A 111,536-nucleotide genomic window follows, 5' to 3' on the forward strand; every position below is an offset into this window, starting at 1 on the left:
GCCGATGAGCCGGCCGATCCTGGCCGTCATCAGCCTGATCGCGATCATGCACAGCTGGAAGGACTTCATCTGGCCGCTGGTGGCCATCACTGACCCGGCCAAGCAGCCCATCAGCGTCGCCCTGGCCACGCTGGCCGACCAGGCGCCGCAGGACATCCTCATCGCCAGCATGGCGATGGCCCTGGCCCCGCCGGTCCTGCTCTTCCTCGTGTTCCAGAAGTACGTCGTCGCCGGACTCGGCTTCACCGGCGTCAAAGGCTGACCCGCAACGCCGATCACGAAAGGCAGTCCCCCCATGCCTGAAGTCTCCCGCCGCACCCTCATCCAGGCCGCCGCGATCACCGGCGCGGCCTCCGCGCTCACCATCACCCCCGCCCACGCCGATGCCGATGCCGGCAGCCTCTCGATCACGGCCGACGGCATCACGCTCGTCGCCGAGGCCGACGGCTCGATCCTGGTCCGCGACGGCTCCGGGACCGATCGCCTCAGGATCGGCCACTTCATGATCAAGGACAGCGTGCTCGGCCAGCAGCGCACGTTCGGCGGCACGCCCAGCCTGACCACCGTGGACGGCCGCCCCGCGCTCCAGGTCGCCTACAGGATGTCGGCCGGCGCCTCGGCGGTGACCGTGCGCGGCACGTTCACCGTCGCCGCCCGCCGGGCGAGCCTGCGCTGGGAGGTGACCGGCAGCACCACGCTGACCCCCGGCGGCTACATGTTCTCCCGCGCCCTCATCGGCAACACCGCCCCGGAGCGGTACGTGCCCGCCACGGTCTGGACGAAGGACCCGCGCGGCGGCGTCCCGTACGAGATCAACGCGGGCTCGCTCTATCAGGAGAGGTGGGACGGCACCAGCGCCTACTTCCGGCTGGCGGCCTCCCGGCCGTCGTTCACCAACGCCACCTGGATCCACGCGCCGGCCGACGCCGACGGGACGACCCGGGTGGAGCTGGTGCTCGGCGACATGCGGCCCGGCGCCGCCAACGCCGTGGCGACCGCGGCCCCGCTCGGCGTGGACGTGTGGAGCGAGCAGCCCTTCGGCCTCTACGAGCCCTTCGCGGCCCTGGCAGTCAACGCCCAGGTGGTCAACGGCGGCCCGGCCGCCAAGCCGGTCACCCTCACCTGGTGGGCCCGCGACTTCGGCGGCGCCGTCCTCGGCACCGGCACGCTCAGCAGGACCGTCGAACCCGGCGGCGCGTGGCAGGAGACGTTCACCGTGCGCGGCCCCGCGCAGGGCATCGTGTTCACCGAGGTCAGAGCCACCTCCGGGAGCGAGGAGGCGTTCGCGCGGACGAACCTGGCCACGCTCAAGCCGTACGCCTACCGCGCCGACGGCAAGTTCGGCATCGCGAACTACACCTGGCTCCTCGTCCCCGGCAAGCAGCAGGTCGGCCGGCTGATGCGCAAGCTCGGCGTCACGTGGGTGCGCATCGCCTACGACGGCGCGCCCGGCATCCCGCCCGCCGAGCTCGACGCGCTCGGCATCAAGCACAACGTCCAGCTCGGCGGCGTCATCTTCAACGGCACGGCGCAGCAGATCGCCGCCTGGGCCGACGACCGGGCGGCGATCGCCAGGCAGTCGGGCGCCGCCTACTTCGAGGTGGCCAACGAGCTGAACCAGCCCTGGATGTCCGGGCAGAAGGCGGCGGAGTACGTACGCGACGGCCTGAAGCCCATCCACGACCGGCTCAAGGACTCCGGCATCAAGCTGATGAACTGCGGGCTGGGCGGCATGGACCACCGCTGGACGACCAACTTCCACGCGGCCGGCGGCTGGGACCTGATCGACGCCTTCGCCTTCCACCCGGGCCGGGGCAACTTCACCGCCGACTACGCGCCGCCGCCGGAGGAGTGGGAGCAGGGCTCCAACGGCTCCTACTGGAACTTCCTCGGCGCGCTGCGCAAGGCCAGGCAGACCCTCGACGAGTACGGCGGCGGCAAGGAGCTGTGGCTGACCGAGGTGTACGCCTGCACCCGGCCCAACCACTGGTGGAACGACACCCACCGGCAGGCCGCCGAGAACACGCTGCTGCAGCTCGCGCTCTGCCTGTCGGAGGGCGTGGACGGCGTCAACTGGTACCAGCCCCACGACAGCACCATCCACCACCCGCAGGAAGCCGACTCCGGCAACCCCGAATACCACTTCGGGCTGCTGAACCGCGACACCAGCACCAAGCCGGCGCTGCTCGCGTTCGCCACGGCGACCCGCCACCTGGAGGGCGCGACCTTCGAACGCTGGCTCACCTTCGCCGACTCCGACCTGAAGGGCCTGCTGTTCGACACGCCGCGGGGCAGGCTGGCGATCCTGTGGAGCCGCAAGGACGGCTACATCCTGAACCGCGACCACGGCGACGGCCAGTGGTACCCGCACCCGGAAGCCTGGGTCGACCACTGGCCGACCAAGACCCGCGTGTCGCTGAAGACCTCGGGCCGGACGGTCCGGGAGATCGACTGCATCGGGCAGGAGCGCACGATCACCGCCAGGGGCCGCCGCGCCCAGCTCACGCTGGACGGCGCCCCGCGTCTCTACTACGGGCTGGAGCTATGAGATCGGAAACCCTTTCGCACGACGTGACCGTGGTCGGCGGCGGCCTGGCCGGTGTCAGCGCCGCCGTCGCCGCGGCCCGGCTGGGCCGCACGGTCGCCCTGGTCACCAACCGGCCCGTCCTCGGCGGCAACTCCAGCAGCGAGGTGCGGGTCTGGGTGGTCGGCGCGACCGGGCACGGCAGGAACCACCACGCCCGCGAGGGCGGCATCATGGGCGAGCTGTTCCTGGAGAACCAGTACCGCAACCCGCACGGCAATCCGTACTTCTGGGACACGACCGTGCTCGACCTCGTCCGGCAGGAGCCGAACATCGCGCTGTTCCTCAACACCGACGTGCGCGAGGTGGCGTGCGGGGAGGGCCGGATCCGCTCGGTGACCGGCTGGATGATGGGCTCCGAACGGCTGATCACCTTCGCCTCGCCGATGTTCCTCGACTGCACCGGTGACGGGCTGGTCGGCCACCTGGCCGGCGCGAGCCACCGGATCGGCCGCGAGGGCCGCGCGGAGTACGGCGAGCCGTGGGCGCCCGAGGAGCCGGACGACATCACGCTCGGCAGCACGCTGCTGTTCTACACCAAGGACGCGGGCGAGCCGGTCCGCTACGTCCCGCCGAGCTTCGCCAAGGACATCACCACGACGTCGATCCCCGAGCGGCGCATCATCAGGGCGGGCGACAACGGCTGCGCCTACTGGTGGATCGAGTTCGGCGGCGAGCTGGACACCGTGCACGACAACGACCGCATCCGCGACGAGCTGTGGTCGGTCATCTACGGCATCTGGGACCACATCAAGAATTCGGGCAGGTTCGACGCGGAGACCATGACCCTGGAGTGGGTGGGGGCGCTGCCGGGCAAGCGGGAGTACCGCCGCTTCCTCGGCGACCACGTGCTCACGCAGCACGACGTGCTGGGCCAGACGCCGTTCGACGACCGGGTCGCCTTCGGCGGGTGGTCGATCGACCTGCACCCGCCGCAGGGCATGTACGCGAAGGAGGACGGCGCCAGGCAGCGCTACGCCGACGGGATCTACCACATCCCCTACCGCTGCCTGTACTCGCGCGACGTGCCGAACCTGCTCATGGCCGGGCGCAACATCTCGGCGTCACACGTGGCGTTCGGCTCGACCAGGGTCATGGCCACCTGCGCCACGATCGGCCAGGCGGCCGGCACCGCGGCCGCCCTGTGCGTGGCGGAGGGGGTCGCGCCGAGGGAGCTGGACGCCCGCGACCTGCGGACGACGCTCCTGCGGGAGGACGGCTCGATCATCGGCGTGCCGTACGAGGACCCCGCCGATCTCGCCCGTACGGCCGCCGCGACCGCGTCGAGCACGCTGTCCCTGCTGGAGGTGGAGACGCCGGCCGAGGCGTGGCCGCTGGCGGCCGACGCCGGGCTGGTCCTGCCGGTGGACCCGGCGCTGGACGCGGTCGAGCTCCTGCTGGACGCGGCCGCCGCGACCGAGCTGGTCGTGGACCTCTACGACCCGGTGCTGGGCCAGAACTACGTGCCGCGGCGCCTGATCTCCACGCATCGCGTCGCGGTGGAGCCCGGGAAGAACCAGTGGGTCCGGGTGGAGCCGTCCTTCCGGCCGGATCCGGCGCAGAACGCGTTCCTGCTGGTCCGCGCGAACCCCGACGTCTGCCTGCACGTCGCCGACCGGCCGACGCCGGGCGTGCTCTGCTTCACCCGGATCCCGCTGCGCCCCCAGGACGAGGCGCCGCAGCTCCTGCGCGAGTGGACCGACGCCGGACTGCTGCGCCGCACCTTCTGCTTCCGCGCCGGCCCGACCGCCGCGTTCACACCGTCCCGGGCGCTCGACGGATTCCAGCGCCCGCACGCCGGACCGCACATGTGGGTGTCGGGCGAGCTGCCCGCCACCCTCGAACTGTCCTGGCCCGCGCCGGTGCCGATCGGCCGCGTCGACCTGCTGGCCGACGACGACGTGAACGAGGACCTGATCAACCTGCACCACCACCGCACGCCGTTCGAGGTCATGCCGACGCTGATCCGCGACTACCGGCTGGAGGCGCGGCGGGACGGCCGCTGGCGGACGGTGGCCGAGGTGCGCGGCAACCGCCGGCGCCGCAACGTCCACGACCTCGGCGCGGTCACCGCCGACGCGCTGCGGATCGTGGTCGACTCCGCCAACGGGACGCCGTACGCCCATGTCGTGGCGGTGCGCGTGTATGAGTAGAGGCATGCGACGTGTCCTGGTCACCGGCGCCGCGGGCCGCATCGGCCGGGCCGTGCTCGACCTGCTCGACCGGCGGGGGATCGCGGCCAGTGCCCTCGTGCTGGACGATCCGGGCGACCTGAAGGCCGACCGGGTCGTCGAGGGCAGCGCGACGGATCCCCACGCCGTGCGCCGCGCGCTCGACGGCGCCGACGCCGTCGTCCACCTCGCGGCGATCCCCACTCCCGAGCGGCATCCGGCCGAGGTGGTGTTCGCCACCAACACGCAGGCCACCTGCACCGTGCTGGAACAGGCGGGCCGGGCCGGGATCCGGCGGGTGTGCACGGCGGGCAGCACGGCGATCTCGGGACTGCCGTTCGCCGCGCGCACCCTCCACCCGCCGTACGTCCCGGTGGACGAGGAGCAGCCGTCACAGTCCGAGGACCCTTACGCGCTGTCGAAACAGGTCGACGAGCTGACCGCCCGGACGATGGCGCGGCGTTTCGGCATGTCGGTGGTCGTCCTGCGCCTGCCGTACGTCGGCGGCTTCGACGAGCGCCTGCTCGACTTCGCGCGAAGGTGCGAGCTGGACCCCGGCCTGCACGCGCCCGGCCTGTGGGCCTACCTGGAGACCCGCGACGCGGCGCGGGCGTGCCTGGCCGGCCTCGGCCCGGACGGCTTCCACGTCATCACCGTGGCCGCGCCGCAAACCCTGGTCTCCCACCCCACGGAGGAGCTGCTCCGCAGGTTCCACCCCACGGCCGAGCTCCGCCGCCGGCTGCCCGGACGCACGGTCCCGCTGGACCTGACCAGGGCCGCCGCCGTCCTCGGCTTCGCCGCGGAGCTTCACGTGTGACGCGGGGCCGCCCTGCCGGAGGCGTAGCGGGAGAACACCTCCCGCACCTCCGGGGGTGAGCAGGCCAGCGCGGCCTCGTCCGGGTCGGCGCCGGTGACGTGGGGCAGGTGGACGACGATGTCGTACGCCTCCAGCGCGTTCACCGGCGCGTAGAAGGCGCCGAGACCGGCGCGCTGCGTGGCCGCGGCCCGGACGGCGCCGGCGTCGGCGGGCGGCAGCCGCCGAAGGTCGGCCGCGAAGGGGCTGTCGTGGCTGGCGTGCATGAGGGCGTCGAGGCTGCCGGGCTCCGGGGCGGGCATCGGCGAGAACAGGGCGCCTGCCATGAACGCGGCGGCGTCGGCGTTGAGCACGTGGCCGGTGCCCGACGTGACGCCGATGACCAGGTAGTCCTCGCCCAGCCGGTCCGCCAGGTGCAGGCCCAGCGGGGTCACGGGGTCCATGCCCGGCAGCACGGCGGGCCCGCGCTGGACGTGGGCGTTGTGGGCGGCCAGGACGATCCGGTCGTGCCTGCGCAAAATCTCCTCGACGGTGCCGGCGATCTCGGCGTCGCGGTTGTAGAGCACGCTCCGCTGGTCACCGCCGGTCATGCCGCGGATGACGGAGTCCAGGGTGAGCGCGTGGCGCAGGGAGCGCAGCGCTCGCTCGTACGCCTCGGGGGTGGTGCGCCTGACGTACTCCAGCCGCCGGCCCCGCATGCGCGAGGCGAGGCCGGCGAGGCCCGCCGTCAGCGCGTTCCGGGTCTCCGGCGGAAGCTGCGCGTAGGCGGCCATGGTCGCGGGCGCGGCGAACGGGGACGTCGCGGCGAAGGCCGAGGCCGTCTCCCGGACGGCCGGGTCGGCCTCGAAGCCGGGATCGGCGTGCGCGAGGAAGGCGAGCACGGCGTCCAGGGCGGGGATCAGCGAGGCGTTGTGGCCGCCCAGGTCGATGCCGTGGAAGCCGATCGGGCGCTCGGCGGAGGCGTTGTGCCCGCGCATCCACTCCAGGTGGGCGCCCATCTGCCGCCACAGGCCCATCAGCGAGGTCAGACCGTCCGCCATGACCTCGCCGAGCCGGTCGCCGCCGCCGCGGACCCAGGCGTCAGCCCGCCATCCTTCGGTGAAACCGGTCTCCATCGCGTAGGCGCCGAAACCGTGGCGCTCGGCCAGGTAGCGCAGGAGGCGGTGGCGCAGTTCGTAGGACTCGCGGTTGTAGTGCGCGCTCTCGCCGATCGCCACCACCCGCGCGTCCCCGATCGCCTCGTCGAGCCATTCCAGGTCGTCCAGCGCGGCGGCCGGATCGAGCGTGCGCAGGGGGATCACCGCCGCGTCGCTGAGGCGGGCCGGTGGTGTGGTCGTGTGCGTGGTCATCGACACCCTTTCAATTCTCCCAAGTTTGGGAACAGTACCATTTATGGGAGTATTGATTCATGGACACGCTTGAGCTGATCTTGCATCCGATCCGGCTGCGCATCATGTGGGCCCTGTCGGGCGGACGCGTCCGGACCACGTCCGACCTGTGCGAAAGCCTGCCCGACGTGCCCAGGACGACCCTGTACCGGCATGTCGGCCTGCTCGCCGACGCCGGGCTGCTGGAGGTCGCCGGCGAGCAGCGGGTGCGCGGGATGATCGAGCGCCACTACCGCCTGCGGCACGACGCCCTCCGCGTCGGTCCCGACACGGCCCGGGCCATGTCGAACGACGATCACCGTCACGGGTTCGCGGTGGCCGTGGCGGCGCTGCTCGCCGAGTTCAACGCCTACCTCGACCGGCCGGGAGCCGACCCGGCCGCGGACCGGGTGGGGTACCGGCAGGGGACGCTGTGGCTCAGCCCGGAGGAGATGGAGGACGTCGCGGGTGAGCTGCTGGCGGTGCTCAGAGCCCGGGCGGGGAACGGGCCCGCGCCGGGGCGCCGCCCGCACATGATCAGCGCGATCTTCTTCCCGGCCGGGCAGCCGGACGAGGACGGCCCGCGGGGATCAGCGGGACAGCCGGCGTAGGGCGATCTCGAACGGGCCCCGGTGGCCGATGCGGCGCATCCGGTCGGCCAGCACGATCGAGACCAGCCAGACCGCCACGCCGATGGCGATGACGGCGGCGGTGCCCACGTCGTCGGCCAGGTCCAGCGTGAAGGGGTAGAACAGCGCGACGAACACGACGGACTGGAAGAGGTAGAAGGTCAGCGAGCGCCGGCCGAGCGCCGCCAGCGCGGTCGTGACCGGGCCGTGGGCGCCGCCGATCCTGACGGCGGCCAGGGCGACGGCGGCGGCCAGGGCGATGCCGCCGGTGTGGCCGGTGAACGTGTGCGCGATCGCGGGCAGCCAGGTCGCGTCCGTCTTCCAGACGCCCGCCGAGATCAGCGCCATCGGCAGCCGGCCGGCGACGGCCAGGGCGAGGAAGACGAAGGTGACGCGGCGGAGCAGGGCCACGTGCCGCTCGGGGTCGTCGAGGATCCGGCGCCTGGCGGCCCAGATGCCGATCGTGATGCCGGGCACCACGAGCAGGACCACCCCCGGAGCCTTCCCCGCCCACACCAGCAGGTGCAGGAGCACCTGACTGGGGAAGTCGTCCTTCATCATCGACGGCAGCGTCTCGGGGTGGCCGGCGACCTCGGCGGCGTGCGCCCGGACGGTCTGCCAGGCCAGCAGGCCCGTCATGGGCACCAGGGAGATCGCCGAGGTCCAGAGCAGGACCGAGTCACGGGCCCGCATGATCGGCGCCATGATCAGCAGCGCCAGGCCGTAGGTGGAGACGATGTCGAGCGGCACCAGCAGCGTCGCGTGCAGGAAGCCGATGACCAGCAGCCAGAACCCCCGGCGGCGCAGCAGCTTGCGGACCGCGAGCCAGTCGTCGCCCTTGGCGAACCGGCCGGCGGCGAGCTGGCCGAGCCCGTAGCCGAACAGGAACACGAACATCGAGCGCGCCAGGTTGTCGGCGGCGAAGACCTTGAGGAACCGGCCGAAGGTGTTGAGCGCCGCCGGGCCGAGGTCGGCGTGGCTGATGAAGACCGGCGCGTGCGCCAGCGCGATCAGCAACAGCATGAAGCCGCGCGCCAGGTCCGGGGCGAGCGCGCGGGCTCGTGCCGGGGACGGCGCCCGCACGCTGCCCGAAGGGACGGTGGGCATGGGTCACTCCAGAGAGAGGGGAGGAAAGGGAACCGCGGCGTCGTGCGTCACCGGCCGCCGGTCAGGCGTCCCAGGTGACGGGCAAGCTCTTGACCCCGTAGATGTCGGCGATCTCCGGGCGCAGGGCGACCTGTTCGGCGGGCACGGCCAGGCGCAGCGTGGGGAAGCGCTGGACCAGGGCCGGGAGCGCGACGCGCAGCTCGACCCGGGCGAGCTGCTGGCCGAGGCACTGGTGGATGCCGTGGCCGAAGGCCAGGTGGCCGCCGTCCTGGCGGCGCAGGTCGAGCCTGTGCGGGCCGGGGAAGCGCTCGGGGTCGCGGTTGGCGGTGCCGAGGGACAGGATGACCGTCGTCCCGGCCTTGATCGGGTGGCCGCCCAGCTCGACGTCCTCCAGCGCGACCCGCACGAACTGCTTGGCCACGCTGAGGTAGCGCAGCAGCTCCTCCACGGCGGGGCCGGCGAGCGCGGGGTCGGCGCGCAGCGCGGCGAGCTGTTCCGGGTTCTCCAGCAGCGCGAACGTGCCCAGGGCGAGCATGTTGGCGGTGGTGTCGAGCCCGGCGGCCAGCAGGATCAGGGCCATCCCGCGCAGTTCCTCGTCGGTCAGGTCGCTGTCGAGCAGGTCGCTGAGCACGTCGTCGGTGGGGCCGGCGCGCTTGGCGGCCACCAGGGCGGCGAGGTACTCCTGGACGGCGGTGTAGGCCGCGATCAGGTCCTCGTCGCTGGTCTCCCCGTTCATGAACGTGTCGATGTCGTCCTGGAAGGAGCCGCGGTCCTCGTACGGGACCCCGAGCAGCTCGCAGATCATGATCGCGGGGATGGGCTTGGCGAAGGCGGTCACCAGGTCGGCGGGCGGCCCGGCCTGCTCCATGGTGTCCAGGTGCTCGGCGGTGATCTGCTGGACCCGTTCGGTGAGCAGCCGCATCCGGCGGACGGTGAATTTGCCGACCAGCGGCCTGCGGTAGCGGGCATGCCGTGGGTCGTCCATCAGCAGGAACTCGCCGGGCGGCGCGGGCGGGACCTCGATGTCGCCGTAGTCGATCGTCGGGTGGTGCTTCATGAGCTCCTTGCGGGAGCTGAAGCGCGGGTCGGCCAGGATCGAGCGGGCCAGGTCGTAGCCGGTGACCAGCAGGCCCTGGTGCCCGTCGGCGAAGGGCAGGCGGCTGATCGGGCTATGCTCGCGCGCCTCGACGAGCTCCTGGGGCGGGTCGAAGGGGCAGCCGGGACGGCGCTCGGTCGGCAGCGCCGGCAGGGCGTGTTCGGTCATGACGGCTCCTTCAGGAGATCTTGCGGCGGTAGGTGTTCATGGCGAAGCCGTAGGCGACGACGAGGATGCCGGCGCACCAGGCCAGGGCGACCCACAGGTCGGTGCCGACCGGCTGGCCGGCGAACAGGGCGCGGACGGCGTTGACGACGGAGGTGACCGGCTGGTTCTCGGCGAACCAGCGCACCGGTCCCGGCATGGTGTCGGTGGGCACGAACGCCGAGCTGAGGAACGGCAGGAAGATCAGCGGGTACGAGAACGCGCTCGCGCCCTCCATCGTCCTGGCCGACAGGCCCGGGATGACGGCGATCCAGGTCAGCGCCAGCGTGAACAGGACCAGGATCCCGGCCACCGACAGCCACGCCAGGACTCCCGCCCCCGAGCGGAAGCCCATCAGCAGGGCCACCAGCATCACGACCGCGAGCGAGATCAGGTTGGCGACCAGCGAGGTCAGCACGTGCGCCCAGAGCACCGACGAGCGCGCGGTGGGCATCGACTGGAAGCGTTCGAAGATGCCGCCCTGCATGTCCATGAACAGCCGGTAGGCGGTGTAGGCGATGCCCGAGGCGACGGTGATGAGCAGGATGCCGGGCAGCATGTAGTTCACGTACGAGCCCGAGCCTGTCCTGATCGCGCCGCCGAACACGTACACGAACATCAGCATCATCGCGATCGGCATGATCGCGGTCGTGATGATGGTGTCGGGGCTGCGCGCGATGTGGCGCAGGGAGCGTCCCAGCAGGACGGCGGTGTCGCCGAAGAAGTGCTTGCTCATGGTCGTCCCCTTCAGGCTTTCGTGCCGACGAGGCTGAGGAAGACGTCCTCCAGGGTCGGCTGCTTCTCGACGTACTCGGCCTTGGCGGGCGGGAGCAGCCGCTTGAGCTCCTCCAGGGTGCCGTTGACCAGGATGCGGCCCTCGTGCAGGATCGCGATCCGGTCGGCGAGCTGTTCGGCTTCGTCCAGGTACTGGGTGGTGAGCAGCACCGTGGTGCCGCCCGCGGCGAGCTCCCTGACGGCCTGCCACACCTCGATCCGCGCCTGCGGGTCGAGGCCGGTCGTCGGCTCGTCGAGGAAGATGACCGGCGGGTGGCCGATCAGGCTCATCGCGATGTCCAGGCGGCGGCGCATGCCGCCGGAGTAGGTGGCGACCCTGCGCCCGCCGGCGTCGGTCAGCGAGAACCGGGCGAGCAGGTCGTCGGCGATCCCGCCCGGGTCCTTGAGGTGGCGCAGGCGGGCGACCAGCACGAGGTTCTCCCGCCCGGTGAGGATCTCGTCGACCGCGGCGAACTGCCCGGTGAGGCTGATCGACTCGCGGACGTCCGGCGCCTGCGTGGCGACGTCGAAGCCGTTGACGCGGGCCGTCCCGGCGTCGGCCTTGAGCAGCGTGGACAGGATCTTCACGGCGGTGGTCTTGCCCGCCCCGTTGGAGCCGAGCAGGGCGAAGATGCTGCCCCGCGCCACGGTGAAGTCCACGCCGCGCAGCACGTGCAGATCCTTGTACGACTTCTCCAGGCCCTGCACCTGGATCGCCTGAGCTTCCTGGGTCGTCATCGCGGGATCCTGTCCTCCTGCGCGGCGCGCTCGACGGCGCTGGTGAAGCGGGCGCGCTCGCGGGCCCTGTACTGGCCGAGCGGGTAGGTGGCCATGAACGCCTCCACGAACTCCACCGGGTCCTGCCCGAAGATGTCGCGGATCGGGGTGCCGTCCGCCGCGGCCTGCTCGAACAGGTCGGCGAGGTCCTCGTACATCGTGATCGCGCCGGCGCCGTCCACCGGCCCGAAGTGCAGCAGGTAGCGCTCCAGCGCCTCGACCGCGGCGCGGTGGTCCGGGGGGAGCTGTTTGACGCGTGCCTTGTACTGCCGGTAGCGCTTCTTGTCCTCCAGTGACCCGGTGACGATCTCCAGGTACTGGAGGGCGCGGCTCTTCGGCTCGTCGGCCATGTCCGCCTGCCTCCTTCGTGAAGCCGTTCGACGACTACTCGGTGACGCTGACTACCGGTACAAAGTAACACTGACTACCGCTATCTAGCAACACCGAGTAGCTGCCGGCAGGAGTGGCATTTGGGGTGATTGATACGCTTGACGGCCACATAACCGAACAGATGGGGTGTTTCGCCTGATGCTCGAGTCGCTCGGTGACCACTGCGCCCACGTCCTCGCGACCACCCCGTCCGCCTCGGTGTCCGTCGCCGTCGCCCGGGACGGCGCGCCGGTCCACGCCGAGGCGTTCGGCCTGGCGGACCTGGAGGAAGGGCGGCCCGCCACCACCGGCACCGCCTACCTGCTCGCCTCCATCACCAAGCCGATGATGGCCACCGCCGTGTGCCTGGCCGCGGAGGAAGGGCTGCTCGGCCTCGACGACCCGGTGGAGAAGCATCTGGACGGACTCCGGCTCGCCCGGCCCCGGGATCACGGCGAGCCGACCGTGCGCGAGGTGCTCCAGCACCGGGCCGGGCTCGGCAGCCACTACGACTTCGCCTACGCGCCCGCCCCGAGCGTGACGGCGCGGCAGGCCGTCGAGCGCTACGGCACGCTGTACCGCGAGCCGGGCTCCGGCTTCGAGTACTCCAACCTCGGGTACGGCGTCCTGGACCTCGTTCTGGGGTCCGTCGCCGGCCAGGACCCCGCCAGCTTCGTCAGGGATCGCGTCTTCACCCCCCTGGGGCTGCGGAGCTGCCACATCGGCCCGGAGTACCGGGGCCCCGCCCAGGAGGCGGCGCGGCACACCGCCGACGGCGGCCGCTACCCGGTCTGCGACACCAGCCACCGGGGCGCCACGCTGGCCTGGGCGACCGCCACCGACCTGGCGATGTTCGGGCTGTCCTGCGCGGACGCGCCCGGCGTGCTGGGCCGGGACTCGCGGGCGGCCATGCTGGACGCCCTGCCGATCGGCCCCGGGCTGGGATACGGGCTGGGCTGGTTCGTCTCGCGCCAGGGCGCGCACACCGTCGTGAGCCACAGCGGCAGCATGGGCGGCGTCGCCACGATGCTCGTGGTGGTGCCCGAACTGCGGCTGGCCGCCTGCGTGCTCACCAATCGCACCGGCGCGGCCGTGCGCGAATCGGTGCTCGTCCATCTCATGGGCGAACTGGTGCCCGGATTCACCCGGGCATCGCTGCCGCCGCCCGCTGACGCCCCGGCCCGCGAGATGACGGTCCCCGCGGGCGTCTGGGAAGGGCGTATCGACACGTACGAGGGCGGCGTCCCGTTCGTGCTGCACCTGCGGGACGGGCAGGCGGAGGTCTCGCTGGACGGCGGCGAGCCGGTGGCGGGCGAGCTGGTCACCGCCACCCCGGAGTGGGACCTGCGCGCCCTGTTCGCGGTGCAGCTCCCCACGGCGGACGCGCGGGCCGACTCGCCGCTGCTCAACCTGGACCTCAACGAGCGGGACGGCGTGCTGACCGGTGCCGCCCGGGCGCTGAAGGACGGCGAGCAGGGCGGTCTGCTCGGCAACTTCCTCAGCCACTGGTGCGAACTGCGCCTCACCGACAGCTAGAAACCGGGCCGCACCGATCCTCGGCACCTCTATGACTACACAAGTGTGTAGTATACGATCCGACCGTGTAGCCAGATGTACGGCGGAGTAGGAGGCTTGGTCATGGCGAGGGTGGAAGCGGACCCGGAGGACCTGACCGCGCGTGCCCGCATCCGCGACGCCGCGCTGCGGCAGTTCGGCGAGCTCGGGTTCGAACGGGCGACCATCCGCGGGATCGCCGAGGCGGCGGGCGTGTCCTCAGGGCTGGTACGCCACCACTTCGGCTCCAAGGAGGCGCTGCGCGAGGAGTGCGAGCAGTTCCTCGTCAAGTCGCTGCGCCGGCTCAACGACGAGACCCGCGCCGACCCGACGCCCCGGCAGGCGAACCCGGTCGCCGCCGCCCAGCGGATGTTCGGCGCGTACCAGCCCTACCTCGCCCGCGCCCTGGCCGAAGGGCGGGCCGCGGCCGTGTTCGACGAGATGGTGCGGATGGCCGAGGAATGGCTGGAGGAGGCCGACAAGGCCCGCCCCGACCCGCCCTTCGCCAGCCGGAAGGCCCGCGCCACCGTCGGCACCGCCATGAGCCTGGCCGTCCCCGTGCTGCACCAGCACATCTCCCGGGGGCTCGGCGTCGACCTCCACGGGCCCGAGGGCTCACACCTGCTCGCCCTGGTCCTGCTCGACCTCTACTCCCACCCCCACCTCACCCCGGAGGCGGCGGCGTCGCTGCGCGACGCCCTCGAAAAGCTCCGGGACCCCTCACCCTGACGCGCGCGTACCCCGTAGGACCGCGCCGCAGGGCGTGGCGATCGCGCCCCGATCGGACCACCCCTTCTGATCGACACCACCGGAGCACACCCATGACCCCTGCCATCGAAACCTCCGGGCTCGTCAAGACCTTCGGGCCGGTACGCGCCCTCGACGGACTCGACCTCTCCGTCGGCAGCGGCGAGATCCACGGCTTCCTCGGCCCCAACGGGGCGGGCAAGTCCACCACCATCCGCATCCTGCTGGGCCTCATGCGAGCCACCGCCGGGCGCGCCACGCTCCTGGGCGGCGACCCCTGGAGCGACGCCACCGCGCTGCACCGGCGGCTGGCGTACGTCCCCGGCGACGTCGAGCTGTGGCCCAACCTCACCGGCGGCGAGGCCATCGACCTGCTCGGCCGGCTGCGCGGCGGCATCGACGCCGGGCGGCGCGACGAGCTGATCGCGGCCTTCCAGCTCGACCCCACGAAGAAGGGCCGCACCTACTCCAAGGGCAACCGGCAGAAGGTCGCCCTCGTGGCCGCCCTCGCCTCCGACGTGGAGCTGCTGATCCTGGACGAGCCGACCTCCGGGCTGGACCCGCTCATGGAGGCGGTCTTCCAGGAGATCGTCGCCGGCCTGAAGGACGCCGGGCGGACCGTGCTGCTGTCCAGCCACATCCTCGCCCAGGTCGAGAAGCTGGCCGACCGGGTCAGCATCATCAGGCAGGGCCGGATCGTCCAGGCCGGCACCCTGGCCGAGCTGCGGCACCTGACCCGCACCACCGTGGAGGCCGAGACCGCCGCCCCCGTCACCGGCCTGCCCGCCCTGCCCGGCGTGCACGGCGCGACGGCCTCCGGCGCGCGGGTGCGCTTCAGCGTGGACGCCGAACACCTCGACGCCGCCGTCAAGCACCTGGGCGCGTTCGGCATCCGGGCGCTGACCAGCCATCCGCCGACGCTGGAGGAGCTCATGCTCCGTCATTACGGCGACGAGGGTCACTACGGCGACGAGGGCCACTACGGCGACGGGGCGGCGGCATGAGCGCGACCATGACCCGGGGCGGCGCGCTGACCGGCACCGGCATCCTGCTGGGGCTGGCCCTGCGCCGCGACCGGATCAAGCTGCCGGCCTGGACGCTGATCATCGCCCTGTTCGTGCCCTACTTCGCCACCGTGGCGGCCAGGACCAACCCGATCCCCGAGGCCCTGCGCCGCACGATGGACATGATGGACGTGCCCATGCTGCGGCTGTTCACCGGCCCCTCGTACGGCACCGGCGACCTCACGGTCCAGCGCTACCTGATCGCGGTCTACTTCGTGGAGTTCCTGCTGGGCGCCGCGCTGATGAACATCCTGCTCATCGCCCGCCACACCCGCGCCGAGGAGCAGACCGGCCGGGCCGAGCTGATCCGGGCCGCCGTCGTCGGACGGCACGCCCCGCTCACGGCCGCCCTGCTCCTCAGCGTCATCACCACCGCCGTGCTGGCCGGGCTCATGACCGTCACGGCGATCGGCGCGGGGCTGCCCGCCGGCAGCGCGCTGCTGTTCGCCGTGGCCACGGCGGCGACGGGGCTCGTCTTCGCCGGGGTGACCGCGGTGAGTGTGCAGCTGACCGAGCACGCGCGGGCCGCGGCCGGCATCGCGGGCGGGGTGCTGGGCGTCGTGTGGGTGATCCGGGGAGCGGGAGCCGTCCAGGACACCGAGGGCGGCGGGCTGACCTGGCTCTCCCCGCTGGGGTGGTCGCAGCTCACCCGCGTGCTGGCGGACGAGCGCTGGTGGCCGCTGGGCCTGTCCGCCGCGCTGACCGCGGTCCTCGTGACGGCCGCGTACGCGCTGGCGGCCCGGCGGGACCTCGGCGCCGGAGTGGTCGCCACGCGCCCCGGCCCGGCGTCGGCGCCCGGCTGGCTGCGCTCGCCGGCGGCGCTGTCCCTGCGCCTGCAGCGCTCCTCCATCCTGTGGTGGAGCGGCTCGCTGGTCGCCGGCGGCCTGGTCTTCGGCGCGCTCGCCGGGTCGATGCGCGACGGCCTCGCCACGGACTTCCTCGACGCCGGGCCCGACGTCCTCAGCGGCTACCTCAGCCTCATGGTGGTCGGCATGTCGTTCATCGTGGGGATCTTCGCCATCCTGGCGGTGACCAGGCTGCGGACGGAGGAGGTGCGCGGGCGGATCGCCCCGCTGCTGACCACGCCGACCAGCCGGTGGGCCTGGCTCGGCTCGTCCCTGCTGGTGACCGCCGCCGCGGCGGTGACGCTGCTGGCCCTGTCGGGCCTGGCCCTGGGGGCCGGCGCCGCGCTCTCGCTCGGCGACGGCGGCTACGTGGGGGAGCTCACCGGCGCGGTCCTCGCCCGCGCCCCCGAGATCCTGCTGCTCCTGGCGATCACGCTGGCGCTGTACGGGTTCGCGCCCAGGGCCGTCGCCGTGGCCTGGGCGGTGCTCGCCTACGGCGGGTTCGTCCGGTTCTGGGCGACGGATCTGCCGGCGGCGCTGAAGGCCCTGTCCCTGTTCGACCACATCCCGCGGATGCCGATCGAGGGCTTCACCCTCACCCCGCTGGTGACGCTCACCGTCCTCGCGGCCGGGGTGACCCTGCTCGGCCTGTACGGGTTCCGCCGCCGCGACCTGGACGGATAGCCGGCATCAGCGGTCGTCGTAGCCGGCGAACATCGGCGGCAGCTGATCCGGGGTGAGCGCGGTCGGGCCGAAGAGCCAGTCCACATGGCCGTAGTCGTAGGGGTCGCGGGCGCGGAGCACCTCGTTGCGCCACGTCCGCTTCTCCCCGTCGTGATGCCACAGCTCGCCCCAGGCGCGGGCGGTGGTCTGCACGCGGTGGCAGTGCCGGACGCGCACGGCGTTGTAGGCGGCCAGCGCGGCGTCCCAGCCGACCCCGGCCGCGGGGACCCTCTCCGCCCGGCCGCTCGCGTGCTCGGCCAGCACCCACGCGTCCTCGATCGCCATGACGGCGCCCTGGGCCAGGTACTGCAGCGGCGGGTGCGCCGCGTCACCGGTGAGGGCGATCCGGCCGCGGACCCAGTTCGGGATGGGATCGCGGTCGAACATCCGCCACCAGCGGTCGCGCCACATCAGCGGCAGACCGGCGCGCACCTGCTCGCAGGTGCCGGTGAACGCCGCGTCGAGCTCGTCCGGCGTGCCCCAGTCGGCCTCTCCCGCCAGCGCCTTCGGCGACTCGAACACCGCGACCTGGTTGAACATCTCGCCGTTGCGCAGCGCGTACTGGACGAAATGGCACCGGGGGCCGACGTGGACGACCACGTCATCGGGCTGCGTCGGCAGGTGGGCGACCTCGGCGAAGGGCACGGCGCCGCGGTAGGCGACGTACGCCGAGTTGACGGGGGCGTCGTCGCTCATGATGCGGCGCGCCACCGAGTGCAGCCCGTCGGCGGCGAGCACGACCCGGCCGAACTCCCGCCCGCCGTCGTGAACGGCGAAGGCCCCTCCTCCGGCCTGCTCGTACCCCGTCACGGTGACGTCGTTGACGAGCTCCACCCCGGCCCGCCGGCAGGCGCGCAGCAGCGCGCCGTGCAGGTCGCTGCGATGGATCACCAGGTACGGGAAGCCGTAGCGTCGCTCGACGTCCCGCAGGTCGAGCGCGGTGAGGACGTCACCGTCGAGCGCGTCCCTCATGACGATGCTCCGGGGCAGCACGCCGAGGGACGTGACCTCGTCGAGCAGCCCCCAGTGGTGCAGGATGCGGGTGCAGTTGGGCGCGATCTGCAGCCCGGCGCCGACCTCGCCGAACTCGTGCGCCTGCTCCAGCAGCCGCACCCGCAGGCCCTTGCGGGTGAGCGCCAGGGCGTTGGCCAGCCCGCCGATGCCGCCGCCCACCACCACGACGTCGTGGCCCTGTACAGACATGACCGGTGATCGCCTTTCTCGACGCGTGCCGGACTAGAGCCAGCGGGGGAGCCTGGGCGCCGGGCCGCCGCCGGGGGCCGTGACGCCGTCCGACCGGCGGCCGGAGAGGTAGGCCGCCAGGCCGGCCAGGGTGCCGGTGACCCGGGCGGGCTCGCCGGAGCCGGGCACGGTCCACGTGCCGTCGTGGCCGGTGGCCGTCAGGACCAGCGCGGGCCCGGCGGCGGACCGCCCGGCGGTGATGTCGTCGATCAGGGCGGCGAGGAAATCGGCCGGCAGATCGTCGAACTCCACGCCCGCGCCCAGGTCGACGGCGTGCACCATGACCTCGCGGGCGCGCATCCAGGGGATCTCCCCGGCGGTCACCGTGCGGCCCTGGGCGGTGCGCACGTGCCGCTCCCACTGCGACCGGTCCAGCTCGGCGAGCCGCGCGTCCAGGGTCAGCGCGGCTCGCGCGAGCCAGGCGCGCAGCTCGGCCGCCGGCAACGCGGCGCCGGCCTCGATGTCGGCGTCCCGCCGCTCGGGGGAGGGGTACATCGGCCGCTCCTCGCCGGTGCGGGCCCAGTGCGCCAGGTTGACCAGCGCGTCGGCGTTGGCCGCCAGGTGCGCGAGCAGGTGCCTGCCGCTCCAGCCGGGGAGCCGGGACGGCCCGTCGAGCCGATCGTCCGGCAGCGCGGCCAGCGCCCTGCCGAGGATCGCGCCGCCCTGCGCCATCCACCGCAGGGCGTCGGCGCGGCTCCGGTACGCGGCCGTCATGCGACCGGCCCGGCGATTCCGCCGGTGACGTGCTTCACGTGCTGGGTCCTTCCACGTCGGAGCGGTCCAGACGCAGCGCCTCGAAGATCGGGCCGTCGCTGAACCGGAAGAGGTCGAGCGCGCCCGAGTCGGAGTCGGACGCCGAGGCTTCGGACCGCGCCCAGAACGGCGTCCAGGACGGCACGACGAACAGGTCGCCCCGGGTGACCGGCCACGACACGCCGCCGACCGTGACCCGGCCGCTGCCGTCGAAGACCTGGTAGACCGAGGAGCCGGTCTCCCTGCGGGGCGCCGTCTCCGCGCCGCGCCGGATCCGGTGCATCTCGACCCGGATGGTCGGCAGCACGTCGCCGCCGGTGGTGGGGTTGACGTAACGGACCGCCGCGTGACCGGGCTCGACCGTCGCCGCATGACCCTCGGCCTCCAGCGCGAGCTGGTCGGCCAGCGCCCGGTCGGTGTCGGCCCACCGGTAGGCCAGCAGCGGCGTGGCGGGCCGGGAGCCGGGGAACGCCACCGGGCGCAGGCCCGGATGCCCCCACAGCCGCTCCGACCGGGACCGCCCGGGGGTGATGCGCTCGGCCGCGCCGATCCGGTCACGGCCGGGCTCGAAGAACTGGGACTCGGTCACGTACTGGAACGGGATGTCCAGCCCGTCGATCCACGCCATCGGCCGGTCGGCGGCGTTGTGGTGGGCGTGCCAGTTCCAGCCGGCCTGCGGCAGGAAGTCGCCGCGGCGCATGGGCACCGGATCGCCGCCGACGACCGTCCACACGCCCTCGCCCTCGACGACGAAGCGGAACGCGTGCTGGGTGTGCCGGTGCTCCGGCGCGTCCTCGCCCGGCATCAGGTACTGGATCGCCGCCCACAGCGTCGGCGTCGCGAACGGCCGCCCGCCGAGCGCCGGGTTCGCCAGCGCGATCGCCCGCCGCTCCCCGCCCCGGCCGACCGGCACCAGGTGCCCCGAGCGCTCCGCCAGGGCCAGCAGGCTCTCCCACCGCCACAGGTGCGGGACCGCCTTCGACCGGGGGTGCGGCGGCATCAGGTCGCCGATCTCGGTCCACAGCGGGACCAGCAACTCCTTCTCGAAGCCGCGGTACAACTCCGCCAGCGCCGGCGTCGGCGACGGCTGGCCGGGGGAGTCCACCACGGACAGGCGAACCGGGGAGTCCGCTGTCTCGGTCATGTCAGCTCCTTGGTCGGTCGACGCGGACCCCAGCTTGTCTCGCGAGGTGCGAAAGAGAACAGCAGATTCTGCTGTGCAGAATCCGCCCGACCCAGCGGCGATCCAGCGGGCGGGTCAGCCGTGCGGGCGGCGCAGGAGCCTCTGCGTACGGGCGCCGTCCAACCGGACGTGTGATGCGCCGGTCCTTGACCGGGGGTCCTCCTCGTGGTTCAGTACCTGTCAATCGATCGATAGGGAAGCTGTTCATGGGGATTGCGGAGATCCAGCAGGTGGCGGTGAGCCTGTTCGCGCAGAAGGGGTATGCGGCGACGGGCATCCGGGAGCTCGGGCGGGCCGCGGGCATCACGTCGGCGACCCTGTACCACTACGCCGGCTCCAAGGAGGAGATCCTCACCGGCATCATGCGGGCGTGCCTGGAGGAGCTGCTGCGGTCGGCGCGCGAGGCGGTGGGCGGGTCGGCGGATCCGGCTGTGCGGCTGGCTCGTCTGGTGCGGGTGCATGTGGGGTTGTGCGCGCTCAACCCGCTGACGGCGAAGGTGACCGACCAGGAGATCCGGGCGCTGACCGCCGATGACCACAGGCTGCTCGTCGGGCTCCGCGACGACTACGAGTCGATCTTCGCCGGGGTGATCGAGGACGGCATGAGCACGGGCGTCTTCCGGCTCGCGGATCAGCGTGTCGCCCGCCTGGCCCTGCTGGAGATGTGCAACGGCGTGGCCAACTGGTACCGGCCCGACGGCCGGCTGGGCGTCGCCGAGTTGCAGGACCAGTTCGTGGAGCTGGCCTGCCGCCTCATGGGGGCGCCGGCGCGGAGGCCGGGGGAGCCGGAGGAGCTTCCGGCTCCCGCCCGGCTGGCGAGCGAGCCGGTCGCCGAGCGCGCGGAGGTGGCGGGGTGAGCGTCATCGACGCCCGGGTACGGCTCCCGCAGGAGCTCCGCCCGGCCACCGCGTACGCCGCCCCGCGCCAGCAGGTCGAGCAGTACGACAGGGTCCTGCAGCTGACGGACAAGATGAACGCCGGCCGCCTCGCCGATCTGCTGCAGGCCATGGACGACGAGGGCATCGGCCGGGCCGTCATGCACGCCGAGTCCGAGGGCGGCGAGCCGGCGGAGGCGCTCAACGAGGCGCTGTGCCGGGTCCTGGCCGACCATCCCGGCCGGTTCGCGGGCATCGGATGCGTCGACGTCGCCGAGTCGCGGCCGACGCGGATCGCCCGGCAGACGGCCTCGATCGCCGGTCTCGGCCTGCTGGGGGTCACGGTGCAGCCGGCGTTCTTCGGGCTGGACATCGACGACCGCCGCCTGTATCCCCTGTACTCGCGGGCCGAGGAGCTGGGCCTGATCGTGGCGGTGCACACGGGCATCACCTACAGCCGGATGCACCCGCTGCGGCACGAGCGGCCGGAGCTGCTGGACCAGGTGGCCTGCGACTTCCCGGACCTGAAGCTGATCGCCTGCCACGCGGGCTGGCCGTGGGTGACCGAGTACTGCGCCGTGGCGCGCCGCCACCCGACGGTCTACCTGGAGTTCGGCGCGCTGGCGCCGCGATACGTCGCCAGGGCGGGGACCGGCTGGGATCCGCTGTTCGGCATGATGCGCAACGTCCTGCGTGATCAGGTGCTCTACGGCAGCGACTGGCCGATGATGGCTCCGGCCCGCGCCCTCGCCGAGTGGCGGGAGTCCGGGCTGCCGGACGCGGCGCTGCGGGCGCTCTTCCACGACAACGCCTCCCGCCTGTTCGGGTTCGGCGGGGCGGCCCGGTGACGGGCGGCGTCACGCTGTCCGCCATGCTCGGCCGGGCGGCGGCCGACACCCCTCACGGCGTCTTCCTCCGTACGCGTGAAGGAGATCTGACCTACCGCGAGACCGAGGAGCGGTCGGCCGGGCTCGCGGCGGCGTTCGCCCGGGCGGGAGTGGGCACGGGCGCCCGCGTCGCGCTGCTGATGGGCAACAGCCTCGAACAGGTCGTCGTCTGGTTCGCGCTGGCACGGCTGGGCGCGGTGCACGTGCCGCTCAACACCGCCCTGCTGGCCGAGCAGCTGACGCACGCGCTGCGGGTGGCCGGGGCGTCGGCGCTGGTCGCGGACGCCGAGTTCCTGCCGGTCGTCGCGCCGGTGCTCGATCGGCTGCCCGAGCTGAGGCGGGTCGTCGTCAACGGCCCGCCGGGCGAGTCCCGGTACGAGGACCTGGCCGCGTACCGGGACTGCCCGGACCGGGCTCCGCGGGCCGAGGTGGACGAGCTGGGCGCGGCCACCCTGCTGTTCACCTCCGGCACGACCGGCGTGTCCAAGGCGTGCGTGCTGTCGCACCGGTACCTCGCCAGGCAGGCGCAGCTCCATGCCGCGAACCTGGGCCTGCGCGCCGACGACGTCCTCTACTGCCCTTTCCCGCTGTTCCACATCGACGCGGCCACCCTGACCGTCGGGGCGGCCCTGGCCTGCCGTGGCACCGCCGCGCTCGGCCGCCGCTTCAGCGCCTCGCGGTTCTGGGACGACGTGCGCGACTTCGGCGCGTCCGTGTTCAACTTCATGGGCGCGACGCTGACGATCCTCTGGAAGCGGCCGCCCGGCGAGAGGGACCGCGACCACCGGGTCAGGCTGGCGTGGGGCGTGCCCATGCCCGCGTGGCACCGGGAGTGGGAGGAGCGGTTCGGCATCCCGCTCCGGCAGGTGTACGGGCTCACCGACGGCGGGGTGCCCGTCTACGACCCCGTCGAGGGCCCGCGCAGGCCCGGCACGTGCGGCCGGGTGATCCCGGAGTTCGACGTCCGGATCGTGGACGACGCCGGCCGCCCGCTGCCCAGGGGGCGGATCGGCCAGATCATCGTACGGGGCCGCGAACCGGGGCTGGTGATGAACGGCTACCACGCGATGCCCGAGGCCACCGCGCGGGTCCTGAGGGACGGCTGGCTGTACACCGGCGACCTCGGCACGCTCGACGATGACGGCTACCTGACCTTCGAGGGCAGGCTCAGCGACTCCATCCGCCGCCGGGGCGAGAACATCTCCGCCTACGAGGTGGAACAGCTCCTCACCCGGCACCCGGCGGTCGTGGAGGCGGCGGCCGTCGGCGTGCCCAGCGAGCTGACGGAGGAGGACGTCAAGGCCGTCGTGGTCGTCCGGCCCGGCGCGAGCCTGACCGCCGAGGAGCTGCACCGGTTCTGCGCGGACACCGCGCCGGGCTTCATGGTGCCCCGCTACATCGAGCTCGTGCCTGCCCTGCCGAGGACGCCGACGCAGAAGGTCGAGAAGTTCCGCCTGCGCCAGGCCGGGATCACCCCGGCGACCTGGGACAGCCAGGCACGGCCGGACCATGACCGGTGCCAGGCAGGAGACTGAACGATGTCCCGGATCCTGCGTCACGTTCCTCTGACGATGCGCGACGGCGTACGCCTCGACGCGAACGTCCACCTGCCCGGCGGCCACTCCGCCGCCGGGTCGCCGGTGGTCGTGGCCGCGAACCCGTACGCCAAGGACGTGTGGTTCGGCCCGCGGACGGCCCCGCACCTGGAGAGGTTCACCCAGGCCGGGTACGCGGTCGCGGTGGTCGACTTCCGCGGGACCGGCGCCTCGGAAGGGGTCAAGCAGGACGCGTTCGAGCGGGTCGAGCAGGACGACATCCACGACGTCGTCGAGGAGCTCGCCGCACAGGAGTGGTGCGACGGGCGGGCCGCCGTCTGGGGCCTGTCCTACGGCGGCATCACGGCGCTGCGCGCGGCGGCCGGCGGGCCTCCGTCGCTGCGCGCGGTGGTGGCGATCGAGGGATCGACGGACCCCTACACCGACGAGGTGGCGCGCAGGGGCGCCGTCGGGCTGGCCATGATCATCGGCGAGTGGTCGGCGATGATGCTGGCGCTGACCGCCCTGCCACCCGAATCGCCCTGGCTGCCCAGATCGGCGTTCTCCGCGCGGCTCCGGGCGGCCAGGCCCTGGCACGAGGCGTGGGCGGAGCACCCGCACCGGGATTACTACTGGCAGGGCCGGGAGGTCGACCCCGCCGCCATCGAGGTGCCGACCCTCCTCTTCACCGGCTGGCGCGACACCAACGTCGCCGGCGCGTGGCGCGACTTCGCGGCGATCCGGGCGCCCCGCCGCATCGTCTGCGGGCCGTGGCTGCACGGCATGCCGGAAGGGCAGGAGCGGGCGCCGGTCGACTCCGTGGCGCTGGCCATCGCCTGGTTCGACGAGCACGTACGGGACATCCGGCCCGAAGGCCCGCCGGCGCCGGCCGTGTCCGCGTACGTCATGGGCGCCGAGCGGTGGGAGTTCGCCGAGCGGTATCCGGCCGTGCCGCCCGTCGATCACGTCCTCCACCTCGCGGCCGGCGCACTGTGCACCGGCCCGCCCGCGACGCCGGGGAGGGTCTCCGTCCGCTTCGACGCGACGGTGGGAGTCGCCGCCGGCCTGGGGATGTCGGCGGCCCCCGGCGACCAGGCGCGGGACGCCGCCCGCTCCGCCGTCTTCACCTCCGAGGCGCTCGGCGCGAGCCTGGACCTCGCGGGGGAGCCGCGCGTCAGCCTCTCGCTGCTCGTCCCGCACCTCGACGTGGACGTGGCCGCCAACCTCAACGACCTCGCGCCGGACGGCCGCGCCATGCTGATCACCCGCGCGTTCCAGCGCCTGTCCAACCCGCCGCCCTACACCGGGACGCCCCGGCCCGCGGACGCCGGGCATCGGGTGGAGCTCGCCTTCGACCCCACCCGCTACCGGCTCAGGCCCGGGCACCGCCTCCAGCTGACGCTCAGCGCGGCGGCCTTCCCCGAGCACTGGCCGCAGCTGTCCGGCAGCGGCTACGACGTGCTCGTCGGCCCGCCGCACGGCAGCGCGCTCCACCTGCCCGTGATCCCCACGGCCGACGAGACGCCGCCGTTCGAGCTGCCCGGGCCCGCCGCCGTGGAAGGCGGCGATCGGATGCTCGACCGGGTCGTGCCCGTGACCGTCGAGGAGAGCCCCGACGGCACGGAGGTCGTCGTGCGCGGCGGTCACCGGTCGGCAGGCCGCACCCTCGGGGGCGATCCCGTGGAGCTCCTGCACGCGTACGAGATCTCGGCACGCGCCCACGACCCCTCGGCGACGCGCCTCAGCACGCGGACCGACATCAGCGTGGGCACGGCCGGGAGCCTGCGGAGCGCCCACGCCACCTGCGAGATCAGCCCGTACGGGTCGGCCGCCACGTTGCGCGTCACCGGCGACGGCCTCGACCACTCCGCCACCTGGGACACGCCGTCGCGAACGTGAGCGCAGGTCAGCACCGCTCCCTGTCACCGGCGAGGTGGACGATGTGGAGGCCCCGCAGCCGGTCGGCGTCGGTGTCGATGGCGATGTGCGTGATCTTCCCGTCGTGGACGGTGAACGTGATGACGGCCTTCGGGCGGCCACGATGCGACCAGACGGCCGCCGGGACGCCGTCGACCAGGGCGAGCCGGGCCGCCTGCGCCCGCCCGGCGAAGAACGCCGCGACCGCTTCGGCGCCGCGGATCTCGACGGCCACGGCCTCCGGATCGAGCAGCTCGACCAGGGCGGCGAAGTCCCCGCCCCGGGCCGCGGCCAGGAACGCCTCGACGACCTCCCGTTTCGCCGACCGGGCCGCGCCGGAGGCGTCCGCCGTTCCCCGCACCTGGCGCCGGGCCCGGCTGGCGAGCTGCCGGGCCGCGGCGGGGGAGCGGTCGATGACGGCGCCGATCTCGGCGAACGACACGGCGAAGACGTCGTGCAGCACGAACGCGAGCCGCTCGGCGGGAGTCAGCGTGTCCAGCACCACCATCAGCGCGACACCGACCGAGTCGGCCAGCAGCGTCTCGTCCTCCGGGGTGGCCCGGGCCGGGTGGCCGCTCGGCGGCGGCGCGGCCGGCTCGGGCGGCAGCGCCCCGGCCGGCTCCTCACGCCGGGCGCGGCGCGCTTCGAGCATGTTCAGGCAGACGCGGGCGACGATCGTGGTCAGCCACCCGCCCGGGTTCTCCACCTGGCCGGTGTCGGCGCGGCCGACCCGCAGCCACGCCTCCTGCACCGCGTCCTCGGCCTCGGCGGGGGAGCCGAGCATCCGGTAGGCGACCGCGTGCAAGCGGCTCTGGTGCTCGGCGAACCGTTCGCTCAGCCAGTCCTGCTCGACCATTCGTCACATTCCTCCGTCCGGGCCTGTCATACCGATTGACCGGCGGACAGCCGCCGATGTGACAGCCGAGCTCCCCTGGAAGGGGCGACCATGCCGAAACACCTGAAGACCGCCCTGTACTGGTTCATCGCCCTGCAGTTCGCGCTGGGCGCCGTGACCAAGTACTGGCCCGGAGACACGATCTTCGGTCCGGCGTACTCCGTGAAGTTCGCCGACTGGGGCTACCCGTCCTGGATGCGGTTCGTGGTCGGGGCCCTGGAGGGCGTCGCGGCCGTCCTGCTGGTGATCCCCCACCGGCGCACGCGCTTCCTGGGGGCCACGGTGCTGATGTTCGTGCTCACCGGGGCGGTGACCACCCACATCGTCAACCACGACCCGGCGGTGGAGAGCTGGGCCGCCCCCACCCACCTCGTCATCATGGGCGTCATCGCGCTGGTCAACTGGCCCGCCCACTGGCGGGTGCCGGCTCCTCAGGTGGCGGGTCCGGCTCGTCGAGAAGCCGGAGATCGGACGGGGTGATCGTGGCGGAGGCCAGCAGCGCGATGATCAGGTTGTGGTTGAGCGTGTTGCCCAGCGGCGGCGGGATCTCCTCCTCCAGGAGCCCGGGCACGCGGGCGCTGAGCCGCTTGCGCGTCTGGGTGACGATGTGGGCCGCGCGCTTGGCGGTCCACCGCTCGCCGGGACGGACGCGGGCGAGCTCGTCGGCGACCTGGGCCCAGGTCAGTGGCTGCGGCCACGGCTCCGGCCGGAGATAGCGCTGCCCCAGGCAGACCAGGACCAGGCGTTCGGCGGCGCTCAGGGGGTGCCCCGCGGGTTCGCGGGTGTCGGCCTCCTGGTGGGCCGGCGCGGCCGGAGCCGGCGGCCTCGCGACGACCCGCACCTCCAGCAGGTGCTCGCGTTCGGGGCCGACGACGAACAGCGGTGTGTACGCCACGGGCAACGCCACCCGGTGCCGGGTGAGCACCAGTCGCCCGGCCGGCAGGCGGATGGGCAGGTTGCCGAGGTTGTGCAGCACCCACCGCCCGTCCTGGCGGCTGATGGACCCCTGCCGCCGGCTGACGTACGGGTCGTCGGGGCCGACGCAGACGTGGACGTCCGGCTCGCAGCGCCCGAACACCACCTCGAACCCGGCGTCGGGCGCGACCCGGATCCCGCCCTTGGCCCCCCGGACGTACAGCGTGCCGGGAACGGCCGGGGGGAGGTCCGCGGAGTCCCGCGGCAGGAGGTCCACCTTGCTCGCGGTCCCGCGCCTCGTCCCCGCCATGCCGCCGATCCTCCCCGCCCGCCCCGGGGGAGTCAACCGGGTCCTGACATCCGAACTACTCGTCAGTAAGCTTGTGGAAGATCTGCTGTCTGGCATCACAATGACGCATGGCCGACTTCACCCCGCTGCTGCCCGGTGACCCTGAGCAGATAGGCGGCCTGCATCTCCTCGGCCGGCTGGGCCAAGGGGGACAGGGCGTCGTCTTCCTCGCCAGGACCCCGATGGACGTGCGCGTGGCCGTCAAGTGGCTGCATCCGTCCGAGGACGAGGAGAGCACCGAGCGCTTCCTGCGGGAGGCGGAGGTCGCCCGGCGGGTGGCGCCGTTCTGCACCGCGGCCGTCCTGAGCACGGGTGTCGAGGGGGAGCGGCCGTACATCGTCAGCGAGTACGTCGAGGGCCGCTCACTGGACCGGGTCGTCAGGGAGGACGGCCCGCTCACGGGCGGCGACCTGGAGCGGCTGGCCATCGGCACCGTCACCGCGCTCGCCGCCATCCACGAGGCCGGCGTGGTGCACCGGGACTTCAAGCCCGGCAACGTGATCATGGGCGTCGGCGGCCCCCGCGTGATCGACTTCGGCATCGCGCGCACGCTCGGCCCGGCCACCATGACCAGCAGCACGCAGATCGGGACGCCCGCGTACATGTCCCCCGAGCAGATCCTGGGCCGCGGCGTGGGGCCCGGGGCGGACATGTTCTCCTGGGGCTGCACGATGGTCTTCGCCTCCTGCGGCCGGCCGCCGTTCGGCACCGACGGGACGCCCGCCGTGATGCACCGGGTGCTCAACACGCGGCCCGAGCCGGGGCTGCTCGACGGACGGCTGGGCGACCTGGTCCGCCAGTGCCTGGACAAGGAGCCGCAGAACCGGCCGACGGCCATCGACGTCATCACCCGCCTGGTGCGGAACCCGGAGCCGGGCGCCGACCCGCTCACGGAGGGGGCCAGGCAGGCCGCGCCGGACGCCGGGCCCACCAGGCCGTCGCGCACGCCGATGCTCGCCGCCGCCGGGGCGGTGCTCACCGTCGCGGCCGTGGCGGCCGCGCTGGTCGTGCCCGGCTGGCTCCGACCGGCCACACCGACCTCGCAGACCAAGCAGAGCACGCTGTCCACGTCGGCCGACGCCCAGAGCGTCGGGACGGCTGCCGCGCCGTCGCGGGCCGCCCCCGCCAAGGTCCCGCTCCCCGGCGGCACGATCACGCTGTACGAGAGCCCGTCCGACCCGATCACGCTGACCGCGTACGAGGTCGACGACGCCGACTACGCCAGGCAGTCGTTACGGGGCACGTTCGAGGCGTACCCGGACAACGTGGACTCGCTGGTCTCTCCCGACGGCCGCTACCTCGCCGGCCGGCCGGAGGACTACACCTCCGACGGCTACGACTCGATCCTCATCACCGACCGGCAGGCGGGTTCGAGCTTCCGGGTCAGGACCGTACGCGAACCGCTCGACACCAGCGTCCGCGCCTGGTCGAAGGACAGCTCGAAGATCCTCCTCAACCTCAACAGGAAGACCGAGGACAAACAGGGCAAGGACGTCTGGACCACCCTGGGCTTCGCCATCCTGGACGTGCCCCGGGCGCGGGTCCAGGTGGTCGAGGTGGCCGACGACTCGATCCGGGACGGCGACTTCGGCTGGGACGCCGAGGAGGACGGCGTGATCGCCGTCTCCGGGAAGGACGAGGCGCTGCGCTTCTTCGACGCCTCCGGCAACCGCACGCGCGACCTCCCCGGCGTCGGACCGCTGGCGTCCGGCACCGTCGACGTCTTCTCACCCTCGGGCCGGATGTTCGTGACCGACTGCCCCGGCTCGGACGACGGCGACCACTGCCTGTGGGACTCGCGCACCGGCAAGCGGCTGCGCACGTTCTCCTCCGACTGCGACAAGGTGCTCGGCTGGTACGACGAGGCGCACCTGTACTGCTGGGAGTACGACAACGGCGCCGAGGACGAGGTACGCGTGGTGGCCTTCGACGGCAAGCTGGTGCACCGGCTGCTGGAGTCGGCGGACAAGCTGGAGGTCGCCCCGTACTTCACGATCGACCCGCGCTGATCAGGATCTCGGGACCCCTCCCGGCGTGGTGGCGGTACAACCGTGGCATGCCTGCCGAAGGGAAGCCCATGCCCAGGATGATCGTCACCGCCCTGGCCCTCGCGTGCGCCGTGGTCATGGCGCCCGCGGTGGCCGCCGCCCCCGCCGCCGCCACGGCCAAGCCCTCCTACCGCGGCTGCTACGACGGGAAGTGCAAGTTCACCTTCTCCGACCCCGTCAGCTTCCGCATCTCCAAGAAGCGTTACGGCTTCTCCAGGGTGTACGTGTCGAAGGAGTACGTCGGCGGCATCTTCAACACGGACATGGTCGTGGTGCGGGCGCCCGGCCTGACCGCCTCCCTGGGCGAGGGCGCCGAGGGAGATTTCCGCAGCAACGGCAAGAACGCCCTGTCCTTCCGCGTCCTGGCCATCACCAGCCAGGGAGCCACGATCCGCTTCACCGGGTGACCTTCCGAGCCCGGACGAGGAGCCGGCCGGCCAGCGCGACGGTCACCACGACGCCGACGACGAGAAGGTCGGGGACCTGGCCGGCTCCTCGCAGGACGGCGCCTTCGACCGCCGCCTGGTCGGTCGCGCCGAGGATGCCGGTCAGCTCGGTCGTGCCTGCGGTGGTCAGCAGCAGGACGCCGACGGCGACGGTGAGCGCGCCCCCGACGATCCCCGTCCAGGTGTTGCGCCACCGCCCGATCGTGACCTCGCGCGGCCGGACGAGGCGCCTGACGAACGGGGCCCGCCCCCACAGCAGCGCGAGGACCAGCAGCGGCAGGGCCATCCCGGCGGCGAAGACCACCAGGACGAGCCCGCCGGCGAGCGCGTTGCCGGAGACCGCGGCGACGGTCAGCACGGCGCCCAGCAGCGGGCCCGCGCAGACCCCGGCCAGCCCGTAGACGGTGCCGAGCACGTACACCGCCGTGGTGGAGGTCCCCTCGGCGGCGGCGCCGCGGGACAGGAACGGGACCGGGACGTTCAGCAGCATCACCGCCCCGAGCGCGATCACCACGATCGAGGCGACGGTGACGAAGGTGAAGCGGTGCTCGTTCACGAACGCCCCGAGCGTCCCGGCGAGCACGCCGAGCGGGACGAGGGTGGTGATCAGCCCGAGGTAGAACACCCCGGTACGGGCGAGCAGGGCGCGCGGGCCGGCGAACGCGTAGGAGAAGAACGCCGGCAGCAGCATCGCCGAGCACGGGCTGAGCAGCGTCAGCACGCCGCCGAGGAACGCGCCGAGCAGGCCGATGTCCATGCCGGGCTACTTCGCCTGGTCCAGGGCCTGGTCGAGGAACCCCTGGAAGACCTCCGCCGGCTGCGCCCCGGACAGCGAGGTGTTGCCGGCGACGAAGAACGGCACGGCGGTGACGCCGAGCTGCTGCGCGGACTGCGTGCTCGCCCGCGCGGCAGCCCGGAGCGCGGGATCGTCGAGATCGGCGGTGAACCGCTTGATGTCGGGAACGCCCGCCTTCTTCGCCAGGCCGACGAGCGTGGCGCGGGGAAGGTCGGCGTGCCCCTTGTCGGGGGCGGCGGCGTAGACGGCCGTCACGAACTCCACGAACCTGTCCTGCCTGCCCGCCGCCCGGGCCGCGACGGCGGCGTCCTCGGACTGCTCGCCGAAGAACGTCACGTCATGGAACTCGATCCGCACCTTGCCGGTGTCGACGTACTTCCCGATCAGCGCCGGCAGCGTCTCGCGGCTGAACACCGCGCAGTACGGGCAGCGCAGGTCGAGCCACTCGGTCAGGACCACGGGGGCGTTCACGTCGCCGATCGCCATCGGGTCGCCGGCGTCCCGGCGGACGAACTCCAGCTCCTGGCCCTGGCCCGCCCCCTGGTCCGCCCCCTGGCCCGCAGGGGACGACGGGGACGCCGCCGGTGGCGCCGCGGCGGGGGAGCGCTGGGGGAGGAGCTGGGCGGTGACCACGATCGCGAGGAACACGACCACCGCGCTCAGCACGACGGTCCAGGTCGTGGAGCGGCGGCGCCTGGCCGCCATCGCGTCCGCTGAGCTCGATGCCGGGGAGTTCACAGGTCGGTCTTCCTTCTCCTCAGTCGACTATCTCGCATAGTCGACTATGCACCATAGTCGACACAGGGCATGATGGACGCATGGAGTGGTCCCCGCGGATGACGGATCCGGCGCCGGCAGCCTCGGCCGGGGAGGCGGTCCGATGAACCCCGCCGCCCCCGGAGAGCCGCCCCGGCTGGGCGCGCTGGAGGCGCAGGTGATGGACGTGCTGTGGGATCACGGGCCGGCCACGATCCGGGGCATCATCGGCCGCCTCCCCGGCGAGCCCGCCTACACCACGATCGCCACCGTGCTGGCCAACCTGGACCGCAAGGACCTCGTCACCTCCCGCAAGCAGAACCACTCGACCCTGTACGCGGCCCGCGTCGCCCGCGAGGAGCACGTGGCGTCGGTGATGAACCACGCCCTCGGCACCAGCAGGGACCGCGCGGCCTCGATCCTGCACTTCGTGGAGAGCATCCCCGACAGCGACCTCGACCTGCTGCGCGAATATCTGCGGCGGCGCGACGACGGGCACCGGTCATGACGGCCCGGATCCTGGCCGCGCTGCTGATCCTGGGACTGGTCCTCACCGCGGTGGCCGGCCCGTGGGCCCTGCGCCGCGCGTCGCCGGTGCTGATGCGCCTGCCGCGACCGGCGATCGGGCTGCTCGCCGGCGGCATCGTGGCCTGGGTGCTGGCGCTGCTCGCGCTCGGCCCGATGCTGGCCTGGGTCGTCTCCGGCCCCGACGTCCTGCCCAGCGGGGCGGCCCAGGTCTGCCGGCGCTGCCTGGCCGCCGCCAACCCGTTCACGGACATCCCGGTCGACACCGTCGTCCCGGTCGTGGCGCTGCTCGCGCTCCCCACGGCGGGCGCGCTGCTGCACGCCGTCTCGATCATCGTCGAGGCGCGGCGACGGCACCGCGGCACCCTGCGCACCGCGCGACGGCTCCGGGCCCGCAGCGAGCCCCGCCGGCTGCACGGCCACGCGGTGCTCGTCGCCGACGACCCGCACCCGTTCGCGCTCACCCTGCCACGGCGCCACGGCGGCATCGTGATCTCCACGGGCGCGCTGGACGTCCTGGACCCCGGCGAACTGGCGGCGGTCCTCGCGCACGAGCACGCCCACCTGCGCCAGCGCCACCACCTCATCACCGCGGTCGTCGCCACGCTGACCCGCAGGCTGCGGTGGGTGCCGCTGATCGCCGCCGCCGAGGCCGCGCTCGGCCACTACCTGGAGATCGCCGCCGACGACACCGCACGCCGCCAGGTCGGGACGCCCGCCCTGGCCGGCGCGCTGCTCACCCTCGGCCAGAACGGCCGGCCGCAGGGCGCGGCGCTGGCCGGGGCCCTGCACGCGCTCGGCCCCAACCGCATCCACCACCTGGTCCGGCCCCACACCGGCATGACCGGTGCGATCGCCGCCGTGGCCACCGCCTGCTGCCTGACCGCGCTCACCCTGCTGGCCGCCGCCGTCCACGTGCCGTACGTGCTGGCCGTGCTCACCGGGTGCGCCTGAGCCGATGCCCGGCTATCGACCTCGCCGGGCGAACTCGTCGGGCGTCGTGCCGCCGGGGAAGCGGGTGACGAAGTCGAGCACCCCCACCCAGGCCGGCCGGACGGCGATGCGGACCATGGTGGTGCCGGGCCGGTCGACCGCGGCGACGTTCGCCGCGCCCTGCTCCTCGCCGGCGTAGCGGCGCTGGGCGGCGGCGTACTCCTCGACGATGCCCTCGACCTCGGTGACCTCGGCGTTCCCTCGGACGAGGAGCGCCGAGGGCGGGGTGGTGGCGGCGTCGATGGTGATGGCGATGCCGGGACGGGCCCGTAAGGCCCGGACCTTGAGACCGCCGAAGGTGGAGAGCACGATCTCGGCGCCGGTCCAGTGGAACAGCATGGGGAACACCCGCGGCGTGCCGTCCTTGGCCACGTAGGCGACCCGGGCCAGCTCGGTGGAGTGGAGCAGCCGCTGGGCGACGTCGGTCTCCAGCAGGCGGAGGTCGCCCTGCGGCAACGCCGCCTCGGCGAGGCGGGTCATCGGGTGACGACCCGGTCGAGGTTGTCCAGGCACAGGTCCCAGCCCTCGCGGAGCTCGGCCGCCGCCTGCCGGTCGGGCAGGCCCGAGTGGGTCAGCACGACCGAGGTGAGGCCGTCCCGCTCGGTGATCTCCAGGTCGCAGCGCGATCCGGTGCCCGCCTCGCCCTCCTCGCCGTGCCAGATCCAGGCCAGGCGGGCGGGGCGTTCGACGACGGTGTAGACGCCGGTGGCGGTGTACTCGACGCCGTCGGTGTCGCGCATGACGACGCGCAGCCGCCCGCCGACGCGCAGGTCCACCTCGGCCTCGGAGGTCTCCCAGTCGGGGCCGGCGTGCCACCACTTCCTGATCACTTCGGGGTTCGTCCAGGCGTCGAACAGGGCGTCCGCCGCCGCCCGGTAGGTGCGTTCGATGCGGACGGCGGTCGACTGCGAGGTCGTTTCGATCATGGGTGTCTGCTCCTTGTCAGCCAGGTGTTCCTCGACGGCCTCGAACATGCGCTCCCAGAGGGCGCGCTGGCGGTCGACCCAGGTGACGGCGTCGACGAGCGCGGCCGGGTTCAGGGCCAGCCGGTGCGTACGGCCGACGACCTTGCGGACGACGACCCCGGCCTCTTCGAGGATCTTCAGGTGCTTGGTGATCGCCGGTTTGGAGACGCCCAGGTCCGAGGTCACCTCGCCGACGGTCGCGGGGCCGTCGCCCAGCCGTTCGATCATCCTGCGCCGGATCGGATGGGCCACAGCCCTGAACGGATCGTTCACCATGTGGCTAACAGTACACCTTTTAGTTAACGATGTCAGCGGGTCTCCGCGATCAGGTGGACGATGCCGGCCGGGTTCTTGATCCAGTGGGTCCGGGAGTCGAGGTTCTCCAGGGGCTCGACCTCGTCGCACGGGTGGACGCCGATGCCGGCCAGCTCGCTCACGGCCGCGTCCAGGTCGTCGGTGTGGAGCTGCAGCCACAGGTCGGGCCGGCTGTAGTTGTCGACGCAGTCCAGCCACAGCGTGTTGGGGCCGAACCGCACGGAATGGGTCCGCGAGACGGTCGGGGCGTAGGAGACGTCGTCCTCCTTGACGTCGAAGCCCAGGGTGTCGCGGTAGAAGGCCACGGTGGCCTCGTACTGCGCCTTGGGGATCTTCATGGCGATGTTCAGGCCGGCGGTGAAGGTCGGAGCGGTCATGGTCGTGTGTCTCCTCGGTTCGTCTCGGTGGCGTGCGGTGCGTCCTCGGTGGCGTCCAGGGCGTCTTCCAGGGCGGCCAGGCGGTCGTCCCATCTGTGGGCGAGCCTGGCCAGCCAGGTCTGGGCGGTGCGGATGGCGGCTGGTTCCAGCCGGTAGGGATGGCGGCGGCCGGTCGGGCCGGCGGAGCTGATCAGTCCCGCTTCGGCGAGCTGGCCGAGGTGCTTGGCGACCGCCTGGCGGCTGATCGGCAGCCGCCGCGCCAGGTCGGTGACGGTCGCGGGCCCGGCGCGGGCGAGCTCGTCCAGCAGTGCCCGCCGCGTGGGGTCGGTGAGCGCCGTGAACACCGCGAGGGCCTGGCTCTCCACGTCACCCGGTGGCATCGAGGTAGATCTCCAGCTCGGCGAGCTCGTCGTCCCACCCCTGACTGTTGGCCGCGCGGGCGGAGCGGCCCACGTCGGCGGCGGCCTGGGCGAACCCGCTCTCCACCAGGCGCAGCCGCGTGCCCTCCGGCACGGGCTCCAGGGTGAACTCCACCAGCGTCCGGGCCGCGTCGTCCTCGGGCAGGCCCTCGATCGCCCACCTGAAGGCGAAACGGCGCGGCGGGTCGACCACCGCGACGGTGGCGACGGATTCCTGGCCGAGGTCGTCCCAGCGGAAGAACGCGCGCCCGCCGGGCCGCAGGTCGATCTCCGCCACCGAGCCGAACCACCGCGAGAGCCCTTCCGCGGTGGTCAGCGCGGCCCAGACCCGCTCGACGGGGTGCCGGAGCACCACCACCCGTTCGATCGCGTCCGCGTCCATGCCCACCTCCTTCGCAACCTGTAGGTTGCCATCAACAGGCAACCTACAGGTTGCGACAGGGGTCCCGCAAGCTCCGTCAGCCGGTCAGCGCGGACAGGACGGGGCCCAGGTCCCAATAGGCGCGCAGCGAGACGATCCGCCCGTCGCCGTCGACCCGGTAGACGAAGACGCCGTCGTAGCCGACGCGGGCGCCGGTGGCGAAGTGGGCGGAGACCGAGGCCACGACCGCCGCCTCGGCCCCGGCGGGATGCACCGCGGCGACCTCGAAGCGCACCTGGCCGGGGGCGACGGTGAGCTCCCAGAAGCGTTCGAGGGCGGCCCGGCCGCGCAGTCCGGCGCCGTGGGGGTCCAGCGGCGAGCCGCCGACCGGGTCGTGGATCACGGCGTCCGGCGCGTAGCAGGCGAGCCAGGCGTCCCGGTCGCCGGCGCCGATCGCGCTCATCGCGGTGAGCGCGGCGACGGCCGCCGGGTGGGTGGTGTCCATCGGGTGCCTCCTCAGGGGCCACTGCTTGACGCGTGTCAAGCTAGGTCTACGCTTGACACATGTCAAGCACGCGCTCGCGCATCCTGGAGACCGCCCAGCGGCTCGTCACCGAACAGGGTCCCCAGGTCTCGATGGCCGAGGTGGCCCGCGCGGCGGGGATCTCCCGGCAGGCGCTCTACCTCCACTTCGGCTCCCGGGCCACCCTGCTCGTGGCCGTCGTGCGGAACATGGACGCGCGCAGCGGCATCCGCTCACGCTGCGAGGAGGCCCTGACCGGGCCGGAACCCGTCGAGGCGTTCCGCGCCTTCCTGCACGTCTGGCTGGGCTACGCGGCGACGATCCACCCGGTGGCCTCGGTGCTGCTGGCCTCCCGCCGCGACGACCCCGACGCGGCCGCGGCCTGGAACGACCGGATGGGCGAGCTCCACGAGGGCTTCCTCACCGCCGCCCGCCGGCTGCGGGCCGCCGGGCGGCTGCGGCCCGGCCTGACCCCGGACCTCGCCGCCGACCTGGCCTGGGCGATGACCTCGATCCCCGTCTGGGAGCAACTGACGACCGACCGGGGCAGGAGCGCCGCCGACGTCGAGGAGCACCTGATCGGCGCCGTGACCGCCGCCCTCACCGGCGACCCGCCGGCATGATCCGAAGCCCGTGAAACTCACCTGGAAGGGTTCCCGGCGACCGGGCAATCACCAGTGTCCTGACATTCCAGGTGAGAGAGACCATGCATGACCACGTTCCTCGACGGAGAGGTCGCCGATCCCGAGCGATTCGCCGTCCTCTTCGATGCCCATTACGAGGAGATCCGCCGCTACATCGGCCGTCGGCTCGATCTCGACGTCGCCGAGGACCTGGCGGCCGAGACCTTCCTGATCGCCTTCCGCCGGCGTGACAGCTTCGACGCCGCCAAGGGCGGCATCAGACCCTGGCTGTACGGGGTCGCCACCAAGCTCATCGGCCGGCACCGGCGTGCCGAGCTGCGGCGATACCGGGCGCTGGCCAGATCGGGGCCGCCCGTGGACGACGACGGCCATGACCAGCGGGTGGTGGACCAGGTCGCCGCGCGGGTGACCGTACAGAACCTGTCCGCCGCGCTCGCGGGGTTGTCGCGCGGCGAGCGCGACGTGGTGCTGCTCGTCGCCTACGGCGAGCTGACCTACGACGAGGTGGCGGCGGCGCTCGGCGTCGCCTACGGCACCGTCGCCTCCCGGCTCAGCCGGGCCAGGACCAAGCTTCGTGACGCGTTGGGAGTTGAGGTGTGATGAAGGAGTTCCAGCTCATCGACGAGGTGATGCCGCACCTGCCGCCCGCCGACCACGCGACGGTGATGGCCGCGCGCGCCCGGGTGCTGGGCGGTGCCCGGGGGCGGCGGCCGGTCTGGCCCAGGGTGGCGCTCGCGGCGGTCGCGGTCAGCGCGGTGATCGCCGTGGGCTTCGTGGCCGTCCCCCTCCTGGGTGGGACGGGTGTGCGGACGGCAACCGTGCCCACCGTGCCTGCCGCGGACGCGGTGCTCGATGCGGCGGCCGGCCGGCTTGCCGCCCAGCCCCCGGGGACCGGGGCGTGGTGGCGGCGGGAGATGGTGCGGGTGTCGCGGGTGCGGACCGCGACCTACACCGTGGAGCAGCGGGCCAGGGACGTGCTGTGGGCGAGCCGGGACCGGAAGGTCGGATACCGGCACCAGCGCGGCCCCGTCTCCGCCGAACCGCTCACGGCCGCCGACCGGCAGGCGTGGAAGGCCGCGGGCTCGCCCGACCTGTGCGACGACTGCCTGCCGGGAAAGATCTACTTCACCCCGCTGAAGCTGACGACGACGCCCGTGATGCGGCTGCCCGCCGAACCCGGCGCGCTCAAGGCCGAGATCCTGCGGGCCACCGACGGGCGGGCCCCGGAGGCGTGGCTGTGGGGGGCGAGCGCATGGCTCCTTCTCGACGCCGAGACCACCCCTGCCACCAGGGCCGCGCTCTACCGGGTGCTCGCCGGCCTGCCGGGTGTGCGGGTGGAGGACGGCGTCACCGACCTCGACGGCCGCACCGGGGTGGCGCTGACGTACGGCGAGGCGTCGGCCCGTCAGCAGATCGTCATCGACCGGGACAGCGGGCGGCTCCTCGCCATCCAGGAGAGTGACGGGTCCTCGGCGTATCTGGTCAAGCGGCTGGGCTGGACCGACGACCCGGCCCCGAAGGAGTCGACCTTCTCGTGACGCCGGCCCGCCCGGCGAGGATCACGTACGGTGCCGCGCGTCGGCCAGCAGGTCGCGCGCGGTCACGATCAGCCCGTGCATGGCGTGCTCGAACGCCTCGTCCACCGTCATGAGCGGCGCGGCTGCGACCGCCTCACGAAGGTGCGGGACGGCCAGGCCGGGATGGGCGCGCAGCCAGGAGGGCGGGGCGGGAGTGTGGTGCATGACCGGCTCGCCCTGGTCCTGGCGGTGGTCCACGAGCAGGACGAACGCGAACACTCGCATCGTCAGATCGTGGTGCACGATCTGCGCCTGGGCGACGCTCAGCCCGATCGCCCGCAGCATGCCCAGGAAGGCGTCGGTGTGGACGAGGCGGTTCGGGTGGATCGCCACGTCGCCGAGGTCCTCGTCCAACGACACCAGCAAGGCGCGCGGGTAGCGCCGGTAGACCGCGCGCAGGGCGGCGCCGTACTCCCGGATGCTGCGTTCCCACTGCTCAGGGTCCGGCCGCGGGGCCGGCCACTGCTCGATGAACAGGGCGACCGCGCGGGCCACGAGCTCGTCGCGGTCCTCGGCGTAGTTGTACAGGGCTCGGACCGTCACGCCGAGATGCTCGGCGAGCAGCCGCATGGTCACCGCGCGGAACCCGTGCACGCCCGCGAGGTCGAGCATCGTCTGGGCGATGAGGTCCTTGGTGAGCGTCGGCCGGCCCTTGCGCGTCAGCGGCCTGCGGCGGCGGCGCGGGCCGTCGGCGGGACCGGTCCGGTCCGGTCCGGCTGTGTCGGGATCTTCGGGCACCGTCCGAGCATAACAACGTTGAACTTCACACAGTGTTGACTTTAAGCCAGGGCATGCATCACGATCACTTAGGTGAGCCTTACCAATCCCCAGCTCCTTGGCCGGGCGACGGCCGTTCGCGGCCGTGCGATCCTCGGCCTCGTCATCGCCGGCACCGCACTGGTCGTCATCGACATGACGATCGTGACCATCGGCCTGCCCGCGATCCAGGCGGACTTCGGCACGACGCTCGCCGGCGTCCAATGGGTGATCGTCGGCTACATGATCACCATGGGCGCGGTGACCCAGGTCGCCGGCAGCCTGTCCGATCGCATCGGCCGGCGCCGCATGTACCTGTTCGGCATTGCCCTGTTCACCCTCGCCTCGCTCGCCTGCGGCGCCGCGCCCACCCCGGTGGTGCTCGACCTCGCCCGCGCCCTTCAGGGAATCGGCGGCGCCGTCCTGATGGTGAACGCCCTGCCCCTGCTGTCGGACCACCTGGACGGGGAACGCCGCAACCTGGCCATCTCCACCTGGGGGAGTGCCGCGACCGCCGCCGGCCTGATCGCCCCGCTCCTGGGCGGCACCCTCGTCGACGCCTTCGGCTGGCGCGCGATCTTCCTGATCAATGTCCCCATCGGCGTGGCCGCGTTCCTGCTCTGCCTGCGCGTCCTCCCGGCCGACGCCTCCGGCCGGTCCGCCGCGCACGGCCGGATCGACTGGGCGGGCGCCGCACTGCTGATCGCCGCGCTCGCCGTGGCCGACTTCGCGCTGCTCCGCGGCGAGGAGCAGGGCTGGGCGTCGGCGGCGACACTGACCCAGCTCGTGATCGCGGCCGTCCTGCTCGCCGTGTTCCTCCTGCTCCAGTCCAGGTCCGGCGCGGTCACCCTGGACCTCGCGCTGTTCCGCAAGCCCGCCTTCACCGGGGCCGCCGCGGCGGTCTTCATCTCACGCGTGCTGTCCATCGGCGGCACGGTCTACTTCGTGCAGTACTTCCAGGAGGCGCTGCACCTGAGCCCCACGCAGAGCGGCCTGCTGCTGGCGCCCGTCTTCCTGGCCCAGATGGCGGCCGGTCTGCTCGGCGGCAAACTCCTGAGCTGGTTCGCCCCCGGGCACGTCATCGCCGCCGGCTACCTCTGCAAGGCGATCAGCGCCACGTGGCTGGCCCTGGCCCTCACCCCGGCCGCCTCGCCGTGGCTGCTGACCATCCCCCTGCTCGTCTGGGGGGTCGGCGGCGGCATCGCCGGCGCGCCGGTGATGGCCGTCGCCATGAACGTCACCGACAGGCAGCGCGCCGGCATGGTCTCCGGCACGATCACCAGCCTGGCCTCCATCGGCGCCGGGATCGGCACCGCCGTGCTCGGCGCCGTCTACACCACCCGCATCGCCGGCGTCACCGCCGGACCGCGCGAGGCCGCCGTCGCCTCCGGCGCGTCGGCGGTGCTCTACGGTTGCGCGGGCCTGGCCGTCATCACGATGGTGCTGGTCCTGGCCCTCATCCCTCGGCGCGGGCGAGCATGAGGACCGGATCAGCCGGCGGCGTCAGGGCTGCGGAGGAACCGCAGGACGCGCTCGGCGACCGTCCGGGCCGTCTTCCCCTCCGGCCCGAAATGGTCCAGGCCGGGCAGGGTCTCCAGCTCGGCGCGGGGAAGGGTGTCGCGTACGGCATCGAACTCCGCCCTGCTCGCGCGCGGCGTACGACCCCCGCACAGCACCAGCACCGGGGCGGTGACGGCCGCGAACGCGGCCAGCCGGCCCTGCTGGGCCGCCACCTGCTCGTGCTCGGCCAGGCCGGCGCCCAGCAGCGGCCGCATCCGCTGCCAGCTCGGCCCGCGGAACCCGACCCGCAGCGCCATCCGCAGGTACCAGTACGGCAACTTGGCCAGAAAGGCGGGCGCACCACCCGCGCCCCGGATGAAATGAACGAACGCACCGTACGGATCACCCGCGGCCAGCCGCTCCCGGTACGGATCCATCCACCCCGTGGGCACCGGACCGGCGGGGACTCCGGGCTCGTACACCGCGACGCGCTCGAACACCGGGAACGACCGTGCGCCCTCGAGAACGACAAGGCCGCCGAAACTGTGCCCGAACGCCAGCCGCGCTCCGGTCTCCGCCTGGACGGCCAGCAGATCCTCCACCTCCTTGCCCAGGGAGTAGCCGGGCCCCTGCGGACCGCTGGCGCCGCGCCCCCGCCGGTCGACGACGTGCACGGTGAAGGAACGGGCCAGCGCGGCGGCCAGCGGTAAGTAGTCCTGCGAGGTTCGCAGCGCGCCCCCGAGCACGATGAGACCCGGCCCGGCGCCCGACGTCAGATAGCTGATCGGCGTCCCGTCCGCGGAGAAGACCGTGCGCTGCTTCACCTGGCCGCCTCCCGCTCCACCCGGTCCAGCGTCGCGAGCAGCCGCGCGGTGTGCTCGGCGAACTCGGCATAGGGCACGCCGCTGTGCTCGACCAGAGCGGCCAGCTTCTCCTCGAACTCCTGCCGGAGCGAGGCCACGAGGCGCTCGCCCTTGCCGGTGAGGCTGAGCTGCCGGCGGTTCCCTCCCGCCGGGTCGGGCTGCACGTCGAGGAGCCCGTCGGCGGCGAGGACGGCGGTCATCCGGCTCACCGACGGCTCGGTCACACCCAGGCCGTCGGCAAGGGCGCGCTGCGTCGAGACACCCAGCTCGCTGATCAGGGTCAGCGCGAGAAAGCGGTTGTAGGAGATGTCATGCTCCGCCCGCAGCATCCGGTCCGCCGCCCGGTCAAGGCGGGCAAGGAGCACATGCAGGTTGAGACTGAGATTGCGTTCCACGCCAGCTAACTTAGCATGCTAACTTAGCCTTGCAAGTCGGCTCGAAGTTCTGGTCAAAAGGCTGCCTCATCACCGGCCAGCCGACATATGGTGTCTCCGCCGTCCGTCTCTCGGTGGAGGTAGTGATGACCGATTCGGTGCCGTTGCGCCCGCCTGTCCTGGTCCGCCACTTCGACACGATCGTCGACGCCGGGCTCGCCGCCGGCACCGTGGTCCTGTTCGTCGCCGTCGCGCTGGGCACGGGCGTGGCCTCGCCCTGGCAGCCGTGGCCCGGTGTGATCCCGGTGGCGCTGGGCCTCGGCGGCCTGCTGTTCCTGCGCCGCCGCCGGCCGATGACCGTGCTGCTGCTGTCGATCGCGGTGCTGGCGTTCTACCACGCCGGGGAATGGTCCCCCGCCGGGTGGATCTGGCCGCTGTCGGTCGCGTACGTGACCGCCGCCGCCACCCCGCACGTCCGCTGGGTCGCCGGCATCGGCGTCGCCCAGCTCGCCTATTCCGCTGTCGACGCCTGGTGGATCGTCGAGCGGAACCTGGAGCGCTACCTGATCCACACCGTCGGGGAGGCCGCCCTCCTGGCCCTGCTCATCACCGGCGGCATCGCCTGCGCCGCGACCCGCCGCTGGCGCGCCCGCCAGCCGGAGCGGCCCTGACCTGCCGTCGCTCGTCGCCGAGCTGCTGGATGTCTCGTCAGCCGATCAGGTTGTACGCCGCCGCCACGCTCAGGTAGGCCAGCGCCGCCAGGGTGACGACGCTGTGGTGCGCCCGTCCGGCGAGGGTCCACCAGCCCTTGCGCCAGGCGAACGCGACCGTGACCACCTGGGCGGCGGTCGCGACCGCGGCCAGGAGGGGCAGGGTGGTGATGGCCGTGAACAGCGGGCTGCCGCCGAGGAAGAAGTCGGCCTGGTTGGCGTCGAAGTCGGCGACCATCGCCACGAGCGAGCCGGCCGAGGCCGTGACGAGCGCCGCGGTGAGCCAGCCCGGCAGCCCGGCCGGCCGGGGTGCGGGCGCGGGGGAGCGGCGGCGTGCCCGCCGGACGGCGAAGGCGACGGGCCAGCCCACCGCCGACAGCACCAGGACGGTCAGGCTGACGCCGAGCAGGCCGAGATGCAGCGAGGGCGACTGGTACCAGGCGAGCCGTTCCAGCGGCCCGGCCGGGTTCTCGGTGGCGAGCAGCCTGTCCGCGCCGAACCGGATCGTCCGGTAGCCGTTCTTCTCGCGGAACAGGCCGGGCGCGATCTGCGTCCACTGCCGGGTCTCCGGCGCCCCGAGCGCGGTCGCGCCGGTGGTCGTCAGCGTTCCGTCCGCGGCGGCGGTCACGGTCGTGACGCTGGTGAGCGAGCTCACCTTGCCGAGGTCGGTCATGTCGGCCGCCAGCGCGGTGCGGTACGAACCGGCGTACCCGGCCGGGTCGGGCAGCGGGCCGGCGGGCTCCGCCGCGGGGGCCGGGGCGGCGGCGAAGCGGTCGGCGAAGGCGTTGACCAGCGCCCACGCGGAGTCGGGGCCGCCCTTGCCGTTGCCGTTGTAGGAGGCGTAGATGCCGATGTCACGGTCGGGGACGAGCGCGAGGACGGCGAAGTAGCCGGGGATGTTGGCCCGGTGCACGAGCAGTCGGCGGCCGTTCCTGGTGTGCTCCTGGAAGCCGTACGCCATGCCGGAGGTTCCTTCGGCGTTGCCGAACTGCCGGGTGTGCATCAGGCGCGCGGTCTCCGGCTTGAGGATCTTCCCGCCGTCGTCCAGGTGGGCCAGCATGAAGGCGGCCATGTCGGTCGCGGTGGAACGGAACCCGGCGCCGTGCGGCGGCATGTGCCCGTACTTCGCTCCCGTGGCCCTGACCTGGCGGTCGCCGCTCAGCCGGTAGCCGGGCGCGAGGGCGCGGCCGATGGGGCCGGGCTCCGGCTGGGCCAGGGTGGAGCGCGTCATGCCCAGCGGGGCGAAGATGTTCCGCTGGACGTACTCGTGGAAGGGCATGCCCGAGCGGAGCTCGACCAGGTGGCCGGCCAGGCCCATGCCGTAGTTGGAGTACACCGCGCGGGTGCCGGGCGGGCGGATGCGGCGGGGCTGGTGGCCGGCGAGATGCTCGCCGAGCCGGTGCACGTCCTGCGCGGTGGCCGCGCCGGTGCCGAAGTCGCCGCCGGCGAAGCCCGCGCTGTGGGTGAGCAGGTGGGCCGCGGTGACCGGTTTGCCCGGGTAGGCGTCCTCGATCTTGAAGTCCGTGAGGTACTCGTTGACGTCGGCGTCCAGGTCGATGCGGCCCCGTTCGACGAGCTGCATGACGGCGGTGGCGGTGATCAGCTTGGCCACCGAGGCGGGGGCGAAGACGGTCTCGGCGGCGTCCACGGGACGGCGCGTCTCCACCTCGGCCACGCCGTAGCCCTGGGCGAAGACCTGACGGCCCCCGGCCACCACGGAGACGGCCGCGCCGGGAATCCGGTGTTCGGCCAGTTGCCGGGTGACGAACGTGTCGGCGAAGTCCCGTACGGACTGCGCCGGGCTCTCGGCGGCGGCGGGGGCGGTGACGCTCAGGAACGAGACGGCGGCGCCCAGTGCGCACACCAGGGCACGCCGACGGGATGGTTTGCGTTCGAGCAGCATGAGCTGCTCTCCTTTCCTAGGGAACACGTACGCGTCAAGGCACGCCGTTCAGGCGTGGTCGTGCGGTTTCCGCTGTCCGGGGGCGAGTTGCCGCTCGCTCCCGGACCTCGTTCACAGGTGGTTCAGTCGACGCTGCGCAGGATCCGCTCCACCGCCGCGACCCTCTCGGTCAGCTCCGCGAGCCTGGTCTGCACCTGGTCCTGCTTCTGTACGGCCTGCTCGGTGAGCTCCCGGTACCGGGCCATTTCGGCCGCCAGGACGTCCGTGCGATGCCGTTCGAAGCGGAAGTAGAACGCCAGGCAGGCCGTGATGCTCCCGAACAGGATCAGCATGACCGCGATGGGGATCACGATGGAACCGACGTCGATCACTGCGGGGTCTCCTGCACGTGGTGGGGTCCTTCCTCGTCGTCCGCGCGGAGGGCCGCGAGGACGGTGCCGATGTTCAGGGTGAGCTCGAAGGGCAGCAGCCGGAGATACTTCATCGCCTTGCCGTCGGCCGACAGCTCAAGCTGCCCTTCGACCAGCCGGGCCTTCTCCAGCCGCTCCAGATGCATGTAGAGCAGCGGGCGGGACACGCCGACGCGGCGGGCCAGCTCGCTGACGTGCACACGCTCTCCGGCGAGCTCGGCCAGGATGCGCAGCCGCACCGGGTGCCCGAACGCGGCCAGCAGCTGGAGCAACTCTTCACTGGTCAGCATGCCGTCCTTTGTGCGCGCCGGTTTTCACCTGTTAGTTGAGTCTGACAGGTGGAAGATGGAGCGTCAAACATTGCGTTCGGTCATGCCCTCCGGGCACCGGCGGGCGCCGAGGCGTGGCAGGCGTCAGGCGTCGAAGCGGCGCCGGGCGGACTCGATGTGCCCGAAGTGCTCGTGGGTCCAGCCGCAGAGCAGGTCCACCGTGGCGCGCAGGGCCTGGCCGGGCCCGGTGAGCGTGTACTCGACCCGTGGCGGCACCGTCGGATACACCTTCCGCTCGGCCAGGCCGTTGCGCTCCAGCATGCGCAGGTTCTGCGTGAGCATCTTGTGGCTGATGCCCTCGACCTCGGTCCGCAGCTCGCTGAACCGCAGGGTGCGCTCGCCGAGCGCTTCGATGATCAGCAACGCCCACTTGTTGGCGACGTCCGAGAAGATCTCCCGCGCCAGGGAGTCGGCGCGCCGCAGATCCGCTTCGTCGGACAGGTTGCTGAGCTCTTTGGTCACCATCAGGTTCCCCAGTCACTGAAAAGTGCGTTCTTCCATGTCAGCGCACACTCTCCTACAGTTCCTGAGTAACCGCAAGAAACTATCGATGGAGAAGATCGTGGCTGTTACGCTCATCAACCCCGAAGGACACGTCCGCGTGCCGCTCTACCACCACGTCGCGGTGGCGACCGGAAGCAGGCACGTCCACCTCGCCGGTCAGGTGGCCTGGGACGAGAACGGCGCGCTGGTCGCGCCCGGCGACCTGGCCGGGCAGGTCGCCCAGGTCTACCGCAACGTCGCCAAGGCGCTCGGCGCGGCGGGGGCGACGTTCCACGACGTCGTCCGTTTCACCTGGTACGCCGCCGGCTGGAAGAGGGAGATGTACGACGCCTTCAACGCGGGCGTCGAGCAGGCGGCGCGCGAGTTCGACCTCGCCACGCCGCCGGCCGCGCTGATCGGCGTCGACATCCTCTTCGAGCCCGGCATCCTCGTCGAGGCCGAGGTCACCGCGATCGTCGACTGAGCCGCGTCACCCCGAGACAGGCCCTCAGGGGAGGAAGGCGGCGCGGTCGGCAGCGGGCAGCCATTGGCGTCCGGGGTCGAACGGGCGGAACCGGTCCCTGACGAAGCGGGCGAGCGACGTCAGCAGCGGATGGTCGTTGTGCCGCCGGCGGAGCAGCGAACAGGGATACACGGGGACCGGGTCGACCACCGGGATCTGCACGGTGCGCGCATGGCTGGGCAGGCGGCACCACTCGCCGACGAGGCCGACGCGCTCGCCTGAGGCGATCCCCTCGACGTAGTACTCCCAGCCGAAGTCGGGGCCCGAGTCGTCGATGTGGACGCCGAACTCGGCGCCGAACAGGTTCCAGAAGTCGGCCCACTCGCTGCCGGCGGCGTTGCCCGGCATCCATACGGTCATGCCCGCCAGCCGCCCCGTCTCCACCTGCGGCAGAGCGGCCAGGGGATGGTCGCGGCACACCAGCAGGTGCGCCTGCTCCAGGTAGGCGGGGCTGGACACCAGGTCGTCGCCCAGCGGCCCGCAGGCCCGGGCGAAGGCCGCGTCCACGGACCCGTTCGCCAGCGAGGCGCGCGCGGAGCGCAGCCCGTTGGAGGTGACGATGTCGATCTCGGCGTCCGCGGTGACCTGGTGGAAGGCGCGGATCACGTCGATGGAGGCCAGCCGGGTGTCCAGGACGTCGACGCGCAGGGTCCGCCGCCGGTTGCGCAGCATCTCGGCCGCCTGGTCGGCCAGGCCGACGAGGGCGCGGGCGTGGTTGAGGAACGCCCGGCCGTCCTGGGTGGGCTCGGCGCCGACGCGCGTGCGGGACAGCAGCCGTACGCCGAGGTCCGTCTCCAGTTTCGCGATGCGCTTGGAGACGGCCTGCTGGCTGATGCCGAGCGTGGCGGCGGCCTCGCTGAAGTAGCGCTCGTCGGTGACGGTGACGAAGGCGCGGACGGCCGCGAGGTCCAGGTCAACTGGTGGTACCACCGTTGGTTGTGGGCGGGCGGCGTGTCGGTTGTTGGACAACCCGGCTTCCTCTCGGGTCGAATGCGGGGTCTTCGCCGCAGCGTACAACCAGGGGGAGTGGATAGTGACGGGGTCCTTCGTGCATCTCCACGTGCACACCGAGTACAGCATGCTCGACGGCGCGGCCAAGGTCGGCCTGCTGATGGAGGAGGTGGCGCGGCTCGGCATGCCGGCCGTGGCGATGAGCGACCACGGCAACGTGCACGGGGCGTACGAGTTCCACCAGAAGGCGCGCAAGGCGGGCATCAAGCCGATCATCGGCATCGAGGCGTACGTCGCCCCCGCCTCCAGGCACCACCGCAAGCCGGTGTACTACAGCGACGACCTCTCGCTGCGCCGTTCCGACGACGAGACCGGCGAGGGCGGGGACGTCTCCGGGCGCGGTCTGTACACGCACATGACGATGTGGGCGGCCGGTGCTCAGGGCCTGCGTAACCTCTTCCGGTTGCAGTCCCGGGCCTGGCTCGAAGGACACGTCCAGAAATATCCGCGCATGGATGACGAACTGCTCGCCGAGCACGGCCAGGACATCATCGCCACGACCGGCTGCCCCTCCGGCGAGGTGCAGACCCGGCTCCGGCTCGGCCAGTACGACCAGGCCGTCGCGGCCGCCGCCCGCTACCGCGACATCTTCGGCCCGGACAACTACTTCCTGGAGCTGATGGACCACGGCCTCGCCATCGAGCGCCGGGTCCGCGACGACCTGCTGAGGCTCGGCAAGGAGCTCGACCTGCCGCCCCTGGCCACCAACGACTCCCACTACGTCACGGAGAACCAGGCCCAGGCCCACGACGCGCTGCTGTGCGTCGGCACCGGCAAGCGGCTCGCCGACCCCGACCGCTTCCGCTTCAGCGGCAGCGGCTACTACGTCAAGCCCGCCGAGGAGATGCGCGCGTCGTGGGACGCCGAGGTGCCGGGCGCCTGCGACAACACGCTGCTGGTCGCCGAGCGGGTCGGCGACTACGGGGAGGTGTTCGCGCACCGCGACCTGACGCCGCGCTTCCCCGTACCGGAAGGCGAGAGCGAGTCGAGCTGGCTGCGCAAGGAGACGCTGGAGGGGGCGCGCCGCCGCTACGGCGGCCGGCCGTCGCAGGAGGTGCTGGACCGGATCGACTACGAGCTGTCGGTCATCGACGCGATGGGGTTCCCCGGCTACTTCCTGGTCGTCGCCGACATCTGCCGGTACGCCCGCGAGCACGGCATCGGCCTGGGCCCCGGCCGGGGCTCGGCCACCGGCTCGATGGTCGCCTACTGCACCGGCATCACCCAGCTGGACCCGATCGAGCACAAACTGATCTTCGAACGCTTCCTCAACCCCGAGCGCGTCTCCATGCCGGACGTCGACCTCGACTTCGACGACCGCCGGCGGGACGAGATGATCGACTACGTCACCCGCAGGTACGGCGACGACCGGGTCTGCCAGATCGTCACGTTCGGCACCATCAAGGCCAAGGCCGCCATCAAGGACTCGTGCCGGGTGCTGGGCCTGCCGTACGCGCTCGGCGACCGCATCACCAAGGCGTTCCCGGCGGCGGACGGCGGCAAGGAGATCCCGCTGGCCGCCATCCACGACCCCGGCCACCCCCGCCACGGCGAGGCCGCCGAGCTGCGCCAGATGTACGAGCAGGACCCCGACGTCACCAGTGTGATCGACGCCGCCACCGGCATCGAGGGCCTGACCCGGGGGACCGGCATCCACGCCGCCGGCGTGATCCTCTCCAGCGAGCCGCTCATCGACGTGATCCCCCTGGTCAAGCCGAAGACGGACGGGCCCGTCATCACCGGCTTCCCCTTCACCCAGGCCGAGGAGATGGGCCTGCTGAAGATGGACTTCCTCGGCCTGCGCAACCTCACCGTCATCGGCGACGCCATCGCGAACGTCCGCGCCAACAAGGGCGTCGAGCTCGACGTCCTGGAGATCCCGCTCGACGACGCCGCGACGTACGAGCTGCTGGCCCGCGGCGACACGCTCGGCGTCTTCCAGCTCGACAGCGGCGGCATGCGGGTGCTGCTGAAGCTGATGCAGCCGACCACGTTCACCGACATCGCCGCGGTGAACGCGCTGTACCGGCCCGGCCCGATGGAGATGAACGCCCACACCAACTACGCGCTGCGCAAGACCGGCAGGCAACCGGTCGAGCCGATCCACCCCGAGCTGGAGGAGGCGCTGGAGCCCATCCTGGGCGACACGTACCACCTGGTGGTCTTCCAGGAGCAGGTGATGGCCATCGCCCAGCAGCTCGCCGGCTACTCACTCGGCGCCGCCGACATGCTGCGCCGGGCCATGGGCAAGAAGAAGAAGGAGGTCCTGGACGCCGAATGGGACCGCTTCTCGGCGGGCATGCGCGGGCGGGGCTTCTCCGAGGAGGCCGTCAAGGCGGTCTGGGACGTCCTGGTGCCGTTCAGCGGCTACGGCTTCAACAAGTCGCACACCGCCGGCTACGGCCTCGTCTCCTACTGGACCGCCTACCTCAAGGCCAACCACCCGTGTGAATACCTGGCGGCGCTGCTCACCTCCGTCGGCGACGACAAGGACAAGATGGCCGTCTACCTGGCCGACTGCCGCCGCGCGGGCATCAAGGTGCTGCCCCCGGACGTCAACGCCAGCCGCCAGGACTTCGCCGCGGTCGGCGCCGACATCCGCTTCGGCCTGGGAGCCGTCCGCAACGTGGGCACGGGCGTCGTGGACGCGATCGTCACCGCCCGGGAGGCCAAGGGGCACTACACCGACTTCAACGACTTCCTCACCAAGGTCCCCGCCGTCGTCTGCAACAAGCGCGTCATCGAGTCCCTGGCCAAGGCCGGTGCCTTCGACAGCCTGGGCCATCACCGCCAGGCCCTCGTCGCGGTGCACGAGCAGGCCGTCGACGCGGTCGTCGACCTCAAGCGCAACGAGGCCCACGGCCAGGACTCGCTGTTCGGCGAGCCCGGCCGGAGCAGCGCGTTCTCGACTGCGATCCCGGAGGGCGAGTGGGACCGCGCCACCCTGCTCGCCTTCGAACGCGAGATGCTCGGCCTGTACGTCAGCAGCCATCCGCTCGACGGCGCCGAACACGTCCTCGACGCCAACCGCGACACCACCATCGCCGAGCTGCAGACCTCCGGGCGGCAGGACGCGCCCGTCCGCATCAGCGGCATCGTCTCCGGCCTGCAACGCAAGATCACCAAACAGGGCAGCCCCTGGGCGATCGTCACCCTCGAGGACCACGACGCCGCCGTCGAGTGCCTCGTCTTCCCCAAGACCTACACCCTGTACGGCGAAGCGCTGGCCGAGGACCGGGTGATCTCCGTACGGGGACGGGTCAACGTCCGCGACGAGACGCTGAGCGTGTACGGCGAGGAGATCAAGGTCCTCGACGTGTCACACGCGAACGCCGAGCCGCCCGTGGTGCTCTCGATCCAGGAGAGCCGCCTGAACGCGCGCGTCGTCTCGGAGCTCAAGCAGATCCTGTCCGCCCATCCCGGCCGCGCCCCCGTCCACGTCCGCCTGCACCGCCAGGGCGCCAAAGGGCTGCTGCTGAACCTGCAGCCCTTCCGCGTCGCCCCGGAGCCGGCCTTCTACAGCGACGTCAAGGCCCTGCTCGGCCCAGGAGCGATCTGGCAGGGCTGACCCGGCGGCCCGCAGTCGTGGCGCTTCGGCGGTCAGGTCCAGGTGGTGCTCGTCAGGACGTGGCCGTCGCACGCCAGCAGGGCCCGCGAGACGCGGCCGTGGAGGTTGTTGCCGATCTTCGTGTAGGCGTAGGTGACGCCCGGGTCGACGGTCTCCGAGACCCAGCCGTCGGCGCGGGCGGCGCCGGAGTTGGAGCGTTCCAGGACGGCGGCGCAGTTGGTGCGGGAGTTCTCGATGCGGGCGAACGAGCCGCACCGGTCGGAGTAGAAGTACTTCAGGGCCATGCCGCCGGCGGTCCTGGTCGGCCCGACCTGCCGGAAGGTGCCGGCGCAGCCGCCGACGGTCGGGTACTGGCCCTCGAACCCGTAGGCGCCGTAGTTGCCGCCCGAGAACGACGCGGCGTCGGCGGTGAGCGGGGTGAGCGCCAGCAGCGCGGCGGCGCCCGAGGCGGTCAGCAGGGTCTGGAACGATCGGCGGCGCATGCGAACCTCTTTCGTCAGCGGGCTGGGCGGCCATCGCGTGATCCTCCGCGTGGTGCGCACGTCAAGACCGATGGCCGCAGACATCAGTGTGACGTCCTCACAGCCGCTGACCAGGCAGATCGAGACCGGGGACTCCTACTTGTCGCGCCGCCGCCCTCGTTCCAGGAGGGCGAGGGCGGTCTCGGCGGCGGCGGGGTCCTGCGGGCCGACGCCGATGAGCTTGGCCACCGTGACGTCCTCCGGCGTGCGGCGTCCGGGAACGCGGGCCGGCAAGGACGTCGCCGATCTCGCCGTCCACGCGGCCGGCGCTCACCTCTCCGGCGTCGACGACGGCGCGGATCCGGCCGGCGGTGTGGAGCGGGAGACTGGGCATGGGCGGAGTCCTCATCCGGGCAGGGTGTCCAGGGTTCCCCGGGCCACCGCGGTCACGTGTCCGCCGACGCGGACGTTGTGCAGGTCTTCGGGCCGGCCCTGCGGCAGGACGGTGAGCAGGCTCGGCCGGCCGGCGAAGCGCCCCTGCCGCAGCACGAACTCCGCCTCGGCGGGGACGAGGCGGTGCCTGGCCAGATAGGCGCCGACGCAGCCTGCGGCGCTGCCGGTCGCGACGTCCTCCAGGACGCCGTCGTTGTTCCAGTGGCGGCCTTCGAGGGCCTCGACGTCGACCAGGTACGCGAACTGCGCGCCATGACGGGCGAGCAGATCCGCGAAGTCGTCGCGGACGATCCTCGCCCCGGCCAGACCTCCCGCCACCGGGACGACGAGGTAGCGCAGCCCGGTGGAGACGACCTCCAGGGGAAGGTCGGCGAGCGCGGTCTCCGGCAGGCGCAGGGCCGTGGCGATCTCCCGCCTGCCCCCGGCCGGCACGGTCGCGAGGAACTCCGGCCTGCCCTGGTCCACCGCGGCGTGGTGCCCGGCGGCCGTACGGTGGGTGGTCACCACGACGGTCCTGTGGCGCAGGCGGAACCGCCACCGCCGCGGGCCGGGATCGCCGTCGCGCTCGTGCAGGACGGCGGCCGCCCCGAGGACGGGGTGCCCGGCGAAGTCCAGCTCCTCGAAGAGGTCGAACACCCGGGCCCGGACCTCTCCGGCCTCGCCGGGCTCGCTCAGGAAGATCGTCTCGAAGTGCCGGAGCTCCTGGGTGATCGCGAGCATCTGGGCGCCGGACAGGCCCGGGTGTCCGGGGAAGACGGCAAGGCTGTTGCCGGTGTACGCCGTGGCGGCGAACACGTCGACATGGCGGTAGCTCAGGGGCATCAGGGTTCCCGGGGTCGGCGCGAGGGCGGGTGGATACCTCGACGCTAGGCGGGGACGGCACGTCCGGTCATGGTCCAATCCCGTTAAAGTGGCCTATATGACTGGCATGGTGCGGCGCGTACCGGCGTCGCACTTCCCGCGCCTGCTCGGTGACTGGCGCGCCGGCGACGGGCCGCTCGCCGAGCGGCTGGCCGTGGCCGTGGAGAAGGCCGTCCAGGACGGCCGGCTGCCGCTGGGGGTGCGGATGCCCGCCGAACGCCTGCTCGCCGGCGAGCTCGGGCTGGCGAGGGGCACCGTGGCCGCGTCCTACCACCTCCTGCGGGCCGCCCAGCTGATCACCACCCGGACCGGCTCCGGCAGCACCACCTGCCTGCCGCCCCGGCTGCACGACCGTCTGTCGCCGTGGGACAGCGACCGAGGTCAGGCCGGCAGGGACGGCGCGGAGCTCGACCTGACCAGAGCGGAGCCCGCCGCGCCGTTCGACGAGCTCCTCCAGGCGGTGCACGCGGCGGCCGACGCCCTGCCCGCCGTCCTGCTGCACGACACCTCCGGCGGCGTCGGACCGTCAGCGCTGCACACCGCCATCGCCGACGCCCACACCGCCCAGGGGTTCGCGACCCGCGCCGGGAACGTGCTGCTGACCAGCGGCGCCGACGCCGCGCTGAGCCTGCTCGGCGCGGCCTTCCTGCGCCCGAACAGCAGGGTCGTGGTGGACTCTCCCACCTACCCGGGTGCGCTCGCCGTGTTCCGCTCCGCCGGCGCCAGGCTCGTCGCGCAGCCCCTCGGCTCCGGCGGCTGGGACATCCCGGCCCTCGACCACACCCTCCAGGCGGCCCGGCCGTCCCTCGTCTACCTGATCCCGGACTTCCACAATCCCACCGGCCTGCTGATGAGCGAGGACGAGCGTGGTGAGCTGCGGAGCCGCCTGCGCCGCCATGACACGATGGTCGTCTTCGACGAGACCATGCGGGAGCTCGACCTGCGCGAGCGCGCCGCCCCGCCGCCTCGCGTCGTCACGCGGGCCGACGATCGCGGCGTCGTCCACGTGGGCTCCCTGAGCAAGTCCCTGTGGCCGGGCCTGCGGGTGGGATGGATCCGCGCCCACCCCGACGTCGTCCGCCGTCTGGCGGCGCTCCCTCTCGCGGCCGCCCTCGCCCCCTCACCGTTCGACCGGCTCCTCGCGACCCGGCTGATGGAACGCCAGGAGACGATCGTCGATCGTCGGCGCGCCCAGCTGCGCGCCCAGCGCGACCATCTGGTCTCCCGCCTGTCCGCGCTGCCGTGGTGCCGCTTCCGGACGCCGCAGGGCGGCCTGTCGCTGTGGCTCGAACTCCTCGATGCCGACTCCAGCCGGCTGGCCGCCCTCGCGGCCACCCGCAATCTCTCGCTCACCCCGGGCTTTCATTTCTCGCCCGACGGCGCCCTGGGCCACTACCTGCGGCTTCCCTTCACCCTCCCGCCGGAGGCGCTCGACGCCGCCGTCGACAGGCTCATCGAGACCCACGCCGCCCTGTACGAGCCGGGCACGCGGTGAACGGCCCGGTCACGCCAGGACCGACACGAGGATCACCGTCATGACGACGGCGAGCACGACCCCGGCGACGGCGAACGCGATCCGATAGGGATGGCGCTCGGGCCAGGACACCAGGCCCGGGTACGTCCTGGCCAGCTCGGCGGCGTCGACCGGGCGATCAGGGCCGCCGCACGGCACGCCGAGCGCGTTCACCAGCCGGTCGATGTCCGCACGCGCGTAGCCGCCGGCGGGCACCCGCATGAGCAGGCTGCGGTCGGCGTCGAGCACGAACAGCGTGTCGCCGGGCGACCCCCGCGGCGCGACGAGGGTCGCCCGCACCACCTCCGCGACGCGCGACCGTGACCGGCGCCGCTGGTAGAACAGCCCCCGCAGGACGATCTCCCGCGACGTCAGGACGATCCGGGCCCGGACGAAGGCGCAGATCCCCAGGAGGATCGGCACGGCGAAGAAGGCGCCCACGATCGGGGCGAACACCGTCGGGGCGTCGCCGGCCAGGACGGCGGCGACGATGAGCACGGCGGCCACCAGTGCGGCGACCAGGAAGATCGCCCCCTTCCTGGCGTCCGGCCGCAGAACGAGCTCACCCTGTATCTCTCGCACGCCAAGATCCCCCTTTTGCTCTCCTTCCCTAACTTGCCTCACCAGGAGTGGTGCTCCGGCCATGCGGGGTTCAGGGGGTGACGGGGATGTTCGTCAGCCCGGAGACGGCGTTGGTGACGGTGTTGGAGGAGTGCACCACGTTGGGGCGGGCCCGGCACTTCGAGGTGGACGTGATCCTGATGGCGTAGGCGCCCACGCCGCCCAGGTCGGAGCGGTTCCCCCGCCACACGTTGCCGCAGCCGTTGGTGAACGACGGGCTGGTCGCCGGGTTGTGGGTCTCGTAGCCGTTGGCGAGGACGCCGGGCGAGGAGAAGGTGCCGGTGTTCCCCTCGATCAGGTAGCCGATGCCCTTCACGTCGATCCAGGAGTCGGCCGAGTTCTGCCCCGACAGGCCCCGGCCGTCGAAGGTGTTGCCCCGGATGACGCCGTCGTGGGTGCCCTCCTTGACGTCGACGTGCTCGGCGGTGACGCCGGGCCCCAGGACGTTGTCCAGCACCTGCACCCGGTCGCTGCGGTCCACGCCGCCGGAGTTGCCGTGGCAGGACCAGTTGGAGTTGGCCGAGCCGATGTAGACGGCTTCGCCGTACCCGGGCTTGACCGAGCCGGTGTTGTCGATACGGGAGTTCTTGACGACCCCGTCGGAGGACGACCTGCGGAAGTGCACGGCCTCCTCCTCGATGTGATGAACGTGGACGCCGTCGATGGTCACGTGCCGGGAGTCGTCGAGGACGATTCCCTTCTTCGAGTCCTTGACGGTGAAGCCGGTCAGCTTCCAGTGGGGCGCGCCGTAGAGCCACAGGCCGTAGCCGGAGTCCCAGCCGTTGCCGGGGGCGGGGCACGAGGGGGCCTGTCCCGACGGACCGTCGTTGACCAGCACGGCGGTGGCGGGCCCGGTCAGCGTGATCGGCGCGGACGCGGTGCCGTCGCGCTCGGCCACGAAGGCGCCCCGGTACTCGCCGGGCGCCAGCCGGATCGTCTGCCCCGGCTGAGCGCCCGCCAGCGCGGCGACCAGCCCGGCGGAGGTGGAGACGTCCACGGTCGTGACGGTGGCCGAAGCGCAGACAGGCTGCGCGGCCAGGGTGAGCGCGGTGGCGCCGGCCGCCACGAGCAGACGGCGACGTGCGGGTTCGTACACCACAGGTAGCATCGACGCTCCTGACATGGGGGGTGTCGGGGGTCATTAGGAGAGTTTCCTAACTTGACGCGGAGCGTAAGCGGGACGGCACTCCTCTGCAAGCCCTCGATGCAAAAAGTCCGATCTGATCCAGCCCACAGGTTAGGAACCCTTATTAAGGCGAACGGCATCGGGAACCCGGTGACGCCCTTCGGGAGACAGCACGGTGAAACACCCACTCACGAAGGAGAGGCGTTGAGCGCTGAGACGGTCGAGATCGACGACGGAGAGCTGATCCGTCGTTCGGCGCACGACCCAGAGCAGTTCGCCGCGCTGTTCGATCGCTACGCCAAGCAGATCCATCTGTACGCGGCCCGGCGGCTCGGCACGCAGGCTGCCGACGACATCGTGGCCGAGACGTTCCTGGCGGCCTTCCGCAGGCGCGGCACGTACGACACGTCGTGCGCGCTGGCCAGGCCGTGGCTGTACGGGATCGCCACGACGTTGATCGCCAGGCACCGGCGGCAGGAGGAACGGCTGCTGCGGGCGCTGAGCCGCACCGGCGTGGACCCGCTGCCCGAGGCGCTGGCCGACACCGTGACGCGCCGGGTGACGGCCCAGGGCAGGGAGCCTGAGCTGGCGGGGGCGCTGGCGTCGTTGCCCCGAGGTCATCGGGACGTGCTGCTGCTGGTGGCGTGGGAGGACATGTCGTACGAGGAGGTGGCGCGAGCGCTGGACATCTCGGTGGGGACCGTACGGTCACGCCTGCACCGGGCGCGGAAGAAGGCCAGGCACGTACTCGGGGACGAGGAGCTGTGATGAACGTGATCAAGGAGTTCCGCCGGAACACCCCGGCGATGACCGACGAAGCCGCGGCCGCGGCCAGGACCCGGCTGATGACGGCGATCCACGAACCGGAGGCCACACGCAAGTCGACCTCGTCCGGCACGAGAAGGTTCGGCTGGCGGATCGCGGTGGCGGCGGCTCTGGCCCTGGTCGTCGGCGGGACCGTCGTGACGCTCAGGGACGAGCCGGGCATGGCACCGGTGGCCAGCGTGACCGAGCTGGGCGAGCGCGCCGCCCGTGCGGCCGAGAACGATCCGATGCCCGCGCCGGGCCCCGGACAGTGGCTCTACACCAAGGAACTGCAGCTGACCGGGGTCGAAGGGGACGTCGACCGAGACCGGCGTGACACCTGGGAACGGTGGACAAGCGTGGACGGCAAGCGGTCGGCCTGGTACCAGGGCGGCAAGCTGATGTTCCAAGGCAGCGCGATTTTCAACCCGGCTGAGCTGGCCAAACCGCCTGTCACCCCGCCGGGGGTGATCGCCAGGATCAAGGCGGCCATCCTCGACGAGGACCGCCGGGGGCCGCAGGAGCTGAACGGCCACGTCCCGCCGGTGATGCTCTTCATGGAGATCAACCAGCTCATCTCCGAGCAGTGGCTCGCCCCCGAGGTGCGGGCCGCGCTCTTCCGCGCGCTGCCCACGATCGAGGGCATCACGGTGACCCAGGATGTGCCCGTCGCCGACGGACGGCGAGGCGTCGCGTTCAGCATCACCGAGGCCGAGGCGCGGAGCTATCTCGTCCTGGACCCGCAGACCTTCCGGTATTTGGGCACCAACTCGACGCGGCTGCAGGATCGGACCTACGAGTGGGCCGATGGCAGTAAGGAGACCTTCAAAGCGGGCACGGTGGGCCTGACGGCGCAGCTGGAAGCCACGATCGTGGACCAGCCCGGCCAACGCTCCTGACCACGGCGGCATCCCGGGCCGCACGCGGGCCCGGCCGCAGGGCTACCGTCGAGGCATGACCCACGACCTCGCCCCCGGCCTGGGCTGGGTGCCTTCCTCCTGCACCCTGCCCAGCGCCGAGCAGCCGCTTCGCGTGGCCGAGTTCGACGCCCTGTTCGCCGACGCGGTGCGGGGTGTGGCACGGCCGGAGCGCACCCGGCTGCGCCTGGAGCTCGTCCTCAGCCCGGAGAACGCCGCCCGGGCCGCCGAGCTGGCGGCCCGGGAGAACGGCTGCTGCTCCTTCTTCACCTTCGGCCTCTCCATCGCCGCCGGCAGCCTGACGCTGGACGTGGCGGTGCCGGAAGAGCACGTCGAGGTGCTGGACGCGCTCCAGGCCCGCGTGGGAGCCGTGGCCCCGCTCTGAGCCCGGGCCGAGGCGGTCAGGGGAGTGTGGAACCGGCCGCGTTCCCGCCAGTGGCGGGGAACGGGATGACCGCGCGTACCTTGCCGCCCGGGCTGTGCTGGATCAGTTCGCTGCCGCGTTCGAGCCGTACGTGACCGAGGCCGTGGCGGGACAGCAGGTCGCGCAGGCGGACCTCGGCCTGATGCCAGAGGGTCGCGTGGGCGGGGTGCAGCCGGACGCGCAGCGTGGCCGGCGCGGTCTGGACGATCTGGAACAGTTCCAGGCCGGGCACCGCCTCCAGCAGCGTGGCCAGCGGCAGCGGTGCGAGGGTGACTGTCGCCTGTTCGTCCCCGGCGCCGGGGAAGGTGAGCAGGTCGGCGGCGCGGCCCTGGACGCGGACCGCCGGGCCGGGCCGGCCGCACGGACACGGATCGGGCCGGAGCAGGACGCTGTCGCCGAGGTCGTAGCGCAGGATCGGCTGCACGCGGTTGGCCAGGTTGGTCAGCAGCACGGTGTGCGAGGGCTCGCCCGGGGCCACCGGCCGGTACTGCTCGTCTACGGGTTCGAGGACGGCCCAGTCGGCGTTGAGGTGCATCCAGCTCTGCGAGCAGCCGTAGGACAGGAAGGGGCACTCGTTGCAGGCGTAGCTGGTCCGTACCTTCGCTCGCAGGGCGGCCGCGACGCGCGCGTACTCGCCGACGGGCAGTCCTTCGGCGGTGAGCAACACCAGGGCCGGGTTGATGCGCAGCCGTCCGGCTTCCGCCTCGCCGGCCAGCAGGGCGCCGACACTGGCATAGGGGGCCAGCACCGCTGGGCGGAAGTCGTTGAGCTCGGCCACCAGATCCGGCAGCGGCTGGTGCACGCTGAAGGCGGCGACGCGGGAGCTGCCGCGTAGCCGGGCGGCGGCCACGGTGGAGGCGAAATGCCCGCCTTCGGGTATCACCAGCGCCACCCGGCCGCCGCCCCGCGCGATGCGGGCCACGTCCCGTACGCTCAGCGAGCCGGTCAGCAGCCGCGCCATCATCGCGGAGGTCACCGCCGTCGCGCGGGCGTCCTGGAGGAAGATGCCGTGCGTGCCGGTGGTGCCGGAGGTGGTGGACAGGGTGTATCGGCCGGCGAACGGCCGGCCGATGCGCGCCGGGTCGTCGGCGAAGGCTCGTGCCTGTGCCAGGGTGACGGCCGGGTCGGTGACCCAGTCGTCGAAAGCGGCCATCAGCTCGCGCTTGCCGGTGGGCGGCAGCAGCGCCAGGTCGGCCGCGTCGGCCGGCAGGTCCCGGTACAGGCACCGGTAGTAGGGGGAGTGGGTGCGCGCCCAGGTCACGAGCTCGCTCACGCGGGCCCCCTGCCGGGCGGCCATCGCCTGCTCGCCGCCTGCTTTGGCGGAGCGGGCGTCGGCCAGCAGCCGCAGCGTCGAGGTGTTCATGATCCTCTGGTGTCCCTTCCGGTGGCACCGCGTGCAGGCGGTGTACGGACCCGGCCGGGCACCTGCGGGGAGGGACTCGGCCAGGCATGACTGCGTGGCCGAAGGTCTCGTCCACCGGCCGGTGACCGGTCCCCGCCACCGGAGAACGCGAGGTTCTCAGCGTGTCGACGTGCGGGCGTTGCGGACTACTCCCCTTCGGAGTGTCCCCATCCTCCACACATTTCGGAAGTCGCGCAAGTGTCGAAATGTAGGGGGTGGGCCCTCGGCGCGGGACAATGGAGGAACGATGTCGACCTCTCCCACCACGGGTTCAGCTGGAGCCGAGCGCCCGTCGCCGCCCCCGGCGCAGCTGAGGGCGGCGGCCGGGACGTTCGCCCTGCTGGCCAGCCCGGTACGGCTGCACCTGATGTGGCTGATCACCCACGGCTCGTATGACGTCAGCACGCTGGCCGGGCACGCGGGCATCAGCATCGCCACGGTCTCCCAGCACCTGGCCAAGCTCCGGCTGGCCGGGCTGATCACCGCGAGCCGGGACGGCCGCCGGACGCTGTACGCGGTGGATGACCCGCATGTGGTCACGCTGATCGGCCAGATCTTCGACCACATCGCCCCCGACGGAAGCCTGGCTCCCGATCCTCCCCGATAGCTTGCCCGGCCCGGGTCGCCCAGCGGGCAGCCGGTGCCTAGCCGGGTGCCGAGGCGGCCACATGGGCGGCGTAGACGTCCGGTGGGTTGGCGACGCACACCATCTCGGTGTCCTACTCGGCCCGGTTGGAAGAGCCGGCATCACGTCCCCGGCGGCCTTCGCAGGGTGGTGTCCGTCACCGGGTGCCGGGAGGGGCGTCGATGAAGTCGCGGGTGAGCGCGATGAGCCGGCTCGGGTCGGCGAACCAGTCCATGTGGCCCTCCCCCTCGATCTCGACGAGGCGGCTGTCCCGGATGGCGGCGTGCAGCCGGCGGGAGCCTTCGACCGGGATCATGTTGTCGTCGGCGAACCCGATCACCAGGGTGGGGGCGGTGATGGCGGGCAGCAGCGGGCGGATGTCCACGTTCAGCCCGAGGTCGACCTGGCGGCCGATGCCGGGCGGGGGCCAGGCGTCGGCCAGCGAGTAGGCCAGGCCCTCGTGGCCGAACCGGTCCAGGGCGGCGGCGCCGAAGCCGGTCAGGGTGGAGAAGCGCTTGAACAGCTCGCGGTCGGTGTCCAGGAGCTTGCGCGCGGTCTCGAAGTAGAAGCGGTCGCGGGGGCCGGTGGTGTCCGGCCAGCCCGCGACGAGGACGAGCCTGCGGACCAGCTCCGGGTGGCGCGCGGCGACGGCGGCCGCGGCGACCGCGCCCAGAGAGAACCCCAGCAGGTCCACCGGACCGTCCACCGCCGCCCGGGCGGCCGCGGTGATCTGCTCCGCGATGCCGTCCACGCTCAGCTCGCGCCCGTCGTCGGTGGTCTGCCCGCTGCCGCTGAAGTTGGGGCGGACGACGGTCCGGGTGGCGGTGAAGTGGCCGAAGACGTTGCCGAAGACCTTCTCGGCGTCGCCGCCCATGCCGTGGACCAGGACCAGGCCGGGGCCCTGGCCGTCGACCTCGTAGTGCACCCGTGCGTCCTGCGCGGAGATGAAAGGCATGATCGAAACCCGTCCTTTTAGCGAGAGCTGGTTAAGTGAGCACTAAGATAACGAGTGCTCGTGTAGCAGTCAAATAGATGAGCGCTCGCGTATTCGACGGCGCGGTGCGCAGCAGTCCATGCCGCACCTGGGCAGGCGCGGGCTGCTGCGGCACCGGTCGAAGGGCTGTCCGGGTCAGCCGTTCAGCTGGGCGATCGCTCGCACGGCTTCCTGGTCGTCGGACTGGAGGCGGCCGGCCCAGCCGGCGTTCTCGAGCGGGTAGTGGTTCATCAGGATCAGCGTCTCGTCGGTGTTGGCGAGGCCCTGGTACGCCTCGGCGATCGCGGCATGGATCTTTCCGGCCATGCTCCGCTTGGCGTCCAGGCTGGACAGCTCCGGCGCCTCGAGGAAGCACAGCGGCCGGATCGGCTCGGCGGCGATCCGGCCGTCCTGGGCCACCTGGTCGGGCGCGTACTCGCGGAGCCAGATCCGCACGTCGGGGATGCGGTAGGCGGCGTCGATCGCCTCGGTGATCTGCTTCATCATCTTCTGCTTGGCGTCGGCTCGAACCCCGGTGGGGGCTTCGATGATGAACTGCGGCATGTCCGTTCTCCTCTTTCGGTGACCGTGTGGTTGGACCGTACAACTAGTTGATTGGAAAAAACAACTAGAGAGGTAAGTTTCAGAACTACGGCTGCTAGACTCGCGGCATGGCGGGCAAGCGGAAGTACGACGACGGATGCGCGGTGTCGCACGGGCTCGACCTGATCGGGGAGCGGTGGACGCTGCTGGTGGTGCGCGAGCTGCTTCTCGGCCCCAAACGCTTCACCGACCTGCGCACCGGCCTGCCGGGCGTCAGCCCGGACGTGCTGACCCAGCGACTCCGCGAGCTGGCCGAGGCCGGCATCGTGCAGCGGCGCAAGCTGCCCGCCCCGGCCGGCTCCTGGGTGTACGACCTGACCGAATGGGGCATGCAGCTCGAACCGATCGTCAAGCACCTGGGCCGCTGGGCCAGCCGCTCGCCGAGGCTCCGGCACGACGCCGCGATCGGCGTCGACTCGCTGGTCCTGTCCTTCAGGGCGCTGTTCGCCCCGGAAGCCGCGGCCGGGCTCGACGCCGTCATCGCCCTCACCATGGGCGAGCAGCGCTTCCGCGTCGAGATCGCCGGCGGCCGGCTCGACGCCGCCCGCGGGGAGGCGGAGCACGCGGACGTGGTCATCGGCACCGATCCCGCCACGCTGACCGCGCTGCTGCACGAGGGTCGGCCCGTCGCCGACGCGCTGAAGGCCGGCGACCTGGTGATCGACGGCCCCCTGGACCTGGTCGAACGGTTCCTCGGCCTCTTCCCGCTCCCCGAGCCGGCTCCGCTCCCCGGTCCCCAGTGATCATGTGCGGGTGACCGCCCCGTGCGGAGCGCGTGGCAGGATCGCGGCCATGTCCCTGCGTGTTCCCCGACTCCGGATCGGCTCGGCCGAGATCATCGCCCTGGCCGACGCCGAGGGCCCGTTCTTCTCCCCGCGCGCCGAGGCCTTCCCCGAGGCCACGGCCGCCCAGTGGGCCGAGGCCGACCGCTACGACCCGGGCGCGGTCGACGCCGAGGGCCGCTGGCGGCTCCAGTTCCGCGCGTACGCCATCCGCGGGGACCAGGGCCTCACCGTCGTGGACGCCGGGATCGGCCCGGCGGACAGCCCGGCCGGCTCGTGGGCGCCCGTGCCCGGCAGGCTCCCCGATTCACTCGCGGCCGCGGGCCTCGACCCGGCCGAGGTCGACACCGTGGTGCTCACGCATCTGCACACCGACCACGTCGGGTGGGCGGTCGTGACCGAGGCGGCCGTCCCGCCGGCGGACGGCGCACCCGCGCCCGGCGGCCGTCGCCCGTACTTCCCGAATGCCGACTACCTGCTCCAGCGGGCCGAGTTCGAGGCCCTCGACGCGCTCAACCCGCAGCTTCGCGAGACCCTGACCGACCCGCTGGAGGCGGCCGGCCGGCTCCGGCTTCTCGACGGGGACACGCGGCTGCGCGCCGGGCGCATCGTCGCGACGCCCGGTCACACGCCCGGGCACCAGAGCGTGGTGGTGGGCGACGGGCGCGAGCTGGTGCTCGTCACCGGCGACCTCCTGGTGCACGCGCTCCAGGTCCTCCACCCCGAGCTCGCCTACGCGCACGAGCTCGACCCCGAGGCGGCCAGGCGGTCAAGGAAGCGCATGCTCGACCGCGCGACCGCCACCACGCTGCACCTGGCGACGCCGCACCTGACGGAGCCGTTCGTCGCGGTGTGACCACGGCCGGCTCCGGTGCTCAGGCGACCGCGAACGCCGGTCATTGGCGCGGGACGTCGATGCCCGCCGCGCGTAGTTTCGCCTCGACCAGCGCGTTCAACCGGGCGATGCTCGGCGCTTCGTCCTCCCGGTGGTGGTTGACCAGGCCGTAGCGGGCGGCGGCGTCGGACCGGCTCCGGGACGCGGGCGGCGGCGCCAGCAGCGCGCGGTCGGCCAGCAGCCTGTCGGCCAGCGCGGACGCCAGCTCCTCGATCCGCGGGTCGCCGGGATCCCAGGACATCGCATCGACGCCGCGCTTGGTCAGCTCGACGAGCTCGGGATCGTCAAGCGAGTGTTCGAGCCGGGTCAGGAAGCTCTCGAAGATCTCCGGGACGAGTGCCCGGGCCAGCAGCAGGGCCTCCCGCTGGGCGGCCACGTAGTCAGGGCCGAAGCCGAGTTCGGCGAGCCGCTCCAGGACCGCGCAGGCCCGGTCGGGCAGCAGGGCCCGGTCACCGTGGGCGAGCCGGTGCAGCGTGTCGCGGCGCGCGGTCAGGTCCTCGATCCGCTGGGTGAGCCGCCGCTCGACGTCGTGCAGCGACGCGGCGAACTCCTCGGGGCCGGAGTCGAGCAGGTCACCGATCTCCGCCAGCGGCACACCGGCCTCGGCCAGCGTCCGGACCTGGACCAGCCGCAGCAGGTCGGTCGACCGGTAGCGCCGGTAGCCCGACCCGTCCCGCTCCGGCTCGGCGACCAGGCCGAGCCGGTGATAGTGCCGCACGGTCTTGATCGTGACGCCCACGAACGCCGCCGCCTGACCGATCGTGAGCCCGTCTGCCATCGGCACAGCGTACCGGCGGCCCTCACGTTCACGGGTGACGCGACCGGGTTGACGTTGACCTAAGGGCAGGGTGCACGCTCCCCGCAAGGCCCCTCGGAGGGGCGAACACCACGCCCCCTCGAAGGGGCGAAGACCAGGAGGCTCATGATGGGACAGAGCAACGGCGGCTTCTCCGACGCGGGGCTGCGCAGACTGCGCGAGGTGCTGGCGCGCCATGTCGAGTCCGGGAAGATCCCCGGGCTGGTCGCCCTCGTCAGCAGGGGAGACCGGACCCACGTCGAAGCGCTCGGGACGATGCGGCACGACGGCGGCGCGCCGATGCGCCGGGACACGATCTTCCGGATGGCGTCGGTGTCCAAGCCGGTCACGATGGCCGCGGCGATGGTCCTGCTCGACGAGTGCCGGCTGCGGCCGGACGACCCGGTCGACGAGTGGCTGCCCGAGCTCGCCGACCGGAAGGTGCTGAAGCGTCCCGACGGGCCGCTGGACGACACTGTGCCGGCCGACCGGCCGATCACCGTACGGGACCTGCTCACCTCGACGCTCGGGCTCGGCATGGACTTCGAGCTGCTGAACGCCCCGATCAGGGCCGCGCTCTTCGAGGCGACCGACTACGGCGTGGCGTCCGGACCGGCGCCGGATCCGGACGAGTGGATGCGCCGCCTCGGCGAGCTGCCCCTGTCGTACCAGCCCGGGCAGCGGTGGCAGTACGACCTCAGCCACGAGGTGCTCTGCGTGCTCGTGGCCAGGGTCACCGGCCGGCCGTTCGGGACGTTCCTGCGCGAACGCGTCCTTGACCCGCTGGGCATGATCGACACCGGCCACCACGTGCCCGCCGCCAAGATCGACCGGCTGCCGCCCCTGTACGGGCCCGATCCGCGGACCGGGGAGTTCCTCGTGTGGGACGAGGCCGAGGGCGGGCGGGTCAGCCGGCCCCCGGTGTTCCAGGGCTGCGCGCTGGTCTCCACCGTCGACGACTTCCACGCATTCTTCCGGATGCTGCTGAACCACGGCGTGCACCAGGGGCGGCGGATCCTGTCCCGGCCCGCCGTCGAGCTGATGACCACCAACTGCCTCACGCCCGAGCAGCAGGCCGCCCGCGACAGCATGTACCGGAACATCGCGCACCTGTCGGCCGGGCTCGCGCTGCACGGCGGCTGGGGCTACGGCATGGCGGTGCGCACCCACCGGAGCGACTACGCTCCCGTCGGCCAGTTCGGCTGGGACGGCGGAACCGGCACCACCGTCTACGCCGACCCGGCCAACCAGCTCACGGGAATCCTGCTCACCCAGACCGGGATGTCCACCCCGGCCCCGGCGCGGCTGTTCCACGACTTCTGGACCACCCTCTACCAGGCCCTCGACGACTGAATGCCGGGGCCCCGGCTACGGTCTGAGCAGGATGGCGTTGCCCAGGGAGCGTTGTCCCGTGGCGTCGGAGGGCCGGTTGACGATGCCCGCTCCGGACGTGGCGAGCACGCTGGAGCCGCCGCCGTCGAGGTTCATCGCCTCCACCGCGCCGAGCCGCTTCATCAGCTCGGCCGTCCGCGCGATCCCGAGCCCTTCGCTGTATCCGGCCTGCCTGCCGTCGACGACCACGAGCATCAGGCGCCCGCGGTCGTCCATGCCGATCATGGATCGCGGGTTGGCGCGCAGCGTCCAGTTGTAGGTGAACGTCTGGTCGGCGCCCTCCCGGATCAGCCCGTCGGCGCCGGCGTTGACGGAGATCCTGCCGTCACGGACGAGGGTGGGCCCGACCTGCAGGATCGTGGTGTCGGGGGTGAGGGGTACGCGGTGGCCCCTGCTGTCCTCGACGCGCTCGGTGACGGTCAGCTTGCTTCCCGGGGCGGCGTGGCCGAGCAGCCAGGCGGCGCTGTCGCCGATGGCCTGGACGACCGATCCGCCGGCCGGGACGGCGGCGCCGCGCGTGGTGTTGACCGCGAGCACGGTGCCGTCGGCGTCGAGCACGGCCTCGGCGCCCTCGCCCGCGGGTGGCACGCCCCATTCGGGGGTGAAGAGCACCAGTTCGCTGGAGTCGGTGCACCTGAGGTCGTGCTGGGGCTTCTCGGTGGGCTGGTCGCCGCCGACGCCGCCGCAGTTCCACACCTCGCCGGGCAGCCGGTTGACGCCGTCGATCTCGGCCGTCGCCCCGCCCGCGCGCAGCGTCACGCGCGCGGTGAACGCGTCGACGTCGACCCGGCGGCCGCCGTGTGTGATCTTGATGCCGCCGCGGCCCTGGGTGGCGGAGCCGATGAGCTTGCCGTTCTTGACGTACAGGCCGCCGGGCGCCCGGTTGTAGAACCACTGGGCGTTGATCCCGGCGGCGGCGCCGGTCGCGGCCATGAGGTCGGTCAGCGTCTCGGGGCCGTTGAGCGCCTGCCCGAACTCGGTGTCCACGGTGCCGCGGAACTCGCGGAAGTCGACGCGCAGCACGTGCACCTTCTGGGGCGCGTTCGCGTCGGCGCCGTCCTGCGCGGTGTAGCGGGTGCCGCCGGCGAAGCCCGCGGCCCTGATGCGGGTCAGCTCGGCGGACGCCTCGCCGCTGGTGGCGTAGCGGCCCACCCGTACGGTCCACCCGAGGACGTCCGCCGGGCGGTCGGCGAAGTCCGGGAGGTCGACCCGCTCGACGCGGGGGGTGAAGCCCTTCTCGCGCAGGGCGGCGGCGATCCGGTCGGCGATCTGCCTCGGTCCGAGCGCGGTGCCCGCCGTGGCGGCCGGGCCGTCGAGGGTCGCGGGCAGGTAGACGTGGACCGTCCAGTGGTCGTCGGCGTCCTGGGCGCCCAGCGAGAGCGTGGTCAGGCTGACGCCCGGGGGCAGGCCGGGCGGGGTCGCTCCGGCCGTGGCGGGCAGCAGCACGGTCAGGGCCGCTACCAGGGACGTTAAGGCTGTGCTGGGCATGTGCGTCCTTCGTTCTCGTGGCCGGCCCGACCGAGACCCGTGTCTTGACGGCGCATCGAGCGGCTCCTATTCTTCAGGGTCAATTAATAAATGACCCTGAAAAAAAGAGCAACCCTCCGCACCCCACCGACCCAAGGACCCCCTCATGAGGAATCTGCTTCGGCTCGCGGCGGCCGCACTCACCGCCCTGCCGCTGACCGCGTGCGCCGCCGCCGGGAGCGACGGCCCCGTCGCGCTCACCTGGTGGCAGGGCCCGAACGCCGAGACGCCCACGCGGGAAGCCGTGGCCGCCTGCACGCGCGACGGCAAGTACACGATCAAGGTCGAGACCCTCCCCGAAGGCTCCGACAAGCAGCGCGAGCAGCTCGTCCGGCGGCTGTCGGCCAAGGACCGGGCGGTCAACCTCATCACCATGGACGTCGTGTGGACGGCCGAGTTCGCCGAGGCCGGCTGGATCCTGCCGCTGCCCGACGCCACCGCCAGGACCGTCACCGACGGCACGCTCGACGGCGCTCTCAAGTCCGCCACGTGGAAGGGCGAACTCTACGCGGCGCCGCTGCTGTCGGGCTCGCAGCTGCTCTGGTACCGCAAGTCGCGAGCCGCGCAGGCGGGCATCGACCCGGCCAAGGGCGAGCTGACCTGGGAACAGCTCCTGGCGGCGGCCGGCCGCCTGCCCGACGGCGAGCGCGGAGTGGCCACGCCCGGCAACCGCTACGAGGGGTACACGGTCTTCGTCAACGCGCTCGTCGCCTCGGCGGGCGGGCAGGTCGTCGACGCCGAGGGCCGTCCCGGACTCGACGGCGACGCCGGGCGGGCCGCCGCCACCGTCATCGGCTCCCTGGCCACCGGCCCGGCGGCGCTGAAGGGCCTGAGCACCCTCGACGAGGAGACCATGCGCGCCGCCTTCGAGCAGGGCGAGGCGTCGTTCATGACGAACTGGGGCTACGTCTACGCCGCGGCCGCCGAGCGCGCCGCGAAGGAGCCCGCGTTCAAGAAGGTCTTCGACGACTACGGCTGGGCCCGCTACCCGAGGGTCGCCGCCGACCGGCCCAGCGCCCCGCCGCTCGGCGGCTCCAACCTCGCCATCGGCGCCGGCACGCCGGAGGACCAGCGCGAGAGCGCCTACGCGGCCATCGCCTGCCTGACCTCCGCGCAGTCGCAGAAGGGCTTCATGATGGGCGCCGGCATCCCCGCCGCCCGCGCCTCGGTCTACGACGACGCCGAGGTACGCGCCGCGTTCCCGTTCGCCGACGTCATGCGCGACTCGATCGCCGAGGCGGAGCCCCGGCCGATGGTGCGCAAGTACAACGCCCTGTCGACCGCGATCCAGACCGCCTTCCACCCGCCCGCGTCGGTGACCCCCGACACCGCGGCCAAGGCCCACACGGCCGTCGCCGAGGCCGTGGGACAGTGAACCGGATCCGCACCGAGCGGCGGCTGGGCTGGCTCATGGCCGGCCCGGCGCTGCTCCTCATGACGGCGGTGACGGTGGTGCCCGTCCTGCGGACCGTCGCGCTGTCGCTGGAGAGCTACTCCCTGAGCGCCCCCGGCGAGCGCGCGTTCGCGGGGCTCGGCAACTACCGCGAGATCCTCACCAGCGGCGACTGGTGGCGCGACCTGTCCTCGACGGTCATCCTGACGGTCACCAGCGTGGGCATCGAGTTCGTGCTCGGCTTCGCCCTGGCGCTGGCCATGCACAAGGTCCTGTGGGGCAGGCAGCTGCTGCGCACCGTCGTGCTCGTGCCGTACGCCGTGCTCACCGTGGTGTCGGCGTTCGCCTTCCGCTTCGCCTTCCAGCCGTCGGTGGGCTTCGTGGGCGGCGACTTCAACTGGCTCGGCGAGACCTGGTCGGCGTACACGGTGATCGTGCTGACCGAGGTGTGGAAGACGACGCCGTTCATGGCGCTCATGCTGCTGGCCGGGCTCGTCACGGTGCCCGGCGAGGTCCACGAGGCGGCCAAGGTCGACGGGGCCGGCGCCTGGCAGCGCCTGTGGCGGGTGACGATCCCGGCCATCCGATCGGCGATCATGGTGGCGCTGCTCTTCCGCACGCTCGACGCGTTCCGGATCTTCGACACCGTCTACATCCAGACGCAGGGCGCCGTCGGCACCGAGACCCTGTCGTTCCTGAGCTACCGCTTCCTGATCAGAGACCTGGAGGTCGGCCTCGGCTCGGCCGTCTCGGTGCTGCTGTTCGTCTGCGTGGCGATGATCGCGGCCGGATTCGTCAGAGCGTTCAGAGGTGAATCATGAAACGGCGCGTCGCGGACATCCTGGTCACCCTGACCGTCGCGGTCTGGACCCTGGCCCCGATCGCCTGGGTCGTGAGCCTGTCGCTGAAGCCCGCCACCCTGCAGAACGACGGCCGCTTCCTGCCCGCCTCGCCGACGCTCGACAACTACACCGGGCTGTTCACCAAGCCGGTGTTCACCAGCGCGCTGGGCAACTCCGTGGGCATCTCGCTCATCGCCACGACCGTCTCGGTGATCGTCGCCATCTTCGCGGCCTACGCGATCGCGCGGCTGGCCTTCCGCGGCAGCGGGCTGGTGCTCGGCACGGCCCTGTGCCTGACGATGTTCCCGGCGATCGCGCTGGTCGGGCCGCTGTTCACGCTGTGGACCGAGCTCGGCCTGTTCGACACCTGGCTCGGCCTCATCATCCCGTACGTCTCCTTCTCGCTGCCGCTGGCGATCTGGCTGCTGACCTCCTTCTTCCGCACCATCCCGCGCGCGCTGGAGGAGTCGGCGCAGGTCGACGGCGCCACCCGGCTCCAGGCGCTCGTCCGGGTCGTCCTGCCCGCGGCCGTGCCCGGCGTGGTCACCACGTTCCTGCTGACCTTCCTGGGCTGCTGGGGCGAGTTCCTGTTCGCGATCTCGCTCACCTCGACCGAGGCCTCGCGCACGGTCCCCGCCGCGCTGGCCTTCTTCACCGGTGACTCGGAGTTCCAGCAGCCGTACGGCGCCATCGCCGCGGCCGCCCTGATGGTGACGGTGCCGGTGGTCGTCCTCGTCCTGCTCGCCCAACGCCGCATCGTCGCCGGGCTCACCTCCGGCGCCGTGAAGGGGTGACACCATGCCTCACGCCGGAACCCACCGTCTGCCCGAGAGAGTGCTGCCATGACGTCTTCCGCGACCGCTCCCTTGCTGCGCCGGCTCAACGCCGAGAAGGCGCTGGCCGTCCTGCGGGAGGTCGACACGATCCGCCTCGCCGAGCTGGCCGACGCCTCGGGCCTGTCCAGGCCCACGGTCGACGCGGTGATCGAGGATCTGCGCAGGATCGGGCTGATCGCCGAGACCGAGGACGCCACCGCCGGCCGCCGCGGCCGTCCCGCCAGGCTCGTCCGGCTGCGGGCGGAACGGGGCTACGTCGTCGGCATCGACATCGGCGTGCACAAGTGCGTCGTCTCGGTGGCCGACCTGCGCGGCGCCGTCCTGGCCACCGAGGTGCGGCAGCTCGGGCAGGAACTCGGCCGCAAGGCCCGGCTCGACGGTGTTCGGAGGACCGTACGAGCCGCGCTGAAGCCCGCCGGGGTCGACCGGTCCGCCGTCCTGGCGGTGTGCACGGCCACGCCCGGCGTCGTCGACCCCCGCACCGGGGTGGTGCTGGCCTGCGACGTGCTGCCCGACTGGAAGGGCCTCAACCTCAGGACCGAGCTGGGCCGCTCGTTCGGCGCGCCGGTCCTGGCCGACAACGACGCCAACCTCGCCGTGGTGGGGGAGCGCTGGCGCGGCGTGGCCGCCGCGAGCGAGGACGTCATCTACGTGCTGGCCGGCGAACGCCTGGGCGCGGGCATCGTCTCGGGCGGCCAGGTCTTCCGCGGCCACGACGGGGGCGCCGGTGAAATGGCCTTCCTCAGCCTGCTGGAGCACACCCCGGGAGCCGAGGGCATCGGCGCGCTGGCCAGCCATGTCGGCAAGGAGGTCGTGGCCCGGCTGCGCGAGCACGGCGAGCCGCCGGCCGGCCAGGCCGAGGGGCTGACGGGCGACGCCGCGCTCCTGATGGCCGCCGCCCGTGACGGCGACGAGGAGGCCCAGCAGGTCCTCGAGCAGATCCTGGCCCGCATCGCCAGGGCGGTCGGCACGCTGGCCCTGCTCCTGAACCCTGAGCTGATCGTCATCGGAGGCGGCGTGGCGGCCGCCGGCGAGCAGATCGCCGAGCCGATCCGCCGCAGGCTGCCGCAGATGACCTCGCTGCCGCCCCGGCTGGAGGTGTCGTCGCTCGGAGACCGGGCCGTCACCGCCGGGGCCCTGCGCACCGCCCTGGACGTCGTCGAAAGTTCCCTGCTGGACAACCTGAATGGCTGAGAAGAGAAGCATGTCACCTGTGTCGCTGGCCATCGTCGGAGCCGGGGACCGCGGCAGCGGATACGCCCGGTGGGCGCTGGAGCACCCTGACCAGGCCCGGATCGTGGCCGTCGCCGACCCGGTCGAGGAACGGGCCCAGGCCCTGGCCCGCCCGAGCGGCGCCCGGGTCTTCCCCGATTGGAGGCAGCTGGCCGAGGCGGGCCGGATCGCCGACGCCGTCGTGATCGCCACCCAGGACTCCGACCACGCCGAACCGGCCCGGACCTTCGCCGGGCTCGGCTGCCACCTGCTCGTCGAGAAGCCGCTGGCGCCGACCGAGGCCGAGTGCCGCGCCATCGTCTCGGCCGTCCAGCGGACGGGGGTGATCTTCGCCGTCTGTCACGTGCTGCGGTACGCGCCGTACACCGACACCGTGCGATCCGTGCTGAGCTCGGGCCGGATCGGCGAGATCGTCTCCGTCCAGCACCTCGAACCCGTGGGCTTCTGGCACCAGGCGCACTCCTACGTGCGCGGCAACTGGCGCAGGTCCGACCAGGCCAGCTTCATGCTGCTGGCCAAGTCGTCGCACGACCTCGACTGGCTCCAGTACGTGGTCGGCCGCCCGGTCCGCCGGGTGTCGAGCTTCGGCGGGCTCAAGCACTTCCGCCCGGAGAACCGCCCCGAGGGAGCGGCCTCACGCTGCCTCGACTGCGCGGTCGAGCCCGGCTGCCCGTACTCCGCGACGCGCCTGTACTTCGGACGGCTGCGCGAGGGGCGGCACGGCTGGCCGCTGAGCGTCGTCACGCCCACCTTCACCGAGGAGGCCCTCACCGGCGCCCTCCGGCACGGGCCGTACGGCAGGTGCGTCTACGACTGCGACAACGACGTCGTCGACCACCAGGTCGTCGCCCTGGAATTCGACGGGGGAGCCACCGGCACGTTCACCATGACCGGCTTCAACACCGGCGGGCATCGCCGTACCCGGATCTTCGGCACCCACGGCGAGCTGTCGTGCGACGGCCGGAGCGTCGTCGTCGAGGACTTCCGCACCGGCGACTCCACGACGATCGCCGTCACGCCGACCGGCGACCCCACGGCGGGCGGCGGCCACGCGGGCGGCGACGAGCGGCTCATGGAGGCGTTCGTCCGCGCCGTCGCCACCGGCGATCGCGGCCTGATCCGCTCGGGCCCCGCCGAATCGCTCGCCTCCCACCTGGCCGTCTTCGCCGCCGAACGGGCCAGGCTCACCGACCGGGTCATCACCGTGGAGTGAGGCCGGAACCGCAACAGGAAGGAGCTCGCCCCATGCGAGCAGCGCTCAGAACGGTCCTTTCCGCCCTCATCTGTTTAGCCCCGCTGCTCGCCCCAGGGCCCGCCCATGCGGACTCGCCCGACGCCGAGAACTGGCCGCGCCCGCGGTTCATCAGCTACAACGTCTGCGGCGGCGCGAGCCACTGCCCGCCGATCTACGAGGACTCCGCGATCGCGTGGCGGGACGTGGTCGTGCGCGCCCTGGACACCTGGGACGCCGACCTCGTGATGCTCCAGGAGGTCTGTTACGGGCAGTGGACCCTGCTGCGCGACCACCTGCGCGGCCGTACGGGCGAGCCCCGGTACGACTCGGTGTGGGCGGCGGCCCTGCCGTCCGCCCCCGGCTGCTCGCGCTGGGGCGACGACCTGCGCTTCGGCCTGGTGATCTTCGCCAAGGGCGGGACCGGGACGATCGACAACGGCTCCCGCGTCGTCCACCCGCTGCCCGAGGCGCGCGACGTCGAGAACCGGATCCTGCTGTGCGCCCGCGCCACCGTCACCGGCCGCCAGGTCCGCGCCTGCAACACCCACATCGACCCCGACGACGCGACCGCCAGGCTCCAGGTGGAGCGCGTGGCGGCCCTGACCGAGGGCTACGCGGCCCAGGGCGAGCCGGTGGTGCTGGGCGGCGACTTCAACGTGCTCCCGACGGACGACACCCTCGACCCGCTGTACGGCCACACCGGCGGGCACGGCGTGTTCCAGGAGGTCGACGAGAACGACAAGGAGCACTTCGGCTCAGCGTGCGCGCAGACCCGGGACCGCTGCAGGAGCGGTGAGGCGACGGCGAAGCTGCCGTGCTCGCCCCACGTCAGCGAGCCCGGGAAGATCGATTACGTCTTCCTCAGCCACTACTGGTTCACGACCGTCCGCGGCGACGCGGCGGCGTGCACGCCGGGCATGTCGGATCACCACCTGCTGCGCGGCGCGGCGGCCTGGGAACACTGACCGGCCCTTGCCCGCGGGCTCGTCCGGGCATACGATCAGGGCAGTCGTACAGGACGACTGCCCTGATCGGAGGAAGCCATGACGTCCCCGGCGGCCGAGCGCGGACGCGACGTGCGGAAACGCTTGCTGAACGCGGCGGTGGAGCTCATCCCCGAACGCGGCTGGGCGGCGGTGAGCACCCGGATCCTCGCCGAGCGCGCCGGGGTGACGCCGAGCGTGGTGCACTACCACTTCCCCTCGCTGCCGAGCCTGCTGCGCGAGGCCGCGACCGGCCGGATGAGGGAGCTGCTGGCCGGGCTGAACGAGCTGCTGGAAGGCGCCCGGTCGCCCGGCGACGCGATCGGGACGATGCTCGCGTCGGCCGAGGAGTACACCGGCGCCGACGCGAGCTCGCTGCTGTTCGTCGAGGCGTATCTGGCGAGCACCCGCGACGACGAGCTGCGCGGGCGGATCGCCGAGCTGGTCGCCGAGTTCCGGCAGCGGTTCGGCGGGTGGCTGGAGCGGCACGGGGTGCCCGCCCCGTTCGAGACGGCAGCCGTCCTGGCGGCCTCCGTGGACGGCCTCCTGCTGCACCGTGGCCTGGGCCTGAAGGCGGACGATCTCTCGGCGGTGCTCCACAGGCTCGTCCCCGCGCCGGTCGAGGAGGGATGAGCGTGCGAACGGTGATCTGCGGGGCCGGGATCAGCGGCCTGGCCCTGGCCCACCGGCTCGCCGCCCTGGGCGGCGAGGTCGTGGTGGTCGAGCGCGCCCCCGGGCCCCGCCCGCAGGGATACATGATCGACTTCTTCGGCCCCGGGCTGGAGGCGGCCGAGGCGATGGGGCTGCTGCCCGCGCTGGAACGAGCGGCCTACCACTACGACGAGGGGCAGCTGGTCGACCGGGACGGCCGCCGCCGCGCCACGCTCCGGACCAAGAGCTTCTCGCGCGGCCCGCTGCTGAGCCTGCTGCGCCCCGACCTCGAGGCCGTCCTGGCAGACGCCCTTCCGGCCTCGGTCGACCTGCGCTACGGCACGGCGCTGACCGGCGTGGCGAACCGCCCCGGCGGCGTGACGGTGACGCTGGCCGACGGCGGTGCCCTGGACGCCGACCTGCTCGTGGGAGCCGACGGGATCCACTCGACCGTCCGCCGGCTGGCCTTCGGACCGGAGGACCGCTACCTGCGCTACCTCGGCCTGCACACGGCGGCGTTCGTCTTCGACGCGCCGGACGTGCACGCCGCCGTCAGGCACGCGTTCTGCCTCACCGACTCCGCCGACCGGCAGATGGGCTTCTACGCGCTCCGCGACGGCCGGGTCGCCGCGTTCACGGTGCACCGCAGCGCCGACCCCGCGACTCAGGACGACCCCCGCGCGGCCGTCCAGCGGGCCTACGCCGGCCTGGGATGGGTGACGCCGCGCGCGCTGGAGCGGTGCCCGCCGGCCGAGGAGATCTACTACGACCAGGTCGCGCAGATCGAGCTTCCGGAGTGGAGCACCGGCCGGGTCGTCCTGATCGGGGACGCCGCCCACGCCGTGTCGCTGATCGCCGGGCAGGGCGCGTCGCTCGGGCTCGCCGGCGCCTTCCTGCTCGCCGACCGGCTCGCGCACGAGCCGGCGATCGAGCGGGCCACGGCCGGGTTCGAGCGGCTGTGGCGGCCCGTGGTCGAGGACAAACAGCGCAACGCCCGGTCGATGGCCCGCTGGTTCCTGCCCTCCTCACCGGCCGACCTGCGGGTCCGGCGCCTGATGCTCCGGCTGAGCCGGGTGCCCCTCGTCATGGGCTACGTCAGCTCGATCCTCGCGGGCAAGGACACCAGGCTCGCCGACCTCGCGGGGCCACGTCACCATCCCTGCTGAGCCGTCCCCGGCCCGGCGCGAGGGTCAGCTGACGACGAAATCCTCGACCAGCGGGTCGTCGCGCAGCTCGGCGGCGGTGGCGTCCGGGTCCAGGACCTCCGCCGCCAGATGGACGCCCGGCGGCACGGAGCCGGTGAGCACGGCGCGGGCGGCGAGCGCCATCACCACCCCGCTCAGCGCGTACGAGTCGACGGCCGTGAGGACGATCCGGCCGGGGCCGGGCGGCTCGCCGGGACGGGGGCGGGCGGTGAAGAGCATGACGTAGAAGGCGCCGAAGTCGGCGTTGTCCGCCAGCGAGGCGCGCACGACGGAGCCGGCGAGCGCGGCGGGATCGGCGCCGTCCGCCTCGGCCCAGGCCGCCGCGAGAGCCTCGGGGAGCCGGCCGGAGACGAAGACGTTGTAGCACCGCACCTCGTCGGCGCGGGTGTCGGCGGCCAGGGTCTGCGCCTCGGTGGTGAGGTACGGCCAGGCGTGCACGGGGACGGGGAAGCCCGGCAGCCGCACTCCGTGCAGCGGTGCGAGGGCGTTCGGCTCGACCCGGCCCCCGCGCCAGGCCGCCATCGGCGCCCCGAACCTGGGCCCCCTGGTGAGCAGCGCGTCCACGGCGGACAGGGGGGTGAACACGGCCGCGCCGCCCACGTACACGTCGAGCCGGCGCGGCGCCCGTCCCTTCGCCAGCAGCCTGGGCAGCAGCCCGGACAGACCCGGCATGACTCCAGCGGAGAACACCGCGGTACGGTCGCCCGCCAGGGGGTGGCCGGTGAGCGCGTCCTTGGCGGCCAGCTCGCCGCCGATGTCGACGTAGTCGGCCCCGGCGGCGAAGGCGGCGCGGGCCACGGTGTCCAGGACCCGGTACGTGGGCCCGGCGCAGCTGACCACGATCCGGCAGCCGTCGCAGAAGGCGGCCAGCTCGGCGGGGTCGCCGAGGTCCACGCGCACGGCGTGGGCCGGGCCGGGGAGGGAGGCGGCGACGTCGGCGGCTGCCGCCACGTTCCTACCGCCCACGCGCAACGGGCCGAGGCCGAAGGCCGCGATGCGCTGAGCGGCCGTCCGGCCCACCGCGCCGGTGGCGCCGAGCAGCCCGATCATCGCCCGTCCCCGAGACGGGTGCGGACGGCCAGCGCCACCCCGGCCACGGTCGGGTCGGCCAGGAACTCGCGTACCGGAACGGACGCCCCGGCCTCCTTGGCCAGGCGCACCACGGCCCGCACCGCGAGCAGGGAGTCCCCGCCCAGGCCGAAGAAGTCCGCGCCCCGGTCCAGCACGGGAACCTCCAGGAGGTCTTCGAAGACGTCGGCGACCGCCTGCTCCAGGTCGTCGGCGGGCGGGCCCTCCTGGTGGCGGACGGCCGCTTCCGGCAGCAGGCCGAGACGCAGCCTCTCGTCCGGCGCGGGTTCAGCGGCCTCGGGCAGGTCCGGCACCCGGTCCCAGCCGGAGCCGTCGGCGAGGGCGTCCACCAGGTCGACGAACTCGGCGAAGGCCGCCGTCACCTGATCGGGGTCGAAGAGTTCCTCGACGAGGGAGAAGACCGCGACCATCTCCGGGCCGAGCTCGAAGCAGCGCACCTCGATCGTGACCTGCGGGGTGCGCAACTGGTGGAAGTAGTCGGAGGCGACCACCCGGCCCAGCGGCCCGGCGTCCTCCGGAGGGCGGCCGCCCATCGCGGCGTCGACGCCGAGCACACTCTGGAACACCACCGGCCCGACCGGCCGCCGGCTGCCGCGTCGGCGGGCCAGCTCCCGGCCCACCTCCACGCCGGTGACCAGGTTGTGCGCCGCGTGCTCGCCGGACGCCGCCTGCGCGGCGGTGGCGAGCTCGGCGAACGTGGCGGCCGGGTCGAGGTCGAGGGGGAGCAGCATGGTGGCGGCGAAGGCGCCGACGACCCGCTGCACGTCGGGGTGCAGCGGCAGCCGGTTGAGCTGCAGGGAGTTCAGCAGCATCCGGCGATGCCCGGCCCAGCGGGCCAGCACCACGCCGAACGCGGTGAGCATGGCCGTGGACGGGGTGACGCCCCGGCTCGTGCACTGCTGCCGCAGCGCGCTCCAGCGATCGGCGCTCCAGCGATGCTCGCGGTTGCCCATTGTGACCGGGCGCACCCGCTGCGGGTCGGCGGCCAGCGGCAGGGCCGGCGGGCCGGGAAGCGCTTCCAGGCGGGACCACCACCAGTCGCGGTCGGCCTGCCACGCCTCGGTGGCGGGCAGGCCGGCGAGCGAGGCCACGTAGTCGCCGAAGTGGATCTCCAGCGGCGGCAGGGCGGCGTTCCAGTCGGCGGCGAAGGTGAGCAGGTCGCGGCTGAGCACGCTGGACGACCAGCCGTCGAAGACGAGCAGGCTCAGGCCCAGGTGGAGCCGCCCCTCGTCCTCCGGGAGCAAGGTCAGCCGCACGTCCAGCCCGGGGCCGCGGGCGGGGTCGGGGCCGCTGGTGCTCATCTCGTGCCGTACGTCCCGCAGCGTGGCGGCGATCTCGTCCGGGCTCGCCTCGCGCAGGTCGTACACCCGCACCCGCGGCACGGCGCCGGGAGCGCCGGCGGGCAGGACGTGCTGGCGGCCGTCGGAGGTGACGCGCGCCCGGAGCGTGGGCTGGTGCGCGGCCAGCCGCTCGATCGCGTCCGTGAGCGCGTCGGCGGCCTCGTCGCCGTCGACGCCGGTCAGCGCGTGGTCGAGGTAGTAGTGGGCCGAGTCGTAGGACAGCTCCCAGCCGTCCTGCTGGCCGACGAAGTACCCCTGCTGCAGGGGGAGCAGGGGGAACTCGGCGTGCGGGTCCGGGCGCGGGGTGACCGTGATCGGCAGGGCCCGCGGTCCGGGGCCCCCGGCCGCGCGTCGCCGGACGAGCTCGGCCAGCTCGTTCAGTGTGGTGTCCACGCGCACGTCGGACAGGGCCAGCGCGACGCCGAGGCGTTTGCGCACCAGCGCGGACATGCGCACCGCGAGGACGGAGTCGCCGCCCAGGCGCAGGAAGCCGGTGTCGTACGGGATCTCCTCGGGCGGCAGGACGAGCAGCTCCGACCAGATCTCGGCCAGTTCCTTCATGGGCACTCCCATCGTCAGTGATCAGCGGGTGGCGGCGAACAGGCGCTGCGACAGCGCGGTCAGAGGGTCGTCCCGCCGGGGCAGGTCCACGTCGACGCGCAGCCCGCTGCCTTCGAGGGCGGCCAGCCATTCCTCGCGGCGCAGGTAGGTGCGGGTGGTGCCGGCTCGGGCGTCGTGCCGCTCGGGCGGCCCGTCCGCGGTGGACAGCGCGAACGGCATGGAGGTCAGCGACTGGGGGTGTTCGCGGACGGTCTCGATGAGCAGCACCCGGCCGCCGGGGGCCAGCAGCGCGGCGATCCGGTCGAGCAGGCGGCCGACGTGCGGGGCGTTGTGCGCCATGGTCGCCGCGACGACCAGGTCCAGCTCTCCCGGCTGGCGCGGCAGGTCGCGGGCGATGTCGAGCAGCGCGTAACGCAGGAAGCCCGCGCCGAACCGCCGCCGCGCGGCGTCGAGGAAGAACGGCGACAGGTCGGTGAACAGGTAGAACTCGACCGGACGGCCGTCCAGCGCGGGCAGCAGGTCGGCGGTGGTCGCGCCGATGCCGGCGCCCAGTTCGAGGATGCGCAGTGGACGGCCGGTCCGTCCGGCGAGATCCCTCAGCACCTCGGCCGCGGCGGTGTTGAGGTAGCGGCTGATCAGGTTGCCGCGGTACACGGCCTCGGCGGTGCCCGGCTCGCCGTCCGGGTAGAGCAGCGCCTGCACGCCGACCTCGTCGCGCAGCAGCGCGGGCAGCTCCCGCAGCGACCGCAGCATCAGGTCCGCGAGCTCGGCGGGGTAGCCGAGCGCCGCCCGCGCGGACTCCATGCGGGCCCGGGCTTCGGCCAGCTCGGCCCGGCGTGGTGCGCGCAGGCCGTGGTAGCCGCCCGCGGCGTCGCGGCCGGCCAGGCCGTGCTCGTGGAGTGCGGCGAGCCAGTGCCCGGGGATCCACCGGTGGCGGGGTGCGGTGCCGAGGTCCTGCGCGACCGCGCCGGGATCGTGCGTTCCGCCGTCGCGCAGCCGGGTGCGCCGGTGCAGGTCGGCGGCGATGCCGAGCAGGATCAGCCGGTCCAGGTCCTGTACGGCTGCCGCGGCGCCACCGGTGGCGGATCCGGCGATCGCGGTGCGCCCGGCGCGGTCCGCTCGGTCGTTCAGTGGCGACATGAGGCGAGATCGTACGAAATAACGGTAATCATTTTCAAGATCTAGACAAAGGCCCTCGAAGCGTGTAGCAATGAAAACCGTTTTCGTTTTATTGTCTCCGTGGAAGGGGCCTCCCTTGGGTTCGGCCACCGTCGATGAAGTACTGGCCTGTCTGGCCGACGTGCTGGAACTCCGGCCTTCGGACCTCGACCCCGACGTCCCGCTCACCGCCCTGGGCCTGGAGTCCTTCACCGCCGTGCGGCTGCGGCGGCGGCTGGCCGAGGACGCCGGGCTGAACCTGCCGCTGACCGCCTTCCTCGGCGACGCGACCGCCCGCACCGTCGCCTCCGGCACCGTGCCGGAGGAGTCGGCCGAGGAGGAGCGGTCGTTCCCGCTCACTCCCGTCCAGGCCGCCTACCTGGTCGGCCGGGACCCCGCGTTCCCGCTCGGCGGCGTGGCGACCTTCTACTACTTCGAGTACGACCGCACGCCCCAGGACACGCCCGAGGCGGACCTCGACCGGCTGGAGAGCGCGTGGAACCGGCTGGTGCGACGGCACCCGATGCTGCGCATGGTCGTCGGCCCCGACGCCCGGCAGCGCGTGCTCGCCGAGGTCCCCGGCTACGTCATCCCGCGCACCGACCTGCGCGGGGAGTCCGCCGAAGCCGCGGCCGAGACGCTGGACAAGCTGCGCGCCGAATGCTCCCACCAGATGCTCCCCGTCGACCGCTGGCCGCTGTTCGACCTGCGTGCCGCGCTGCTGCCGGACGGCCGCACCCGGCTGTTCGTCGGTGTGGACGTGCTGGCCCTGGACCTCATGAGCTGGATGCGGCTGATGAGGGAGTGGGGCCGGCTCGTCGCCGACCCCACTTTGGAGCTGCCCGCTCCGCCGCTCGGCTTCGCGGATCTCGTACGGCGCAAGGCGGCCGACCCGGTCGAACGGCGGCGGCGTGAGACGGACGCGGCCTACTGGGCGCGCCGCGCGCCTGCCCTGCCGGACGGGCCGGCACTGCCCTGGAGCCGGGGCCCGGCGGAGTTCAGCGGGCACAGGCTCACCCGGCACGCCGCCGGGCTGTCCGCCGAGGAGTGGACGCGGCTCCGCAAGCAGGGCGCGGCGCACGGGCTGAGCCCGACCGGGCTGCTCCTCGCGGCCTTCGGCCTGGTGCTCCAGCGGTGGGGCGCCCGCGAGCCCTTCTGCCTGAACACCACCCTGTTCGACCGGGACGACCTCGCGCTCGGCGACGACACCCCCGGCCTGGAGAGCGTCGTCGGCGACTTCACCAGCACGGTCCTGGTGGAGATCCCGGTCGCGGACCCGGGCCGCTGGTACGGCTTCGCCGGCTATGCCGCGTCCGTCAACCGGCAGTTCTGGACCGACCTCGACCACCGGGCCGTCTCCGGCATGGAGGCGCTGCGCGCCGCGATCGAGGCAGGGGAACGGCCCAGGGAGACCGACGCGGCCACCGGGCTGCCCCTGCCCACGCACACCGTGGTCTTCACCAGCGGCGTCGGGCTGGCGGGGGCCGGGCAGGCGCCCGCGGCCTGGCTCGGCACGGAGGTCTTCGGCGTGTCGCAGACGCCGCAGGTGCTGCTCGACCACATCGTGTGGGACGAGAACGGCCGGCTCCGCATCGCGTGGGACGCCGTGGACGGGGCGCTGCCCGACGGGTTCGTCGACGGGATGCTGGCCGCGCACGTCCGCCTGCTGCGGCGGCTGGCCACCGAGCCGGAGCTGTGGACCGACCCCGCCCTCGGCTGGGACCCGTCGTTCCTCCCTGACGAGGACGTGCCCGGCGGGGCGTTCGGCGAGGCCGGGCCGCTCCTGGACGATCCGCTGCGCGCCGCCGCCTCGCGCGACCCCGGCGCGCCTGCCCTGCTCGGCCCGGCCCGCAGCGTCGAAGCGGGGGAGCTGGCCGAGCGCGCCGCTCGCAGCGGGCGGGCGCTCGCCGCCCTCGGGCTCAGTCCGGGGGAGCTGGTGGCGGTGGCGGCGGACAAGGGCATCGCCCAGGTCACCGCGCTGCTTGGGGTGCTCGCCGGGGGAGCGGCGTACGTGCCCGTCGAACCGTCCTGGCCCGCGAGCCGGGTGGCCTCGCTGTGCGAGCAGGCGTCCATCCGGCACGCGCTGCTCGCCCCGGAGGCCGACGCCACGCTGTGGCCGGACGGGATCACCGTCCATCGGCTGGACGACGACGGCGTGCTCGCCGGCCCCGAGGCCGAGCCCCGGCGCCCGGAACCGGACGACCTCGCCTACGCGATCTTCACGTCGGGCTCGACCGGACGCCCCAAGGGCGTGGCCATCGAGCACCGTGCCGCCCGCACCACCCTCGACGACCTCGCCGGACGCTTCCCCCTCACCGCCGAGGACCGGGTGCTCGCCCTGTCCGCGTTCAGCTTCGACCTGTCGGTCTACGACATCTTCTCCGTGCTCGGCTCGGGCGGCGGCGTGGTGCTGCCCGAAGCCGCCCGCCAGCGCGACCCCGGCCACTGGCTGGAGCTGATGGCGCGCCACCGCGTCACCGTCTGGAACACCGCGCCGGCCCTGCTGGAGATGCTGGTGGAGTACGCCGAGCTGGAGCCGGAGGCGACCCGGCGGGCGCTGGCCACGCTGCGGCTGGTGTTGCTGTCGGCGGACTGGATCCCCGTCACGCTGCCCGATCGGCTGCGGGCGCTGGCCCCGCACGCCGAAGTGGTCAGCCTGGGCGGGGCGACCGAGGCGTCCATCTGGTCGATCTGCCATCCGATCGGCGAGGTCGACCCCGCCTGGCCGAGCATCCCGTACGGCAGGGCGCTGCGGGGGCAGTCCTTCCACATCCTCGACGAGCACGGCCGGCCCTGCCCGGTCGGCGAGGCCGGCGAGCTGCACATCGGCGGGGACGGGCTGGCCCGCTGCTACGTCGGGGACCCGGCGCAGACGGCCGAGCGCTTCATCACCCATCCGATCCTGCGCCGACGCCTCTACCGGACCGGCGACCTGGGGCGCTGGCGGCACGACGGCACGATCGAGTTCCTCGGCCGGCTCGACCGGCAGGTCAAGATCCGTGGCCATCGCATCGAGCTGGGCGAGATCGAGGCCACGCTGGACCGGCTGCCCTCGGTCCGGCAGGCCGTGGCCCGCGCGGTCCCCGGACCCGACGACCGGCCCCGGCTGGTCTGTCACGTGGTGCCCGCGGACCCCGCCGCGCCGCCGTCGGACGACGACCTGACAGAGGCGCTGCGGGCAAGCCTTCCCGCCTTCATGGTGCCCAACAGGTTCCTGATCGCGGACGCGCTGCCGATCACCGACAACGGCAAGATCGACTACCGGGCGCTCGCCAACCCGTACAGCCGACCGCGGGAAGAGACCGCACAGCCCGCCCCGGCGGCAACCCGTCCGGGGACGGACGCACGCACGGTCACCGCGACCGTGACGCGCGGGCTGCGGCTCAGCCTGACCGTGTCGGCCGACGGCGTGATGGAGCTGGTCGTGGAAGGCGACGCGGGCGACCCCGCGCGGACCGTCACCCCGGCCGCCCAGCCCGAACCACCGCCCGCGCCGCCTGCCGCCCCGGGGCACACGGAGCCGGATCCCCAGGTGGAGCGGGCCGTGGCCCGGGTGTTCAGCGAGCTGCTCAAGACGCCGGTCGACGTCACCACGCCGTTCTTCCGGCTGGGCGCGTCCTCCCTGACCGTCGTCCTCGCCCACCGCACGCTGAGGGCGGAGCTGGACGAAGGGCTCACCGTGGTCGACATGTTCGCCCGGCCGACCGTCCGGGAGCTGGCCGCGTTCATCACCTCCCGCAAGGAGGTGGCCCAGGCCGGGCCGGAACCCGTACCCGTACCTGATCCCGCACCCGATCCCGTCGCCGGACGGGCCGCCGCCCGCCGGGCGGCGCGGGCACACGCCGCGGAGCTCGCCGGATGAGCGCCGTGCCGGACACCACCGGGCCCGGGCCGATCGCCGTCGTCGGCCTCGCCTGCCGCTTCCCCGGCGCCCCGGACGCCGACGCCTACTGGGAGCTGCTGCGCGACGGCCGCACGGGCCTCACCAGGTTCACCGAGAGCGAGCTGGACGGGCGCGGAGTCCCCGGACGGCTGCGCACCCATCCCGGGTACGTGCCGGTCGGCGGGATCATCGACGGCCAGGCGGACTTCGACCCGGAGCCGTTCGGGTTGAGCGACGCCGAGGCGGCCCTCCTCGACCCGCAGCAGCGCCTGTTCCTCGAATGCGCCTGGCACGCCCTGGAGCACGCCGGCCACGGTGGCGGGCGCGACGCCGGCGCGGTGGGCGTCTTCGCGGGCGCCATGCAGAGCGCCTACCTGGCCGGCAACCTCGCGGGCCGCTGGGATCCGACCGGCTCCGGCCGCGATCCGCTCGGGAGCCTGCAGACCGCGATCTCGACGCAGGCCGACTACCTGCCCCTGCAGACGGCGTACCGGCTGGACCTCACCGGACCGGCGGTGGCGGTGGCGACGAGCTGCTCCACCTCGCTGGTCGCCGTGCACCTGGCCGCGCAGTCGTTGCTGTCCGGCGAGTGCGACACCGCCCTCGCCGGCGGGGTGTCGCTGATCGTGCCCCAGGGGCAGGGGTACGTGCACGTCGACGGCGGCGTGTACTCGGCGGACGGCACCGTGCGGCCGTTCAGCGAGCACGGCACCGGCGTCGTCTACAGCCAGGGCGTCGGCGTGGTGGCGCTGCGCCGCCTGGCCGACGCGCTGGCCGACGCGGATCCCGTGCTGGCCGTGCTGCACGGCTCGGCGACGAACAACGACGGCGCCGGCAAGGCCGGGTTCACCGCGCCGTCCGTGCGCGGTCAGGCCCGCGTGGTGGCCGAGGCGCTCGCCGTCGCCGGTGTCTCGCCCCGCGAGATCGGCCTCGTCGAGGCGCACGGCACCGCCACCCCGCTGGGCGACCCCATCGAGGTGGCCGCGCTGCGGCGGGTGTTCGGGGACAGCGGCCCGGCCTGGTGCGGGCTCGGCTCGGTGAAGGGCAACATCGGCCACGCGAACTCCGCCGCCGGCATCGCCTCGTTCATCAAGGCCGTCCTGGCCGTGCACCACCGCGTGCTGCCCCCGACGCTGCACGCCCATCCGCTCAACCCCCTTCTCGACCTGGAGCGATCGCCGTTCGAGGTGATCACCGCGGCCCGGGAGTGGGACACGCCTTCGCTGGCCGGGGTGAGCTCGTTCGGCATCGGCGGCACCAACTGCCACGCCGTGCTGGGACCGGCCCCGCACCGCCCGCCGTCCCCGGCCGACCGGCGGCCGCAGCTGCTGGCCGTGTCAGCGGCCACCCCCGAGGCGGCGCGCGCCACCGGACGGGCCCTCGCGGCCCGGACCGAGCTCGACGAGGCCGACCTGGCCTACACGCTGGCGGTCGGCCGCTCCCCGCTGGCCTACCGCGTGGCGGGGGTGGGCCGGGCCGGGCTCGCCGCGGCGGCGCCGGTCGAGGCGGCCGGCCCGGCCCCGCGCGTCGTGTTCGCCTTCCCCGGCGCGGGCAGCGCCGGCCCCGGCATGGGCGGCGGGCTCTACCAGGACGAGCCGGTCTTCGCCGAGGCCGTCGACGCGTGTGCCCGCCTGCTGCTCCCGCTGCTCGGCGCCGACGTCCGTGACGTCCTGGACCCGGGGGTCGCCGAGGATCGCGTCCGCGACGTCGCCTTCGGGCTGCCCGCCCTCTTCGCCGTGTCGTACGGCGCGGCCCGGCTGCTGGAGTCCTGGGGCGTGCGGCCCGACGCCCTCGTCGGCCACAGCCTCGGCGAGTGCACGGCCGCGGCGGTGAGCGGCGCGCTGCCCCTCGCCGAGGCCGCCAGGCTGGTGGCGGCCCGGTGCGCGGCCGCCGCCCGCGCGGCCGGGGGCGGCGCGATGCTGGCCGTGCCGCTCGGCGAGCACGACGTGCGCGAGCTGCTGTCGCGCCATCCCGAGCTCGACCTCGCCGCCGTCAACGCCCCGGGCGCCTGCGTCGTGTCCGGCCCCGCCCCGGCCGTCGACCGGCTGGCCTCCGAACTGCGGACCGGTACGAGGCTGCGGGTGACCGCGGCGATGCACTCCCGGCGGATGGAGCCGGAGCTCCCCGGCCTGGGCGAGGCGCTCGCCGGGCTGACCGGCGGCGTCCCGGCCGTCCCCGTGTTCAGCACGGTCACCGGCGCCTCGATCGGCGCCGAGCTGGGCCGGGCCGGGCATTGGACGCGGCAGTTGCGCGAGCCGGTGCTGTTCGGGCGGGCCCTGCGGGCGGCCGTCGGCGACGAAGGGCAGGCCCTGGTCGTCGAGGTCGGCCCGGGTACCGCCCTGGCGGCGCTGACCCGCAGGAACGCGCTGCCCGGCGTGCGCTCGGTCGTGACCACGATGACGCCCGACGAGCCCGGGAGCGCAGCAGCGCGGCAGGCGGCGGGAACCCTGTGGGCGCACGGCGTGCCGGTGGATCTGGCCGCGCTGCCGGCCCCGGGCAGGCGGCGGGTGCACGCACCCGGGTACGCCTTCCAGCGCCGCCGCCTGTGGATCGACCCGCCGGCTTCGGGCACGCCCGGCGAGCATCCTGACATCACCGGGGACGAGCCGCTGCAACTGCCCGTCTGGAGCCAGGTGCCCCCGGCCGAGCCCGCCGCTGCGCCCGGCGGCCGATGGGCCGTGACCGGAACCGGTGCCCTGGCGGACGCGGTGCGCGCTGAACTGGCGGCCGGTGACCTTCCGGCCGCCGGCGAACCGCTGACCGGGCTGGTGGTCGTGGCCACGGAGGACGGCGACGACTCCCCGGACGGGGTCTCCGCCGCCGTCCTGGACTTCGGCGCGGTCGCGGGCAGGTGGGCCGCACAGGCCGAGCAGCCGGTCCTGTTCCTGGTCACCCGGCACGCCGAGCAGGTGGCAGGCGATCCGCCGCCCGATCCGGCCAGGGCGGCGCTGAAGGTGCTGCCGCGGGTGCTCGGCCAGGAACAGCCCGGCCTGCGCTGGGCCACGCTCGACCTCGGCAGCCCCGCCGATCCCGGAGCCGACGCGGGCGCGGTGCTCCGCGAGCTCGCCGCGCTGGCGGCCGGGACGGAGGCGGGCGCCGAGACGGCCCTGCGGGGCGCGACCCGGTGGCGGCGCGGCACGACCTCCTGGCGGCCCGGTGGCGGCGAACGGGCGCCGTCACCCGGCACCGTCCTGATCACGGGCGGGCTGGGCGCTGTGGGCCAGGTGCTCGCCAGGCATCTGGCCGGTCGCGGCCATCGGGTGGTGGTCACCTCGCGCACGGCGGGGCGGGGCGGCAAGCTCGGCGAGGCCGGAGTGGAGGTGCGCGTCTGCGACGCCACCGACCCCGCCGCCACGACGGCCCTGGTCGAGGAGCTGTCCGCCGACGGGCCGCTCGAACTCGTCGTGCACGCGGCCGGCGTGATCGCCGGGGCACGGCTGGACCCGCTCCGATCCCTGGAGGCCGGGCAGGTCACCGGGCAGGTGGGGGCCAAACTCGGCGGCGCGGTGGCGCTGCGGGACGCGATCGCCGCACTGCCCGAAGCGAGGCGTCCCAGGACCGTCCTGCTCATGTCCTCGGTGACCACGCTGGTGGGCGGCGTCGGCATGGGCCCCTACGCGGCCGCCAACGCCGCGATGGACGCCTTCTCCCGCGCCGCCACCGGCCCCACCCGGTGGGTCAGCGCGGTCTGGGACGGCTGGCGGGCGGGCCTCGACGGCGCGGAGACGGCCGTGGTGCTCGCCGGCGCGCTGGACGAGGCCACCGGCACCGGAGCGCTGGACCGGCTGCTGGCAGCCCGGGACTCCGGCCACCTGCCCGCCGCCGTGGTGATCGCGGCGACCGACCTCCGGCCGCGGATCGCCGAGGCCGGCCGCCCCAGGCGGATCGCCGCCGCCGGGGACGTCACGCGGCTCAGCCCGGGCGAGCGGGCCGTGGCCGGCATCTGGTCCGAGCTGTTCGGCACCCCCGTGACCGATCCTGACGCCGACTTCTTCTCGCTGGGCGGGCACTCCCTGCTGGCCGCGCGCATGCTGGCCGCGCTGGGCGAACGCTTCGGCGTCCGGCCCGGCATGCGGGAACTGCTGGCCTCACCCACCGTGGCCGGGATCGCCGGACTCGTCACCTCCCCGCGCCCGCGCGAGAGGACGGCGGAGGAGGACCTGCCGCCCGAGCCCGCCGTCGAGCCCGCCGTCGAGCCCGGCGGCACGTTCCCGATGACCCGCGTCCAGCACGCCTACTGGGTCGGCCGGGACGGCGGCTACCGCTGGGGAGACCTGCCCTGCCACTTCTACCTCGAACACGACTGCCCCGCCCTCGACCTCGACCGCTACGAACAGGCGTGGAACCGGGTCGTGGCCCGGCATCCCATGCTGCGCGCCGTGGCCACCCCCGAGGGGGAGTTCCGCGTGCTGGAGAGCCTGCCGCGTTACCGGATCCGGGTGCACGACCTGGCCTCGACGCCGGAAGAACGCAGGGCGGAGCGGCTGGCCGCCCTGCGAGAACGCCTGTCGACCCGGCCGGGACCGCCCGACCGGTGGCCGCTGGCGCAGATCCAGGCCGCCCGGCTGCCCGGCGGCGTCGTGAGGCTGTTCATCGGGGTCGACGTGCTCGTCTGCGACGCGGCCAGCTGGTGGATCATCGAGTCGGAGCTGCGCACCCTCTACCGGGACCCGGACGCCGCCCTGCCGCGCCTCGACCTCCACCCGGCGGCCTGCGCGGCCGCCCTGGAACGGCAGGACGAGCGCGCCGCCGCCTACTGGCGGGAACGGCTCGGCACGCTTCCCGGCCCGCCCCGCCTGCCGGTCGGCGATCCGGCCGGCACGCCGCCCCGCTTCGTGCGGCGTGCCGTACGGCTGGACCGCGACGCCTGGGCGGCGCTGCGGGCCGCCGCAGCCCGTCACCGGGTCACCCCGGCGGCGGTGCTGCTGACCGTGTACACCGACGCGCTGGCCCGCTGGGCGGGATCCGCCGGCTTCTGCGTGACGCTGACCCTGTTCGACCGGCCGCCCATCCACCCGCACGTCAACCGCGTCGTCGGCGACTTCACCTCGCTGCTGCTGCACGAGGTGCCGGCCGCTCCCGCCGCCACCTTCGCCGAACGGGCGGCCGCCACCCAGGCCCGCATGTTCGACGACCTGGACCACCGGGGCTTCTCCGCGCTGGACGTGCTCACCGAGCAGGCGGCCGGAACGGGTGAGGTGCGGCCGGTGCCGGTGGTGTTCACCAGCGCGCTCGGCGTCGCCGGCATGGTGGAAGGGGAAGAGAGCCTGGAATGGGCCGGTGAGCAGGTGTACGCGGTCTCCCAGACGCCGCAGACCTGGCTCGACCACCAGGTGCTGGAGCACGACGGCGAGCTGCGGCTGCAGTGGGACGCGCTCGACGGCGTCCTGCCCGCCGACGAGCTGGACGCGGTGATCGCCGAGCACGCCGCGCAGGTGCGGGACCTGGCGGTGAACCCGGCCGCGTGGACGGGCGACCGGCCCCCGCGGGCCTCCGTCCCCACCATGCCGGACACGGCACGGTCCGGCGTGCCGGGCACGGTGCGAGCCGGCGCGCGGGACATCGTGCTGCCGTTGCGGGCCGAGCCCGGCGGAGCACCCAGGCCCACCCTGTACCTGGCCCATCCCTCGGGCGGCGACGTGCTCTGCTACGCCGAGCTGTCCCGGCTGCTGGATCCCCGCGTGGACGTGGTCGCGCTGGCCGACCCCGAGCTGGCGGGAGCGGCCGGGCCGGGACCCGGGACCGTCGAGGGAATCGCCCGGCAGTACCTCGCGGCGATCGACGCGGCGGGCGGTCCCGGCCCCTGGCTGATCGGCGGCTGGTCCATGGGCGGCACGGTGGCCCAGGAGATGGCCCGGCACCTGCACGCGGGCGGCCGGCACACCGCGCTGCTGGTGATGCTCGACTCCAACGACCCGGCGCTGATCCGCGACGTCCCCGGCCATGACGCCGACGAGGTCGCCTGGCAGGTGGCGGTCCGGCACCTTCACGCGCTGGAGGCGTACCTCGGCATCGACCTGGACGCCGGCGACGCGCTGGCCGCCGTTCCCCCGGAACGGCGCATGGCCGCGGTCGCCGACCGCCTGCGCGGGCACCGGCTGCTGGGCCGGGGCGAGGACCTGACCGTGCGGCTGGGGGTGTTCGCCAGGCACCTGCGCGCGCTGGCGGCCCACACCCCGCGCTACCTGGCCGACCCGGACACCACGACCCTGCTGATCAGGGCGGACCGCCCTTCTCCCCGCAACTCCGGCATAGGGATGGGCGTCGACGACACCCCGCCCGGCCGGCCCGACCTCGGCTGGGGACGCCACCTGGCCGGAGTGGTCCAGTCCGCCGGTGTCGACGCCCACCACTACGGCCTGCTGCACCCCCCGGTGCTGCCCGCCGTCGCCGACCTGATCAACGCCGCGCTCGACAAGACGCTGGCGCGACTTCGCGAAAGGTAACCATGCGCTCCCAGTTCCGCCGCCGGACGGCGGCGGTCGTCACCGCTGTCGCCGTCCTGGCGGGCTGCGCCGGCAACGCGCCCGCAGCCGCCCCCGCCCCCGCCGGACCTCCGGCGGCGGCGAACGACACCGTGCGCTACGCGGCGCCCGGCTCCCCGTCCAACGCCGTCACCGACCCGCACGGCCTGCTGCCGGGGGAGAGCGACATGGTCAGGATGGCCCTGACCTACGACGTCCTCACCGTCCCCGGCGCCGACGGCTCCACGCAGCCGCGCCTGGCGACCGAGTGGCGGCCCGACAAGACCCTGACCAGGTGGCGGATCACCGTCCGCGACGACGCGACGTTCTCCGACGGCCGTCCGGTCAGGGCCGCCGACGCGCTGTTCTCGCTGCGCCGCATGGGGGAGAAGGCGGCGGAGAACTTCGGCCGCATGGCCATGTTCGACCTCGGCGCCTCCAAGGTGATCGACGACACCGCCTTCGAGCTGGTGACCAGGAAGCCCTACGCCGAGGTGGGCAGGGCGCTGGAGGGCGCCACCTTCGTGGTGCCGGAAGGCAGCGACGACTTCGGCGAGCCCGTGCCCGGCTCCGGCCCGTTCCGCCCGACCGCCAGGGGCGGGGCACAGGCCGTCGTGTACGAGCGGAACGACGACTGGTGGGGGCCCGCCCCGCCCTCCAGGTTCATCGAGGTGCGCGCCGTCCCCGATCCGCAGGCGCGCGCCCAGGCCCTGCTGTCCGGCCAGGTGGACCTGGCCGGCGGCGTGCCCGCCACGCTGGCGAAGCAGCAGGAGGGCAACAGCGCGGTACGCCTGCTCCGCAGGCCGGGCGCCACGCTCTACCCCCTGGTCATGCGGATGGACACCGAGCCGTTCGACGACCACCGGGTCCGCGAGGCCGTCCGGCTCGCGCTGGACCGCCGGCAGCTCCTCGACACCGTCTTCCTCGGGTACGGCGAGATCGGCAACGACCTCATCACCCCCAAGGACGCCTCCAGCCCGCGGGACCTGCCCCAGCGCACCCGCGACCTCGGCCGGGCCAGGAAGCTCATGGCCGACGCGGGGCTGGCCGGCGGCGTCGACCTCACCCTGCACACCACCACCGCCTACCCGGGCATGGACAGCGCCGCGACCCTGATCTCCCAGCAGCTCGCCGGCATCGGGATCCGGGCCGAGGTCAGCCTGGAGCCGGCCGACACGTACTTCTCCGAGATCTACGGGCGCAAGCCGTTCTACCTCAGCTACCTGGGCGGGATCCCGTTCCTCGACGTGGTCAGGGTGGCGCTCACGCCCGGCTCGCCCACCAACGAGACGGCCTGGAAGGACCCCGCCTGGTTCGCCGGCCTGGACGAGGCCCTGGCCGAGGCGGACGACGCCAGGCGGAGCTCCCTCCTGGCGGACCTGCAGACCGAGCTGCGTGACCAGGGCGGCTACGCGGTCTGGGCGCTGAGCGACCGGCTCGACCTCGCCAGGGCCGGGCTGAGCGGCGTGCCCGAGGGGATCGGCTTCGCCTCGGCGTTCATCGACCAGGTGAGCCTGGACGGCTGAGGTGTTCCAGCTCCCACGGCCGGCCGGCGTGCCGGTCAGAGCGGCGCTGCTGCTGGCCGCCGCCTCCGTGGTGATCTTCCTGTGCACGGCGGCGCTGCCCGGCGACGCGGCCGACGTCCTCGGCGGCGGCCGCGCCACCGCCGAGGAGCTCGCCCGGCTGCGTGCCGAACAGGGGCTCGATCGCCCCTTGCCCGTCCGCTACCTGGACTGGCTGTCGGGAGTGCTGACCGGCGAGCCCGGGGTCTCGCTCATCACCGGCCGGCCGGTCGCCGAGCTCGTCGCCGAGCGGGCCGCGGTGACCCTGGCCCTGGCCGTGGCGGCGCTGGCGCTCGGCATCCCGCTCACGACGGCACTGGCCTGGGCCGCCGTCCGAGGGCCCCGATGGGCGCGGCCGGCCGTGAACACGCTGATCGTCACCGGTGCGGCGCTGCCCCAGGCCGTGGTGGCGGCCGCGCTCGTCGCCTGGCTGTCGACGGCCTGGCGGGCGTTCCCCCCGGTGTCGATGCTGCCGGCCGGCGAGCCGCCGTGGCACCGGCCTGACCTGCTCGTGCTCCCCGTCCTCACGCTGGCGCTGCCGACCGCCGCGTACGGCGCCGCCCTCCTGCGCGGGGCGATCGCCGACGTGGTCGCCCAGCCGTACGTGCGCGACGCGGAGCTCCGCGGCCTGTCACCCGTCACGGTCCTGTTCCGGTACGTGCTGCCGATGGTCGCCGCGCCCGCCACCCGACTGTTCGCGGTGCTCCTCGGCGGGCTCGTGGCGGGGACGGCGGTGGTGGAGATCCTGTTCGGCCTGGCCGGGCTGGGCGAGCTGCTGGTGACCGCCATCTCGACGCGGGACGTGCCCGTCGTCCAGAACGTCGCCCTGCTCGCCGCGGCCGTCGTGGTCGCCGGGCTGCTCGTCGCCGACGCGGCCGCGCCTGAGGCGGCCCGTTCGTGAGGCGCCGCACCGCTGGCGCCCTCGCCGCGTCGGCGGGCGCCGCCGTCCTGGTGGCGCTCGGCGGCCGGGCCCTGGCCGGGCACGACCCGGCGGCCGTCGGGGCCACGCCGTGGGCGGTCCCCGCTCCCGGGCTGCCGCTGGGCGCCGACGGGCTGGGCCGCGACGTGCTGTCCCGGGTCCTGTCCGGTGGGCAGGACCTGACCCTGACCGCGCTGGCCGCCGCCCTGACCGCCTCGGCCCTGGGGGTGGCGGGCGGCCTGTGGGCGGGATGGAACCGCGGCCGGCTCTCACGAGCCGTCGCCGCGACAGCGGACCTGCTGCTGGCGCTGCCGCTCCTGCTGCTCGCGCTGCTCGCGGTGGTCGTCCTGCCAGGACCGGCCGCGGTGATCGCCGGCACCGTCCTCGGCGGCACGCCGCTGACCCTGCGGGTGGTCGCCGACGCCACCGCGGGGGCCAGACACGCGGGATACGTCGAGGCGGCGCTGGCACGCGGCGAACGGGGAGCGTCCGTGCTGATGCGCGAAGTCCTCCCGGCGCACGCCGGGATCGTCGGCGCCGACCTGGCCCAGCGGTTCGTGCTGTCCGTGCAGCTCGCCGTCGCGCTCAACGTGCTCGGCTTCGGGCCGGCGCCGCCCGCGCCGGACTGGGCCGCCATGCTCCGCGAGAACCTGCCGGGCCTCGGACTCAACCCCGCGGCGACGATCGTGCCCGCGCTGGCCCTGGCGATCCTGACGGGCAGCTTCGCGGCCCTCTCCCACGCCCTGACCAGCCGGGACGGCGCCCCGTGAGCGGCCGGGGGCTGACCGTCCGCGGCCTGACCGTCGTCGGCGGGCCGGGAACGCCCGTCGTGTCCGGGCTGGACCTGCGCGTCCTCCCCGGGGAGGTGCTGGCCTTGACCGGCCCCTCCGGGTCCGGCAAGACGACCGTGCTGCGCGCCGTGCTGGGGGCGCTCCCCGACGGGCTGACGCGTACGGCCGGCGTGATCGAGTGGCACGGGACCCCCGTACGGGCGCCGCGACGCTGGCGGCGGCGGACCGCCGGCTTCCTCGGCCAGGACCCGGCCTCGGCGCTGCACCCCTTGAGGGACGCGCGAGCCTCGGTGGGCGAGGCCCTGCCCGGAGCCGCGCGGGTGAGCGGAGCGGAACGGGCGCTCGCCGGGGTCGGCCTGGACCCGGCCGCCATCGGTCACCGCCGCCCCCACCAGCTCTCGGGCGGCCAGGCACAACGCGTGGCGCTCGCCCGCGCTCTGGCCGCCGACCCCGAGCTGCTCGTCCTCGACGAGCCCACCAGCGCGCTGGACCCCACGGCGCTCGGCCTCGCGCTGGACCTGGTACGCCGACGCCGCGGCGACGGCCGGTCCGTGACGCTCGTCGTCTCGCACGACGCGGGCGTGGTGACCGGGCTGGCCGACCACGTCGTCCGGCTCGGCGCGGAAAGGGCCCCGGCTCGTCCCGCTGGGCGCGGCCGCGTGCGCGTGGCCGGGCAGGCACCGGTGACGCTGCGGGTGCGCGGGCTGACCCTCGCGCAGCCGCCCGGCGGCCCGCCGCTGCTCTCGGACGCCCGCCTCACCGTGGCGGCGGGGGAGTCCGTGGCGGTGCTCGGCGCGTCCGGCAGCGGCAAGAGCACGCTGCTGCGCGCCCTGGCCGGGCTGCACCCCGTCGAGCACGGCCACGCCACCGTGCTCGGCGCACCGCTTCCCTGGGCGGTGGCGGACCGGGACCCGGCCGCCCTGCGCGCGCTCGCTCTCGTCGGCCAGAACCCCGTGGCCGCGCTCAACCCGGCGCGCACGGCCGGAGCGGCACTGCTGCGTCCCCTGCGGACCCTGCGCGGACTCTCCCGGCAGGAGTCCCGTACGGAAGCACTCCGGCTGCTGGCCGCCGTCGGCCTGCCTCGGGAACTGGCGCGCCGCCGTCCCGCCGCGCTGTCCGGCGGGCAACGCCAGCGAGCCGCGCTCGCCAGGGCGCTGGCCGGGGGCCCGGCCGTCCTGCTGGCCGACGAGATCACCGCCGCCCTCGACGACCGGACCGCCGACCTCGTCCTCGACCTGATCGACACGCTGCGCCGCGACACCGGCCTCGCGGTCCTGACCGCCACCCACGACCCTCTCGTGGCCGCCTGCGCCGACCGCGTGCTGCGGATCGAAGCGGGCCGGCTGCACGACTGCCCTTCCCCGCCACCGCCCTTCCCGCCACTGTCCTGCCCCCACTGCCTGTCCCACCACGACGACCGGAGGCCACCCGTTGACGCCCGATGAACTCCTGCTCGCCCACCCGTGGATCGCCCGCGTCGACCACACCCGCGACGGCGGCCTCGTGGTCACCGCCGACCCCGCGGCGCTGACCGTACGGCACGAGCCCGGACACCCGCCCGTCCTGGGCGACCTGGTGGCCGAGCACCTCGAACACTGGGGCGAGGTCTACGACTGGACCTACCGCTCCGGCCGGGACACCGGCCGGCCGGACCTCGACCTGTCCGGCTGGCGCGCCACGGACACCGGCGAGCCACTGCCCGCCGACCACATGGCGGAATGGGCCGACCGCACCGCCGAGCTCGTGCTCAGGCACCGGCCGTCCCGGGTGCTGGAGCTCGGCTGCGGCACCGGGATGCTGCTGCACCGCCTCCACCCCCACCTCAAGGGGTACGTGGGGACCGACCTCGCCGAGCCGGTCGTGGCCCGCCTCGGCGGGCTCGGGCTGCCCGGCGTCAAGGTCGTACGGGCCGCCGCGCACGAGATCAACGGCGAGGCGGTCCGCGTCTCCCTGGCCGGCCTCGGCGACCGGCCCGACTGCGTGCTGCTCAACTCCGTCACCCAGTGCTTCCCGAGCGTGCAGTACCTGGCCGCCGTGCTGCGCGACGCGATCGACGCCGTGGCCCCCGGAGGGACCGTGATCGTCGGCGACGTACGCCACTCCGGGCTGCTGGGAGAGCACTGCCGCCGCCTGGAACCGACGGCGGACGCGGCGGAGCAGCGCGCCGCGGCCGACACCGAGCTGCTGTTCGACCCGGTGACGCTGGCCGCTGCCGCCGCCCGTTCGAACCGGAGCGTCACCGTCAGCCTCCACGCCAAGACCCTGACGTTCGACACCGAGCTGACCCGGTACCGGTTCGACGCCGTGCTGCACGTGGACGCGCCGGCCGGCCCGGCAGCCCTCGTGCGCGCCTGGGACGAGCTGGGGCCTGATCCGGCGGCCGCGCTGGCCGCGCTGGCGGCCGGGGACGGTCCCGTCCGGGTGACGGGCATCCCCAACCGCCTGCTCCGGCCCGTTCCGGGAGCGGAGTCGGGCGCGAGCCTGCGCGCGGTGCTGGAGGGCACGGACAGCGCCGTGCTCCTCGATCCCGCCGACCCGGCGTTCTTGCAGGTCGCGGTGCCTTCGGAGGCTGCCGCCCTGCCTGTCGACGCGCTGGCCGGGGCAGGCAGGCCGCACGAGCCGCTGGGCGCGTTCGCCCGCGCGAGGCTCGTCGAGGTGGCCAAGCGAGAGCTCCGCCGCGCCGGGCTGCCGATCCCCGCGGAACTCGCCGCGCGGGTCCCCGACGGCGCCGGCCGGGACGCCGTCAGCCTGGCCGAGGACGCCGCGCAGGCCGACCGCGCCGGACGCCTCGCGCTCGCGCGGACCGGCAGAACGGGAGCGCGCCTGCCCGCCGATCGGGCCGCGCAGCCGGTGCCCGACGCCGCGCTCGCCCACCTCCCGGCCGCGGTCCGGACCTTCGACGAGATCGCCCTGCGGGCACTGCTCACGCTGATGAGCGGCGTCCTGCCCCAGGGGACGTCACGGACGGCCGGGGAAGCCGTCGCAGCGCTCGGCACGGCGCCACGGCATGCGTGGATCGTCGGACGCTGGCTGGAGGTCCTCACCGCGGAAGGGCTCCTGCGCCGCGACCCCGGCGGCCGGTACGCGGCCACGGCCGGGCCGGACCCGACCCGGGACGACGGCGGCGACCTCGAACGCGCCTGCGCCGCGCTCGGGTACCCGGACGAGATGGCGGTCTTCTTCCGCACCGCCCTGGCTCACCTGCCCGAACTGCTGCGGGACGAGATCCCGGCCCAGGCGCTGCTCTTCCCCGACGGCGACCTGCTCACCTCGCTCAGCAAGGACCAGCACAACGTCAGCAACACCTATCTGAACGCCGCCCTGGGACACGTCCTCGCCCGCGCCGCCGCCACCCGCGCGAGGCCGCTGCGAGTCGTGGAGCTCGGAGGCGGAGCGGGCGGAAGCACCGCCGCCGCGCTGGACGGGCTCGCGGACGCGGAGGCGGACTACCTGTTCTCCGACGTGTCGAGGTTCTTCACCACGGCGGCCGAGGACCGGTTCGGCGACCGGCTCCGCTACGCGCTGCTGGACGTCAACGCCGACCTCGTCGCCCAGGGGGCGCGGCGCGCCGGCGCCGACGTGGTGATCGCCGCCAACGTCCTGCACTGCGCGCGGAACGCGGGACGGTCGCTGCGCTGGATGGCGGAGCTGCTGGCGCCCGGCGGCCTGCTGGTGGTGACCGAGGCGATCCGCGAGCACTACCTGGTGCTCGCCACGATGCAGTTCCTCATGTCCCCGCGCGAAGGGGAGCCGGACCTCGGCGTGGGAGACCGGCGAGGCGGTACGGGGCGCGTCTTCCTCACCGGCGGCGAGCTGCCCGCCGAACTGGCCGAGGCGGGGCTGCGCCCGATCCTGGAACTGCCCGGGGCCGCCTCGCCGCTGGCCGCCCCGGCACAGCACCTGTTCGTCGCCGCGAAGCTCTGAACCGGGGCGGGGGCGGGGATCCGCCCCCGCCGCTCAGCCCAGCGCCACCGGCAGCCCGGCACGGAACAGCTCCTGCTCCAGCCACACGGCCGCCCGCACGCCGTCGGCGGCGCTCGGCCCCACCAGCGTCACCGGATCCGGCACCGCCTTCAGATGAGCCGCGTCCCCCGCCGCGTACACACCGGCGACGCTGGTCCGGCCGTACTCGTCCACCTCGACACAGCCGTCCGGCAGCAGCTCGCAGCCGAGCTGCACGGCCAGCCCGGTGTTCGGGCGGGTGGGGGCGCGATGGTAGACGGCCTCGCGCGCCAGCGTCGTCCCGTCGGCGAAACGCAGGATCAGCGCGTCCAGATCGCCGTCGACGCCCGTGAGCGGCGTCTCCTTCACCGGGACGCCCCGGGCCTTGAGGACCGCGGCGACGGGCTCCGGCATGGCGGCGGGACCGTTCGTGCACAGGACCACGTCGTCGCTGTAGCGGTCGGCGACGTAGGCCGCGAGCATCGCGTCGGGGCCGTTGCCGATGACGGCGAGCACCTTGCCGTTCGTCTCGTAGCCGTGGCAGAAGGGGCAGTGGAAGACGCTCCTGCCCCACCTCTCGGCCAGCCCTGGAACGTCGGCGGGCTGGTCGGTCAGCCCGCTCGTCAGCATCAGGCGGGACGCCTCGACGCGTTCCCCGCCCGTTCCCCCGCTCGTTTCGCCGCCCGTTCCCCCGTCCGTTTCGCCGCCCGTCAGGGTCACCGTGAAGCGGCCCGGCTCGCCCTCCGCCGAGGTGACGCGTCCCTGCCGGAACTCGACCGTCGGGTACGCCGCGAGCTCGGCCCGCCCGTCGGCCAGCAGGCGCGCCGGGGAGCCGCCGTCCCTGCCGAGGTACATGTGCATCTCCGCGGCGGGGGCGTTGCGGGGCTGGCCGGCGTCCACCACCAGGACGCGGCGGCGCTGGCGGCCCAGCACCAGCGCCGCGCTGAGCCCCGCCGGGCCGCCGCCGACCACGATCACTTCGTACATCACGCGTCTCCTCTGCTGATGAGGTACATGCCGAGTTCGGCCGGGCCGGTGCGGGCGGGCCTGAGGCCGTGCCGGGCGAGCTCCGCCCTGAGCCGCCGCTCGTCGAGGACCCACCAGGCGTAAGTCGCGGTCACCTCGTCGACCAGGCGGCCGTCGTGGTGGGTTCGGTAGGTCATGTGCCAGGTGACGCGGTCCGGGCCGGCGGGCTCGGCGCGGGCCCAGCCCTCGTAGCGGCGCCGTCCCAGGCGTACGTCGGCGGTCCGGGCCGGCGGCACCGCCACCGGTGCGGCAGGCGGCTGCAGGTTGAGCACCGCCAGGCCGCCGGGGACGAGACGCTCGGCGAGCAGCGCCCAGATCCGCTGCCGGCCGGCCGGGTCGAAGTGGCCGAGGACGTTCATGGCGACGACGGCGCCGAGCCGGTGCGGCAGGTCGGCGTCGAGCAGCCCCTCCGGCAGCACGGTCACCCGATCACGCAGCTCGGCGGCCTCGTACACCCGGGCCAGCAGGACGGACCGCAGCCCCGGCGACGGCTCGACGGCCACGATCTCACCGTCGCACGCCTTGGCGATCACCCCGGTGCCGTGCCCGCCACCGGCGCCCACGTCCACGACCGGATCGGTGACCCCGCGCAGCGCCTCCTCCAGCGGCGGCCCCAGGACCGCCCAGTGCGGAGCCATCATCACGTCGATGAACTCCGCTGATCGCTCGTACTCGTCGGGCACGCGCACCTCTTCATTTTGTAGTGATAATCATAATCATTTCATGAGACTAGGAAGAGGTGGAAGTGATCGTCAAGAGCCGGGCGTCAGCGCCAGTGGAGATCTCCGATCAGCGCCGACTCCGCGCCGCCGTCGGCGAAGATGACCTGGCCGGTGACGAAGCGGTTGTCCGCGCCGGCGAGCCAGCAGATGAGCTCGCCGACCCACTCCGGCCGCCCGGGGAAGCCGCCGAACGGTTGCGGCGCCGCGGCCTCCACGGCGGTGCGCACGTCCTACGAAACACGAGGAGCGGCAATGACCTGTGGCGTCATGCGGTCGTGCCGCGGTCGAAGAGTTCGACGAGTTCATCGGCGCACGGATCGGGGGCGAGCCCGGCGGCGAGGAGCGGAGCCGTGCTGTCGATCGAGGCTCGCAGCGCCGCCGCCATGACCTGCGGATCGAACGGGCGGAAGGCGCCGCTGCGCTGCCCTTCGGCGAACAGGCCGGCCAGCCGGTTCTGCGATGCGACGTGGTGATGCTCCCAGGCGCCTGCGCCGCCGTTGAGGAGGATCTGCTGGAGCGCCCGCATCTGCGGCGAGTGGCTCGCGATGTACGCCACGTTCGCCCGGATGACGGTGGCGAGCTGTTCGCGGGCGCCGGTCACGCCGTCAAGGGCGGCCCTCATGTAGGCCTCGGAGTCGGCGACGACGTGATCGGCGACGGCCGCGAACAGCTCGTCCTTGCTGGAGAAGTGGTACGTGATCAGCCGCTTGCTGCTGAGCCCGGCCTCCTTGCAGATGGCCTCGAACGTGGCGGCCTGGTAGCCGCCCTCGGCCAGGAGCGCGCGGATAGCGCCCGGCACCTGTCTTCCGGAGCCGGCCGAGCGGCGTCACCGGGCGGTCTCGCACGCCGGTGCCGTCACCGGTCCCGGGCTCCTGCGCCCGGCCGTCCTGACCGCGATCCACCCGGTGAGCGCAAGCGCGAGCACGGCGGGGACGAGGGCCCAGGCCGCGAGGTCGGCCGGGCCGGTGCCGGCGGTGAGAAGCCCGCCGCCGAGCGCCGCGCCGGCCGCGGAACCCAGGTACATCGCCGCCATCTGGAAAGCGATGATCGGCATCGCCTGCGCGGGCCGGTCGGCCGTGAGCGCCTGCTGGAGCGTCGGCACACTGGCCCAGCCGGCCGCGCCCCAGACCGCCGCGGCGGCCAGCCACGCCCCGGGCGAGGCCGAGAGCCAAGCCACGGCGAAGCTCAGCGCCAGCAGGGCCGGCATCGCGACCAGCAGCGGCTTGGGGCCGTAACGGTCGAGCGGCCTGCCGATCAGCGCGGACCCGGTGACGCCGCCGATGCCCCACGCCCACACCAGGGCGAAGCCCCACGCGCCCAGGCCGCGGTCCTCCGCCATCGGCAGCAGGTACGTGTAGAGCCCCAGGCTCGCGACGCCGAGCAGGAAGGCGGCCACGACGCCGGCGCTGGTCCGTCCCGCGCGCAGGACCTTGAACGCGGGCTCGCCGGACGCCGCGTCGAGCCGCGGGAGCGTCCTGGCGCGCAAGGCGATGGCCGCCATGCTGACCACGCCGATGAGCACCACCAGGGCCATGGTCCAGCGCCAGCCGGCGCCCTGGCCGATGAGCATCCCGACGGGCACGCCCGCCACGGTGCCCGTGGACAGCCCGAAGGTCACCATGGCCATGGCGCGGCCCCGCTCATGGCCGGCGACCATCGCGGCGGCCGTCGCCGTCGCCACCGCGGTGAGGATGCCGGCGCCCGCACCCGCGACGACGCGCGAGGCCAGGAACACCTCGATCCCCGGAGCGACCGTCGTGACGAGGTTGCCCAGGTTGAACACCCCGAGCGCGATCAGCATGGCCCGCGCCGTGCTGCCCCGGGTCAGGCGCCCCGACAGCAGCGGCCCGGCGACGGCGTAGGCGGCGGTGAACGCGGTGACACCCAGGCCGATCATCGCCACCGTGGCCCCCAGCGAGCCGGCGATGGACGGAAGCACCCCGGCCAGGACGTAGGCGTCGATCCCGAGCGCGACCGCGGCGGCGACGAGCGGCCAGACACGGCGGATCATGCGTCATCGTCCTCGTAGCCGGCGAGCACGGTGCCGAGCAGGCCGGGGAACCGGGCTTCGAGATCCTCGTCCCGGAGCCGGATCATGCACTTACGGCCCTCGGCGCGTACGAACACGACCCCGGACTCGCGCAGCAGGCTCGTGTGATGGGTCAGCGTCGAACGTGGCAGGTCCGGGCCGAGGTCGATGCTGTCGACCTCGCCCCGCTCCGCGAGCATCCGCACCATGTTCAGCCGCAGCGGCTCGCTCAGGGCGAAGAGCACGCGCGGGATCGCGATCTCGTCGGTCGCCGGGTGCTCGTAGGTCCGTGGAGGCATGGTCGTCTCCTATCGTTCGAAAATAGTCGCACAATGATTGTGCGGGAATTCTCGCACGATCGGCCTACGCCCAGCAAACCGCCCCTACCCTGCGGGGATTCGCTCCTCGTCGAGGCGGCGGCCGAAGCTTATGACCTCTCCTGGCCGGTGTGCCTGTGATCCGTAGTTGGCGGCTGTGAACTACAGGTGGCGGGCGTTGGTTGTTGCAACGTCACCTTGATCGACTCTGGTAGCGCTGGCCGATCGTGCTGGGGCAACTCAGGTCGGTGAGAGCGGTCCCGCGCCGCTGTCGCATCGTGCCCCGAGATCGGCGGCGTACTGGTTCAAGCGGTGACGGAGAACGAGCGATCCTGTCGGCTCACACCGCGCCACCGGAACCGCTCCCAGATCCCGGATCGCGCACACCACCTCGACACCCGACGTCCGCCAAGCACCCGTCCACCGCCGGGCCCAGTCGGGCCGCAACGCCAGACGGCCACGCTCCGCCTCGCCGACCCCGAAGGCCAGAAACAACTCAGCCAGCCCACAGCGATCCGACCGCACCAACCCCGAGTCGCGCAGAGTCACTGACAAAGCACAGCATGTCGTGCAGAAATCGGCGGCCCCTACGCTGTCGATGATTCCGAGCCGAGATCAACTGGCGGCGTATAGGTGATTATGCAGAGGCAAGCACGTGCAGATGTGCAGAGTCTGGCGCAGCGATTGGCTGGAGCGTCGCCGCGCCCTGAGGGCGTGGACCGGGGCGGCGGCATGCGAACGGTCAGGATCGGGTCGGACCCAGCCGCCGGATGAGGAACTGCTCAAACGTCAGCAGTTCCGGATGCCGTCGGCGCAGGTCCGAGATGTCGGCCCGGTAGCCCTCTTCGGCGAACCATTCGAACATGCGCTCATCTATCGGCAGCGCCTCGAACCTGGTCGGAGTGCCGGTGACACGCTCATAGGTCTCCGCGACTTCGGGGAAGGTGAGCTCGTCGCCGGCCAGTTCGACCTGCCGGCCGATGAACTGCCCGGGGTTGTCGAAGGCATCGGCGGCGAAGATCCCGATGTCGTCGGTGGCGATGAGCTGCATCGGCTTGTCCGGCTTGGCCGGCAGTGCCAGGAGTCGCTCGCCGTCGGCGTTGGCGTAGTGCAGGAGATTGTTCATGAAGAACACCGGCCGCAGGATGGTGGCGGGCACGCCGAGGGCCAGGATGTGCCGCTCGATCTCGGCCTTGCTTTCGAAGTGATCGATGCCGGTCTCGCGTTCGGCGCCGCCCACGGAACTGTAGACCAGGTGGGCGACGCCGCTGCTGTGGGCGATGTCGGCCACGGTCTTGCCTTGGCGTACCTCGGCGGCCAAGGTCTCGGGCTCGTAGGCCAGCGCCTGGACGCTGAACACGCCGTGTACGCCGCTCATCGCCTCGCGCAAGGAGTCGGGGTTGTCGAACTCGCCCTGAACCAGCTCCGCGCCCTGCTCCCGCAGCGCTTGCGCTGCGGGCTTGCGCGGATCACGGACGAGCGCGCGGACGGTCCAGCCGCGGGCCAGCAGTTGGCGGGCGGTGGCTCCGCCCTGGTTGCCGGTGGCACCGGTGACGAGAACAACTCGGGAAGCAGACATGGTCAGGTAACCGCCTCTTACTCGGAGCGTTTTGCTCCGAGTAATGTAGCTCGGAGCGGAACGCTCCGCAATCGGTATCCTGGATCCATGTCCGACCCCGTGACTCGCCGCAAGCGAGGCCCGCAGGCCTTGGCGGCCCGCAACGACCAGGCGCTGATCGAGGCCGCCCGCCACGTGTTCACCACTCAGGGCTTCGACGCGCCTGTATCAGCCGTCGCCGAGCATGCGGGCGTGGGCATGGGCAGCCTCTACCGCCGCTACCGCACCAAGGAAGAACTCCTCCAACGGTTGTGCGTCGACTCGATGGAACGCGTCGCGGCCGCTGCCCAGGGCGGCCTGGCTCACGAGGACCCCTGGCAGGGACTGGCCCACTACATCCAGCAATGCGTGGCCTTCGGCTTCGGCATCCTGGCCCCGCTGGCCGGCGCCATCGACGTCACGCCCGAGATGCAGCAGGCCAACCAGCGAGCCCAGCACTTGGCCGACGAACTCACCGCCCGTGCCCACCGCGCCGGAGTACTCCGAACCGACGTAACCACCATGGACATCTCCCTGCTCATCGGCCAGTTCAGCCGCAGCACCCCAGCTCCGCCCGGACGAGCCGAGGAAGAGATCCGCTCCCGGCTGCTGGCCATCGCCCTGGACGGCTTGAAGGCCCACAACACCGGCCCGCTGCCCGGCGAACCATCCAGCGTGCAGCACTACCAGACCCTCTGGGACACCAGACGAACACAGCCCTGATGACGGCATGCCCGCCACGGCGAGCGTTCCCCGATCACACCACCCCCACGGCCGCCGACCGGTCCGACAGGCCATACCAATTGATCTTCCGGGTATCGCCGACCACGCGCATCACCCTGCGCGTTTGCCCGTACTGCCTATGTACGTCTGCCTGTGCGCCGACATCAGCGTCCGCCACCTGTCGTTCACAGCCGCCAACTACGGATCACAGGCACAGCCGGACCGCCGGAGGATCCGGCGGCCCGGGGTCAGGTCCAGGCCATGACCAGCTGCGTGTGGCGCTTGCGGAAGATGCGGCCGACAGCGGGAGCGGGCAGGACGGCGCTCGCAGGGTGGAGGGTGAAAACAGGGCTCGGGTGGTCTCGCCGGCAGCGGTCCCACGTCCGTACGTGATCGTGCAGTTGCCGGGTGAGCCCGGCGCCGTCGCGGCCGTATCCGCAGGCGCCGAACTCCCAGCGTGACGTGCCGGTCCTGTCGCTGGACGGCTCGCGGAGGGTGAGGTAGGCGAAGCTGTCGTGGGTGATCAGCGCGGGGCAGTACCAGCGCATGGCCGGTTGGATGAGGCCGCAGTCGCGGTCGGGGTCCTGCCAGAACATGCCGAACCGCTCGTCGCTGGTGGCGATCCACAGGTGCATCGAATCGAAGGGCTGCCCAGCGGCGACGCTGACGCCGGTCCACAGCTCGGTGCGGTCGCCGTCCAGAGCCTGGTCGAGCTCGGCGGCGTCGAGTGCGGGGCCGCTTTCCAGGGTCAGTCTGACGGCGCCGCCGGCCAGGACGGGTTCCTGGTCGGGCAGCTTGCCGGCGCCCTGGCAGGGGACGAAACCGCAGACCTTCGGGTTGAGCCCGAGGAAGTGATCTCCCTCGCGGACGAAGGTGAACGAGCGGCTGATGGTGGAGAAGCGCAGCGGGACGATCATCCGGCCGCCCGGGGCGAGCAGATGCGTCCACGGGACATCCCAGACGCCGACAGTGACGATGATCGCGTCGAAGCCGCCGCTGGGAGCGTGCCGCTCGGCGGCATGTTCGGCGTCGCCCAGGACGACCCGCACCCGGTCATGGCCGGTGCGGGCCAGGAAGCGGCCGGCGCGCTCGGTGACGAAGGGGTCGATGTCGATGGTGACGACCAGCCCGTCGGGTCCGACGATCTCGGCGATCAGGGCCGCGTTGTAGCCGCCGGAGCCGATCTCCAGGACACGCGCGCCCGGGCGGAGCTGTGCCGCTTCGAGCATGTCGGCCTGCAACCAGGGCGCGCTGATCGAGCTCGTGGCTCTGCCGTTGTGATCGCGCTTGGTGACGACGACGTCGTGGGCCGAGTAGATCACGCCGAGCGGCGCCTCCGGAGCGAACCGCTCACGCGGCACTGTGGCGAAGGCCGCTTCGACCTCGGGGGAGCGGATCCAGGCGCCTTGCTTGAGCTCGGCGACCATGTCGGCTCGCAGGCGATCGGCGGACTGCGACGGCGGAGGGTCGGTGGCCACCGCAGCGAGAATAGCCAGGGGCAACGGTCCGTGCCGGGGATTCGCGGGATGGGCGCCGGGGGCGGTTCGGTCAGGTGCCGGGTGTGTGGTCGAGTGCGGCTGCGTAGGCGTCCTGCATGCGCGCTGTGATGGTGGGGCCGTCCGGTGCGGGCTTGCGGCGCGCCTCGGGTCCGAGGTGGGTTTCGCGGAGTTCGTCCATGAACGCCTCCAGGGCCGACTCGCCGCCGGCGGCGAGGACCTGCCCGCGGGCCGCGTACTCGTCGGCGACCGGGAGGTGCCGGGTTCCCCAGGCGCCGAGCTGGGCGAAGACGGGCACCAGCTGGATCGCCGGCTCGGTCAGGCTGTAGACGACCTTCTGCTTGTGCGACGGGTCCTCGGCCTTGGTGAGCAGCCCGTGCTCGACGAGCACGGCGAGCCGGTCGGCGAGGATGTTGGAGGAGATCCGCTCCGGGCCGTTGAGCAGTTCACGGAAGTGCCGGGCGCCGGTGTAGATCACGTCGCGCAGGACCAGCAAGGTCCACCGGTCGCCGAAAATCTCCAGCGACAGGTTGATCGGACACCTCGACCGCGTGTCTTTCCGCACCGCACCCACCTTCGAACTGGTTGCATGTTCGTATCAGTGTGGCCTAGGTTGGGCCGCGTAGCAAGTTGCAAAACGAGAGCAGTCTGAGGAGGCTCAGATGTCGCTGGACAATCTGCCCGAGGTGGTTTCGCGCGAGGAGTGGCTCGCCGCCCGCAAGGAGCTCCTGGCCAAGGAGAAGGAGCTCACCCGGGCCCGTGACCGGATCAACGCCGAGCGGCGCCGGTTGCCGATGGTCCGGGTGGACAAGCCGTACACGTTCGACGGACCGGACGGGAAGGTGAGCCTGCTCGACCTGTTCGAAGGCCGGAGCCAGCTGCTGATCTACCACCTCATGTTCGCTCCCGACGCCGACGAGGCCTGCCCGGCCTGCTCGTTCTGGATCGACAACGTGGGCCGCCTCACCCACCTGCACGCCCGCGGCACGACGCTGGCGGCCGTCTCGCGAGCGCCGCTGGACAAGCTCCAGCGCTACAAGCGCCGAATGGGCTGGACGCTCCCGTGGTACTCGTCGTTCGGCAGCGACTTCAACTACGACTTCCACGTCAGCTTCGACGCCTCGATCACGCCCGTCGAATGGAACTACCAGGACTACGACCAGCTCGTGCGGGCGAACCCGGGCTGGGAGGGGTACACGGGCGAGGAGATGGGCGTGAGCGCCTTCCTGCGCCGCGACGGGGACATCTTCCACACCTATTCGTGCTTCGGGCGCGGCATCGACCTGCTCAACGGCACGTACAACTGGCTCGACCTCACCGCGCTCGGCCGTCAGGAGGACTGGGAGCAGCCGCCCGGCCGCGCCGACGGCCCGGCCATGAGCTGGCTGCACCGCCACGACGAGTACGATCCGGCCGCCATCGGCGGGGCGCACGGCCCACGGTGACCACGGCCATCCCATGACCGCCGCGCGGGTCCCGTCCTGCGCGGATCCTCCACCGAGAAAGGCGCACATGAGTACCCCGCAAGCGACGCCGAGCCGGGGCGGAACGAATCTCGTACTGGCCACGCTGTTCTTCGGCGTGTTCGCCCTGGGCTGTGCCGAACTGCTCGTGGTCGGCCTGCTCGAACCGATCGCCGCCGACCTCGGCGTCTCCATTCCCGCCGCCGGCGCCCTGGTGACGTCCTACGCGCTGGGCCTGGCGATCGGCGGCCCGATCCTGACCGCGCTGACGATCCGGCTGGACAGGCGGGCCGTGCTCGCCGGCGCGCTCGTCCTGTTCGCCCTGGCCAACCTGGCCCCGGTGCTGATCACCGACTATGCCCTCTTCGTCGTCGCGCGCGGTGTCGACGGCGCGGCGCAGGGGCTGTTCGTCGCCGTCGCGTTCGGGGTCGGCACCTCGATCGCCCCGCCGGAGCGCGCGGGCCGGGCGATCTCCGTGATCATCTCGGGCGTCGCCGTCTCGGCCGCCCTGGGGCTGCCGCTGGGCACGGCGATCGGCCAGACGCTCGGCTGGCGCGGCTCGTTCACCGCGATCATCGTGCTCAGCGTGATCGTGCTGATCGCCACCCTGGCGCTGGTTCCCGCCGTGCCCGGCAGCCGCAGCGGCTCCGCCGGCCAGGCCAGGTACGCCCTCGCCCCCCGGGTGCTCGCCGTGCTGGGACTGAACCTGGTGGTGTTCACCTCGCTGTACGCGGCGCTGACCTACATCGTGCCGTTCCTGCGGGACGTCACGGGCGTCCCCGCCGCGATGGTCAGCGTGTACCTGTTCGTCTACGGCCTGGCCACGGCCGTGGGTTCCTTCTCCGGCGGCTGGTTCGCCGACAGGAACGCCGCCCGCACCCTGGTCGTCGGCACCACCGGCATGGCGGCCGCCCTGCTGATGCTCCACCTCGTCGGCGGCGACCCGATCCTGGTGGCGCTGACGATGCTGCTCTGGGGCCTGTTCGCCTTCGTCATGGTGCCCTCGCTCCAGCTCCGCGTGGTGAGCCTGGCCGGCCCGGGCGGCGAGCTGGCGCAGTCGCTGCCCGCCTCCGCGATCAACATCGGCGTCGCCCTGGGCCCGATCGCCGGCGGCATCGCGCTCAGCAGCAGCGCCTCCGCCCCGGTGATCACCGGCCTGGCCATCGCGCTGGTCGGCATCGCGGCCTCCGTGGCCACCGGCTACCTCAAACCACCCCCGGCCACGACGACCGCTCCGACCGTCCAGTCCACACGCCGCCAGCGCACGGGACCAGCCAGTCAGGCCTGAGCGCGAACCGTACGCGCCGCGTAATGGTCCGCGGGCGTCCACCCGCAAACGCGTTGCCATGCCGCTGCGTCGCTTGGCATCCTCATCCCGGTGATCGAAGCCCATCGCCCCGTCAAAGCCACCGTGGCCATCCCCGTCACCGTGCGCGACCTGATTCCCCGCGATCTGCCGGCGTGCGCATGGTCGGGGTCGGCCGGCCACCTGCGCCTCGTGGAGCGGGAGTTGGCGCGCGCCGCGAAGGGAGAGGTGGACTACCTGGCGGTATGCACCCCAGTGGACCTGCCGGTGGCCATCGGCGGTGTCGACTACCGGCTCCGCGAGGGGGCCGGCACCCTGTGGCAGCTCGCCGTCCTCCCGGCGCTGCAGTCCCGTGGCCTGGGAACGTTGCTGATCCAGGCCGCCGAACAGCGCATCGGTGAACGGAGGCTGTGCAGGGCGGAACTGGCCGTCGAGGAGGACAACCCTCGAGCTCGCGCTCTGTACGAACGCCTGGGCTATGTCGCCTATGGCCGCAAGCCGGAGGCCTGGGACGAGGAAGCGCCGGACGGCTCGGTCCATCGCCATGAGACCACGTGCGTTCTCATGCGCAAGGATCTTTGATTTCCGGGAGGCGCCGATCCCCGGCCGACACGGCGCCTGTCCCCGGTCAGCGGGGGCTGGTTACGGGGTCGGCGAGGTCGAGGGCGGTCGTCACGAAGGCCTTGACCCGGGAGGTGGCCGCGTTCGTGCGCCAGGCGGGCCCCCACTCCAGGGCCGGGCCGTCGTGGACCGGGACGTACGCCACGTCGGGCCGCGCGTAGTAGCGGACCCCCGCCGCGCCGCAGGGAAAGACCCCCTTGCCCGCGCTGACCAGGGTCAGGACCTCCTGGAAGGTGCCGGCCGTCGGGCCTTCCGGTATGGCCTTGCCCGAGGGCGTGGTGTGCAGGTGGCGGGCGGCGCGCAGGTAGGCGGGGATCGACGGCGGGACCTGGATGACCTTGTCCCGTGCCAGGTCCTCGACCGAGACGGCCGTACGGCGGGCGAACGGATGGCGTGCCGGCACGGCGAGCACCATCGGCTCGGTGAACAGCACCGGCCCCTGCGTCAGCCCCTCCTCCTCGATGGGGAAGCAGATCAGCATCACGTCGACCTGCCCGTCGAGCAGCGGGTCGAGGGCGGTGCCGATCTGGACCTCCCTGACGTGGACCGCGCAGTCGGGGTGGCGCTCGCGGAACCGTTCGGCCGCCGCGAGCGCGATCTGCCCCGTGGCCGCGGTGAGGAACCCGACGGTCAGCGAGCCGGTGATGCCGCGTGCAGCCTCGATGACCGTCGCGACCGTGGACTGGATCTGGGCGTACGCGGGCCCGAGCCCGTCAAGCAGTTGCGCGCCGATGGGCGTCAGCCGTACCTGCCGGGTGGACCGCTCGAAGAGCGGGACGCCGATGCGGCGCTCCAGCTTCTGGATGGTCTGGGTGACGTGGGCGCGCGAGACGAGCAGGCGGTCGGCGGTGCGGCCGAAGTGGAGTTCCTGGGCGAGGGTCAGGAACGTCTCGATCTCGCTGCGCTCCAGGGCCATCCACGCCTCCACCGCGACTGTTCACACTGACTGACCGATTATTGCGGCATTGGGCGTTTTTCCGGAATTAGCCGTGCGTCAGAGTCGGAACCACCGAACAACCGACCATGGAGCACAACCTATGTCTCTCGACCACCGCATCGCCGTCGTCACCGGAGCCTCCAGCGGCATCGGCGCCGCCACCGCCCGCCTCCTGGCCGCCCGAGGGGCCAAGGTGGCGCTCCTGGCCCGCCGCCTCGACCGGCTCGACGCGCTCGCCCAGGAGATCAAGTCCGCCGGGGGAGAGGCGCTGGCCGTCGCCGCGGACATCACCGATCCCGCCACGCTCGCCGCCGCCGCCGGACGGATCGGCGCCACGTACGGCACCACCGACCTCGTCGTGAGCAACGCCGGCGTGATGCTGCCCTCGGCCATCCAGGCCCGCAACACCGCGGACTGGCGGCGCGAGGTCGACGTCAACGTCAGCGGCGTCCTCAACGTCGTCGACGCCTTCCTCCCCGGCCTCCTCGACGCCGCGGGAGCCGGACGCCCGGCCGACCTGATCACCATGTCCTCGATGACCTCGCACGTCGTCTTCCCCTACATGGCCGTGTACAACGCCACCAAGGCCGCCGTCAGCCACCTGTCGAGGACCATGCGCACCGAACTCGGCCCCCAGGGCGTACGGGTCAGCGTGGTCGAGCCCGCCATGACCGCCACCGAACTCCAGGGGCACGTCACCGACGAGGGCGTCAACGCCTGGGTCGCCCAGGCGCGCGAGGCGTTCGCCTGGCTCGACCCGCACGACGTCGCCGAGGTGGTCGCCTTCACCGCCTCGCGTCCCGCGCACGTCAACCTCTCGCAGGTCGTCGTCTACCCCACCCGGCAGACCTGACGCGATATCGACGTGACCGGGGGAGCGGTCGCCTCTACGCCGAAGACCCGGGGCCGGGCGCCGCCAGAGTCCGCAGGACGCAGAACTCGTTGCCCTCGGGGTCGGCCATGACCACCCAGCCCTGGCCCACGTCCCTCGTGACGGCGCCGAGGCCGAGCAGCCTGGCCACCTCGTCGCCGGTGCTGCGGTCGATCGGGCTCACGTCGAGGTGAAGCCGGTTCTTCACGGTCCTGCCCTCGGGCACCTGGATGAACTGCAGCGTGGGCGGCATCTGGCGGGCCAGCACCTCCTCGACCGTCGGCTCCCAGGAGCCGATCTCGACCTTGCCCTCCCTCCGGTCGATCACCGTGAAGTCCAGGACCTCGCACCAGAAGGCCGCGAGTCTCTCCGGATCGTGGCAGTCGATGGTCAGCTCGGTGAATCTGCTGGTCATGTCTCTCCTCAGGTCTCAGGATGTCCCGAACCAGGCGGACAACGCCTCACGCAGAGAGGGCGTCGCGCTGTCCGCGGGTTCGTCGACGGTGGCGGCCCAGGCGATGTGGCCGTCCGGGCGGATGAGCAGGGCGTCGGCCGGCCGGTCACCGGTCTTGGCGGTGTGGACGCCGACGCGCGGCTGCCAGTCCCCGGCGGTTTCGCGCAGGTCCCGGCGGCCGGCGAGGTCGAGGAGGACGGGCCGGGCGGGGCGCATGAGCTCCGCCACGCTCGTCATGCCCCGCTCGGTGTGCAGGGTGAGGTCGGGGACGAAGGCGCCGGTCAGCGGGTGGCGGGCGGCGCCGGGCATCGGGTAGCGGATGTCGGAGCCGGCGACGAGGGCGCCCATGCGGCGCAGCGGCTGCTCGTCGGCGAGCAGTTCCCGTACGACCTCCCGCAGCGCTTCGGCGGCCGGGTCGTGCCCGCGCCGCAACGCCACCTGGGCCCGGGTGTGCAGCATGGTGCGGGCGCCGGCGAGGTGACGTTCGCCGTGGTACGTGTCCAGCAGGCCGGCCGGGGCCCAGCCGTGCAGGTCGGCGGCCAGCTTCCAGGCGAGGTTGACCGCGTCCAGCATGCCGGCGTTGAGCGCCACGCCGGTGGCCGGGAACAGGTGCGCCGCGTCCCCGGCCAGCAGGATCCGCCCCTCGCGGTAGCGGTCGGCCTGCCGCGCCTTGAACGTGAACCGCGACAGCCGGACCGCCTCGGCCACGGGCAGGTCCACGCCGAGCACGCGGCGGAGGCTGTCCTGGAGCTCGGTGACGGTCATCGGGGTGTCGTCGTCGTACTCGACGCTCTCGTCCTCGACGGTGTAGAGCGAGACGGCCTGGGAGCCAGGCGAGGCCCCGATGCCGAAGAGCCCGTGGTCCGTCCGGGTGAACCCCGGGTGGATGGCGCCGAAGCCGGGGACGTCGAGGCCGCCGTCGCCGCGCACGGTGACCGTGCCGGGCAGGGTGACCTGGGCCAGCCGGTTGACCTCCGGGTACGTGGTGCCGGGGAAGCCGATGCCGGCCCAGGCGCGGACCCGGCTGCGCGCGCCGTCGCAGCCCACCACGTACCGGGCCCTGACCTGGTACGGCCCGTCCGGGCCGCGGACGTCCACGGTGACGGCGGCCTCGTGCTGGCTCATCCCGGTCACCTCGTGCCCGCGGCGCAGGTCGACGTCA

104 protein-coding genes (2 of these 104 running past the window's edge) are annotated in these 111,536 nt (G+C 73.1%); 53 read left to right on the plus strand and 51 right to left on the minus strand.

What is annotated here, in order from left to right:
• The 4 genes in view from AB0J53_RS27745 to AB0J53_RS27760 are tightly spaced (at most 33 nt apart) and all read left to right on the plus strand, a layout consistent with a single transcriptional unit that may run on beyond the window.
• A protein-coding gene (locus tag AB0J53_RS27745; protein ID WP_219509107.1) for a carbohydrate ABC transporter permease crosses the window boundary here: on the plus strand, positions 1–262 show its 3' end. It extends 590 nt beyond the left edge of the window; 262 of the gene's 852 nt are visible here — the last part of the coding sequence; its start codon lies beyond the left edge, outside the window; it ends in the stop codon at positions 260–262.
• 33 nt (positions 263–295) lie between these two features.
• Positions 296–2,548, plus strand: a complete 2,253-nt coding sequence (locus tag AB0J53_RS27750; protein ID WP_364177556.1) for a hypothetical protein — start codon at positions 296–298, stop codon at positions 2,546–2,548.
• Positions 2,545–4,737 carry an FAD-dependent oxidoreductase gene (locus AB0J53_RS27755; RefSeq protein ID WP_364177558.1) on the plus strand — a complete coding sequence of 731 codons (2,193 nt, stop codon included), beginning with the start codon at positions 2,545–2,547 and terminating at the stop codon, positions 4,735–4,737. Before AB0J53_RS27750 ends, AB0J53_RS27755 begins: the two co-directional genes overlap by 4 nt.
• A 4-nt stretch (positions 4,738–4,741) precedes the next feature.
• Positions 4,742–5,572, plus strand: a complete 831-nt coding sequence (locus AB0J53_RS27760; protein WP_219509113.1) for an NAD(P)-dependent oxidoreductase — start codon at positions 4,742–4,744, stop codon at positions 5,570–5,572.
• Here the strand turns inward: AB0J53_RS27760 and AB0J53_RS27765 are convergent.
• The gene (locus AB0J53_RS27765) at positions 5,563–6,918 is read right to left on the minus strand and encodes an erythromycin esterase family protein (protein ID WP_364177562.1); all 1,356 of its coding nucleotides are present in this window, start codon (positions 6,916–6,918) and stop codon (positions 5,563–5,565) included. The two genes, AB0J53_RS27760 and AB0J53_RS27765, sit on opposite strands and share 10 nt — an antisense overlap.
• Before the next feature lie 59 nt (positions 6,919–6,977).
• On the opposite strand from AB0J53_RS27765, the gene AB0J53_RS27770 reads away from it, so the two are divergent.
• Complete coding sequence (locus AB0J53_RS27770; protein WP_364177565.1) at positions 6,978–7,547, plus strand: helix-turn-helix domain-containing protein; 570 nt, start codon at positions 6,978–6,980, stop codon at positions 7,545–7,547.
• Here AB0J53_RS27770 and AB0J53_RS27775 read toward each other — a convergent pair.
• From AB0J53_RS27775 to AB0J53_RS27795, 5 genes are all read right to left on the minus strand, one after another.
• The gene (locus AB0J53_RS27775) at positions 7,527–8,672 is read right to left on the minus strand and encodes a DUF418 domain-containing protein (RefSeq protein ID WP_364177568.1); all 1,146 of its coding nucleotides are present in this window, start codon (positions 8,670–8,672) and stop codon (positions 7,527–7,529) included. The two genes, AB0J53_RS27770 and AB0J53_RS27775, sit on opposite strands and share 21 nt — an antisense overlap.
• 61 nt (positions 8,673–8,733) lie before the next feature.
• On the minus strand, positions 8,734–9,936 hold the full coding sequence (locus AB0J53_RS27780) for a cytochrome P450 (protein WP_364177571.1): 1,203 nt from the start codon (positions 9,934–9,936) through the stop codon (positions 8,734–8,736).
• A gap of 10 nt (positions 9,937–9,946) precedes the next feature.
• Entirely contained in the window at positions 9,947–10,708 is a 762-nt protein-coding gene (locus AB0J53_RS27785) for an ABC transporter permease (protein ID WP_219509318.1), read from the minus strand.
• Positions 10,709–10,719: 11 nt separating this feature from the next.
• Complete coding sequence (locus AB0J53_RS27790) at positions 10,720–11,484, minus strand: ATP-binding cassette domain-containing protein (protein WP_364177576.1); 765 nt, start codon at positions 11,482–11,484, stop codon at positions 10,720–10,722.
• Positions 11,481–11,873: a DUF1048 domain-containing protein gene (locus tag AB0J53_RS27795; RefSeq protein ID WP_364177579.1), complete on the minus strand. Its 393-nt coding sequence runs from the start codon at positions 11,871–11,873 to the stop codon at positions 11,481–11,483. Before AB0J53_RS27795 ends, AB0J53_RS27790 begins: the two co-directional genes overlap by 4 nt.
• Positions 11,874–12,051: 178 nt before the next feature.
• Between AB0J53_RS27795 and AB0J53_RS27800 the strand changes: the two genes are divergently transcribed.
• From AB0J53_RS27800 to AB0J53_RS27815, 4 genes are all read left to right on the plus strand, one after another.
• Positions 12,052–13,428 carry a serine hydrolase domain-containing protein gene (locus AB0J53_RS27800; protein ID WP_364177582.1) on the plus strand — a complete coding sequence of 459 codons (1,377 nt, stop codon included), beginning with the start codon at positions 12,052–12,054 and terminating at the stop codon, positions 13,426–13,428.
• Between the two features lie 102 nt (positions 13,429–13,530).
• Positions 13,531–14,175, plus strand: a complete 645-nt coding sequence (locus tag AB0J53_RS27805) for a helix-turn-helix domain-containing protein (protein ID WP_357589314.1) — start codon at positions 13,531–13,533, stop codon at positions 14,173–14,175.
• Between the two features lie 92 nt (positions 14,176–14,267).
• A complete protein-coding gene (locus AB0J53_RS27810; protein WP_364177585.1) occupies positions 14,268–15,197 on the plus strand; it encodes an ABC transporter ATP-binding protein in 930 nt (309 codons plus the stop codon).
• A complete protein-coding gene (locus AB0J53_RS27815; RefSeq protein WP_364177588.1) occupies positions 15,194–16,786 on the plus strand; it encodes a hypothetical protein in 1,593 nt (530 codons plus the stop codon). Before AB0J53_RS27810 ends, AB0J53_RS27815 begins: the two co-directional genes overlap by 4 nt.
• Before the next feature lie 6 nt (positions 16,787–16,792).
• Here AB0J53_RS27815 and AB0J53_RS27820 read toward each other — a convergent pair whose 3' ends face one another.
• Genes AB0J53_RS27820 through AB0J53_RS27830 form a run of 3 tightly spaced genes read right to left on the minus strand, consistent with a single transcriptional unit; the run spans position 16,793 to position 19,964 of the window.
• Positions 16,793–18,028, minus strand: a complete 1,236-nt coding sequence (locus tag AB0J53_RS27820) for an FAD-dependent monooxygenase (protein WP_364177590.1) — start codon at positions 18,026–18,028, stop codon at positions 16,793–16,795.
• A gap of 33 nt (positions 18,029–18,061) precedes the next feature.
• Positions 18,062–18,781 carry a maleylpyruvate isomerase family mycothiol-dependent enzyme gene (locus AB0J53_RS27825; protein ID WP_357589306.1) on the minus strand — a complete coding sequence of 240 codons (720 nt, stop codon included), beginning with the start codon at positions 18,779–18,781 and terminating at the stop codon, positions 18,062–18,064.
• A gap of 34 nt (positions 18,782–18,815) precedes the next feature.
• On the minus strand, positions 18,816–19,964 hold the full coding sequence (locus AB0J53_RS27830) for a cupin domain-containing protein (protein ID WP_364177594.1): 1,149 nt from the start codon (positions 19,962–19,964) through the stop codon (positions 18,816–18,818).
• Positions 19,965–20,209: 245 nt separating this feature from the next.
• Between AB0J53_RS27830 and AB0J53_RS27835 the strand changes: the two genes are divergently transcribed.
• From AB0J53_RS27835 to AB0J53_RS27850, 4 genes are read left to right on the plus strand one after another with little or no spacing between them, the layout of a single operon-like run.
• Entirely contained in the window at positions 20,210–20,860 is a 651-nt protein-coding gene (locus tag AB0J53_RS27835; RefSeq protein WP_364177597.1) for a TetR/AcrR family transcriptional regulator, read from the plus strand.
• On the plus strand, positions 20,857–21,726 hold the full coding sequence (locus AB0J53_RS27840; protein WP_364177600.1) for an amidohydrolase family protein: 870 nt from the start codon (positions 20,857–20,859) through the stop codon (positions 21,724–21,726). Before AB0J53_RS27835 ends, AB0J53_RS27840 begins: the two co-directional genes overlap by 4 nt.
• Entirely contained in the window at positions 21,723–23,300 is a 1,578-nt protein-coding gene (locus AB0J53_RS27845; protein WP_364177603.1) for an AMP-binding protein, read from the plus strand. Before AB0J53_RS27840 ends, AB0J53_RS27845 begins: the two co-directional genes overlap by 4 nt.
• A 3-nt stretch (positions 23,301–23,303) precedes the next feature.
• Positions 23,304–25,199: a CocE/NonD family hydrolase gene (locus AB0J53_RS27850; RefSeq protein ID WP_364177606.1), complete on the plus strand. Its 1,896-nt coding sequence runs from the start codon at positions 23,304–23,306 to the stop codon at positions 25,197–25,199.
• 7 nt (positions 25,200–25,206) lie between these two features.
• Here AB0J53_RS27850 and AB0J53_RS27855 read toward each other — a convergent pair whose 3' ends face one another.
• Complete coding sequence (locus AB0J53_RS27855) at positions 25,207–26,073, minus strand: sigma-70 family RNA polymerase sigma factor (protein WP_364177609.1); 867 nt, start codon at positions 26,071–26,073, stop codon at positions 25,207–25,209.
• Positions 26,074–26,163: 90 nt separating this feature from the next.
• On the opposite strand from AB0J53_RS27855, the gene AB0J53_RS27860 reads away from it, so the two are divergent.
• The gene (locus AB0J53_RS27860; protein WP_364177612.1) at positions 26,164–26,592 is read left to right on the plus strand and encodes a DoxX family protein; all 429 of its coding nucleotides are present in this window, start codon (positions 26,164–26,166) and stop codon (positions 26,590–26,592) included.
• Here AB0J53_RS27860 and AB0J53_RS27865 read toward each other — a convergent pair.
• Complete coding sequence (locus tag AB0J53_RS27865) at positions 26,510–27,337, minus strand: FHA domain-containing protein (protein WP_364177615.1); 828 nt, start codon at positions 27,335–27,337, stop codon at positions 26,510–26,512. The two genes, AB0J53_RS27860 and AB0J53_RS27865, sit on opposite strands and share 83 nt — an antisense overlap.
• A gap of 107 nt (positions 27,338–27,444) precedes the next feature.
• Here AB0J53_RS27865 and AB0J53_RS27870 point away from each other — a divergent pair, with 107 nt between their 5' ends.
• Both AB0J53_RS27870 and AB0J53_RS27875 read left to right on the plus strand, forming a co-directional pair.
• Positions 27,445–29,385 carry a serine/threonine-protein kinase gene (locus AB0J53_RS27870; RefSeq protein ID WP_364177618.1) on the plus strand — a complete coding sequence of 647 codons (1,941 nt, stop codon included), beginning with the start codon at positions 27,445–27,447 and terminating at the stop codon, positions 29,383–29,385.
• Between the two features lie 47 nt (positions 29,386–29,432).
• The gene (locus tag AB0J53_RS27875) at positions 29,433–29,831 is read left to right on the plus strand and encodes a hypothetical protein (protein WP_364177620.1); all 399 of its coding nucleotides are present in this window, start codon (positions 29,433–29,435) and stop codon (positions 29,829–29,831) included.
• On the opposite strand, the gene AB0J53_RS27880 is transcribed toward AB0J53_RS27875, so the two are convergent.
• Entirely contained in the window at positions 29,821–30,627 is an 807-nt protein-coding gene (locus AB0J53_RS27880; RefSeq protein ID WP_364177623.1) for a cytochrome c biogenesis CcdA family protein, read from the minus strand. The two genes, AB0J53_RS27875 and AB0J53_RS27880, sit on opposite strands and share 11 nt — an antisense overlap.
• A gap of 6 nt (positions 30,628–30,633) precedes the next feature.
• On the minus strand, positions 30,634–31,404 hold the full coding sequence (locus AB0J53_RS27885; protein ID WP_364177626.1) for a thioredoxin domain-containing protein: 771 nt from the start codon (positions 31,402–31,404) through the stop codon (positions 30,634–30,636).
• A 142-nt stretch (positions 31,405–31,546) separates the two neighbouring features.
• On the opposite strand from AB0J53_RS27885, the gene AB0J53_RS27890 reads away from it, so the two are divergent.
• Together AB0J53_RS27890 and AB0J53_RS27895 are read left to right on the plus strand one after the other, a co-directional pair.
• Positions 31,547–31,930, plus strand: a complete 384-nt coding sequence (locus AB0J53_RS27890; RefSeq protein ID WP_364177629.1) for a BlaI/MecI/CopY family transcriptional regulator — start codon at positions 31,547–31,549, stop codon at positions 31,928–31,930.
• Positions 31,927–32,901, plus strand: a complete 975-nt coding sequence (locus tag AB0J53_RS27895; RefSeq protein WP_364177631.1) for a M56 family metallopeptidase — start codon at positions 31,927–31,929, stop codon at positions 32,899–32,901. The genes AB0J53_RS27890 and AB0J53_RS27895 overlap by 4 nt, the downstream gene beginning before the upstream one ends.
• Positions 32,902–32,913: 12 nt before the next feature.
• Here AB0J53_RS27895 and AB0J53_RS27900 read toward each other — a convergent pair whose 3' ends face one another.
• The 6 genes from AB0J53_RS27900 to AB0J53_RS27925 form a co-directional block, all read right to left on the minus strand.
• On the minus strand, positions 32,914–33,420 hold the full coding sequence (locus AB0J53_RS27900) for a pyridoxamine 5'-phosphate oxidase family protein (RefSeq protein WP_364177634.1): 507 nt from the start codon (positions 33,418–33,420) through the stop codon (positions 32,914–32,916).
• A complete protein-coding gene (locus tag AB0J53_RS27905; RefSeq protein ID WP_364177637.1) occupies positions 33,417–34,181 on the minus strand; it encodes a metalloregulator ArsR/SmtB family transcription factor in 765 nt (254 codons plus the stop codon). The genes AB0J53_RS27900 and AB0J53_RS27905 overlap by 4 nt, the downstream gene beginning before the upstream one ends.
• A gap of 32 nt (positions 34,182–34,213) precedes the next feature.
• Positions 34,214–34,597, minus strand: coding sequence for a VOC family protein (locus AB0J53_RS27910; RefSeq protein WP_364177639.1), 384 nt, complete (start codon positions 34,595–34,597; stop codon positions 34,214–34,216).
• Entirely contained in the window at positions 34,594–34,977 is a 384-nt protein-coding gene (locus AB0J53_RS27915) for a metalloregulator ArsR/SmtB family transcription factor (RefSeq protein WP_357589277.1), read from the minus strand. The genes AB0J53_RS27910 and AB0J53_RS27915 overlap by 4 nt, the downstream gene beginning before the upstream one ends.
• On the minus strand, positions 34,964–35,398 hold the full coding sequence (locus tag AB0J53_RS27920; RefSeq protein ID WP_364177642.1) for an SRPBCC domain-containing protein: 435 nt from the start codon (positions 35,396–35,398) through the stop codon (positions 34,964–34,966). Before AB0J53_RS27920 ends, AB0J53_RS27915 begins: the two co-directional genes overlap by 14 nt.
• Positions 35,399–35,474: 76 nt before the next feature.
• The gene (locus AB0J53_RS27925) at positions 35,475–35,882 is read right to left on the minus strand and encodes a nuclear transport factor 2 family protein (RefSeq protein WP_364177645.1); all 408 of its coding nucleotides are present in this window, start codon (positions 35,880–35,882) and stop codon (positions 35,475–35,477) included.
• 59 nt (positions 35,883–35,941) lie between these two features.
• Between AB0J53_RS27925 and AB0J53_RS27930 the strand changes: the two genes are divergently transcribed.
• From AB0J53_RS27930 to AB0J53_RS27940, 3 genes are all read left to right on the plus strand, one after another.
• The gene (locus AB0J53_RS27930; protein WP_364177648.1) at positions 35,942–36,523 is read left to right on the plus strand and encodes a TetR/AcrR family transcriptional regulator; all 582 of its coding nucleotides are present in this window, start codon (positions 35,942–35,944) and stop codon (positions 36,521–36,523) included.
• Between the two features lie 87 nt (positions 36,524–36,610).
• Positions 36,611–37,144 carry an RNA polymerase sigma factor gene (locus AB0J53_RS27935; protein ID WP_364177651.1) on the plus strand — a complete coding sequence of 178 codons (534 nt, stop codon included), beginning with the start codon at positions 36,611–36,613 and terminating at the stop codon, positions 37,142–37,144.
• A complete protein-coding gene (locus AB0J53_RS27940; RefSeq protein WP_364178172.1) occupies positions 37,144–38,082 on the plus strand; it encodes a CU044_5270 family protein in 939 nt (312 codons plus the stop codon). The genes AB0J53_RS27935 and AB0J53_RS27940 overlap by 1 nt, the downstream gene beginning before the upstream one ends.
• A 21-nt stretch (positions 38,083–38,103) precedes the next feature.
• Here AB0J53_RS27940 and AB0J53_RS27945 read toward each other — a convergent pair whose 3' ends face one another.
• Positions 38,104–38,859 (minus strand): helix-turn-helix domain-containing protein, encoded by a 756-nt coding sequence (locus AB0J53_RS27945; protein ID WP_357589267.1) that lies wholly within the window; start codon positions 38,857–38,859, stop codon positions 38,104–38,106.
• 72 nt (positions 38,860–38,931) lie between these two features.
• On the opposite strand from AB0J53_RS27945, the gene AB0J53_RS27950 reads away from it, so the two are divergent.
• Positions 38,932–40,359 (plus strand): MFS transporter, encoded by a 1,428-nt coding sequence (locus AB0J53_RS27950; protein ID WP_364177655.1) that lies wholly within the window; start codon positions 38,932–38,934, stop codon positions 40,357–40,359.
• 8 nt (positions 40,360–40,367) lie between these two features.
• Here the strand turns inward: AB0J53_RS27950 and AB0J53_RS27955 are convergent, their stop codons facing one another.
• Both AB0J53_RS27955 and AB0J53_RS27960 read right to left on the minus strand, forming a co-directional pair.
• Positions 40,368–41,201, minus strand: coding sequence for an alpha/beta hydrolase (locus AB0J53_RS27955; RefSeq protein WP_364177658.1), 834 nt, complete (start codon positions 41,199–41,201; stop codon positions 40,368–40,370).
• Positions 41,198–41,635, minus strand: a complete 438-nt coding sequence (locus tag AB0J53_RS27960; RefSeq protein ID WP_364177660.1) for a MarR family transcriptional regulator — start codon at positions 41,633–41,635, stop codon at positions 41,198–41,200. The genes AB0J53_RS27955 and AB0J53_RS27960 overlap by 4 nt, the downstream gene beginning before the upstream one ends.
• A gap of 125 nt (positions 41,636–41,760) precedes the next feature.
• Between AB0J53_RS27960 and AB0J53_RS27965 the strand changes: the two genes are divergently transcribed.
• Complete coding sequence (locus AB0J53_RS27965; RefSeq protein WP_364177663.1) at positions 41,761–42,285, plus strand: hypothetical protein; 525 nt, start codon at positions 41,761–41,763, stop codon at positions 42,283–42,285.
• Positions 42,286–42,322: 37 nt separating this feature from the next.
• On the opposite strand, the gene AB0J53_RS27970 is transcribed toward AB0J53_RS27965, so the two are convergent.
• The 4 genes from AB0J53_RS27970 to AB0J53_RS27985 all read right to left on the minus strand — a co-directional run bounded on the left by AB0J53_RS27970 (position 42,323) and on the right by AB0J53_RS27985 (position 45,431).
• Entirely contained in the window at positions 42,323–44,227 is a 1,905-nt protein-coding gene (locus tag AB0J53_RS27970; protein ID WP_364177666.1) for a serine hydrolase domain-containing protein, read from the minus strand.
• A 122-nt stretch (positions 44,228–44,349) separates the two neighbouring features.
• Positions 44,350–44,598 carry a hypothetical protein gene (locus AB0J53_RS27975; RefSeq protein ID WP_357589255.1) on the minus strand — a complete coding sequence of 83 codons (249 nt, stop codon included), beginning with the start codon at positions 44,596–44,598 and terminating at the stop codon, positions 44,350–44,352.
• The gene (locus AB0J53_RS27980) at positions 44,595–44,927 is read right to left on the minus strand and encodes a winged helix-turn-helix domain-containing protein (RefSeq protein WP_357589253.1); all 333 of its coding nucleotides are present in this window, start codon (positions 44,925–44,927) and stop codon (positions 44,595–44,597) included. Before AB0J53_RS27980 ends, AB0J53_RS27975 begins: the two co-directional genes overlap by 4 nt.
• 123 nt (positions 44,928–45,050) lie before the next feature.
• The gene (locus tag AB0J53_RS27985; protein ID WP_219509353.1) at positions 45,051–45,431 is read right to left on the minus strand and encodes a helix-turn-helix domain-containing protein; all 381 of its coding nucleotides are present in this window, start codon (positions 45,429–45,431) and stop codon (positions 45,051–45,053) included.
• 97 nt (positions 45,432–45,528) lie between these two features.
• On the opposite strand from AB0J53_RS27985, the gene AB0J53_RS27990 reads away from it, so the two are divergent.
• Positions 45,529–45,933: a RidA family protein gene (locus tag AB0J53_RS27990; RefSeq protein WP_357589251.1), complete on the plus strand. Its 405-nt coding sequence runs from the start codon at positions 45,529–45,531 to the stop codon at positions 45,931–45,933.
• A 24-nt stretch (positions 45,934–45,957) separates the two neighbouring features.
• On the opposite strand, the gene AB0J53_RS27995 is transcribed toward AB0J53_RS27990, so the two are convergent.
• Positions 45,958–46,902: a LysR family transcriptional regulator gene (locus AB0J53_RS27995; protein ID WP_364177671.1), complete on the minus strand. Its 945-nt coding sequence runs from the start codon at positions 46,900–46,902 to the stop codon at positions 45,958–45,960.
• Between the two features lie 103 nt (positions 46,903–47,005).
• Between AB0J53_RS27995 and dnaE the strand changes: the two genes are divergently transcribed.
• Positions 47,006–50,551 carry a DNA polymerase III subunit alpha gene (gene dnaE, locus AB0J53_RS28000; protein ID WP_364177674.1) on the plus strand — a complete coding sequence of 1,182 codons (3,546 nt, stop codon included), beginning with the start codon at positions 47,006–47,008 and terminating at the stop codon, positions 50,549–50,551.
• 32 nt (positions 50,552–50,583) lie between these two features.
• Here dnaE and AB0J53_RS28005 read toward each other — a convergent pair whose 3' ends face one another.
• Both AB0J53_RS28005 and AB0J53_RS28010 read right to left on the minus strand, forming a co-directional pair.
• Positions 50,584–51,033, minus strand: a complete 450-nt coding sequence (locus AB0J53_RS28005) for a hypothetical protein (RefSeq protein ID WP_364177677.1) — start codon at positions 51,031–51,033, stop codon at positions 50,584–50,586.
• A 384-nt stretch (positions 51,034–51,417) separates the two neighbouring features.
• Positions 51,418–52,287 carry a PhzF family phenazine biosynthesis protein gene (locus AB0J53_RS28010; RefSeq protein WP_364177680.1) on the minus strand — a complete coding sequence of 290 codons (870 nt, stop codon included), beginning with the start codon at positions 52,285–52,287 and terminating at the stop codon, positions 51,418–51,420.
• 97 nt (positions 52,288–52,384) lie between these two features.
• On the opposite strand from AB0J53_RS28010, the gene AB0J53_RS28015 reads away from it, so the two are divergent.
• On the plus strand, positions 52,385–53,821 hold the full coding sequence (locus AB0J53_RS28015) for a PLP-dependent aminotransferase family protein (protein WP_364177683.1): 1,437 nt from the start codon (positions 52,385–52,387) through the stop codon (positions 53,819–53,821).
• A 9-nt stretch (positions 53,822–53,830) separates the two neighbouring features.
• Here AB0J53_RS28015 and AB0J53_RS28020 read toward each other — a convergent pair whose 3' ends face one another.
• Together AB0J53_RS28020 and AB0J53_RS28025 are read right to left on the minus strand one after the other, a co-directional pair.
• Positions 53,831–54,421 (minus strand): hypothetical protein, encoded by a 591-nt coding sequence (locus AB0J53_RS28020; RefSeq protein WP_364177686.1) that lies wholly within the window; start codon positions 54,419–54,421, stop codon positions 53,831–53,833.
• 70 nt (positions 54,422–54,491) lie between these two features.
• Positions 54,492–55,568 (minus strand): right-handed parallel beta-helix repeat-containing protein, encoded by a 1,077-nt coding sequence (locus AB0J53_RS28025; RefSeq protein WP_364177689.1) that lies wholly within the window; start codon positions 55,566–55,568, stop codon positions 54,492–54,494.
• Positions 55,569–55,790: 222 nt separating this feature from the next.
• Here AB0J53_RS28025 and AB0J53_RS28030 point away from each other — a divergent pair, with 222 nt between their 5' ends.
• From AB0J53_RS28030 to AB0J53_RS28040, 3 genes are read left to right on the plus strand one after another with little or no spacing between them, the layout of a single operon-like run.
• Positions 55,791–56,354: an RNA polymerase sigma factor gene (locus tag AB0J53_RS28030; protein ID WP_364177692.1), complete on the plus strand. Its 564-nt coding sequence runs from the start codon at positions 55,791–55,793 to the stop codon at positions 56,352–56,354.
• Positions 56,354–57,289, plus strand: a complete 936-nt coding sequence (locus tag AB0J53_RS28035; RefSeq protein WP_364177695.1) for a CU044_5270 family protein — start codon at positions 56,354–56,356, stop codon at positions 57,287–57,289. Before AB0J53_RS28030 ends, AB0J53_RS28035 begins: the two co-directional genes overlap by 1 nt.
• Positions 57,290–57,344: 55 nt before the next feature.
• Complete coding sequence (locus AB0J53_RS28040; protein ID WP_364177698.1) at positions 57,345–57,692, plus strand: hypothetical protein; 348 nt, start codon at positions 57,345–57,347, stop codon at positions 57,690–57,692.
• 16 nt (positions 57,693–57,708) lie between these two features.
• On the opposite strand, the gene AB0J53_RS28045 is transcribed toward AB0J53_RS28040, so the two are convergent.
• Positions 57,709–59,094 (minus strand): hypothetical protein, encoded by a 1,386-nt coding sequence (locus AB0J53_RS28045; RefSeq protein WP_364177701.1) that lies wholly within the window; start codon positions 59,092–59,094, stop codon positions 57,709–57,711.
• Positions 59,095–59,380: 286 nt separating this feature from the next.
• Between AB0J53_RS28045 and AB0J53_RS28050 the strand changes: the two genes are divergently transcribed.
• Entirely contained in the window at positions 59,381–59,740 is a 360-nt protein-coding gene (locus AB0J53_RS28050) for a metalloregulator ArsR/SmtB family transcription factor (RefSeq protein WP_364177703.1), read from the plus strand.
• A gap of 175 nt (positions 59,741–59,915) precedes the next feature.
• On the opposite strand, the gene AB0J53_RS28055 is transcribed toward AB0J53_RS28050, so the two are convergent.
• Both AB0J53_RS28055 and AB0J53_RS28060 read right to left on the minus strand, forming a co-directional pair.
• Positions 59,916–60,713, minus strand: a complete 798-nt coding sequence (locus AB0J53_RS28055) for an alpha/beta hydrolase (RefSeq protein WP_364177705.1) — start codon at positions 60,711–60,713, stop codon at positions 59,916–59,918.
• 174 nt (positions 60,714–60,887) lie between these two features.
• Positions 60,888–61,295, minus strand: coding sequence for a hypothetical protein (locus AB0J53_RS28060; protein WP_364177708.1), 408 nt, complete (start codon positions 61,293–61,295; stop codon positions 60,888–60,890).
• 107 nt (positions 61,296–61,402) lie between these two features.
• Here AB0J53_RS28060 and AB0J53_RS28065 point away from each other — a divergent pair, with 107 nt between their 5' ends.
• Positions 61,403–62,077: a winged helix-turn-helix transcriptional regulator gene (locus AB0J53_RS28065; protein ID WP_364177711.1), complete on the plus strand. Its 675-nt coding sequence runs from the start codon at positions 61,403–61,405 to the stop codon at positions 62,075–62,077.
• Between the two features lie 49 nt (positions 62,078–62,126).
• Entirely contained in the window at positions 62,127–62,972 is an 846-nt protein-coding gene (locus tag AB0J53_RS28070) for an MBL fold metallo-hydrolase (protein ID WP_364177714.1), read from the plus strand.
• A gap of 40 nt (positions 62,973–63,012) precedes the next feature.
• Here the strand turns inward: AB0J53_RS28070 and AB0J53_RS28075 are convergent, their stop codons facing one another.
• The gene (locus AB0J53_RS28075) at positions 63,013–63,789 is read right to left on the minus strand and encodes a MerR family transcriptional regulator (RefSeq protein WP_364177717.1); all 777 of its coding nucleotides are present in this window, start codon (positions 63,787–63,789) and stop codon (positions 63,013–63,015) included.
• A 144-nt stretch (positions 63,790–63,933) separates the two neighbouring features.
• Between AB0J53_RS28075 and AB0J53_RS28080 the strand changes: the two genes are divergently transcribed.
• Positions 63,934–65,160: a serine hydrolase domain-containing protein gene (locus tag AB0J53_RS28080; RefSeq protein WP_364177720.1), complete on the plus strand. Its 1,227-nt coding sequence runs from the start codon at positions 63,934–63,936 to the stop codon at positions 65,158–65,160.
• Between the two features lie 15 nt (positions 65,161–65,175).
• Here the strand turns inward: AB0J53_RS28080 and AB0J53_RS28085 are convergent, their stop codons facing one another.
• Positions 65,176–66,687 (minus strand): phosphodiester glycosidase family protein, encoded by a 1,512-nt coding sequence (locus AB0J53_RS28085; RefSeq protein ID WP_364177723.1) that lies wholly within the window; start codon positions 66,685–66,687, stop codon positions 65,176–65,178.
• Positions 66,688–66,832: 145 nt separating this feature from the next.
• Here AB0J53_RS28085 and AB0J53_RS28090 point away from each other — a divergent pair, with 145 nt between their 5' ends.
• The 8 genes from AB0J53_RS28090 (at position 66,833) to AB0J53_RS28125 (ending at position 75,064) form a co-directional block, all read left to right on the plus strand.
• Positions 66,833–68,101 (plus strand): extracellular solute-binding protein, encoded by a 1,269-nt coding sequence (locus tag AB0J53_RS28090; RefSeq protein ID WP_364177725.1) that lies wholly within the window; start codon positions 66,833–66,835, stop codon positions 68,099–68,101.
• Positions 68,098–68,940 carry a sugar ABC transporter permease gene (locus AB0J53_RS28095; protein ID WP_219509373.1) on the plus strand — a complete coding sequence of 281 codons (843 nt, stop codon included), beginning with the start codon at positions 68,098–68,100 and terminating at the stop codon, positions 68,938–68,940. Before AB0J53_RS28090 ends, AB0J53_RS28095 begins: the two co-directional genes overlap by 4 nt.
• A complete protein-coding gene (locus AB0J53_RS28100; RefSeq protein WP_219509374.1) occupies positions 68,937–69,755 on the plus strand; it encodes a carbohydrate ABC transporter permease in 819 nt (272 codons plus the stop codon). Before AB0J53_RS28095 ends, AB0J53_RS28100 begins: the two co-directional genes overlap by 4 nt.
• 48 nt (positions 69,756–69,803) lie before the next feature.
• Positions 69,804–70,991, plus strand: a complete 1,188-nt coding sequence (locus tag AB0J53_RS28105; protein WP_364177729.1) for an ROK family protein — start codon at positions 69,804–69,806, stop codon at positions 70,989–70,991.
• Between the two features lie 10 nt (positions 70,992–71,001).
• On the plus strand, positions 71,002–72,243 hold the full coding sequence (locus AB0J53_RS28110; protein ID WP_357589214.1) for a Gfo/Idh/MocA family oxidoreductase: 1,242 nt from the start codon (positions 71,002–71,004) through the stop codon (positions 72,241–72,243).
• A 32-nt stretch (positions 72,244–72,275) separates the two neighbouring features.
• Entirely contained in the window at positions 72,276–73,229 is a 954-nt protein-coding gene (locus AB0J53_RS28115) for an endonuclease/exonuclease/phosphatase family protein (RefSeq protein WP_364177733.1), read from the plus strand.
• Between the two features lie 111 nt (positions 73,230–73,340).
• Positions 73,341–73,880 (plus strand): TetR/AcrR family transcriptional regulator, encoded by a 540-nt coding sequence (locus tag AB0J53_RS28120; RefSeq protein WP_364177736.1) that lies wholly within the window; start codon positions 73,341–73,343, stop codon positions 73,878–73,880.
• Positions 73,877–75,064, plus strand: a complete 1,188-nt coding sequence (locus AB0J53_RS28125) for an FAD-dependent monooxygenase (RefSeq protein WP_364177739.1) — start codon at positions 73,877–73,879, stop codon at positions 75,062–75,064. Before AB0J53_RS28120 ends, AB0J53_RS28125 begins: the two co-directional genes overlap by 4 nt.
• 24 nt (positions 75,065–75,088) lie before the next feature.
• On the opposite strand, the gene AB0J53_RS28130 is transcribed toward AB0J53_RS28125, so the two are convergent.
• From AB0J53_RS28130 to AB0J53_RS28140, 3 genes are read right to left on the minus strand one after another with little or no spacing between them, the layout of a single operon-like run.
• The gene (locus AB0J53_RS28130) at positions 75,089–76,153 is read right to left on the minus strand and encodes a saccharopine dehydrogenase NADP-binding domain-containing protein (protein WP_364177742.1); all 1,065 of its coding nucleotides are present in this window, start codon (positions 76,151–76,153) and stop codon (positions 75,089–75,091) included.
• Positions 76,150–78,093, minus strand: a complete 1,944-nt coding sequence (locus AB0J53_RS28135; RefSeq protein WP_364177745.1) for a condensation domain-containing protein — start codon at positions 78,091–78,093, stop codon at positions 76,150–76,152. Before AB0J53_RS28135 ends, AB0J53_RS28130 begins: the two co-directional genes overlap by 4 nt.
• Positions 78,094–78,114: 21 nt before the next feature.
• The gene (locus AB0J53_RS28140; RefSeq protein WP_364177748.1) at positions 78,115–79,233 is read right to left on the minus strand and encodes a class I SAM-dependent methyltransferase; all 1,119 of its coding nucleotides are present in this window, start codon (positions 79,231–79,233) and stop codon (positions 78,115–78,117) included.
• A 115-nt stretch (positions 79,234–79,348) separates the two neighbouring features.
• Between AB0J53_RS28140 and AB0J53_RS28145 the strand changes: the two genes are divergently transcribed.
• The 7 genes from AB0J53_RS28145 to AB0J53_RS28175 are packed head-to-tail and all read left to right on the plus strand — an operon-like array spanning position 79,349 to position 96,794.
• Positions 79,349–83,113 carry an amino acid adenylation domain-containing protein gene (locus AB0J53_RS28145; protein ID WP_364177751.1) on the plus strand — a complete coding sequence of 1,255 codons (3,765 nt, stop codon included), beginning with the start codon at positions 79,349–79,351 and terminating at the stop codon, positions 83,111–83,113.
• Entirely contained in the window at positions 83,110–89,580 is a 6,471-nt protein-coding gene (locus tag AB0J53_RS28150) for an SDR family NAD(P)-dependent oxidoreductase (protein ID WP_364177754.1), read from the plus strand. Before AB0J53_RS28145 ends, AB0J53_RS28150 begins: the two co-directional genes overlap by 4 nt.
• A gap of 2 nt (positions 89,581–89,582) precedes the next feature.
• Positions 89,583–91,124, plus strand: a complete 1,542-nt coding sequence (locus AB0J53_RS28155; RefSeq protein WP_364177757.1) for an ABC transporter substrate-binding protein — start codon at positions 89,583–89,585, stop codon at positions 91,122–91,124.
• A gap of 1 nt (position 91,125) precedes the next feature.
• The gene (locus AB0J53_RS28160; RefSeq protein ID WP_364177760.1) at positions 91,126–92,061 is read left to right on the plus strand and encodes an ABC transporter permease; all 936 of its coding nucleotides are present in this window, start codon (positions 91,126–91,128) and stop codon (positions 92,059–92,061) included.
• Positions 92,058–92,849, plus strand: a complete 792-nt coding sequence (locus AB0J53_RS28165) for an ABC transporter permease subunit (RefSeq protein ID WP_364177762.1) — start codon at positions 92,058–92,060, stop codon at positions 92,847–92,849. The genes AB0J53_RS28160 and AB0J53_RS28165 overlap by 4 nt, the downstream gene beginning before the upstream one ends.
• Entirely contained in the window at positions 92,846–94,315 is a 1,470-nt protein-coding gene (locus tag AB0J53_RS28170) for an ATP-binding cassette domain-containing protein (RefSeq protein ID WP_364177765.1), read from the plus strand. Before AB0J53_RS28165 ends, AB0J53_RS28170 begins: the two co-directional genes overlap by 4 nt.
• A complete protein-coding gene (locus tag AB0J53_RS28175) occupies positions 94,302–96,794 on the plus strand; it encodes a class I SAM-dependent methyltransferase (RefSeq protein ID WP_364177768.1) in 2,493 nt (830 codons plus the stop codon). The genes AB0J53_RS28170 and AB0J53_RS28175 overlap by 14 nt, the downstream gene beginning before the upstream one ends.
• A 33-nt stretch (positions 96,795–96,827) precedes the next feature.
• Here AB0J53_RS28175 and AB0J53_RS28180 read toward each other — a convergent pair whose 3' ends face one another.
• The 7 genes from AB0J53_RS28180 to AB0J53_RS28210 form a co-directional block, all read right to left on the minus strand.
• Complete coding sequence (locus AB0J53_RS28180; protein ID WP_364177771.1) at positions 96,828–97,799, minus strand: NAD(P)/FAD-dependent oxidoreductase; 972 nt, start codon at positions 97,797–97,799, stop codon at positions 96,828–96,830.
• Positions 97,799–98,527, minus strand: a complete 729-nt coding sequence (locus AB0J53_RS28185) for a methyltransferase domain-containing protein (RefSeq protein ID WP_364177774.1) — start codon at positions 98,525–98,527, stop codon at positions 97,799–97,801. Before AB0J53_RS28185 ends, AB0J53_RS28180 begins: the two co-directional genes overlap by 1 nt.
• A gap of 77 nt (positions 98,528–98,604) precedes the next feature.
• Complete coding sequence (locus AB0J53_RS28190) at positions 98,605–98,787, minus strand: hypothetical protein (RefSeq protein WP_364177776.1); 183 nt, start codon at positions 98,785–98,787, stop codon at positions 98,605–98,607.
• A gap of 38 nt (positions 98,788–98,825) precedes the next feature.
• Positions 98,826–99,359: a TetR/AcrR family transcriptional regulator gene (locus AB0J53_RS28195; protein ID WP_364177779.1), complete on the minus strand. Its 534-nt coding sequence runs from the start codon at positions 99,357–99,359 to the stop codon at positions 98,826–98,828.
• A 27-nt stretch (positions 99,360–99,386) separates the two neighbouring features.
• A complete protein-coding gene (locus tag AB0J53_RS28200) occupies positions 99,387–100,571 on the minus strand; it encodes an MFS transporter (RefSeq protein ID WP_364177782.1) in 1,185 nt (394 codons plus the stop codon).
• Positions 100,568–100,888: a helix-turn-helix transcriptional regulator gene (locus AB0J53_RS28205; RefSeq protein WP_364177785.1), complete on the minus strand. Its 321-nt coding sequence runs from the start codon at positions 100,886–100,888 to the stop codon at positions 100,568–100,570. Before AB0J53_RS28205 ends, AB0J53_RS28200 begins: the two co-directional genes overlap by 4 nt.
• 760 nt (positions 100,889–101,648) lie before the next feature.
• Positions 101,649–102,485: an NmrA/HSCARG family protein gene (locus AB0J53_RS28210; protein WP_364177788.1), complete on the minus strand. Its 837-nt coding sequence runs from the start codon at positions 102,483–102,485 to the stop codon at positions 101,649–101,651.
• A gap of 87 nt (positions 102,486–102,572) precedes the next feature.
• Here AB0J53_RS28210 and AB0J53_RS28215 point away from each other — a divergent pair, with 87 nt between their 5' ends.
• On the plus strand, positions 102,573–103,226 hold the full coding sequence (locus AB0J53_RS28215; RefSeq protein WP_364177791.1) for a helix-turn-helix domain-containing protein: 654 nt from the start codon (positions 102,573–102,575) through the stop codon (positions 103,224–103,226).
• A gap of 248 nt (positions 103,227–103,474) precedes the next feature.
• On the opposite strand, the gene fxlM is transcribed toward AB0J53_RS28215, so the two are convergent.
• Positions 103,475–104,704: a methyltransferase, FxLD system gene (gene fxlM / locus AB0J53_RS28220; protein WP_364177794.1), complete on the minus strand. Its 1,230-nt coding sequence runs from the start codon at positions 104,702–104,704 to the stop codon at positions 103,475–103,477.
• A gap of 70 nt (positions 104,705–104,774) precedes the next feature.
• Positions 104,775–105,287: a helix-turn-helix domain-containing protein gene (locus AB0J53_RS28225; protein WP_364177797.1), complete on the minus strand. Its 513-nt coding sequence runs from the start codon at positions 105,285–105,287 to the stop codon at positions 104,775–104,777.
• Between the two features lie 97 nt (positions 105,288–105,384).
• On the opposite strand from AB0J53_RS28225, the gene AB0J53_RS28230 reads away from it, so the two are divergent.
• The 3 genes from AB0J53_RS28230 (at position 105,385) to AB0J53_RS28240 (ending at position 108,073) form a co-directional block, all read left to right on the plus strand.
• On the plus strand, positions 105,385–106,167 hold the full coding sequence (locus AB0J53_RS28230; RefSeq protein WP_364177799.1) for a DUF899 domain-containing protein: 783 nt from the start codon (positions 105,385–105,387) through the stop codon (positions 106,165–106,167).
• 67 nt (positions 106,168–106,234) lie between these two features.
• Positions 106,235–107,473, plus strand: coding sequence for an MFS transporter (locus tag AB0J53_RS28235; RefSeq protein WP_364177801.1), 1,239 nt, complete (start codon positions 106,235–106,237; stop codon positions 107,471–107,473).
• 90 nt (positions 107,474–107,563) lie between these two features.
• Positions 107,564–108,073: a GNAT family N-acetyltransferase gene (locus AB0J53_RS28240; RefSeq protein ID WP_364177804.1), complete on the plus strand. Its 510-nt coding sequence runs from the start codon at positions 107,564–107,566 to the stop codon at positions 108,071–108,073.
• 46 nt (positions 108,074–108,119) lie between these two features.
• On the opposite strand, the gene AB0J53_RS28245 is transcribed toward AB0J53_RS28240, so the two are convergent.
• Positions 108,120–109,028 carry a LysR family transcriptional regulator gene (locus AB0J53_RS28245; protein ID WP_364177807.1) on the minus strand — a complete coding sequence of 303 codons (909 nt, stop codon included), beginning with the start codon at positions 109,026–109,028 and terminating at the stop codon, positions 108,120–108,122.
• A 121-nt stretch (positions 109,029–109,149) separates the two neighbouring features.
• Between AB0J53_RS28245 and AB0J53_RS28250 the strand changes: the two genes are divergently transcribed.
• A complete protein-coding gene (locus AB0J53_RS28250) occupies positions 109,150–109,902 on the plus strand; it encodes an SDR family oxidoreductase (RefSeq protein ID WP_364177810.1) in 753 nt (250 codons plus the stop codon).
• A gap of 34 nt (positions 109,903–109,936) precedes the next feature.
• Here the strand turns inward: AB0J53_RS28250 and AB0J53_RS28255 are convergent, their stop codons facing one another.
• Complete coding sequence (locus AB0J53_RS28255; protein ID WP_364177813.1) at positions 109,937–110,335, minus strand: VOC family protein; 399 nt, start codon at positions 110,333–110,335, stop codon at positions 109,937–109,939.
• Positions 110,336–110,350: 15 nt separating this feature from the next.
• Positions 110,351–111,536: the 3' portion of an FAD-dependent monooxygenase gene (locus AB0J53_RS28260; protein WP_364177816.1), read on the minus strand. Its footprint extends 329 nt past the window's final position; only the last 1,186 of its 1,515 coding nucleotides appear in the window; its start codon lies beyond the right edge, outside the window; the stop codon is at positions 110,351–110,353.

This window comes from Nonomuraea sp. NPDC049725 (genome assembly GCF_040674795.1).
Taxonomy (GTDB): Bacteria; Actinomycetota; Actinomycetes; order Streptosporangiales; family Streptosporangiaceae; genus Nonomuraea; species Nonomuraea ceibae.

Bases quoted from the DNA above. Each gene is read 5' to 3' on its own strand.
- AB0J53_RS27750 (WP_364177556.1), top strand. From the start codon at position 296: ATGCCTGAAGTCTCCCGCCGCACCCTCATCCAGGCCGCCGCGATCACC.
- AB0J53_RS27755 (WP_364177558.1), top strand. From the start codon at position 2,545: ATGAGATCGGAAACCCTTTCGCACGACGTGACCGTGGTCGGCGGCGGC.
- AB0J53_RS27760 (WP_219509113.1), top strand. From the start codon at position 4,742: ATGCGACGTGTCCTGGTCACCGGCGCCGCGGGCCGCATCGGCCGGGCC.
- AB0J53_RS27765 (WP_364177562.1), bottom strand. From the start codon at position 6,918: ATGACCACGCACACGACCACACCACCGGCCCGCCTCAGCGACGCGGCG.
- AB0J53_RS27770 (WP_364177565.1), top strand. From the start codon at position 6,978: ATGGACACGCTTGAGCTGATCTTGCATCCGATCCGGCTGCGCATCATG.
- AB0J53_RS27775 (WP_364177568.1), bottom strand. From the start codon at position 8,672: ATGCCCACCGTCCCTTCGGGCAGCGTGCGGGCGCCGTCCCCGGCACGA.
- AB0J53_RS27780 (WP_364177571.1), bottom strand. From the start codon at position 9,936: ATGACCGAACACGCCCTGCCGGCGCTGCCGACCGAGCGCCGTCCCGGC.
- AB0J53_RS27785 (WP_219509318.1), bottom strand. From the start codon at position 10,708: ATGAGCAAGCACTTCTTCGGCGACACCGCCGTCCTGCTGGGACGCTCC.
- AB0J53_RS27790 (WP_364177576.1), bottom strand. From the start codon at position 11,484: ATGACGACCCAGGAAGCTCAGGCGATCCAGGTGCAGGGCCTGGAGAAG.
- AB0J53_RS27795 (WP_364177579.1), bottom strand. From the start codon at position 11,873: ATGGCCGACGAGCCGAAGAGCCGCGCCCTCCAGTACCTGGAGATCGTC.
- AB0J53_RS27800 (WP_364177582.1), top strand. From the start codon at position 12,052: ATGCTCGAGTCGCTCGGTGACCACTGCGCCCACGTCCTCGCGACCACC.
- AB0J53_RS27805 (WP_357589314.1), top strand. From the start codon at position 13,531: ATGGCGAGGGTGGAAGCGGACCCGGAGGACCTGACCGCGCGTGCCCGC.
- AB0J53_RS27810 (WP_364177585.1), top strand. From the start codon at position 14,268: ATGACCCCTGCCATCGAAACCTCCGGGCTCGTCAAGACCTTCGGGCCG.
- AB0J53_RS27815 (WP_364177588.1), top strand. From the start codon at position 15,194: ATGAGCGCGACCATGACCCGGGGCGGCGCGCTGACCGGCACCGGCATC.
- AB0J53_RS27820 (WP_364177590.1), bottom strand. From the start codon at position 18,028: ATGTCTGTACAGGGCCACGACGTCGTGGTGGTGGGCGGCGGCATCGGC.
- AB0J53_RS27825 (WP_357589306.1), bottom strand. From the start codon at position 18,781: ATGACGGCCGCGTACCGGAGCCGCGCCGACGCCCTGCGGTGGATGGCG.
- AB0J53_RS27830 (WP_364177594.1), bottom strand. From the start codon at position 19,964: ATGACCGAGACAGCGGACTCCCCGGTTCGCCTGTCCGTGGTGGACTCC.
- AB0J53_RS27835 (WP_364177597.1), top strand. From the start codon at position 20,210: ATGGGGATTGCGGAGATCCAGCAGGTGGCGGTGAGCCTGTTCGCGCAG.
- AB0J53_RS27850 (WP_364177606.1), top strand. From the start codon at position 23,304: ATGTCCCGGATCCTGCGTCACGTTCCTCTGACGATGCGCGACGGCGTA.
- AB0J53_RS27855 (WP_364177609.1), bottom strand. From the start codon at position 26,073: ATGGTCGAGCAGGACTGGCTGAGCGAACGGTTCGCCGAGCACCAGAGC.
- AB0J53_RS27860 (WP_364177612.1), top strand. From the start codon at position 26,164: ATGCCGAAACACCTGAAGACCGCCCTGTACTGGTTCATCGCCCTGCAG.
- AB0J53_RS27865 (WP_364177615.1), bottom strand. From the start codon at position 27,337: ATGGCGGGGACGAGGCGCGGGACCGCGAGCAAGGTGGACCTCCTGCCG.
- AB0J53_RS27870 (WP_364177618.1), top strand. From the start codon at position 27,445: ATGGCCGACTTCACCCCGCTGCTGCCCGGTGACCCTGAGCAGATAGGC.
- AB0J53_RS27875 (WP_364177620.1), top strand. From the start codon at position 29,433: ATGCCTGCCGAAGGGAAGCCCATGCCCAGGATGATCGTCACCGCCCTG.
- AB0J53_RS27880 (WP_364177623.1), bottom strand. From the start codon at position 30,627: ATGGACATCGGCCTGCTCGGCGCGTTCCTCGGCGGCGTGCTGACGCTG.
- AB0J53_RS27890 (WP_364177629.1), top strand. From the start codon at position 31,547: ATGAACCCCGCCGCCCCCGGAGAGCCGCCCCGGCTGGGCGCGCTGGAG.
- AB0J53_RS27895 (WP_364177631.1), top strand. From the start codon at position 31,927: ATGACGGCCCGGATCCTGGCCGCGCTGCTGATCCTGGGACTGGTCCTC.
- AB0J53_RS27900 (WP_364177634.1), bottom strand. From the start codon at position 33,420: ATGACCCGCCTCGCCGAGGCGGCGTTGCCGCAGGGCGACCTCCGCCTG.
- AB0J53_RS27905 (WP_364177637.1), bottom strand. From the start codon at position 34,181: ATGGTGAACGATCCGTTCAGGGCTGTGGCCCATCCGATCCGGCGCAGG.
- AB0J53_RS27910 (WP_364177639.1), bottom strand. From the start codon at position 34,597: ATGACCGCTCCGACCTTCACCGCCGGCCTGAACATCGCCATGAAGATC.
- AB0J53_RS27915 (WP_357589277.1), bottom strand. From the start codon at position 34,977: ATGCCACCGGGTGACGTGGAGAGCCAGGCCCTCGCGGTGTTCACGGCG.
- AB0J53_RS27920 (WP_364177642.1), bottom strand. From the start codon at position 35,398: ATGGACGCGGACGCGATCGAACGGGTGGTGGTGCTCCGGCACCCCGTC.
- AB0J53_RS27925 (WP_364177645.1), bottom strand. From the start codon at position 35,882: ATGGACACCACCCACCCGGCGGCCGTCGCCGCGCTCACCGCGATGAGC.
- AB0J53_RS27930 (WP_364177648.1), top strand. From the start codon at position 35,942: ATGTCAAGCACGCGCTCGCGCATCCTGGAGACCGCCCAGCGGCTCGTC.
- AB0J53_RS27935 (WP_364177651.1), top strand. From the start codon at position 36,611: ATGACCACGTTCCTCGACGGAGAGGTCGCCGATCCCGAGCGATTCGCC.
- AB0J53_RS27940 (WP_364178172.1), top strand. From the start codon at position 37,144: ATGAAGGAGTTCCAGCTCATCGACGAGGTGATGCCGCACCTGCCGCCC.
- AB0J53_RS27965 (WP_364177663.1), top strand. From the start codon at position 41,761: ATGACCGATTCGGTGCCGTTGCGCCCGCCTGTCCTGGTCCGCCACTTC.
- AB0J53_RS27970 (WP_364177666.1), bottom strand. From the start codon at position 44,227: ATGCTGCTCGAACGCAAACCATCCCGTCGGCGTGCCCTGGTGTGCGCA.
- AB0J53_RS27980 (WP_357589253.1), bottom strand. From the start codon at position 44,927: ATGCTGACCAGTGAAGAGTTGCTCCAGCTGCTGGCCGCGTTCGGGCAC.
- AB0J53_RS27985 (WP_219509353.1), bottom strand. From the start codon at position 45,431: ATGGTGACCAAAGAGCTCAGCAACCTGTCCGACGAAGCGGATCTGCGG.
- AB0J53_RS28005 (WP_364177677.1), bottom strand. From the start codon at position 51,033: ATGCGCCGCCGATCGTTCCAGACCCTGCTGACCGCCTCGGGCGCCGCC.
- AB0J53_RS28010 (WP_364177680.1), bottom strand. From the start codon at position 52,287: ATGCCCCTGAGCTACCGCCATGTCGACGTGTTCGCCGCCACGGCGTAC.
- AB0J53_RS28015 (WP_364177683.1), top strand. From the start codon at position 52,385: ATGACTGGCATGGTGCGGCGCGTACCGGCGTCGCACTTCCCGCGCCTG.
- AB0J53_RS28025 (WP_364177689.1), bottom strand. From the start codon at position 55,568: ATGCTACCTGTGGTGTACGAACCCGCACGTCGCCGTCTGCTCGTGGCG.
- AB0J53_RS28035 (WP_364177695.1), top strand. From the start codon at position 56,354: ATGAACGTGATCAAGGAGTTCCGCCGGAACACCCCGGCGATGACCGAC.
- AB0J53_RS28040 (WP_364177698.1), top strand. From the start codon at position 57,345: ATGACCCACGACCTCGCCCCCGGCCTGGGCTGGGTGCCTTCCTCCTGC.
- AB0J53_RS28045 (WP_364177701.1), bottom strand. From the start codon at position 59,094: ATGAACACCTCGACGCTGCGGCTGCTGGCCGACGCCCGCTCCGCCAAA.
- AB0J53_RS28050 (WP_364177703.1), top strand. From the start codon at position 59,381: ATGTCGACCTCTCCCACCACGGGTTCAGCTGGAGCCGAGCGCCCGTCG.
- AB0J53_RS28055 (WP_364177705.1), bottom strand. From the start codon at position 60,713: ATGCCTTTCATCTCCGCGCAGGACGCACGGGTGCACTACGAGGTCGAC.
- AB0J53_RS28060 (WP_364177708.1), bottom strand. From the start codon at position 61,295: ATGCCGCAGTTCATCATCGAAGCCCCCACCGGGGTTCGAGCCGACGCC.
- AB0J53_RS28065 (WP_364177711.1), top strand. From the start codon at position 61,403: ATGGCGGGCAAGCGGAAGTACGACGACGGATGCGCGGTGTCGCACGGG.
- AB0J53_RS28070 (WP_364177714.1), top strand. From the start codon at position 62,127: ATGTCCCTGCGTGTTCCCCGACTCCGGATCGGCTCGGCCGAGATCATC.
- AB0J53_RS28075 (WP_364177717.1), bottom strand. From the start codon at position 63,789: ATGGCAGACGGGCTCACGATCGGTCAGGCGGCGGCGTTCGTGGGCGTC.
- AB0J53_RS28080 (WP_364177720.1), top strand. From the start codon at position 63,934: ATGATGGGACAGAGCAACGGCGGCTTCTCCGACGCGGGGCTGCGCAGA.
- AB0J53_RS28085 (WP_364177723.1), bottom strand. From the start codon at position 66,687: ATGCCCAGCACAGCCTTAACGTCCCTGGTAGCGGCCCTGACCGTGCTG.
- AB0J53_RS28090 (WP_364177725.1), top strand. From the start codon at position 66,833: ATGAGGAATCTGCTTCGGCTCGCGGCGGCCGCACTCACCGCCCTGCCG.
- AB0J53_RS28100 (WP_219509374.1), top strand. From the start codon at position 68,937: ATGAAACGGCGCGTCGCGGACATCCTGGTCACCCTGACCGTCGCGGTC.
- AB0J53_RS28105 (WP_364177729.1), top strand. From the start codon at position 69,804: ATGACGTCTTCCGCGACCGCTCCCTTGCTGCGCCGGCTCAACGCCGAG.
- AB0J53_RS28110 (WP_357589214.1), top strand. From the start codon at position 71,002: ATGTCACCTGTGTCGCTGGCCATCGTCGGAGCCGGGGACCGCGGCAGC.
- AB0J53_RS28115 (WP_364177733.1), top strand. From the start codon at position 72,276: ATGCGAGCAGCGCTCAGAACGGTCCTTTCCGCCCTCATCTGTTTAGCC.
- AB0J53_RS28125 (WP_364177739.1), top strand. From the start codon at position 73,877: ATGAGCGTGCGAACGGTGATCTGCGGGGCCGGGATCAGCGGCCTGGCC.
- AB0J53_RS28130 (WP_364177742.1), bottom strand. From the start codon at position 76,153: ATGATCGGGCTGCTCGGCGCCACCGGCGCGGTGGGCCGGACGGCCGCT.
- AB0J53_RS28135 (WP_364177745.1), bottom strand. From the start codon at position 78,093: ATGAAGGAACTGGCCGAGATCTGGTCGGAGCTGCTCGTCCTGCCGCCC.
- AB0J53_RS28140 (WP_364177748.1), bottom strand. From the start codon at position 79,233: ATGTCGCCACTGAACGACCGAGCGGACCGCGCCGGGCGCACCGCGATC.
- AB0J53_RS28150 (WP_364177754.1), top strand. From the start codon at position 83,110: ATGAGCGCCGTGCCGGACACCACCGGGCCCGGGCCGATCGCCGTCGTC.
- AB0J53_RS28155 (WP_364177757.1), top strand. From the start codon at position 89,583: ATGCGCTCCCAGTTCCGCCGCCGGACGGCGGCGGTCGTCACCGCTGTC.
- AB0J53_RS28180 (WP_364177771.1), bottom strand. From the start codon at position 97,799: ATGTACGAAGTGATCGTGGTCGGCGGCGGCCCGGCGGGGCTCAGCGCG.
- AB0J53_RS28200 (WP_364177782.1), bottom strand. From the start codon at position 100,571: ATGATCCGCCGTGTCTGGCCGCTCGTCGCCGCCGCGGTCGCGCTCGGG.
- AB0J53_RS28205 (WP_364177785.1), bottom strand. From the start codon at position 100,888: ATGCCTCCACGGACCTACGAGCACCCGGCGACCGACGAGATCGCGATC.
- AB0J53_RS28210 (WP_364177788.1), bottom strand. From the start codon at position 102,485: ATGTCTGCTTCCCGAGTTGTTCTCGTCACCGGTGCCACCGGCAACCAG.
- AB0J53_RS28215 (WP_364177791.1), top strand. From the start codon at position 102,573: ATGTCCGACCCCGTGACTCGCCGCAAGCGAGGCCCGCAGGCCTTGGCG.
- AB0J53_RS28230 (WP_364177799.1), top strand. From the start codon at position 105,385: ATGTCGCTGGACAATCTGCCCGAGGTGGTTTCGCGCGAGGAGTGGCTC.
- AB0J53_RS28235 (WP_364177801.1), top strand. From the start codon at position 106,235: ATGAGTACCCCGCAAGCGACGCCGAGCCGGGGCGGAACGAATCTCGTA.
- AB0J53_RS28245 (WP_364177807.1), bottom strand. From the start codon at position 109,028: ATGGCCCTGGAGCGCAGCGAGATCGAGACGTTCCTGACCCTCGCCCAG.
- AB0J53_RS28250 (WP_364177810.1), top strand. From the start codon at position 109,150: ATGTCTCTCGACCACCGCATCGCCGTCGTCACCGGAGCCTCCAGCGGC.
- AB0J53_RS28255 (WP_364177813.1), bottom strand. From the start codon at position 110,335: ATGACCAGCAGATTCACCGAGCTGACCATCGACTGCCACGATCCGGAG.